This is a genomic window from Sulfurimonas sp. NW15, assembly GCF_051132285.1.
Lineage (GTDB): Bacteria > Campylobacterota > Campylobacteria > Campylobacterales > Sulfurimonadaceae > Sulfurimonas > Sulfurimonas hydrogeniphila.
Genome location: NZ_CP093237.1, coordinates 399,234 through 514,576, shown reverse-complemented (window position 1 = coordinate 514,576; position 115,343 = coordinate 399,234). Strand labels below are relative to the sequence as shown.

117 protein-coding genes and 1 pseudogene (2 of these 118 cut by a window edge) are annotated in these 115,343 nt (G+C 38.3%); 43 read left to right on the top strand and 75 right to left on the bottom strand.

The features are described from left to right. Positions 1-1,090 carry the 5' portion of an OprD family outer membrane porin gene (locus tag MLC52_RS02565; RefSeq protein WP_434581171.1) on the bottom strand. It extends 182 nt beyond the left edge of the window, so 1,090 of the gene's 1,272 nt are visible here — the first part of the coding sequence; it begins with the start codon at positions 1,088-1,090; the stop codon falls past the left edge of the window. Between the two features lie 152 nt (positions 1,091-1,242). Between MLC52_RS02565 and MLC52_RS02560 the strand changes: the two genes are divergently transcribed. Continuing rightward, positions 1,243-1,800 (top strand): CDP-alcohol phosphatidyltransferase family protein, encoded by a 558-nt coding sequence (locus MLC52_RS02560; RefSeq protein ID WP_151900969.1) that lies wholly within the window; start codon positions 1,243-1,245, stop codon positions 1,798-1,800. A 185-nt stretch (positions 1,801-1,985) separates the two neighbouring features. Here MLC52_RS02560 and MLC52_RS02555 read toward each other — a convergent pair whose 3' ends face one another. From MLC52_RS02555 to MLC52_RS02545, 3 genes are read right to left on the bottom strand one after another with little or no spacing between them, the layout of a single operon-like run. Next, on the bottom strand, positions 1,986-2,372 hold the full coding sequence (locus MLC52_RS02555) for a DoxX family protein (RefSeq protein WP_434581169.1): 387 nt from the start codon (positions 2,370-2,372) through the stop codon (positions 1,986-1,988). 1 nt (position 2,373) lies between these two features. Continuing rightward, positions 2,374-2,571, bottom strand: coding sequence for a hypothetical protein (locus MLC52_RS02550; RefSeq protein ID WP_434581167.1), 198 nt, complete (start codon positions 2,569-2,571; stop codon positions 2,374-2,376). Next, the gene (locus tag MLC52_RS02545; protein WP_434581165.1) at positions 2,568-3,857 is read right to left on the bottom strand and encodes a DNA recombination protein RmuC; all 1,290 of its coding nucleotides are present in this window, start codon (positions 3,855-3,857) and stop codon (positions 2,568-2,570) included. The genes MLC52_RS02550 and MLC52_RS02545 overlap by 4 nt, the downstream gene beginning before the upstream one ends. A 373-nt stretch (positions 3,858-4,230) precedes the next feature. Here MLC52_RS02545 and MLC52_RS02540 point away from each other — a divergent pair, with 373 nt between their 5' ends. Both MLC52_RS02540 and MLC52_RS02535 read left to right on the top strand, forming a co-directional pair. Further along, complete coding sequence (locus tag MLC52_RS02540; RefSeq protein ID WP_151900973.1) at positions 4,231-5,784, top strand: DEAD/DEAH box helicase; 1,554 nt, start codon at positions 4,231-4,233, stop codon at positions 5,782-5,784. A 5-nt stretch (positions 5,785-5,789) separates the two neighbouring features. Continuing rightward, a complete protein-coding gene (locus MLC52_RS02535; RefSeq protein ID WP_434581164.1) occupies positions 5,790-6,176 on the top strand; it encodes an HIT family protein in 387 nt (128 codons plus the stop codon). 93 nt (positions 6,177-6,269) lie between these two features. Here MLC52_RS02535 and MLC52_RS02530 read toward each other — a convergent pair whose 3' ends face one another. The 22 genes from MLC52_RS02530 to ppsA all read right to left on the bottom strand — a co-directional run bounded on the left by MLC52_RS02530 (position 6,270) and on the right by ppsA (position 27,109). Next, on the bottom strand, positions 6,270-7,550 hold the full coding sequence (locus MLC52_RS02530) for a transposase (RefSeq protein WP_434581163.1): 1,281 nt from the start codon (positions 7,548-7,550) through the stop codon (positions 6,270-6,272). A 328-nt stretch (positions 7,551-7,878) separates the two neighbouring features. Next, the gene (locus MLC52_RS02525; protein WP_151900976.1) at positions 7,879-8,877 is read right to left on the bottom strand and encodes a beta-ketoacyl-ACP synthase III; all 999 of its coding nucleotides are present in this window, start codon (positions 8,875-8,877) and stop codon (positions 7,879-7,881) included. Continuing rightward, the gene (gene plsX / locus MLC52_RS02520; protein WP_434581161.1) at positions 8,878-9,876 is read right to left on the bottom strand and encodes a phosphate acyltransferase PlsX; all 999 of its coding nucleotides are present in this window, start codon (positions 9,874-9,876) and stop codon (positions 8,878-8,880) included. It lies immediately after the preceding gene. 3 nt (positions 9,877-9,879) lie between these two features. Beyond that, positions 9,880-10,029: a 50S ribosomal protein L32 gene (gene rpmF, locus MLC52_RS02515; RefSeq protein WP_013326319.1), complete on the bottom strand. Its 150-nt coding sequence runs from the start codon at positions 10,027-10,029 to the stop codon at positions 9,880-9,882. A gap of 75 nt (positions 10,030-10,104) precedes the next feature. Then, positions 10,105-10,476, bottom strand: coding sequence for a hypothetical protein (locus MLC52_RS02510; protein ID WP_346389370.1), 372 nt, complete (start codon positions 10,474-10,476; stop codon positions 10,105-10,107). A gap of 9 nt (positions 10,477-10,485) precedes the next feature. Next, positions 10,486-10,899, bottom strand: a complete 414-nt coding sequence (ndk, locus tag MLC52_RS02505; protein ID WP_151900979.1) for a nucleoside-diphosphate kinase — start codon at positions 10,897-10,899, stop codon at positions 10,486-10,488. 134 nt (positions 10,900-11,033) lie between these two features. Then, positions 11,034-11,318 carry a 4Fe-4S dicluster domain-containing protein gene (locus MLC52_RS02500; RefSeq protein ID WP_151900980.1) on the bottom strand — a complete coding sequence of 95 codons (285 nt, stop codon included), beginning with the start codon at positions 11,316-11,318 and terminating at the stop codon, positions 11,034-11,036. 113 nt (positions 11,319-11,431) lie between these two features. Further along, positions 11,432-12,589, bottom strand: a complete 1,158-nt coding sequence (metK, locus tag MLC52_RS02495) for a methionine adenosyltransferase (RefSeq protein WP_151900981.1) — start codon at positions 12,587-12,589, stop codon at positions 11,432-11,434. Positions 12,590-12,691: 102 nt separating this feature from the next. Next, on the bottom strand, positions 12,692-13,513 hold the full coding sequence (locus MLC52_RS02490; RefSeq protein WP_434581157.1) for a zinc-dependent peptidase: 822 nt from the start codon (positions 13,511-13,513) through the stop codon (positions 12,692-12,694). Positions 13,514-13,515: 2 nt separating this feature from the next. Further along, a complete protein-coding gene (locus MLC52_RS02485; RefSeq protein ID WP_151900983.1) occupies positions 13,516-14,244 on the bottom strand; it encodes a DUF4395 domain-containing protein in 729 nt (242 codons plus the stop codon). A 77-nt stretch (positions 14,245-14,321) separates the two neighbouring features. Then, positions 14,322-15,020: a 2,3-bisphosphoglycerate-dependent phosphoglycerate mutase gene (locus MLC52_RS02480; RefSeq protein WP_434581156.1), complete on the bottom strand. Its 699-nt coding sequence runs from the start codon at positions 15,018-15,020 to the stop codon at positions 14,322-14,324. Continuing rightward, a complete protein-coding gene (gene lipA, locus MLC52_RS02475) occupies positions 15,020-15,856 on the bottom strand; it encodes a lipoyl synthase (protein WP_434581619.1) in 837 nt (278 codons plus the stop codon). Before lipA ends, MLC52_RS02480 begins: the two co-directional genes overlap by 1 nt. After that, entirely contained in the window at positions 15,846-16,427 is a 582-nt protein-coding gene (gene lipB / locus MLC52_RS02470) for a lipoyl(octanoyl) transferase LipB (RefSeq protein ID WP_434581154.1), read from the bottom strand. Before lipB ends, lipA begins: the two co-directional genes overlap by 11 nt. Next, positions 16,424-17,716, bottom strand: a complete 1,293-nt coding sequence (locus MLC52_RS02465; protein WP_434581152.1) for a dihydrolipoyl dehydrogenase family protein — start codon at positions 17,714-17,716, stop codon at positions 16,424-16,426. Before MLC52_RS02465 ends, lipB begins: the two co-directional genes overlap by 4 nt. A 3-nt stretch (positions 17,717-17,719) precedes the next feature. Continuing rightward, positions 17,720-18,931: a dihydrolipoamide acetyltransferase family protein gene (locus MLC52_RS02460; RefSeq protein ID WP_434581150.1), complete on the bottom strand. Its 1,212-nt coding sequence runs from the start codon at positions 18,929-18,931 to the stop codon at positions 17,720-17,722. Continuing rightward, complete coding sequence (locus MLC52_RS02455) at positions 18,924-19,901, bottom strand: alpha-ketoacid dehydrogenase subunit beta (protein WP_434581148.1); 978 nt, start codon at positions 19,899-19,901, stop codon at positions 18,924-18,926. The genes MLC52_RS02460 and MLC52_RS02455 overlap by 8 nt, the downstream gene beginning before the upstream one ends. Further along, complete coding sequence (locus tag MLC52_RS02450) at positions 19,888-20,859, bottom strand: thiamine pyrophosphate-dependent dehydrogenase E1 component subunit alpha (RefSeq protein ID WP_434581146.1); 972 nt, start codon at positions 20,857-20,859, stop codon at positions 19,888-19,890. The genes MLC52_RS02455 and MLC52_RS02450 overlap by 14 nt, the downstream gene beginning before the upstream one ends. Before the next feature lie 20 nt (positions 20,860-20,879). Then, positions 20,880-21,311 (bottom strand): glycine zipper 2TM domain-containing protein, encoded by a 432-nt coding sequence (locus tag MLC52_RS02445; protein WP_151900990.1) that lies wholly within the window; start codon positions 21,309-21,311, stop codon positions 20,880-20,882. Between the two features lie 17 nt (positions 21,312-21,328). Beyond that, the gene (gene gap, locus MLC52_RS02440; RefSeq protein ID WP_151900991.1) at positions 21,329-22,336 is read right to left on the bottom strand and encodes a type I glyceraldehyde-3-phosphate dehydrogenase; all 1,008 of its coding nucleotides are present in this window, start codon (positions 22,334-22,336) and stop codon (positions 21,329-21,331) included. Positions 22,337-22,379: 43 nt separating this feature from the next. Then, entirely contained in the window at positions 22,380-23,780 is a 1,401-nt protein-coding gene (locus tag MLC52_RS02435; RefSeq protein ID WP_434581144.1) for a dihydrolipoyl dehydrogenase family protein, read from the bottom strand. A 9-nt stretch (positions 23,781-23,789) separates the two neighbouring features. Next, complete coding sequence (locus MLC52_RS02430) at positions 23,790-24,692, bottom strand: aldolase (RefSeq protein WP_434581143.1); 903 nt, start codon at positions 24,690-24,692, stop codon at positions 23,790-23,792. Next, the gene (gene ppsA / locus MLC52_RS02425) at positions 24,692-27,109 is read right to left on the bottom strand and encodes a phosphoenolpyruvate synthase (RefSeq protein ID WP_434581141.1); all 2,418 of its coding nucleotides are present in this window, start codon (positions 27,107-27,109) and stop codon (positions 24,692-24,694) included. The genes MLC52_RS02430 and ppsA overlap by 1 nt, the downstream gene beginning before the upstream one ends. Positions 27,110-27,283: 174 nt before the next feature. Between ppsA and MLC52_RS02420 the strand changes: the two genes are divergently transcribed. Then, positions 27,284-28,327, top strand: a complete 1,044-nt coding sequence (locus MLC52_RS02420) for a YfdX family protein (RefSeq protein WP_434581140.1) — start codon at positions 27,284-27,286, stop codon at positions 28,325-28,327. On the opposite strand, the gene MLC52_RS02415 is transcribed toward MLC52_RS02420, so the two are convergent. From MLC52_RS02415 to MLC52_RS02390, 6 genes are read right to left on the bottom strand one after another with little or no spacing between them, the layout of a single operon-like run. Next, a complete protein-coding gene (locus tag MLC52_RS02415; protein WP_434581139.1) occupies positions 28,324-29,250 on the bottom strand; it encodes an NAD(P)-dependent oxidoreductase in 927 nt (308 codons plus the stop codon). The two genes, MLC52_RS02420 and MLC52_RS02415, sit on opposite strands and share 4 nt — an antisense overlap. Beyond that, entirely contained in the window at positions 29,251-30,171 is a 921-nt protein-coding gene (locus tag MLC52_RS02410) for an EI24 domain-containing protein (protein ID WP_434581137.1), read from the bottom strand. It lies immediately after the preceding gene. A gap of 1 nt (position 30,172) precedes the next feature. Then, positions 30,173-30,400 carry a hypothetical protein gene (locus MLC52_RS02405; RefSeq protein WP_151900998.1) on the bottom strand — a complete coding sequence of 76 codons (228 nt, stop codon included), beginning with the start codon at positions 30,398-30,400 and terminating at the stop codon, positions 30,173-30,175. Between the two features lie 59 nt (positions 30,401-30,459). Further along, the gene (locus MLC52_RS02400; protein ID WP_151900999.1) at positions 30,460-30,753 is read right to left on the bottom strand and encodes a DUF4282 domain-containing protein; all 294 of its coding nucleotides are present in this window, start codon (positions 30,751-30,753) and stop codon (positions 30,460-30,462) included. A gap of 15 nt (positions 30,754-30,768) precedes the next feature. Then, on the bottom strand, positions 30,769-31,989 hold the full coding sequence (locus MLC52_RS02395; RefSeq protein WP_434581134.1) for an NAD(P)/FAD-dependent oxidoreductase: 1,221 nt from the start codon (positions 31,987-31,989) through the stop codon (positions 30,769-30,771). Positions 31,990-32,028: 39 nt separating this feature from the next. Next, positions 32,029-32,574, bottom strand: a complete 546-nt coding sequence (locus tag MLC52_RS02390) for a DedA family protein (protein ID WP_346389354.1) — start codon at positions 32,572-32,574, stop codon at positions 32,029-32,031. Between the two features lie 145 nt (positions 32,575-32,719). Here MLC52_RS02390 and MLC52_RS02385 point away from each other — a divergent pair, with 145 nt between their 5' ends. The 13 genes from MLC52_RS02385 to MLC52_RS02325 are packed head-to-tail and all read left to right on the top strand — an operon-like array spanning position 32,720 to position 47,234. Beyond that, positions 32,720-36,169 (top strand): hypothetical protein, encoded by a 3,450-nt coding sequence (locus MLC52_RS02385; protein ID WP_434581132.1) that lies wholly within the window; start codon positions 32,720-32,722, stop codon positions 36,167-36,169. After that, entirely contained in the window at positions 36,166-36,789 is a 624-nt protein-coding gene (locus MLC52_RS02380; RefSeq protein ID WP_434581131.1) for a type II secretion system protein, read from the top strand. Before MLC52_RS02385 ends, MLC52_RS02380 begins: the two co-directional genes overlap by 4 nt. Beyond that, positions 36,786-37,679 (top strand): type II secretion system protein, encoded by an 894-nt coding sequence (locus MLC52_RS02375; protein WP_434581129.1) that lies wholly within the window; start codon positions 36,786-36,788, stop codon positions 37,677-37,679. The genes MLC52_RS02380 and MLC52_RS02375 overlap by 4 nt, the downstream gene beginning before the upstream one ends. Continuing rightward, entirely contained in the window at positions 37,679-38,140 is a 462-nt protein-coding gene (locus tag MLC52_RS02370; RefSeq protein ID WP_434581127.1) for a hypothetical protein, read from the top strand. Before MLC52_RS02375 ends, MLC52_RS02370 begins: the two co-directional genes overlap by 1 nt. Then, a complete protein-coding gene (locus tag MLC52_RS02365) occupies positions 38,137-38,595 on the top strand; it encodes a prepilin-type N-terminal cleavage/methylation domain-containing protein (protein WP_434581125.1) in 459 nt (152 codons plus the stop codon). The genes MLC52_RS02370 and MLC52_RS02365 overlap by 4 nt, the downstream gene beginning before the upstream one ends. Before the next feature lie 44 nt (positions 38,596-38,639). Further along, positions 38,640-40,115 (top strand): hypothetical protein, encoded by a 1,476-nt coding sequence (locus tag MLC52_RS02360; RefSeq protein ID WP_434581123.1) that lies wholly within the window; start codon positions 38,640-38,642, stop codon positions 40,113-40,115. Position 40,116: 1 nt separating this feature from the next. Further along, entirely contained in the window at positions 40,117-40,731 is a 615-nt protein-coding gene (locus MLC52_RS02355; protein ID WP_434581122.1) for a hypothetical protein, read from the top strand. Beyond that, complete coding sequence (locus MLC52_RS02350; RefSeq protein WP_434581120.1) at positions 40,728-41,066, top strand: hypothetical protein; 339 nt, start codon at positions 40,728-40,730, stop codon at positions 41,064-41,066. Before MLC52_RS02355 ends, MLC52_RS02350 begins: the two co-directional genes overlap by 4 nt. After that, a complete protein-coding gene (locus MLC52_RS02345) occupies positions 41,063-42,622 on the top strand; it encodes a type II secretion system protein GspD (RefSeq protein WP_434581118.1) in 1,560 nt (519 codons plus the stop codon). The genes MLC52_RS02350 and MLC52_RS02345 overlap by 4 nt, the downstream gene beginning before the upstream one ends. Before the next feature lie 9 nt (positions 42,623-42,631). Then, positions 42,632-43,417: an AAA family ATPase gene (locus MLC52_RS02340; protein ID WP_418641040.1), complete on the top strand. Its 786-nt coding sequence runs from the start codon at positions 42,632-42,634 to the stop codon at positions 43,415-43,417. Further along, the gene (locus MLC52_RS02335) at positions 43,410-44,318 is read left to right on the top strand and encodes a tetratricopeptide repeat protein (protein ID WP_434581116.1); all 909 of its coding nucleotides are present in this window, start codon (positions 43,410-43,412) and stop codon (positions 44,316-44,318) included. The genes MLC52_RS02340 and MLC52_RS02335 overlap by 8 nt, the downstream gene beginning before the upstream one ends. Further along, positions 44,315-45,994 carry a GspE/PulE family protein gene (locus MLC52_RS02330; RefSeq protein WP_346389343.1) on the top strand — a complete coding sequence of 560 codons (1,680 nt, stop codon included), beginning with the start codon at positions 44,315-44,317 and terminating at the stop codon, positions 45,992-45,994. The genes MLC52_RS02335 and MLC52_RS02330 overlap by 4 nt, the downstream gene beginning before the upstream one ends. Before the next feature lies 1 nt (position 45,995). After that, on the top strand, positions 45,996-47,234 hold the full coding sequence (locus MLC52_RS02325) for a type II secretion system F family protein (RefSeq protein WP_151901015.1): 1,239 nt from the start codon (positions 45,996-45,998) through the stop codon (positions 47,232-47,234). 113 nt (positions 47,235-47,347) lie between these two features. Here MLC52_RS02325 and MLC52_RS02320 read toward each other — a convergent pair whose 3' ends face one another. The 3 genes from MLC52_RS02320 to MLC52_RS02310 are packed head-to-tail and all read right to left on the bottom strand — an operon-like array spanning position 47,348 to position 49,652. Beyond that, positions 47,348-47,845, bottom strand: a complete 498-nt coding sequence (locus tag MLC52_RS02320; RefSeq protein ID WP_151901016.1) for a type II secretion system protein — start codon at positions 47,843-47,845, stop codon at positions 47,348-47,350. Positions 47,846-47,894: 49 nt separating this feature from the next. Further along, the gene (locus tag MLC52_RS02315; protein WP_434581113.1) at positions 47,895-48,332 is read right to left on the bottom strand and encodes a type II secretion system protein; all 438 of its coding nucleotides are present in this window, start codon (positions 48,330-48,332) and stop codon (positions 47,895-47,897) included. 57 nt (positions 48,333-48,389) lie between these two features. Further along, positions 48,390-49,652 carry an arsenic transporter gene (locus MLC52_RS02310; RefSeq protein WP_434581111.1) on the bottom strand — a complete coding sequence of 421 codons (1,263 nt, stop codon included), beginning with the start codon at positions 49,650-49,652 and terminating at the stop codon, positions 48,390-48,392. A gap of 344 nt (positions 49,653-49,996) precedes the next feature. Between MLC52_RS02310 and MLC52_RS02305 the strand changes: the two genes are divergently transcribed. The 4 genes from MLC52_RS02305 (at position 49,997) to MLC52_RS02290 (ending at position 51,651) form a co-directional block, all read left to right on the top strand. Then, on the top strand, positions 49,997-50,320 hold the full coding sequence (locus tag MLC52_RS02305; protein WP_151901018.1) for an ArsR/SmtB family transcription factor: 324 nt from the start codon (positions 49,997-49,999) through the stop codon (positions 50,318-50,320). Next, positions 50,317-50,745: an arsenate reductase ArsC gene (locus tag MLC52_RS02300; protein WP_151901019.1), complete on the top strand. Its 429-nt coding sequence runs from the start codon at positions 50,317-50,319 to the stop codon at positions 50,743-50,745. Before MLC52_RS02305 ends, MLC52_RS02300 begins: the two co-directional genes overlap by 4 nt. Further along, on the top strand, positions 50,726-50,980 hold the full coding sequence (locus MLC52_RS02295) for a hypothetical protein (RefSeq protein ID WP_151901020.1): 255 nt from the start codon (positions 50,726-50,728) through the stop codon (positions 50,978-50,980). The genes MLC52_RS02300 and MLC52_RS02295 overlap by 20 nt, the downstream gene beginning before the upstream one ends. A 74-nt stretch (positions 50,981-51,054) precedes the next feature. Continuing rightward, the gene (locus MLC52_RS02290; RefSeq protein ID WP_151901021.1) at positions 51,055-51,651 is read left to right on the top strand and encodes a peroxiredoxin; all 597 of its coding nucleotides are present in this window, start codon (positions 51,055-51,057) and stop codon (positions 51,649-51,651) included. 22 nt (positions 51,652-51,673) lie between these two features. On the opposite strand, the gene MLC52_RS02285 is transcribed toward MLC52_RS02290, so the two are convergent. Further along, positions 51,674-51,814 carry a hypothetical protein gene (locus MLC52_RS02285; protein WP_346389336.1) on the bottom strand — a complete coding sequence of 47 codons (141 nt, stop codon included), beginning with the start codon at positions 51,812-51,814 and terminating at the stop codon, positions 51,674-51,676. Then, positions 51,804-53,072: a diguanylate cyclase gene (locus tag MLC52_RS02280; protein WP_434581108.1), complete on the bottom strand. Its 1,269-nt coding sequence runs from the start codon at positions 53,070-53,072 to the stop codon at positions 51,804-51,806. Before MLC52_RS02280 ends, MLC52_RS02285 begins: the two co-directional genes overlap by 11 nt. A gap of 305 nt (positions 53,073-53,377) precedes the next feature. Between MLC52_RS02280 and MLC52_RS02275 the strand changes: the two are divergent. After that, positions 53,378-54,969: pseudogene (locus tag MLC52_RS02275) on the top strand (IS1634 family transposase); the annotation flags it as partial. 100 nt (positions 54,970-55,069) lie between these two features. Here MLC52_RS02275 and istB read toward each other — a convergent pair. From istB to MLC52_RS02250, 5 genes are all read right to left on the bottom strand, one after another. Then, positions 55,070-55,822 carry an IS21-like element helper ATPase IstB gene (gene istB, locus MLC52_RS02270; protein ID WP_434579771.1) on the bottom strand — a complete coding sequence of 251 codons (753 nt, stop codon included), beginning with the start codon at positions 55,820-55,822 and terminating at the stop codon, positions 55,070-55,072. A gap of 41 nt (positions 55,823-55,863) precedes the next feature. Further along, positions 55,864-57,405 (bottom strand): IS21 family transposase, encoded by a 1,542-nt coding sequence (gene istA, locus MLC52_RS02265; protein WP_434579769.1) that lies wholly within the window; start codon positions 57,403-57,405, stop codon positions 55,864-55,866. 238 nt (positions 57,406-57,643) lie between these two features. Beyond that, complete coding sequence (locus MLC52_RS02260) at positions 57,644-58,147, bottom strand: hypothetical protein (protein ID WP_434581106.1); 504 nt, start codon at positions 58,145-58,147, stop codon at positions 57,644-57,646. Positions 58,148-58,182: 35 nt separating this feature from the next. Continuing rightward, positions 58,183-58,407 (bottom strand): hypothetical protein, encoded by a 225-nt coding sequence (locus tag MLC52_RS02255; protein ID WP_434581104.1) that lies wholly within the window; start codon positions 58,405-58,407, stop codon positions 58,183-58,185. A 71-nt stretch (positions 58,408-58,478) separates the two neighbouring features. Further along, a complete protein-coding gene (locus MLC52_RS02250; protein WP_151901025.1) occupies positions 58,479-59,195 on the bottom strand; it encodes a DUF4852 domain-containing protein in 717 nt (238 codons plus the stop codon). Between the two features lie 157 nt (positions 59,196-59,352). Here MLC52_RS02250 and MLC52_RS02245 point away from each other — a divergent pair, with 157 nt between their 5' ends. Together MLC52_RS02245 and MLC52_RS02240 are read left to right on the top strand one after the other, a co-directional pair. Beyond that, positions 59,353-61,233, top strand: a complete 1,881-nt coding sequence (locus MLC52_RS02245) for a sensor histidine kinase (RefSeq protein ID WP_434581102.1) — start codon at positions 59,353-59,355, stop codon at positions 61,231-61,233. Further along, positions 61,230-61,925, top strand: coding sequence for a response regulator transcription factor (locus MLC52_RS02240; RefSeq protein ID WP_151901027.1), 696 nt, complete (start codon positions 61,230-61,232; stop codon positions 61,923-61,925). The genes MLC52_RS02245 and MLC52_RS02240 overlap by 4 nt, the downstream gene beginning before the upstream one ends. A 14-nt stretch (positions 61,926-61,939) precedes the next feature. Here MLC52_RS02240 and MLC52_RS02235 read toward each other — a convergent pair whose 3' ends face one another. Both MLC52_RS02235 and MLC52_RS02230 read right to left on the bottom strand, forming a co-directional pair. After that, positions 61,940-62,824 carry a DMT family transporter gene (locus tag MLC52_RS02235; RefSeq protein ID WP_434581099.1) on the bottom strand — a complete coding sequence of 295 codons (885 nt, stop codon included), beginning with the start codon at positions 62,822-62,824 and terminating at the stop codon, positions 61,940-61,942. After that, entirely contained in the window at positions 62,818-64,086 is a 1,269-nt protein-coding gene (locus MLC52_RS02230) for an ATP-dependent DNA helicase (RefSeq protein ID WP_434581097.1), read from the bottom strand. Before MLC52_RS02230 ends, MLC52_RS02235 begins: the two co-directional genes overlap by 7 nt. A gap of 81 nt (positions 64,087-64,167) precedes the next feature. Between MLC52_RS02230 and MLC52_RS02225 the strand changes: the two genes are divergently transcribed. Next, positions 64,168-65,421: a GGDEF domain-containing response regulator gene (locus MLC52_RS02225; protein WP_434581618.1), complete on the top strand. Its 1,254-nt coding sequence runs from the start codon at positions 64,168-64,170 to the stop codon at positions 65,419-65,421. Here the strand turns inward: MLC52_RS02225 and MLC52_RS02220 are convergent. The 4 genes from MLC52_RS02220 to MLC52_RS02205 all read right to left on the bottom strand — a co-directional run bounded on the left by MLC52_RS02220 (position 65,412) and on the right by MLC52_RS02205 (position 70,476). Then, the gene (locus MLC52_RS02220; protein ID WP_434581096.1) at positions 65,412-66,551 is read right to left on the bottom strand and encodes a vWA domain-containing protein; all 1,140 of its coding nucleotides are present in this window, start codon (positions 66,549-66,551) and stop codon (positions 65,412-65,414) included. The two genes, MLC52_RS02225 and MLC52_RS02220, sit on opposite strands and share 10 nt — an antisense overlap. Before the next feature lie 103 nt (positions 66,552-66,654). Continuing rightward, positions 66,655-67,935: a transposase gene (locus MLC52_RS02215; protein WP_434581095.1), complete on the bottom strand. Its 1,281-nt coding sequence runs from the start codon at positions 67,933-67,935 to the stop codon at positions 66,655-66,657. Positions 67,936-68,239: 304 nt separating this feature from the next. Continuing rightward, a complete protein-coding gene (locus tag MLC52_RS02210; RefSeq protein ID WP_434581094.1) occupies positions 68,240-69,235 on the bottom strand; it encodes an AAA family ATPase in 996 nt (331 codons plus the stop codon). Beyond that, on the bottom strand, positions 69,232-70,476 hold the full coding sequence (locus MLC52_RS02205; RefSeq protein WP_434581093.1) for a hypothetical protein: 1,245 nt from the start codon (positions 70,474-70,476) through the stop codon (positions 69,232-69,234). The genes MLC52_RS02210 and MLC52_RS02205 overlap by 4 nt, the downstream gene beginning before the upstream one ends. Before the next feature lie 75 nt (positions 70,477-70,551). Here MLC52_RS02205 and nhaA point away from each other — a divergent pair, with 75 nt between their 5' ends. Further along, complete coding sequence (gene nhaA, locus MLC52_RS02200) at positions 70,552-71,880, top strand: Na+/H+ antiporter NhaA (protein ID WP_151901033.1); 1,329 nt, start codon at positions 70,552-70,554, stop codon at positions 71,878-71,880. Here nhaA and MLC52_RS02195 read toward each other — a convergent pair. Genes MLC52_RS02195 through MLC52_RS02185 form a run of 3 tightly spaced genes read right to left on the bottom strand, consistent with a single transcriptional unit; the run spans position 71,873 to position 74,592 of the window. Continuing rightward, positions 71,873-73,153 carry a GGDEF domain-containing protein gene (locus tag MLC52_RS02195; protein WP_434581091.1) on the bottom strand — a complete coding sequence of 427 codons (1,281 nt, stop codon included), beginning with the start codon at positions 73,151-73,153 and terminating at the stop codon, positions 71,873-71,875. The two genes, nhaA and MLC52_RS02195, sit on opposite strands and share 8 nt — an antisense overlap. 3 nt (positions 73,154-73,156) lie before the next feature. Continuing rightward, entirely contained in the window at positions 73,157-74,206 is a 1,050-nt protein-coding gene (locus MLC52_RS02190) for a dipeptide epimerase (RefSeq protein WP_434581089.1), read from the bottom strand. Further along, positions 74,203-74,592, bottom strand: coding sequence for a hypothetical protein (locus MLC52_RS02185; protein WP_230973262.1), 390 nt, complete (start codon positions 74,590-74,592; stop codon positions 74,203-74,205). Before MLC52_RS02185 ends, MLC52_RS02190 begins: the two co-directional genes overlap by 4 nt. 174 nt (positions 74,593-74,766) lie before the next feature. On the opposite strand from MLC52_RS02185, the gene MLC52_RS02180 reads away from it, so the two are divergent. Continuing rightward, on the top strand, positions 74,767-75,084 hold the full coding sequence (locus MLC52_RS02180; protein WP_434581087.1) for a hypothetical protein: 318 nt from the start codon (positions 74,767-74,769) through the stop codon (positions 75,082-75,084). A 174-nt stretch (positions 75,085-75,258) separates the two neighbouring features. On the opposite strand, the gene MLC52_RS02175 is transcribed toward MLC52_RS02180, so the two are convergent. The 5 genes from MLC52_RS02175 to MLC52_RS02155 all read right to left on the bottom strand — a co-directional run bounded on the left by MLC52_RS02175 (position 75,259) and on the right by MLC52_RS02155 (position 81,308). Beyond that, complete coding sequence (locus MLC52_RS02175) at positions 75,259-75,597, bottom strand: hypothetical protein (RefSeq protein WP_151901036.1); 339 nt, start codon at positions 75,595-75,597, stop codon at positions 75,259-75,261. Between the two features lie 75 nt (positions 75,598-75,672). Next, a complete protein-coding gene (locus MLC52_RS02170; RefSeq protein WP_434581085.1) occupies positions 75,673-78,549 on the bottom strand; it encodes a putative inorganic carbon transporter subunit DabA in 2,877 nt (958 codons plus the stop codon). Beyond that, entirely contained in the window at positions 78,546-79,277 is a 732-nt protein-coding gene (locus MLC52_RS02165; RefSeq protein WP_346389320.1) for a hypothetical protein, read from the bottom strand. Before MLC52_RS02165 ends, MLC52_RS02170 begins: the two co-directional genes overlap by 4 nt. Next, on the bottom strand, positions 79,274-80,884 hold the full coding sequence (locus MLC52_RS02160) for a proton-conducting transporter transmembrane domain-containing protein (protein ID WP_151901039.1): 1,611 nt from the start codon (positions 80,882-80,884) through the stop codon (positions 79,274-79,276). The genes MLC52_RS02165 and MLC52_RS02160 overlap by 4 nt, the downstream gene beginning before the upstream one ends. Before the next feature lie 28 nt (positions 80,885-80,912). After that, a complete protein-coding gene (locus MLC52_RS02155) occupies positions 80,913-81,308 on the bottom strand; it encodes a P-II family nitrogen regulator (RefSeq protein WP_434581083.1) in 396 nt (131 codons plus the stop codon). A gap of 725 nt (positions 81,309-82,033) precedes the next feature. On the opposite strand from MLC52_RS02155, the gene MLC52_RS02150 reads away from it, so the two are divergent. From MLC52_RS02150 to MLC52_RS02100, 11 genes are all read left to right on the top strand, one after another. Next, positions 82,034-82,603, top strand: coding sequence for a carbon monoxide dehydrogenase beta subunit family protein (locus tag MLC52_RS02150; protein ID WP_151901043.1), 570 nt, complete (start codon positions 82,034-82,036; stop codon positions 82,601-82,603). Between the two features lie 4 nt (positions 82,604-82,607). Then, positions 82,608-83,810, top strand: a complete 1,203-nt coding sequence (locus tag MLC52_RS02145; protein WP_346389318.1) for a transketolase C-terminal domain-containing protein — start codon at positions 82,608-82,610, stop codon at positions 83,808-83,810. Position 83,811: 1 nt separating this feature from the next. Beyond that, a complete protein-coding gene (locus tag MLC52_RS02140; RefSeq protein WP_346389317.1) occupies positions 83,812-84,681 on the top strand; it encodes a thiamine pyrophosphate-dependent enzyme in 870 nt (289 codons plus the stop codon). Further along, the gene (locus MLC52_RS02135; RefSeq protein WP_346389316.1) at positions 84,681-85,382 is read left to right on the top strand and encodes a 2-oxoacid:acceptor oxidoreductase family protein; all 702 of its coding nucleotides are present in this window, start codon (positions 84,681-84,683) and stop codon (positions 85,380-85,382) included. The genes MLC52_RS02140 and MLC52_RS02135 overlap by 1 nt, the downstream gene beginning before the upstream one ends. Before the next feature lie 95 nt (positions 85,383-85,477). Continuing rightward, on the top strand, positions 85,478-86,470 hold the full coding sequence (locus MLC52_RS02130) for a GTP-binding protein (RefSeq protein ID WP_346389571.1): 993 nt from the start codon (positions 85,478-85,480) through the stop codon (positions 86,468-86,470). Between the two features lie 454 nt (positions 86,471-86,924). Continuing rightward, complete coding sequence (locus MLC52_RS02125; RefSeq protein ID WP_346389315.1) at positions 86,925-87,602, top strand: carbon monoxide dehydrogenase beta subunit family protein; 678 nt, start codon at positions 86,925-86,927, stop codon at positions 87,600-87,602. Between the two features lie 12 nt (positions 87,603-87,614). Beyond that, entirely contained in the window at positions 87,615-88,799 is a 1,185-nt protein-coding gene (locus MLC52_RS02120) for a transketolase C-terminal domain-containing protein (protein ID WP_346389314.1), read from the top strand. Between the two features lie 12 nt (positions 88,800-88,811). Further along, positions 88,812-89,720 carry a thiamine pyrophosphate-dependent enzyme gene (locus MLC52_RS02115; RefSeq protein WP_346389313.1) on the top strand — a complete coding sequence of 303 codons (909 nt, stop codon included), beginning with the start codon at positions 88,812-88,814 and terminating at the stop codon, positions 89,718-89,720. A gap of 1 nt (position 89,721) precedes the next feature. After that, on the top strand, positions 89,722-90,432 hold the full coding sequence (locus MLC52_RS02110) for a 2-oxoacid:acceptor oxidoreductase family protein (RefSeq protein ID WP_151901052.1): 711 nt from the start codon (positions 89,722-89,724) through the stop codon (positions 90,430-90,432). 385 nt (positions 90,433-90,817) lie between these two features. Beyond that, positions 90,818-92,074: a trigger factor gene (tig, locus tag MLC52_RS02105; RefSeq protein WP_434581079.1), complete on the top strand. Its 1,257-nt coding sequence runs from the start codon at positions 90,818-90,820 to the stop codon at positions 92,072-92,074. A 7-nt stretch (positions 92,075-92,081) separates the two neighbouring features. Continuing rightward, on the top strand, positions 92,082-92,726 hold the full coding sequence (locus MLC52_RS02100) for a leucine-rich repeat domain-containing protein (protein ID WP_434581077.1): 645 nt from the start codon (positions 92,082-92,084) through the stop codon (positions 92,724-92,726). Here MLC52_RS02100 and MLC52_RS02095 read toward each other — a convergent pair. Beyond that, the gene (locus tag MLC52_RS02095) at positions 92,719-92,994 is read right to left on the bottom strand and encodes a GNAT family N-acetyltransferase (protein ID WP_346389311.1); all 276 of its coding nucleotides are present in this window, start codon (positions 92,992-92,994) and stop codon (positions 92,719-92,721) included. The two genes, MLC52_RS02100 and MLC52_RS02095, sit on opposite strands and share 8 nt — an antisense overlap. A 181-nt stretch (positions 92,995-93,175) precedes the next feature. Between MLC52_RS02095 and MLC52_RS02090 the strand changes: the two genes are divergently transcribed. Together MLC52_RS02090 and MLC52_RS02085 are read left to right on the top strand one after the other, a co-directional pair. Next, the gene (locus MLC52_RS02090; protein ID WP_434581074.1) at positions 93,176-93,766 is read left to right on the top strand and encodes a hypothetical protein; all 591 of its coding nucleotides are present in this window, start codon (positions 93,176-93,178) and stop codon (positions 93,764-93,766) included. Positions 93,767-93,905: 139 nt separating this feature from the next. Beyond that, a complete protein-coding gene (locus MLC52_RS02085; RefSeq protein ID WP_151901058.1) occupies positions 93,906-94,208 on the top strand; it encodes a hypothetical protein in 303 nt (100 codons plus the stop codon). 15 nt (positions 94,209-94,223) lie between these two features. Here MLC52_RS02085 and MLC52_RS02080 read toward each other — a convergent pair whose 3' ends face one another. The 3 genes from MLC52_RS02080 to MLC52_RS02070 all read right to left on the bottom strand — a co-directional run bounded on the left by MLC52_RS02080 (position 94,224) and on the right by MLC52_RS02070 (position 96,380). After that, positions 94,224-94,589 carry a hypothetical protein gene (locus tag MLC52_RS02080; RefSeq protein WP_434581072.1) on the bottom strand — a complete coding sequence of 122 codons (366 nt, stop codon included), beginning with the start codon at positions 94,587-94,589 and terminating at the stop codon, positions 94,224-94,226. 103 nt (positions 94,590-94,692) lie between these two features. Continuing rightward, positions 94,693-95,142: a hypothetical protein gene (locus MLC52_RS02075; RefSeq protein WP_151901060.1), complete on the bottom strand. Its 450-nt coding sequence runs from the start codon at positions 95,140-95,142 to the stop codon at positions 94,693-94,695. Between the two features lie 107 nt (positions 95,143-95,249). Continuing rightward, complete coding sequence (locus tag MLC52_RS02070; protein ID WP_434581070.1) at positions 95,250-96,380, bottom strand: DUF819 domain-containing protein; 1,131 nt, start codon at positions 96,378-96,380, stop codon at positions 95,250-95,252. A gap of 269 nt (positions 96,381-96,649) precedes the next feature. On the opposite strand from MLC52_RS02070, the gene MLC52_RS02065 reads away from it, so the two are divergent. Beyond that, positions 96,650-97,393, top strand: coding sequence for an exonuclease domain-containing protein (locus MLC52_RS02065; RefSeq protein ID WP_434581068.1), 744 nt, complete (start codon positions 96,650-96,652; stop codon positions 97,391-97,393). On the opposite strand, the gene MLC52_RS02060 is transcribed toward MLC52_RS02065, so the two are convergent. Next, a complete protein-coding gene (locus MLC52_RS02060) occupies positions 97,371-98,723 on the bottom strand; it encodes a Na+/H+ antiporter NhaC family protein (RefSeq protein WP_434581066.1) in 1,353 nt (450 codons plus the stop codon). The genes MLC52_RS02065 and MLC52_RS02060 overlap by 23 nt on opposite strands. A gap of 42 nt (positions 98,724-98,765) precedes the next feature. Then, positions 98,766-99,401, bottom strand: coding sequence for an acyl-CoA acyltransferase (locus MLC52_RS02055; RefSeq protein WP_230973265.1), 636 nt, complete (start codon positions 99,399-99,401; stop codon positions 98,766-98,768). Between the two features lie 58 nt (positions 99,402-99,459). Here MLC52_RS02055 and MLC52_RS02050 point away from each other — a divergent pair, with 58 nt between their 5' ends. Then, on the top strand, positions 99,460-100,152 hold the full coding sequence (locus MLC52_RS02050; RefSeq protein ID WP_434581064.1) for a L,D-transpeptidase family protein: 693 nt from the start codon (positions 99,460-99,462) through the stop codon (positions 100,150-100,152). An 8-nt stretch (positions 100,153-100,160) separates the two neighbouring features. Here MLC52_RS02050 and argS read toward each other — a convergent pair whose 3' ends face one another. The 9 genes from argS to rpsB all read right to left on the bottom strand — a co-directional run bounded on the left by argS (position 100,161) and on the right by rpsB (position 108,696). Continuing rightward, positions 100,161-101,756, bottom strand: coding sequence for an arginine--tRNA ligase (argS, locus tag MLC52_RS02045; RefSeq protein ID WP_151901064.1), 1,596 nt, complete (start codon positions 101,754-101,756; stop codon positions 100,161-100,163). Between the two features lie 3 nt (positions 101,757-101,759). After that, the gene (locus MLC52_RS02040; RefSeq protein ID WP_151901065.1) at positions 101,760-101,990 is read right to left on the bottom strand and encodes a Sec-independent protein translocase subunit TatA/TatB; all 231 of its coding nucleotides are present in this window, start codon (positions 101,988-101,990) and stop codon (positions 101,760-101,762) included. An 87-nt stretch (positions 101,991-102,077) separates the two neighbouring features. Continuing rightward, on the bottom strand, positions 102,078-102,698 hold the full coding sequence (gmk, locus tag MLC52_RS02035) for a guanylate kinase (protein ID WP_151901066.1): 621 nt from the start codon (positions 102,696-102,698) through the stop codon (positions 102,078-102,080). Beyond that, positions 102,695-104,050, bottom strand: coding sequence for a hypothetical protein (locus MLC52_RS02030; RefSeq protein ID WP_434581062.1), 1,356 nt, complete (start codon positions 104,048-104,050; stop codon positions 102,695-102,697). Before MLC52_RS02030 ends, gmk begins: the two co-directional genes overlap by 4 nt. Before the next feature lie 71 nt (positions 104,051-104,121). Further along, on the bottom strand, positions 104,122-104,886 hold the full coding sequence (gene fliR / locus MLC52_RS02025) for a flagellar biosynthetic protein FliR (protein ID WP_151901068.1): 765 nt from the start codon (positions 104,884-104,886) through the stop codon (positions 104,122-104,124). Positions 104,887-104,896: 10 nt separating this feature from the next. Next, positions 104,897-105,541 carry an ABC transporter ATP-binding protein gene (locus MLC52_RS02020; RefSeq protein ID WP_434581060.1) on the bottom strand — a complete coding sequence of 215 codons (645 nt, stop codon included), beginning with the start codon at positions 105,539-105,541 and terminating at the stop codon, positions 104,897-104,899. 29 nt (positions 105,542-105,570) lie between these two features. After that, positions 105,571-106,776, bottom strand: a complete 1,206-nt coding sequence (locus tag MLC52_RS02015) for an NAD(P)/FAD-dependent oxidoreductase (protein WP_434581058.1) — start codon at positions 106,774-106,776, stop codon at positions 105,571-105,573. Between the two features lie 85 nt (positions 106,777-106,861). After that, positions 106,862-107,914: a translation elongation factor Ts gene (tsf, locus tag MLC52_RS02010; protein ID WP_151901071.1), complete on the bottom strand. Its 1,053-nt coding sequence runs from the start codon at positions 107,912-107,914 to the stop codon at positions 106,862-106,864. A 2-nt stretch (positions 107,915-107,916) separates the two neighbouring features. After that, positions 107,917-108,696, bottom strand: a complete 780-nt coding sequence (gene rpsB, locus MLC52_RS02005; protein WP_434581056.1) for a 30S ribosomal protein S2 — start codon at positions 108,694-108,696, stop codon at positions 107,917-107,919. Between the two features lie 302 nt (positions 108,697-108,998). On the opposite strand from rpsB, the gene MLC52_RS02000 reads away from it, so the two are divergent. After that, positions 108,999-110,564 (top strand): DUF3373 family protein, encoded by a 1,566-nt coding sequence (locus MLC52_RS02000; protein ID WP_434581054.1) that lies wholly within the window; start codon positions 108,999-109,001, stop codon positions 110,562-110,564. Here the strand turns inward: MLC52_RS02000 and MLC52_RS01995 are convergent. The 4 genes in view from MLC52_RS01995 to MLC52_RS01980 are tightly spaced (at most 44 nt apart) and all read right to left on the bottom strand, a layout consistent with a single transcriptional unit that may run on beyond the window. After that, complete coding sequence (locus tag MLC52_RS01995) at positions 110,561-112,498, bottom strand: EAL domain-containing protein (protein ID WP_434581053.1); 1,938 nt, start codon at positions 112,496-112,498, stop codon at positions 110,561-110,563. The two genes, MLC52_RS02000 and MLC52_RS01995, sit on opposite strands and share 4 nt — an antisense overlap. A gap of 44 nt (positions 112,499-112,542) precedes the next feature. Continuing rightward, positions 112,543-113,088 (bottom strand): hypothetical protein, encoded by a 546-nt coding sequence (locus MLC52_RS01990; RefSeq protein WP_151901075.1) that lies wholly within the window; start codon positions 113,086-113,088, stop codon positions 112,543-112,545. Next, a complete protein-coding gene (locus MLC52_RS01985; RefSeq protein WP_434581051.1) occupies positions 113,089-115,149 on the bottom strand; it encodes a TonB-dependent receptor in 2,061 nt (686 codons plus the stop codon). After that, a protein-coding gene (locus MLC52_RS01980) for a GNAT family N-acyltransferase (RefSeq protein WP_434581049.1) crosses the window boundary here: on the bottom strand, positions 115,131-115,343 show its 3' portion. The gene runs 375 nt beyond the window's last position; 213 of the gene's 588 nt are visible here — the last part of the coding sequence; its start codon lies beyond the right edge, outside the window — the gene reads right to left on this strand; it ends in the stop codon at positions 115,131-115,133. Before MLC52_RS01980 ends, MLC52_RS01985 begins: the two co-directional genes overlap by 19 nt.

The following is a 115,343-nucleotide window of genomic DNA, read 5'->3' as shown; positions in this document are numbered from 1 at the left end:
CTTTAAAATCACCATAGGCATACAAAAGAGTAAAAATCTCTGTTGTATAACCAATTGAGGATACCAAAGCATGCGCATCCCTGTCATCCGCAATATCATCCAATATGAGTGTATCCATACTGCTAAAAAGTGTTCCTCCGCCAAATCCGCTAAAACTTGCTGTGGCAGGGTCGTTTAAAGATTTGTCATAGGCAATACTCAAACTGATTCCCTTTACTACAAATTCAAACAACCCGCCATAAATCGTAGTGTCATAAGCACTTGAAGCCAACTCTCTTTCATTTAAATACTGCAAAACACAGTGAAGGATCATATCCTCATTAAAATGGTACTGAATCCCTCCATCGAGGTAAAATGCATTTGTTACATCTGTAATATTATAAACCCAAAGATTTAATTCCCATACATTATGATAGCTTAGCCCGCCAAAATTTGTCCCTCGGCTACCCGTTTTTTCCCATGGAGTATCCAGTCCGGCATCAACTCCCTGCCATGACTGAATATTTCCGGCCATCATCTCTAACCCGCCATCTGAATAAGATGCAACATACGCTTCAAAAGTATTACTTATCATACGGATATCATCACTGTCAGCCAGTGGAGTGTCTAAAATCTGGCGTCCTGCCCTTATGTTAAATGCTTTATATTTATAATTTATATATGCTTCGGCAAACTGCGTATAACTGCCGTCACTTGAAGAGAGTTCACTGTTGTGCCGAGTCCCCTCACCTGTTGCAAAGCCTAGATCATGTGATATGTAAACAGCCGCACCCGCATTAAAACCCTGCAGTTCTGCCAACTCATACTTTAACTTTCCGCCAAGTGCAGTCGCATAGTTATTCGCCACATTTTGTTCTTTTTGCTCATATCCGGCAAACATAATCCTAAGCTGACCTGAGACTCTGGCATCTTCAAACATGTGTTCAATATTATTTGTTGGAGAAACTTTTTTTACCTGCATCAAGGCCTCTTTGTCTATATTTTTTCTTACAGAGTGAAGACGTTTCTCATTGACTGATGTTTGTTCGGCAGCACTCAGCAATGCTGTAAAAGAAAAATATAATATACTGAGTCTAATAATTTTTAGCATAAAATTCCTATTTATGATTTTGATATGCAATAATAATTCAGTTCTACTTACAGCAAGCTTAATGATATTGATAATATTTATCATATCTTTCTATTCTGTTTAATATGATTTTGCTATAATTTCATTTATATTTTACAAAGGCAGCTATTTATATGAAATTTTTATGGACACCCTCTTCTCACTTTAATCTCGCAAATATGTTTACCTTTGTCAACATCACAGCAGGACTCCTTGCAACCTATTTTATCACACAGAACAATTTTACTTTGGCGATAGTTTTGGCATGGATTGGCGGTGCTTTTGATATATTTGACGGAAAAATTGCAAGAAAGTATAAACTCTCCAATGAGTTTGGGGTACAGCTTGACAGCTTTGCAGATTTTTTAAGTTTTGTTCTCGTTCCTGTCTTTTTGATATTTCAAGCCGCATATGCACCTTCTTTGCATGGGTTGTGGTTTATTCTTGCGGCAATTGCAAGTATCTACTATGTGATATCAGGGCTGCGCCGTCTTATCCATTTCAATTTGCATACCGACGCCGGTGCGGTTGATAAATATTTTACGGGTGTGCCGACGCCGCTTGGAGCAATTCTGCTCTGGCTTGTCTATTTGTTAAATACTTACAATATTTTACCGGCATACGGAGTTATCGTTTGTATGTTGCTTATCGGGTGGAGTTTGAATTCTACTATAAAGGTAAAACATCCCTAAGCATCAGGCTTTAAAGACACAAGCCCGCACTGAAGTACGGGTTCCGAAAAGTTCCTTAGTTTAATGGCATTCAGACTAAAATCTATGCTGCAAAAAATTTATAAGCTGACATGGCAAACTTACGTTTTAAGCACCCTTGGAACCCGTACTTCAGTGCGGGCTTTAAGCTTTAAAATCTCCATTTTCTATTTGGAATTTACAGCGTATTTTCCGCTTCCAAGAAGTATGACAAGCAGAGACAGTATCAGATAAAGCAACGGTGTCTCCCAGGACAAACCTCCAAACTTTGAAAGTGTCAGTGAAAATCCATATGCCAAATAGATTGCCGCAAACATATTAAAAGCCAAGGCAGTCGCCGCCACTCTGGCATAGAGCCCTAAAATAATAAAAATTGGCGCTATCAACTCCCCAAAGTAGACGCCATAGGCTAAAAACTCAGGCAATCCCGCACTGACAACCAGACTTTTAACACCGCCTATACCATGTATGACTTTGTGAATTCCGTGAAACAGGATCAACACACCCAAACTTATTCGCAACAGCAGTTTTGCTATATCCTGATTTTGAAACATTTTATCCCTTTTTCTCTGTTATTTTAAATTTGCATGAACCGACACTTATTACCTTACCCTTTTTCACAGCCTCTTTTATATAAGTAAAAACACCCTCTACATCATCATTGCCTATTTCTTCTTCTATTATTTTTAAAATATCCTTCTCAGATGTCAGCGTCCAGCTCTTTTCATAATTGTACCTTGTCTCTATTTTCATGTATCGTCTCCATCATCTTCACTCTTGAGCGGCAACTCTTTTTTCGGCTTTAACCCCAGTGCTTTCATATTTTGCGCTCTTTTTATAACATTGCCGCGTCCCGTGCTGAGTCTGTTCATCGCCTTGTCATAAGAGTCCTGTGTTTTTTGCAGGTAGGTTCCTATGTGTTTCATCTCTTCAACAAATAATACAAGTTTGTCATACATCGCTTCTGCTTCTGCGGCTATCTTTTTTGCATGTTCTTCCTGCCTTTGCGTTCGCCAGATGTGCTCTATGGTTCTGAGCGTTACAAGCAGCGTAGAAGGAGATACGACTAAAATATTGTTTTCATATGCACGCTTGAAAAATTCACCGTCTTGTTCAAGTGCCAGTAAGAAAGCCCCTTCAATCGGCATAAAAAGCAGAACAAAATCAAGCGTATTGACCCCTTCAAGTTTTTCATAGTTTTTTGCACTCAGCTCTTTTATATGTGAAGAGATACTTGCAATATGCTCTTTTAAGGCTTTTGCTTTTTCTTCAGGCTCATCCGCATTGACAAACCGTTCATACGCAGTCAGTGAGACCTTGGAATCCACTATAATATCTCGCTTTTGCGGCATATGTATTATGACATCGGGTCGGTATGTTTTACCCTCGTTTGACTTGAGTGTGGCCTGAAGTTCATACTCAACCCCATCACGCAGACCGGATTGTTCCAAGATATTTTCTAAAACCAGTTCACCCCAGTTTCCCTGCGTTTTGTTCTCACCTTTGAGGGCATTGGTCAGGTTGAGCGCTTCTTGTGCCAGTGTTTCATTCATCATTTTCAGGCGATGCAGTTCATCTTTGAGCAGATGGCGGTCTTTGAGTTCCACTTCAAACTGTTCTCTTGCCTCTTTTGAAAAATTTGTTATCTGTTCACGAAAAGGTTTTAAAAGCAGTTCCAGCTGCTCTTTGTTTGCACTGCTGAACTGTTTTGACTTGTCTTCAAATATTTTATTTGCCAAAATTTTAAATTCCTGTGAAAGTTCTTCTTTTGCTTTTTGTAAAACTTCCAATTTCTCAGCCGATGCTTTCATCTCATCATTGTATCTCGCATTTAAAACTGCATATTCAATCTCCAACGCATTATAGTCTTCTTTTAGCTGTTCATACGAACCATTGAGTGTAAAATAACTGCTTTGCAACTCTTCTGCCTTTACATGTAAACGTTTGTTCGTGTTTTTTTCTTTTAAATAAAAATATAAAACCAGTAAAAATGAGAGGAGCAAAAAAGCAATAACGACTAAAGAGATGTTTTCATTCATATAAAACCTTCTATAATTTTCTTTTGTGTATTATACTGGATTTTGCCCAGATTTGAAGTCTCAATGCCGTTAAGTTAAGCAAAAAACTGCTGAGAAACTTCTCGGAATCGGTACTTTAGTGCCGACTATGAGCGTTCTTTTATCATTCCAGACCAGACTACAAAAAAATTTACCTGCTCTTTTGTAGCATTATAAACTTAAGTAATTAAAAATATTTGCAACTTTACTGTAAATATTAAAAAATTTAGCTATAATTCCATAAATATTTTAAGGGGAAGATGCCCTGATAGACTTAAAGTGGAAATTTTAGTAGAACTTGCGTCATCTCCTTATGTATAAAAAGGCTTCAAAAGCCTGTTAAAAAAGGATAATGATGCAAGAAACTGCACAAGAAACACAAACAACAACTACAGAAGAACCTACAATCACATTTGATTCGTTAAACCTAAAACCCGAAATACTTAAAAGTGTAAAATTCGCCGGCTTTACAGTCCCCTCTCCTATTCAGGAACAGGCAATTCCTATCATACTTGAAGGCCGTGATATGGTCGGACAGGCACACACCGGTACAGGAAAAACAGCAGCTTTTTCACTTCCTGTTCTTTCAAACATGAAACTCAACGGCAAAGTGGAGATGCTTGTCATCACACCAACACGGGAACTCGCAACACAGGTCAGTGATGAAATATTCAAATATGGCCGTAATCTGAATGTAAAGACAGTCACCGTATACGGGGGAAGCTCTTATAAGCGTCAACTTGACCTTATCGGTCGCGGTGCAAGTGTTGTCGTAGCAACACCCGGAAGAATGCTCGATCTCTTAAAAAGAAATATGCTCAACAATTTTGCACCGAGTGTCGTTGTACTTGATGAGGCAGATGAGATGCTTGACATGGGATTTTTGGATGACATCACTGAAATTTTCTCTTATCTTCCAACAGACAGACAAACTCTGCTTTTCTCGGCAACTATGCCGCAGCCGATTAAAAATCTTGCAAACAAGATTTTAAAAGACCCTGCTTTTGTCTCTATCACAAAAGGGGAGACAACAAATGCCGATATCGAACAGGAGTATTATGTCATTGATGAGCACGAAAGAGATGATGCGATTATTCGTCTTATGGATGCTGAAAACAGTACAAAATCAGTTGTCTTTTGTAGAACAAAATCAGAAGTTGACAGATTAAGCAATGTTCTTTCAAATGCAGGATATCTGGCGAACGGTCTGCACGGTGATATGGAGCAGCGTCAACGTGAGACTGTTATCAAAGGTTTCAAAAACGACTCTGTCAAAGTCCTTGTGGCAACCGATGTGGCTGCCCGCGGTATACATGTAAGCAATATTTCTCATGTTTTCAACTATCATATTCCTTTTGATCCTGAGTCTTATGTTCACCGTATCGGGAGAACAGGACGTGCAGGAACAAAAGGAAAGGCTATCACACTGTTGACACCTTTGGAGTTTAAAGAACTGCAGCGTATCAAACAAAAAGTCGGTACCTCAATGAATCATGCATTCGTACCAAGCAAAAATGATTTGCGTGAATCTACTGTGGAAAAAATGGTCAAAACAATTGAAGACCAAAAAATATATGATGAGGCACATAAAATTCTTGACCGTCTCAAAGAAGATATAGATGAAGAAAAAATCATGTTCAAACTCATCTCTATGATCCTGGACAGACAGGATATAAAAGGACCGAGCAATATCGGTATTCCTGCTGACAAACTCGCTGCTATCCTGGAACGTGCCGGAAAACGCAATGACAGTCGAGGAAAAGGCGGCAGAGGCCGTGGCGGGTTCCGCGGAAACAGCCGTAACCGTTCGGGCGGAGACAGAAACCGTTCTGGCGGCGAAAGAAACCGTGACGGCGGCGGATACAGAGGCAACAGAAGTTCTTCAAACAGAAACCGAAACAGAGACTAGTTTTTATGGACACTCTCCTCATTTATGAAGATGAAAACTTTTTTATAGAAAAAGAAGAGAGTGAAATTCCCTGGCTGAAAATCTTCACAAAAAAGCCTTACAAAGAGCTTGGAGACATGCCAAAAGAGCTGCGCCTGCAGCTCTTTGAAATCTTTGATATCATCGAAGATGAAATGAAAAAATATTACAAACCTTCCAAAATAAATATGGCTTCCTTCGCAAATATGCTTCCGCGCGTCCATTTACATGTAATGGCAAGATTTGAAAATGACAGCTGCTTTCCTAATCCGATGTGGGGCGAAAAGCTAAGAGATGCTGTTTTAAACCTGCCGGATGAAGCAGAATTTTATAAAAGAGTTGTTGTAGCTTTAAAACAAATCAGCCTGGGTTAAAACCTAGCCTACGTGCTCTTTTAGAAACGGTGCTTTAGCATTTTAAAAAAATATCATCGGAACCGGTACTTTAGTCATAAGTATCTACACAACTTAAAACTCCATTTGCATAAAGTCATTGAGTTCTTTTTTAATGCTGTGGAGTTCTTCAATATCATAAAGTTCAAGCATATCCATAGCAGAGAAGAAGTTCCATAAACCTGCTAACAGAGCCGGAGAGGTAGATATCTTCTTTCTTGCTACAAATCTCCCGCTTAATCGAACTAAAAACTTTCTAATTGCCAGCATGTTCTTACTATTTGTATGTTCTATTTCCCATACGAGCAAACAGGCATAAGAGGCAACAAACAAGCGTTTAAATATAGCCTGTGCACTTTCTTGCTGCCATTTTTCCAAATTAAACCCTGAACTTTTTAGTAATTTAAAATATGTTTCTATATTCCATCTGTAATAATACCACAATCCTATCATCGTTGCATCAACATCTTTTGCAAGATTACTCAGCAAAAGCCAGGTAGTAACGACATTATTCTTCTCATCTATGAGTCTTTGGACAATAAATCTGTTTTTTATGGGTTTGCCTTTTACTTTTTGTTTTACTTTTTCGCCTTGTGGAGTCTCTGTTTTTTGATAGCTGTCTCTTGTTATAAGTATATCTACCGTATTAACATAAATTTTTACTTTTTTATTTTGATACTGTATAGTTTTTACATATTTGCCTTTATCCATTTTTTTGGACAACTCTTTTTGGGTAATATCTTCATCTTCATACCTGACTTTGACATTGTCTAATGCTCGTACTATATATAAATCCTCTTTTTGCAGTCCTCTGAAAAACCCCGCACTGTCTGCTTCTCTGTCAATTACATGTACAATTTTCTTTTGTATGTTGAGGGATTGATTGATATAAGCTATTCTTTGTGTTAATTCACCGAGATGGGTAAGATGACTCTTCATTGTAGGATTATAGCTTGAGAGCACTTTATCTTGTGTCTTTAGGTTCTGTACCAAGGGAAGGATTGGTTTGCCGCTGCTGCTCTCAATTGCAAGGGAACTTTGCAACTCATATCCTCTTGATGAAGCATTATTTACATTGCTTCTGCATTTTCGTATACAATCTGTTTTTGCCGTATGGTTTTTATAGTTTATCAGTGACCAGTCATGGGCTACAAGTATATATTCATCACTGCTTTTATTAATAGTTTTAATCCCTCTTGTAAGCATTGGCTCATTGAGTGACTCTATATCTACATGCTCATTATTGTAAAATCTCCAAGCACTTTGTGCTTGTGAAAATCCTTCAGTCTTTTGTAGCAGGTTTAATCCATTGGTACTGTGTTGTTTATGATTCATATGACTTTTTACCAGTCTCATATATCTTTTTTTTTAAACGCTCTTCCATTGCATAAACTCTCTTGTTTTTTAAAATCTTATGCAATATCTATTCCTCTTTCTTTGCTTTTTTGAGTTGTGTAGATACTTATGACTTTAGTGCCGGCTATTGGCGTTTTTCTGCCACTCTCGCCCGCACTAAAGTACGGGTTCCGAAATAGTTGGCAATTGAGAAGCAAAAAAAATATTTTTCGCCTCTCAAGTTCTCATTTTTATTCTAGTTCAAGGCGGATATAAATATATTTGAGGAGCTTACTATAGTAAGTGACGAAAAGATATTATTATCCAACGCAGAAATTGGATAAAAATGTTACTTGAGTGGTGAAAAAGGGATAAGGGCGCTTCCCCAGGTTAATCCTCCGCCAAAGGCGTCAAGCAGCATCAGCTCACCAGGCTCAAGTTCCCCTGATTCATACAGATCATTAATAGCCATCGGAATGGAAGCTCCTGAAGTATTTCCATACTTTTGTACAGTGATTACGACCTGATCATCTCTCATTTTTAAAGCTTCGCCAACAGCTTTGATAATTCTCAAATTTGCCTGATGCGGAATAAAATGTTTGATATTTTCACTTTTTATGTTATTTTCTTCTAAAATTTCTTTAACATCTTTTGTCAGCGTACGCACAGCTACTTTAAAAGTTTCATTGCCTTTCATCTGCATAAAACAGCTTCCCGCTTCACTTTCAAGTGCATCATGTGCAGAACCGCTACCGCCGTTTGGTGTCATTAGCAAATCTGCATATTGACCGTCAGCACCTGTATGCACATCTATAATAGCTTCACTTTTATCATCTGTTGCAGAAATTACAGCAGCCCCTGCACCGTCACCAAAGAGTATACATGTACCGCGGTCACTGTAATCTGTAATAGCAGAGAGTTTTTCCGCACCGATGATTAAAATGTTTTTTTTCATCCCTGATTCTATAAATGCTTTTGCTATTGCCAAAACATAGATAAAGCCTGTGCACGCTGCAGAAATGTCAAAAGCAGTGGCATTTTTGATACCCAGTTTTGTAGCAATGACTGTTGCGGTTGATGGCATACAAAAGTAGTCGGGTGAAATTGTAGCGGTTATTACCATATCTATCTCAGAGCTTTCTATACCGCTTCGCTCTAAGGCTTTTTGCGCAGCTTTTGCACCTAAATCACTTGTAAATTCATCTTTAGCAGCAATGTGACGCTCTTTAATTCCCGTTCTTTTGGTAATCCATTCATCTGAAGTATCCACCATATGAGAGAGTTCTTCATTTGTAAGTATTTTTTCGGGCACATAGGCACCAATAGAGCGAAATGCAGCGTAAGCCATTTAGATATCCTTTTGTTTTAACTCTTGAAGCCTTGCAATAATATGTCTGTTAACGCCGGTATCGACATAATCAATAGCCTGATAAATTGCATTTTCAATTGCCCTGGCATTACTTTTTCCGTGACTGACAATTGCACAGCCTTTTATACCGATAAGAGGAGCTCCTCCTATTTCGGCATAATCTATCTCTTTTTTTAAAAGTTTGAAAACTTTTCTCATTAACAGTGCACCGGTAATGCGAATAGGAGATTTTTTTATATAGTCTTTAATCAGTTGTGAGATTGTAGAGGCAACACCTTCACTTGTTTTAAGGACCAGATTTCCTACAAAGCCGTCACATGTAATAACATCACAGCTTCCGTTAAAAATATCACCGCCTTCGACATTTCCTTTAAAGCCTTTGTAACCTTCTAAAATTTTGAAGGCTGCTTTTGTGACTTCGTTCCCTTTGGAGTTTTCTTCACCATTGGCTAAAAGCCCGATACTCGGCTCTGCTATACCTAAAACATCTTCTGCATAACAACCGCCCATAACAGCAAATTCTGCCAAATGCTCAGGTTTGGAATCTACATTTGCCCCCACATCCAAAAGAACAGAACGACGCCCTGTTTTTGTTGGCATCAATGTGACAAGGGCAGGACGGGAAACACCCTGCAGGCGACCAAGTCTTAAAGTGGCAAGTGTCATTGTGGCACCACTGTGTCCGGCTGAAACCACACCGTCTGCCTGACCGTCTCTAACTAAATCCACAGCTTTATAGATACTACTCTCTTTGCGTTTTACTGCATCTGTTGCAGCATCACTCATTGCAATGATATCCTGAGACTCGACAATTAAAATCTTATCTCTATAACGTTTTGGTAACAGAGGTAAAATTTCTGATTTATTTCCTACAAGTATCGGAGTGAATCTTTTCTTTTTGAGTGCTTTTATGCATCCGTTTACAATCGGCTCGGGACCAAAGTCCCCGCCCATTGCGTCAATAGCAATTTTTACCATTGACTACTTATACTCACCGGTAGTTGGGTTAATGTGGTGTGGTAATCTATAAGTTCCGTCTTTATCTTTAACCGGACGGGCTAAAGAAATTTTATAATGAGTTCTTCTCTTCGCTGAACGGGAATGAGAGACTCTTCTCTTAGGTACTGCCATAACTTTTTTCCTTAATTTAATTTTTCAATTGCGCCGTTGAGACGACTAAAGCTTTGCCTCAAACGAGGCAAGAGTTTAAAACTCAATTTCTTCTGGTTTAGAGCAATTTCCACATGAATGGTAATCACTTTTGATAAGTTCGATCTCTGAGTGTAAAATCTCTTCAAGATCCACATTACCGTCCAAAGACTCAACAACATCCAAAAGAGTGCTGCTGTCATCTTCGTATATTCCGTCATTAATGAAAAATTCGACCTCTTCACTAACTTTAAGATTAAAATCCTGCGCACATATATCACAGGATTTTTCCAGTGTTCCACTGATGCTTGCTTTAAGCAGAATCAATTTTGCACTATGATACTCCAAAAAACCTTTAAAAGTCATTTCATTCGAGGTGACTTCAAAGTCTAAAGGAGTTTTTGTTACTTTTCTAAGCACAATCCTCATCGGATATACTTAAGAAATTTCTCTCTCAGCAAAAAAGAATGCAATTTCATTCGCAGCATTTTCAACCGAGTCACTTCCATGAACTGCATTTGCATCGATATTTTCAGCGAAATCTGCACGGATAGTACCTGCTTCAGCCTCTTTAGGGTTTGTAGCACCCATTAAATCACGGTTTTTCTGCATAGCATTTTCACCTTCTAAAACTGAAACAACAACCGGTCCACTGATCATAAAATCAACTAAGTCGTTGAAAAAAGGTCTCTCGGCATGAACAGCATAAAATGCCTCAGCATCAGCACGGGAAAGCTGTAGTTTTTTTGTTGCTGCAATTCTAAGACCATTGCTTTCAAAACGATCTAAAATTTTGCCTATAACACCTTTTGCAACTGCATCTGGTTTGATTATTGATAGTGTACGTTCCATCAAATCTCCTCTGAAAATATAAAATTAGAATGGAATTGTATCTAAAAAAAGATTGTTTTTAGTTTAAAATGTAAATTTTATGGATTTAAATGAATTAAAAGGAGTGTTATGAGAGCACAGAAGTGCTCTTATAACTATTCTACTACCGGTTCGTGGTTTAAACGCTGTTCTTCAGTAATATCTTCACGGTGCTGTGGACTTGGCCCAACAACATCCCATGTTATACAACCCTCAGTCGGACAAGCAGTAGCACATGCAGGCTCATCATGATGTCCAACACACTCTACACATTTGTCTGGATACACATAATAAATATCCTCACCTGTTGGATTATCATCCTCATCTACGATTGCTTCTACCGGACACTCATCTATACAAGCTCCACAGTTAATACATGTATCATTAATTACAACTGACATTTTATTCTCCTTGTTTTTATTAAAATGCAACTATACACTGTAGACTTTTAAATACAGCTAAAAGCGCTCAGCTAGTTTAAAAACTGTAGTTTATAGGTTACACTTAAACTATATTAGATGCCTAAATACTCTTTTATTGCATCAACTCTGTCTGTTTTTTCCCAGTTAAAACCAAGATTTTCACGGCCGAAATGTCCGTAAGCAGCCGTTTTTCGATAAATTGGCTTTAATAAATCCAGTGATTTGATTATTCCGGCAGGGGAAAGATCAAAAAGCTCTTTTATACAGCTTTGGATTTTCTCTTCTGCCACTATGCCGGTATTGTGCGTGTCAACCATAATTGAGACAGGCTGTACTACACCGATTGCATAGGCAACCTGAATAGTCACCTTGTCACAAGCTCCTGCGGCTACAAGATTTTTTGCAACCCAGCGCGCTGCATATGCGGCTGAACGGTCAACTTTTGTCGGATCTTTTCCTGAAAATGCACCACCGCCATGTGGACAGCTGCCTCCATAGGTATCAACAATAATTTTACGACCTGTAAGTCCGGCATCTCCCTGAGGACCGCCGATTACAAATTTTCCTGTCGGATTGATATGAAAAACAGTATTTTCATCCATCATCTCCGCAGGAATTACTTTTCGTATCACTTCTGCTATAACATCTTTGTGGATCTGCTCTTGCGATACTTCAGGTGCGTGTTGCGTGGAAATAACAACAGTTTCTACAGAAACAGGCTTCTCGTCTACATACTTTACACTGACTTGTGCCTTTCCGTCAGGACGCAGATAGGGAATAATTCCCTCTTTTCTTACTTCTGCCAGGCGTTCTGTCAAACGGTGGGAGAGGTGAATAGGCAAAGGCATCAGCACATCTGTCTCACGACAGGCATATCCAAACATTAACCCCTGATCGCCTGCTCCGGTTTCTCCTCCGGCCTGATCAACCCCCTGATTGATATCAGGAGACTGTTCTCCTATGCCGTTTAATACTGCAGCTGACCTGTGATCAAAACCATACGTTGCATCGGTATACCCGATATCTCGGATCACTTCTCTTGCAATCTCTTGCATTGGGGCATACGCCGTCGTCTTCAGTTCGCCTGCAATTACACAAAAACCATTTGATACCAGTGTTTCACACGCTACACGTGCATTGGTATCATGCTCAATAATATAATCCAGAATTGCATCACTGATCTGATCTGCCATCTTGTCAGGATGCCCTTCTGTTACAGACTCTGAAGTAAATATATACTCTTTCGTCATCGATTTTCCTTATTGAAGTACAGGGTCCAGCCCCATAAATCGAACGAATTATAGCACACTCTGAAACTTTTATTCTTAATGAGAAAAAATTACAGATAAACTTTAGGGCTGCCCTTTATAAAAGCTGTTAAACTCTTCAAAGAGTTCCGGAAAGTGTTTTTTCAAAGCTTCAGGCTTTTCAAAATAACGCTCCGTGACAACGGCAAAGAATTCTGCCTCATTTGTTGCGGCATAGGCACCTAAAAGCTTGTATTTCCCCCAGTCACGATTTTTCAGGGCAACATCACTGAGTTTGTTAAACTCTTTTGAAAGCACTTTTGCCCACTCGTGATATTTTGCATACGGCAATGGCGGTGTTCCGTCTGCACTGCCGTCAAGAAAGTCTATTTCATGGGCAAATTCATGCAGCAACACATTGTTTTCATGGAGATGATAGGCATCTTTTTTTGCATCGTGCCAGGAGATGACAACGGTATCACTTGCTGACTGTCCCTCAAGCAAAAATTCACCTTTGGTGTATATACCACCGTTGGCACTTACCTGCCTGGCAACCATAGTATAAGGATATATCAAAATTGTCGAAAGATTTTCATAACAGGCTGTAAACTCTACATGCAACACCAATAAACAGGCATGAAAAGCAATCACTATTTTCATTTCATCACTCACATCAATATTGATACCTGTAAACTCTTTTGTGTTGATAAAAATCAAAATAGATTTATGTATGCGCTGTTGTTCTTCCTCTTTGAGTCTGTTATAGAGCACAATACGTTTGAGTATTGCTATATATTCTTGACGTATTGGCTGTTCTAAGATTTTTTGCAGTTTTTTTTGTTTGCAGTATGTGTAAATCACATAGGCACTCAGCAATGCAAAGCCGAGACCAAGCATAAGCGTTAAAAGAGCAAAATAGTAGTTCATTCCTAAAAATCGTCTTGTTCAAATTCTTGATCGGCTTTTTCATCTTCAATTCTCTGCAGTTCTTCATCACTGAGCATCATTGTTTTTATCTTTTTTGTCAGATTTGTTCTGTCTGGAAGTTTCGTCATGTAGGCATAGGCTCCGTATGCCATTACAATCACAGTGATAATCAGAATGCTTTTTTGCACCGGATTAAATGTCTGAATAGGCTCTTTAATTTTCATCTCACACACTCCGCCAGGGCAGTGTGTTGCCTTATTCTTTTTTACCAGATTAAAAATTTTACATCCCAGACAAATGGAAAAAGCTGCTTCAAAAAAGAGCAGTGCCATACAGATAAGGCAGACAAGAACTTTTAGCGGATTTGGCTGAAAATCAAGCACCAGATAATAAAACATCGGCCAGGCTATTATCATGCCCAGTGCCCAGGCAAAGCGTTTTTGTTCGGCTCCGACATATTCCGGTGTCTGATTGCTTACAAAAAAACGTCCCAATAACAGACTCGGAGCATATCGTGGCTGAATCACTCTGAGTGTAAAATCAATAGCAAAAAACGTCACAAAGTATTTAGAAAACACTGCTGTCCCAAGCATCACTCCGTTTGTAAGCCCTATAAATGCACCTACAAAAAGAATTGCCGCGGCAGCTCTTGCTTCTCTCTCATTGAGTACCCGTACATCATAGCCGGGGACTTTTTCGCCATATGCAAAAAATTCTTTTAGTTTTTCCATTTTTTTCCTTCTCTAAATATCCAATTCAAATATCATAAAGTTTTTCATTAAAGTGTCGAATTATACATAATTCGGGTTTAACCTATCAAAACATTTTTCTGTAGTATCTTCATATCGCTGTCAAAATCATACATTATAATCTCGCCTGTCGGTATTTCAAATTGCACTATCTCCTGTGGAGTCATTTTTTCAAGTTCCATTACCAAGGCACGCAGAGAGTTGCCGTGTGCCGAAATCAACACAGTTTTTTTCTCCTGCAGTTGCGAAAAAATCTGCTCTTTATAATATTGCAGCACTCTCTTTTTTGTATCCTGTAAAGATTCTGACAAAGGCAAAAGCGCTCTGTTGACATTCGCATATTTTTTATCATTCCATACACATCTTTTATCGTTTACATGTAAAGGTGGCGGCGGCACGTCATACCCGCGTCTAACAGCCAGAAATTTTTCTTCTCCATACTCTTTTTTGACTGTATCTTTATTTCTGCCCTGCCAGTCTCCGTAATGTCTTTCATTGAGTTTATAACTTTTAAGCATATTTATATGCTCCCATTCCAGCTCCTGCAGTAATATCTGTGCTGTATGAATGGCACGTTTCAGCCATGATGTAAAACAGATATCCGGATAGATATTATGCTTTTTTAACACTCCTCCGGCTTTTTTTGCTTCATCCCTGCCCTGCTGACTCAAGTCAACATCTGTCCATCCTGTAAAAACATTTTTTTGGTTATATATACTTTGTCCGTGACGCACTAAAACCAACCTTGCTTTGCTCATTAGTCATCTCCCAAATTTTCTGCAAAATAAGAACTTCTTACCAAAATACCTGAAGCTACTGCACGAAATCCCATACACAAGGCCTCTTCTTTCATTTCATCAAAAAACTCCGGCGGGTAATATTTTGCTACCTTATGATGTTTTTGCGTCGGTTGCAGATACTGTCCGAGTGTCAATTCACTCACGCCGACATCCAACAACTCCTGCATTGTGACCAGCAACTCTTTTTTTGTTTCACCAAGCCCACACATCAAAGAGGACTTTACATGTAAAGGTGAATATCTGGCATAATACTCCAAAACTTTTAATGAACGGTCATAATCACTCTGCGGACGTATACTTTTACTTAATCGTCTGACAGTTTCCTGGTTGTGTGCCAGTTTGTCAGCACCACTTGTTATAATTGTCTGCAAGGCATCTTGAGTGTATTTAAAATCAGGCGTTAAAAGTTCTATTTTTATCTCTGGATTTTTCTCTTTTATCGCTTGGACACAGCGTGCGAAATGCCCGGATCCGTAATCTTTCAAATCATCTCTGTCCACCGATGTAATCACAACATACTGCAGCTCTAACTCCTGGACAGCCTTCGCCAGACGTTGCGGTTCGTTCATGTCGACAGCTCTGCCATGACCTGTTTTTACGTTGCAAAAAGCACAGGCTCTTGTGCAGGTATCGCCTAAAATCATAAATGTTGCGCTGTTTCGCGCATAGCACTCTGCTCTGTTTGGGCAGGCTGCCGCTTCGCATACTGTTGTCAAAATATTTTTTTCCAAAATATCCTGCATATTTTGTAAAATCTCCGGAGCAGGCACTTTGACTTTTGGTTTAAACGGCATCTTCAAAATATTTTCCTATAAAATGTACCATCTGCTCGTTTACTTCTTCTGACGTAAGAATCAAGCCTTCATTTTTTAAAGAAGTCGGTACAATATTTGCCAGGTTACACGGTGAAACCAGTGAATGAAAGTCCAAATCCACATCAACATTCAAAGCAACACCATGCAAAGAAACCCCTCTGGAGTAGCGAAAACCCAAAGAGGCAATTTTACGATTTTGTATATAAAAACCGGGCTTGTTTTTGTCATATCTGACTGCAGGCAGATTTTTCATAAAAAAACTCTCGAAAGCCTCAAGAACTTTTTTATAAAATCGCGCCGGCTGTTTTACCTGAAAACAGAAATAAAAGATGTTCTGTCCCCTCGAGTGACAGGTAACGGAACCCCCTCTGTCGCTTTGCACGGTGGGTACATTGAAATGCCTTTGCTCATCGCTGCCCACTGTGAAAACCGCAGGATGCGAACACAGTATGAGGTGATTTTGGGTATCTTGCTGTGCCTTTACATGTAAAGCGTGCATCTGTCTGTTTGCTGTAACATATGCAATTTCACCCCAGTTATGGACAATCATAACTTAAAGAATGTTCTCTCTAAAGCTTCACTGAATGTCGGATGCCCGAAAATCGTCCGTTTTGCCTGCGCCGCATCCATTTCACCAGCCAAACTCATACCTGCGATGGCGACAAGTTCTTCTGCATTCGGTGCCAGAATTTCGGCACCAAGGATAAATCCTTCCTGATCCGCATATGTAATCATCACGCCTTTTGCAGCATGATTATATACAGAGTAGGGAAAATGACTCAAAGGAACAATACTTGATTTTAAACCGTCAGTTTTTCCGACTACAGCATAACTCATAGGCAGGGTGTGTATAAATTTGACAACATGGTCCAGATTGAGAGGACGTGGATTGTTCCCTAAAATACGCTCTACAACATTTAAAACCTCTGCTCTTGCAGCATGAGCGAGCTGAAGTTTTGCGTTACAGTCCCCTATGGCATAATGATTTTTCAGGGTTGTTTCAAAAAATCTGTCTGTGACAATGCCTTTTTCAACTTGTATCTCTTTACATGTAAGAAAATCAACATTCGGTCTGCGCCCGGCTGCAACAAGCAAAACAGGCATATAGATACTGCTTTTGTCTTCAAAAGTGATATGCACACCTTTTTTTGTACTTTTTGCAGTTTGTATTTTATGCATCTCAAGAATTTTCACACCGATTTTTTCAAGCTGGTTTTTTATCTCTTTTTGAATAAGCGGGTTTGAGTGTTTTAAAATTTGGTCGTCGCGATTGACAAGTGTTACCTGTGTGCCTGCCGTTGCGAAAAAACCTGCCATTTCCAAACCTATAGCCCCGACACCGTAAATGGCAATTTTTTCCGGCAGCTTTTGCATCATCAGTACCTCATCACTGACGATAATATCCTTGGCATTATACTCTATGCCTTCAGGAATAAAAGCCGAAGAACCCGTGCCCATGACGATATGCTCTGCTTCAAGAATTTTACCGTTGACTTCTACCTTATGGGGTTCTTTGAGTCGGGCTTCGCCCTCTATTAAATCTACATGCGCACACTGTTTCTTAATTGCCTGCCAGGCATTGTTTATCAAATCTGTTTTTTTCTGAAAAAGCTTTTGCATTGAAAGTGCTGTTTGTCCTTCTAAAATGTCACTTTTTGACGCATACACAACATTGGCATAATGTAAAAACATTTTTGAAGGAATACACCCCTTATGCAGACAGACACCGCCAAGCTGACGCATATCTTTTTCAACCAAAGCCACTTTTTTGCCGCTTTTTGCCGCAACAATTGCTCCTGCATAGTTCAGTCCGCCACCGATAAAAATTATGTCATACATCTTTCAGTCCTTAAATTGAAGAGGATTTTGTGCCTCTTTCTTGACATCCTGCATAAAGAGTGCTGCCTCATAGCCGTTTATCACTCTGTGGTCTGCACTCAGGGTGAGAGCTATCTTCCCATCCTGTAAACTTCCTACCGCTGCGATACCCGAGTCATTTTTGTTGATCATTGCATCAAAAGATTCTACACCCAGCATCCCAAGATTTGAAATACCGAAGCTTGATCCCTGCATATCTGCTGCAGTAAAAGAATTTGCTTTGAGCTTTGTTTTAAAGCTTTGCAGTTGTGCCGAAATTTCTGCTATAGAGCATTTGTTCGCATCTTTGACAACAGGCATGTAAAGATTTTTCTTATCTGCCACAGCAACGGCAATAGAGGCATTGGGACTTATAACAAGCGAATCATTTTGCAGGCGTGAACGAAATGCTTCATGTTGCATCATCACTTTTGCAAAAATCTTTATCAGCCAGGCGGTTATGCTGTATGCATCATGCTCCACAAAAAGTTTTGCATCAATATGCTCATACAAACGGTACACAGGCTTTTGTGCAGAAGCCGTCACATTGGCAATAATCGCCTTTTGCATCTGACTCAAAGGCTGTGGCAGGGGTGTTTCATTTTTGTCAATAAACTCCTGCACTTCTGCTTCGTTTATTTTATGGTTGAGTGTAAATCCTGCAAGATCCAAGCCGTACCTGTCCAACAGCTGTAATGCTTTTGGTGTAAAATAATGTTCTCTTAAATATGCCTCCACATCCTTTACATGTAAAGCATCTTTGGCTGTTTTTTGCAAAACACTCTGCATATCGACACCATACTGTGCCGCTTTGGCTCTTGCTTTTGGAGATATACCGCCTGTTTCTTTTTTTTGAAGATGTTTGACAACAGGTGTTTTGAGGATTGGTTCTGCCTGTTTTGCCACCGGTTTCTCAACAACTGTTGTTCCTGGCGTTTTTACAACTTTTTCATTCTTACTTTCACTGGTTTGAATCCGAGCAATAACTTTTCCAACAGGAACAACATCCCCCTCTTTTGCACTTATTTCTGCAACAACCCCGCTTTTAAAGCTCTGTACCTCCATAATTGCTTTGTCACTCTCAACCTCGGCAATCACATCTCCCACATCTACCTTTTGTCCCTCTTTGACTTTCCAGCTGATAAGCTTGCCCTCGTCCATTGAGTCGGAGAGCTGTGGCATCACTATTTCATACATCGTTTTTCTTACCCCATGCCACTATATCACGAGCAATAGACTCCGGTGTAGGAATACTCAAGAGTTCCAAAGTTCTGTTATAGGGAACTGGCACATCTTTTCCTGCCAGGCGCAAAGGCGGAGCATCCAAGGCATAAAACATCTCTTCTGCCGCCCAGGAAACTATTTGTCCTCCGTAGCCTCCTGTTTTGTGATCCTCTTCAACCATTACAAAACGGGAAGTTTTTTCTATAGATTTTTTCAGTGTTTCATAATCTACAGGGTTCAAGGAGCATAAATCTATCACTTCGCAGGAACATCCAAGCTCTTTTTCTATCTCTGGGACTGCCAGCATCACATCATCAACCATTTTCAGGTAACTCACAATGGTAATGTCTCTGCCCTCTTTGGCTATTCTTGCCTGAAAAGGGTTCAGTTTTTGTGTAAAATCCACCTCGCCCTTTTTGTTATACAGCAGTTCATGCTCTATAAACACAACAGGATCATCTGACAAAATCGCATATTTGAGTGCATGGTAGGCATAATTGACATCATTCACACTCAACACTCTTAGTCCCGGTACCGCACAGAGCATCTGCTCATAACTTTCACTGTGCTGGGCTGCGAGTTGACGACTCACGCCCTGAGGAAACCGTACCACCATAGGCAATATGATTTTACCGTTGCTCATATAGTGCAGTTTTGCCATGTGGTTGATAATCTGATCAAAGGCAAGCAGAGAAAAATTGCCCGTCATTATCTCTGCTACAGGTCGCAAACCTCCTATAGCCATGCCCACGGCATTCCCTACAATACTCAGTTCCGCTATAGGTGTATCAATGACTCTTTTCTCACCGTATTTTTCCACCAGTCCTTCCGTCACACGAAAACTGCCACCGTAAAGTCCGACATCTTCTCCCAGTGTTACCACCGTATCATCTGCCTGCATCACCTCATCAAGTGCTTTGTTTAAAGCTTCACGATACAACATTTTCACGCTCCTCGTAAAAGAGATGTTCAAACAGAGCATCAGCCTCTGGTTCAGGGGATTCTTCGGCATATTTCACGGCATCTTCCACTTCTTTGTGTGCTTTTTTTTCTATATTTTGTATCTCTTCATTCGTGCAGAGCCATTTTTCATGTAAGGCTTTTTTAAACCTCTGTATCGGATCTCGTGCCTTGCAGTGTGCCATCTCCTGCGCACTTCTGTAACTGTTTGCATCACTGACAGAGTGTCCTTCGTATCTACATGTAAAGGCTTCTACAAAAACAGGACCGTGTCCTGATTCTATCTGTTTTTTTGCCTCACTCACTACCTCATACACAGCTTCAACGTCCATTCCGTCCACGGTATAGGTCATCATATAGGGTTCTGCTTTTTTTGCCTGTTCTCGAAACGGCGCCGTTCGCTGAATATTTGTTCCGATTGCATATTCGTTGTTTTCACACAAAAAAAGCAGGGGAAGTTTGTGTGTGGCGGCAATATTGAGTGATTCAAAAAAAGCCCCGCCGTTTGTAGCTCCGTCACCGAAGATGGCCATCACACCCTCATCTTGTTCCAAAAAAGCTCTTGCATAGGCACAGCCTACGGCATTAGGGAGCTGTCCTCCGACAATGGCATCCCCGCCGTAAAAGAAATGCGCAGGTTCAAAAAGGTGCATAGAACCGCCCTTGCCGCCGCTTACCCCTGTAACTTTTCCAAAGAGTTCCGCCATAACAGCTTTAGGCTCAAGTCCACGGCTCATTGCCATAATGTGTTCACGATAGCCTGAAAAAATATCGCCTTTTTCAAAGGCTTTTACCGCACCGACACTCAAAGCTTCCTGTCCTATATCCAAATGTAAAAATCCGGATATATTGCCTTGCATATAATTCTCTTTTGCCGCATACTCAAAAGCACGTCCAAGAACCATCAGATAGTACATCTCTTCAGCCAGTAGTTTGTTCATGTTTTACTACTTATACATGCTTAAAACGGTTCGACGCTATATACACGACCATTTCTTTTGACTATACGGATTCTTTCGCCCTTGTAAAAATCCTTACCTTTGGCAATGACCACAACTCTTCGTCCGTCATCCAGAAGAACACTGAGTTCAAGGGCATTGGCTTTACCCAGTTGGCTTCCCGCATATGCACCGCCTAAACCGCCTGCAAGTGTTGCCAGAGCACTTCCTCTGCCTTTACCGATTAGTGAGCCCAACACTATACCCGATACCGCTCCAATAAATGTACCTGTGCCATTATCTCTTATAACAACAGGTTTCACAGATTCAATTGTGCCAACCTGATAACTCAATTCATAATTCACAGCACTCGGATCTATTTCATTAACACCGCGTGTTGCACATCCGCTAAAAAACAAACTCCCTGCCAAAACAGTCGCTACAATTCTTTTCATACTTTTATCCTCTCTTTTTATAATTTTGAAGCCATATAATCAGTTACTTCAAGCAGTCTTTGTGAATACCCGTATTCATTATCATACCACGCCATTACTTTAACCATTCTTCCACCTATAACAGATGTCGAAAGTCCGTCTATTATAGAGGAGTGACGATTTCCCAATATATCACTTGAGACTATTTCATCTTTTGTAAACTCCAATATACCCTGTAATTCACCCTCTGAAGCTTCTAAAAAAGCTTCATTGACACTTTCTATGCTCACATCTCTGTGCAACAATGCCACAACTTCGGTTATAGCACCGTCGGGAACAGGCACCCGCAGTGCCATCGCTTCCATTTTTCCTGCCAATGCCGGAATAACTTCAACCGTGGCGACTGCCGCACCCGTTGTCGTCGGTATAATGTTTATAGCCGCTGCACGACCGCGTCTGCGTTTTTTTGCACGTTTGTCAACTGTTACCTGTGAAGATGTATAGGCATGGGTTGTCGTAATCATGGCATTTTGCACACCGAAACTCTCTTCAAGCACTTTCATCACAGGTGCAAGTGAATTTGTCGTGCACGAAGCATTGGAGACAATATGGTGCTTTGCAGTGTCATACTCCTGATGGTTCACACCTTTGACTATCGTCAAATCCACATTTTTTCCCGGTGCGGAGATAAGCACTTTTTTTGCCCCTGCTTCTATATGCTGCACAGCCAAAGTTCCATCCGTAAAACGTCCGGTACAGTCTATAACAATATCTATACCCAACTCTTTCCACGGCAGTTCAAGCGGATTGTGATTACTGACGATTGTAATTTCATGCCCGTCAATGATAAGTTTGTTTTCTTTTGTTTCAATAGAAAAATCTGCCCGCCCATGCACAGAATCATATTTCAGAAGGTACGCAGCATCTTCTACACTTGAAGTGTTTGCCGCAACTATTTCACAGTTTTTTGGAAGATTGTTAATATAATGCCGAAGTACCTGATTTCCTATTCTTCCGAGTCCGTTAATTGCTATACGTTTTTTCATAATTATTCTCTTTTATTTTCATTTATTGACTGTTACCTTTGTCTTATCTTCTGCTTTTTTGCATCATAGATTTAAAAAATATCTGCTGTGCCAATTTACCAAAAGCTTCACCCAGTGTCGGATGCGGATGAATTGCCCCTAATACGTCCATAGCAGTCATTTTATTTGCTACTATCAAGGAAGCCTCTCCCGCAAGAGATGAAGCATCTGCACTTACAATCTCTACACCTATGATAATTTTTGTTTTCTTGTCAATAATAAACTTCACAAAGCCGTCTGTTCTTTTGTCTATTTGTGCTCTGGCATCTATCTCATAGTTATAGACTTCTGTGCTTATCTCTATCTCTCTTTTTTTTGCAACATTTTCATCTATTCCAACTACAGCGATTTGAGGATCACTAAAAAGTACCCAGCTGTTTTTGTCATAATCGACTACATGCGGGCTTGGCGCATACATGTTGTGTACAACTACACCAGCTTCATAACTTGCAGTATGTGCGAATTTTGGGCTATTGATACAATCGCCGCAGGCATAAATATGTTCCTGAGATGACTGCAGTTTTTCATTAACCAGTATCCCTTTTTCATCATATGCCACTTTAGCTTTTTCAAGGGCCAGATTATCAAGATTTGCCACACGACCTGTTGCCATGACAACATTGTCATACTCAAGAATCTGTTTTTTACCTTCTTGTTTAAAATGTATGATAAATTTATCATTTTCATAATCAATCTTCTCCAACACTATATTCAAGTCTACTTTGATACCAAGTGTAAGCATATTGTTATAAACAATGTCTGTTGCATCTTTACTGATGTGCTGTAAGATTTTTTCACCACGCTCCAGCACATGACATTTTGTGCCAAGTTTTGCAAACATTTGCACCAATTCACAACTAATAGCACCAGCACCTATAAAAAGTAACTCTTTTGGTATCTCTTCTTCAAAAAACAAATCTCTGTTTGTCCAAACTTTGTCAACCCCATTCCCTTTTATATCAGGAATTGAACTTTTTGCACCTGTCGCAATCAGTGCCTTTTTAAAACCAAAAAGCTCTCCACCTACTTCTACGGTATGCCCGTCAACAAAGGCTGCTTTGCCTTGTTTAAAATCGAGTGAAGGTAATCTGGCTATCTGCTTTAATGCAGCCATAGAGCGTTTTTTCAAAATCATATCTTTATCTTCTAAAACAGCTTCCCAATGTATCTGTTCGCTTCCTTTAAGCTCTACATTAAAAGTACTGCAGGTGAGCACATCCCAATATTTGTTTGCCGCATTTTCAAGCACTTTTGAGGGAATACATCCTTCAAACAAACATTCCCCGCCCGGTGCTTCTCTTTTATCTATCAACAAAACTTTTATACCAAACTGTGCTGCTGCCATAGCCGTTGGAGTTCCTGCAGGACCTGCACCAATAATAATTAAGTCATATTCTGTTTTCATTTCTCGCTCCTATTGGAGTAGTTTTAATGCTTCTTTTACTGTAGCATTTTGCGAAGTTATTGCATAAATGGCATTTGCCATTTTTACAGCCTCTTTTAATGGTCTTTGGTGGATATTTCTTCCTGTTCCGTTTCCTCGAGAACCGCCTTTGTGAATTTGTTCGTACAGTTGTGTCAAAAACTCTTTTTCATCTGTTTTGGCACCGCCCTCACACAGAACACCTGTTCTGCCAGCTGCCATTGTAGCCTCTCGCAACAGTTTCGGATCAAATTTTCCTTTTTTATCATATGGCACTTTGAGTTTTACAAAGTCAGCACCCAAGGCTGCTCCGACACCTGCGGCACCGGCTATTAAATGCCCGTCATGTTCATCTTTCACAAATTTGCCTTTTGGATAAATCCACAGCACCGCCAAAAGTCCGTTTTTATGTGCTTCATGGACAATACTCGCCGCCTGGGTCAGCATCTCATGCTCATACGCACCGCCGAGATAAAGCGTGTACCCGACACCTTTTATATCAAGTTTACTCTCTTTGGCAAAGGAAACAACCTCACCGACACTCAGCCATGCTTTTGAATACGGGTCTTGTTTCTCATAAGGGACAAGATTTGTTTTAGCGTTGAGCTTTACAAGATAAGGAACATTTTTATAATCACGCCCATATCTGCTGATAAGCCCAAACTGTGTTGCAAATACACCTATTTTTGCACGTGAAGCAATTTTGAACAGATGCTCCGGAGAGTTGTCTTCAAGCGGAATATCTTTGCCGTAAAAATCATTGTTCAAATGCTCGACTTTCTGGTCTCCTGCAAAAAGCATCAAATGGTTTGTAGCGTTTGTCGCACTTTTGAGGTTTTTTTTGTATGTTTCTTCTTTGTTCTTTGGTACATCTGCCGGAATATTGTATTTCATCATGTTCTCCCAAGTTTTTGTTCAAGTTTGCCTACATTTTCTATGGTTTTTAAGACACTGTCAGGATTCAGACTCATCGAATCAATACCCAGACGCACAAGATACTCCGCCATTTCAGGGTAATCTGACGGTGCCTGGCCACAGATGCCGCTGTGACGGTCATTTCGTTTACAACCTTCCACTGCCAGCCGTATCATCTCTTTGACCCCTTCGTCTCTCTCATCATAATCAAAGGCAACGATTTCGCTGTCACGGTCAACTCCAAGTGTAAGCTGTGTCAGATCATTGCTTCCGATACTGAAACCGTCAAATATTTTGCTAAAAGCATCTATTTGAATAACATTGTTGGGAATTTCGCACATGACATAAATTTCAAGTCCGTTTTCACCCTGTTTGAGTCCATATTTTGCCATAGTGTCTATAACACGCTCTCCTTCATCCACTCTGCGGCAAAAAGGAATCATTAAAATAACATTTGCAAACCCCATCTCATCACGTACACGCTTCATAGCCGCACACTCCAGAGCAAACCCTTCCTCATAGTTTGGATGGGCATATCGTGAAGCGCCTCGAAAACCTATCATCGGATTATCTTCTTTAAGCTCAAAAACCTCACCGCCGAGCAGTGTTGCGTATTCGTTTGATTTAAAATCACTCATACGAACCACACAGGGTTTCGGGTATACAGAAGAAGCGATGGTTGCCACACCCTCTGAGAGTGTTTTGACAAAAAAATCTTCCATCGAATCATAAGCACATGTCAGTTCTTCCAATTTGTTTCGTGTTGCCTCATCCACTTTTTGGGGATGTTTCAAAGCCATCGGATGCGCTTTTATGTACTCGTTAATGATAAACTCCATTCTTGCAAGACCTATCCCGTCAACAGGCAAAGAGGCGAGGGAAAAAGCAATATCAGGATTTCCAAGGTTCATCATAATCTTTGTTTTTGTTTTTGGCAGATTTGAAAGGTCTGTTCTTATGATTTCATAATCCAAAAGACCTTCATACACATGGCCCTCTTCTCCCTCGGCACAACTTACAGTCACTTCATCAGCATCTTTGAGCACCTCTGTGGCATTATCGCATCCTACAACCGCAGGTATGCCAAGTTCCCGTGAAAGAATTGCCGCATGACAGGTTCTTCCGCCTTTGTTTGTAATGATGGCAGAGGCTATTTTCATGATAGGTTCCCAGTCAGGGTTTGTGGTATCTGCGACCAGTACCTCACCGGCTTTAAAGGTATTGAGATCTTTGACGCCTGCTATGTATCGGGCTTTTCCCTGTCCTATTTTTGTACCGATAGCCTGACCGGTGACAAGAACCCTGCCCTTTTCTTTTAAATGATAGGTTTCAAGAATATTGCCTTTTTTCTGAGATTCAACCGTTTCAGGGCGTGCCTGCACCATATACAGATGTCCGTCCAGTCCGTCTTTTGCCCACTCCATATCCATCGGTTTCGTAAAACCGGCTTTTTTTGAGTAGTGGTTTTCCACCTTGATGGCATAATCTGCAAGGACCATTACCTCGTCATCTGTTATACAGAAACGGCTCTGCTCTTGTGCTGTCGTCGGTATGTTTTTTGTGTATTCCACTGCTATATTGTCCAGATTTATCGTATCTGTAAAAATCATCTTTTTTTCTTTGGAACCCAAAGAGCGTTTGAGAACAGTACGGAACCCTTTGTTGAATGTCGGTTTATGCACATAAAAAGCATCAGGGTTGATGCTTCCCTGCACAACATTCTCGCCAAGTCCGAGTGCTGCATTTATGAAAACAACATCTTTAAAACCTGTCTCGGTATCAAGTGAAAACATGACGCCGCTCGCCCCGATATCACTGCGCACCATTTTCATAACAACTACAGAGAGGTAGACTTTGAGATAGTCAAAACCGTTATCATATTTATAATGTATAGAGCGATCTGTGAAATTTGATGCCAGGCATCGTTTGTAGGCATCCAGCAGTTCTTCTGCACTTGAAATATTCAGATACGTGTCATTTTGTCCTGCAAATGAGGCTTCCGGAGAATCTTCAGCCGTAGCAGAGGAGCGAACAGCCAGAGAGAGACTCTCCCCGTACTCTTCTTTGAGTTTTTCATACGCCTTTACAATATCCTCACGCAGATCATCCGGCAGTTTTGCATTATAAACTATCTCACGGCATTTTTTTCCTGCACTTTGCAGGGCATCAACATTGTCGACATCAAGATTATCAAGGAGTGCATGCAGTTTTTTCCAGGCATTGTTTGCATCCAGTACATGTATGTAAGCACTCGATGTAACGGCAAAACCATTGGGCACACGGACACCTTCCGCTGTCAGGTTCTGATACATCTCTCCAAGGGAAGCATTTTTCCCGCCAACCTCGGCAACATCCTCTATCCCGATTTCCTGAAACCATTTAATATTTTTTGACATCCTTGCACTCCTTGAAATACTTTTTACTTTTTGCTCTTATGAAAGTATTGTACTCCTTTTTCAGTAAACAAATATCCAATAATATACAACTATTTCCAATACAGTGTTTACTGTCTGTTATCAATTATATTTCATAATTAGACTAAATAAACTTGATATTAAAAGGATAAAGTTATGAAAAAAAGAGTTATGTTATCAACAGCATTGGCAGCCGTACTGCTTTCAAGCTCAGCACTCTATGCAAGCTACAATGACAGTGTTTCAAAAAAAGAAGAGAGAGCCATTAATAATCCGACTTCGGTAAAAGGTCACGCTGCTGCCCAGGCAAAGGTGGAAGAATCCCAATCCAAAGAAGAATTTATGCGTAAAATGGATGCTAAATATTTTCAATCAGATGCAAAAAAAGAGGATATGCGAAGGCTGAAAGATGTTGTCAATCAAGAAGCAGACCAACACAGACAGACCCTGCAAAAAGCACCAAAAGAGATTGCACAGGCACTCAGACAGACAGTTGCAGCCCTTAAAGCTTTGCAAAAAAGAGACACAAAAACAGCAAAAGATGCCCTCAACAAAGCCACTAAACTTTTTGACACGGCACTCAAAAACAATCCGAAACTCACACTCGTACCGGTTGCAGATGCCATAGAGGTTCATGATTTTACAGGAGATGCCAAACTGGTCAAACACATCATAAAATCTGCGCAGGATCTGCTGGATGATTATGATACACAGGCGGCCAGAGCCATTCTCATGCCTTTAGAAGATGAAATGGTAATGACAACACAGTATCTGCCGATGGGTATGTATCCGCTTGCGACAAAAGAAGCACTCAAAGAGTTAAACAAAGGCAAAGCCAAAGAGGCTTTTTCAATGCTTGTCACTGCCTTAAACGGTATAGTCATTAAAACAACCATTGTTCCTTTGCCGCTTATTACGGCACAAAGCCTGGTAGTCGAAGCATCCAAACTCAATAAAAAAGAGAAAGACAAAGCACTCAAGCTGCTTGATTTGGCACAGGATGAACTTGAAAAAGCAGTCTATCTGGGTTATACAAAGAAACATGCGCCTGAGTATAAGATGCTGCAAAAAGAGATTAAAAATATTGAAAAAGAGATTAAAGGGAAAAATATTGTTGCAAAACTCTATGAAAAAATCAAAAAAGATTTTGCATCACTGCTTACAAAACATGAAGCGGACACAAGTACAAAAAAACACTAACTGTACTCACGATTACATGCCAGTTTCAGACAGTTTGGCAACTGTCTGTCTGCAAGAAACGCCTTCATGTTTTCTAAAGAGATCTGCATAATTCTTTGCAGAGCCTCTTTTGTATAGTATGCCATATGCGGCGTGTAGAGAATGTTATTTCGATGAATGTACTTTATGTCGCTTATGACATCGAGACAGAGAATATTTTTCATTCTTCCGTACAGCACATCTTCAATCAGCTCTCCGCGCGCCGTATTGACAATTATGGCATCTTTTTTTAGTCCTGCTGCATTTTTTTCATTCAAAATATTTTTTGTAGCCGGTGTCAAAGGAAGTGCCAGCATCAAAATATCACTTTGTGCTATCACAGAGTCCAAATCACAAAAATCAATCCCTAACGCATCGACAATCGGTTTTTTTGTCCTTGAACAGGCGACTACTTTCATTCCAAAGCCTTTGCCAATTTGTGCCATTTGCGAGCCTATGGTTCCAAGACCGAGTATTCCCAGTGTTTTTCCCGAAATTTCCATACCCTGAAGATCACTGTAGTCAAAATTGTTTTGTTTTGTGCGCTGCAGAGCCATATGTGTATGTCTTGTGGCATTTAAAAGCAGTGAAAATGCAAACTCTGCAACAGCAGGACCGCCATAGCCTGCAACATTCGAAACAAGCAGTCCGCGCCGGTAGAGTGTATCGCATTTTATATGATCATAGCCTGTTGATCTTGTCTGCAGGTACTTCAGTGCCGGAAGTTTTTCTAAAATTTCATCGGTGATGCGAGAGTGTACAAAAACAGAAACAGCATCATACTCCTGCATCTCTTTGAGTGCCTCATTGACAGTCTCTTCAAAAAAGAAGAGTTCCTGCTCTTTAAGATGCTCTTGAAAAAAAGCTTTTTCTTCCGGTTTTGTCTCAAAAAATGCAATTTTCATCTACAGTTCCTTTTGAATTTCTTTCAAATAATAAAACATTGCAGTTTCTCCAAAAAACGGTCCAAAAATATTAAAAATCGGCAAAAAGTTAAAAAGTGCTGTGACGGCGCTGATAACAAAAAAGCCCGATTTGTATCCGGAAAGCTTTACTCTTTTTTCCTTTGGTATCACCAAAAGAGCACTGTCGTTGACAAAAGTATCTTTAATAAGCCAAATCCATAAGCCGAGTTGCAAAACAAAATTAAGCACAGGGATAAACAGCAAAGGAAAAGCAACAATCGAAACCACCGTATATATCGCTATATCCAGCAGTCTGTTTTCGCTTGCTTTGACCTCATCTTCCTGTAAAAGCGGTTCATAGGGAAAATGCTCTTCATTGATATCTTCCAGCAATGCCTCACTGAAAAAGCTTGTTATCAGCAACATACTGACAATGATACCGCTGTAGATAAAATAGATCCCCAGCAAATATGCCAGACTTTCCTGTACTGTCTCAAACGGCAACCAGTTAAAAAGTCTTAAAAACTGCTCATGCAAATATGCACCTTTAAAAAACCATATTACAGCCCAAAATACAGCACTTAAAAATACAACAAGCAGTGAAAAGGAGCTGTACTTTTCTTTAGAAACCCTCTCTAAAATCATATTGCCAAAAAATGCCAAAATCAGAGCAAATGTTACCAATACCAGAGAAAACCATAAAAAGGAGGAGAAGATCCAGGCTCCGTTTGAACGAAGCATAGAAAACGGTACCAAATCAATAAAACCTGCGGCGACAGAGATAAGTCCGCCCCACATAAAATAGCCGATGATCGACCAGACAATGGTAACGGCTGCCCCTATTGCCAAGGCACGTTTCATTATTTTGTAATTGAGTATTTCACTAAAACCAAAAAGTATTGCTTCTATAATGTTTTGCATCTTACTTTTTTTCGCACTTCATTGCATTTGCTTTGATGAATGAGAGTTTACTGAGTATATGCCCGAATTCGGCATCTTCTTCTTCAAATTTCTTACGAAGTTCGGCTCTTTTTTCTTCTAAAATCTCTATCTGTTTTTCAACATCTTTAGGATTTACATAGCATTTTTTTGCCGCTTCCTGCTCTTTTTCAAGTACCCAATCCATTGCTTTTTTTAAAAAATCTACCATTTTTGATACTCCGTTTATTATTTACATGTAACAATTATAACCCTTATTTTATTAATTTTTCATACTTTTTGAGAAATTTTATAAAGATAATCATGCATGTCAAAATAGCCGATCATTCCTTCGAACAGTATTCGCAGGCACAACTCCATACATAAAAAAATCACACCAAAAAAAAGAATAAGCACAAGTTTGTTTTGTTTGCCTAAAGCCCTCTCTTTCAAAAAAGAAAATCTTTTTATAAGAAAAAAACGCATCTTCCATACCAACACCGGCACAAACAAAGCAAAGATATAATAAAAGAAAATAAATATATCCTGTGCAATGAATGTATTAAAACTTAAGATATTCCACATGTACAATTATACCCCTTATAAAAATTTCACAAGTCTGTCTGTTGCATCAAGAACAAAATCCGGCGGCATATGCCCTTTGTTATAGTAGAGATAATTGTCAAATCCCCATTTCATCATTTTTGCAAGCGGTGAATGAAAAGCAATATCTCTGTTGCCGCCGTAAAGTACATTTGAAGCAATAAGCGTGGCATCATGTCCGCCCATGTTCATAATACAAAAGACTTCTAAATCATAAGAAGGTATTTCTATATCTTCTCCCAATTCTTTCATCACAGCAGCCGCAGCAATAGCCCCCTGAATAATAGCGACATGTCCAAGTTTTGGCTGTGCAAGCGCCGTAGCGTCACCTGCTGCAAAAATGTTCGCATAATCTAAATGGCGCATCTGTTTATCTGTAGGAATAAAACCTTTTTCATTACCCAGACCTGATTCAATTAATACTTTTGGAGCACTGTAGGGAGGAATGACAATCGCTAAATCACATGCCATTTTTGAGCCATCTTCAAATGCTACATAATCTTTCGCTATTTCTGTTAAGACTTTTTTATTGGAAAGCTTTATGCCTCTTTCTTGCATAATTTTTCCAAGAGCATTTCTTGGCGTATCGCCGACATCTTCAAAAAATATCTCACCAGGAGTAAAAACCTCAATCGTATAATCTTTGGTACGTTGCAAACCTTTGTCATGTGTGAGGTAAAAGTCAAGCATAAACATTATTTCGCCTATTGGTCCTTCACACGGTGCCAAAAGTTTCGGTGCATCAACGCGTGTTCCCCAACTGCTTTTTGCAGCACCCGTTATTATTTTTCCGCCTTCAAAACTTTGTACTTTTTTCCAAAGTTTTTGCGCCTGCAGCTCGTCACACACCGAATAGCCAAACTCTTTGAAACCCTTAATCGCATCATAATCTTTTATAGCACCCGGTGCTAAAAATATGTAATCATAACCAAGCATTTCACCATTTTTCAGTGTAAGCTCATTTTTTGGGGCATCAATATTTATAACTTCATTTTGTACAAACTTTGCTCCGCGGTTCTCTAAGGTGTGTTTCAGTTCTATCAAAGAGTGTGAAACAGGAGCGCCTTCAAAAGAGACCTCGGGCAAAGAGGGCTTCAAAAGAGAGTGGTTTCTTGAGTCAACAACGGTAACTTCTATTTTTTTACCGATAAGATGGCGAATTTTGTAAAATATATGCAAGCCTGCAAAACCTGCGCCTAAAATAACGACTTTTTTCATGTTTGATCCTTATAAGTGCCTGATTTTGACTGTAACATTTTACTTTTCCTCTTTATTTTGCAAAAAGATAATCAAAACAAAAAACAGTACCAGAAACAGTACAGACAAATGTTTTTGCAAAACAATCATTATGCCGATGATGCTTTCGCCAAACAGATAGCCCAGCGATGTAAATACAACCGACCATAAGAAAACACCGATAATATCCGCAATGAAAAACTTCCAAAAAGAAAATCCTGACATACCGACAAAAAGCAGTGAAGGAATGTGTGTTCCGTATATAAATCGCTCAAATATTATAACTAAAATGCCATGCTTGTGAAACCAGTGTTCAATGTTTTCTATCCGCTTCTTATAATGAACAGGTAGAAAATCTTTTTTTTTGATAAGAAAACGACCGCTTGTATAAAGAAGTATATCGCCGATCAAAGCGCCGGCAGTAGCAATCAGAATAATTTTCTCAATAGAAAATACTCCTTTTTTGGCTAAAAATCCGGCAAGTGTCAGCCCTATTTCTCCTTCGAGGATACTCCAAAAGAACAATATCCAATAAGAAAAATGATGTAATAAAAATTCCGTTATCATCTTGTTTTCTGTCCTTTAAACGTTCACAAATAATAGCGCATTTTTGACAACACTGTTCAAAAACGCTAAAATAGAGGGTTCATTAAAGAAAAGTTAATGTAAATAACAGTTATAATAAACAAACTAATCTCAGGAAAAAGATGCAATGCAGCAAAAAAGAATTATTATAAAAATTTTATTACTTTTATCTCTTTTTTCAATCTCTCTTTATGCAGATATTCAGCTAACAGGGAACTTGCATCCTGGAGATAATGATTCTAGCAGTTTTACACCTTCTGATCCTCTTACAAATGACACTGAACATACATATGATTATTATCTTAATAATCCTACAAAGTTTTATCTAAGTGAAGACAGTGATATTACCGCAGTAACCCTTGCTGATTTTGTCAGTGACAATACGAATATATCTGTTCAAGTATATATTGACGGTACGCTTGTGGGAACAGGTACAAACGGGAATGCTACCATAGAATTAGATACAACACTCAGCCTTACTAATGGCTATCATGACATAGCCCTAACCGGGAGTTGTTATGATAGAAGAGGTAACGAAACCACTTGTGGAAGCAGGAGGGTGAAAGATATTGATGATTTTTCTTTTAGTAGCATTACGCTCCTATCAGCACAAACATCTTTAGCCTACCATTTTATTCAAAGAAGGCATACAGGAGATGACAATGATGATGATGACAACTATGATATTGATGAGACCGAGTATAGTTATTATCCTGATGCATTTGAAGCACAAAGTGTTACATACAATATAAATGATACCAATGCATATGCCGGATTTGAAATATATCTTTCCCGTGTAAGGGACATTCATCAAAATGGAGTAAACAAACTCACTGTTTATGATACCGGCGGTGGAGTCATCACTTCCTTTGATCTAAATAACTCATCAACAGATACCTTTGACTTTAATGCTCTTTATGAGAACAATATCAGTAATATTGGTTCTGTAACTGTCATGAGCGGTGATACAGGAAGCTTTATTGATGACATTTCTTTTGGGGAACTCATTCTCATACCTCTAAGTTTTGCAGATTTACAAGAGAGAAAAAAACCAATTATTGACTACCATTTTGATGAATGTTCTTGGGATAATGACAGTAATACATATGAAATAAAAAACGACGGAACACTTGGTAATGATTATAATGCAAGCGCCCTAAACGATGCAAATATTTCTGAAGGCAAGATTTGCAGTGGAGGCGACTTTATAGATGGTCAAAAAGCAATTATTGCAAAAAGCCCTATCAGTCTGCCAAGTACATATACTATAACAACATGGGTAAAATTTCCACTTAGTTCATTGAACCATAGAAGTTTTCGAGAAGGTAGTTTTTGGAATCGAATTAATGTCTATTATTATAATATAGCTGACAAAACAGGCAGTACAAATGATTATATATATTTTAAAGAAGATACAACAAATAACAAATGGTACCTTTGTGTTGTAGAGAATGCATATGAATGTCAAGAGTACAATCCGCAAAATTTAAACGGATGGAATCTTTTGAGTTTTCGGGTCTCTTCAAGTACAACACTCTTTGACGTCAACGGAGTGAATCAACTCAGTTTTACTCAATCTCCAAGCAGTACCGCTTTAGGTCTCCTTTATAACTCAGACTATACTGCAAATGATGATATCCCCAATGGACAATCCTTAGGAGCACTCAGTGATGAGTTTCGTATTTATCGTCGTATTTTAGATACAAATGAGCTCCAACAACTTCTCAATGAAACAAGGATTTGTCCAACATGCGGCGGCAATCAAAACAACAACAAAACAACCCTCTTTAATGCAGTTAGTTCCATTGGTGGCGTTACATGTAATGCGGTAAACGACTGGGATAACAACCTTACTACACAAATAGTCAATAAGCCTTATGGCCTTTACATTCTCTCTAAAGATGCACTGACACAGACTGAAGCAAGTGCAGCTGACATTACAAAAGTCACACTTAAATACTATGATGACGGAAACACTACAGACTGTGGCGGCAATCTTCTTGCCAATGTCGTAAAATGTGATGACGCAACCAGCACTACATGTAACGATACCAATGCAAGCGGCTGTGCTTATTATGACAATATGACGATAGATCGCGCTGTAAAATGTGTTCAGGTTTACATAGAGGGAAGAGACCAGAACAATACCTCTTTGGACACAAACAGCTCTTATTCAAATGACAATTATGCCGTACGCCCTGTAAATTTCACATTGAATGTCACAACTTTACCTCTGGTTGCAGGCGCAGATTTCAACACCACTTTTCAAGCTTTGGATGCAAACGGCAATCCCTCCACAGACTATAATGAAACAAAGAACAGTTCTTTTAAAGTGGACGCAAATATCACAAAAAGTACATGTACTCTTGGAAGCTTTACGATGGAAAATTTTTCCTTTATCAACGGACAAAAAAATGATGTCAATGCAAGCTACAGTGAAGTCGGCGAACTTAATATCACTATACAAGAGATAAACGGCAATGAATTTGCAAAAATAGATGCAGATGACACAAATGACATTCAAAGACTGATAGAACAAAATTCGACAACAGTCTCATTTGCACCACATCATTTTTCCATCATAAACTATAGCTTTACACGCAACAATCCGGATCAGGACTGGCGATACATGGCGAATGTCAATGATGCCAATATCAGCATCACCTTTAATGTCCGGGCACAAAACGAGCAGAACCAGACAACACAAAACTTTGATGCTCTGTGCGCTGCAACGGATATCGGTGTAAAAATAGATCTCAACACAACGAATGATGATGCGAATGCAAGCTATTTTGAGCGTATAAACAATACCGTTACAACCGGACATGATACAAATTTAAGCAATATGAACCTGAATGCTACAGTCAATGACAGCAACTTCAGTTCCGGAGACTCTACACAAATAGAGTATGCCCTCAATGTCTACAGAGTCTTCAACGCTCCAAAAGAACCTCGTACTATCACGGTCACAGAGGTAAACACAACAAGCTCCAGTGTCATAAACAGAGGATTGACTCCGGAAAACAACAGCAGTAAATTTTACTATGCAAGACTCTATACACAGGATTTGGCAACTTCTCAGACAACTGATACCGTGCAGGCAAAAGTACTGGTCTATGACAGCCTTGCAGACAGTTATGTAAGTGATTTGAATTTGACAGAAGAGTTGAGTCACTGGTATCACTATGTCCCTCAAAACGAAAATACAAACGGAGACATCCTTACTCTGAATGTTTCAAGAACTACAACGAAAAAATCGGCGGATGATGACGGAATGAGCGCAACAGTCAGTTTTGATACAAACGGCACCTTTAGCATAACTGTCAACAACCCAAATCAAAATACACTGACTCACTATATTCATTTGGATGTCAGTCCATGGATCTGGTATGTCCATGAAAATTTTGGCAGTGACTATAACGAAAGTGTCGGCAGCAGTTGCAGTGAACACCCCTGTATCAAATACAATTTCAATACACAAAGCAGCGGAACAGGTGTCAGCAGCGGGAATGTCAACGGTGTCTCTTTTGATGTCAATGTCTCCAAAAATTCTCGAGGAATCAGGCTGCTGCGATGAAAAAAGCATTTACACTGATAGAACTTATCTTCTCTATGGTTATCATCGCCATTGCTTTTTCTGTATTGCCTAAAATTCTGCAGCTCTCCATCAAATCATCCACAACAAGCTTAAAAGAAGAAGCAATGTTCAATGCCGTAGCCTATGTCGGCTTGATTAAATCCACTGCTTGGGATGAGAACAATACAATAGTTGATGACATTCTTCTTGTGACTAGCGGCAACAGTGTTTATGACTGTAATGAAACATCAGGCTACAGAACAGGCGGTATGAAAGGCTCTCGGAACTGCTTTCACAAGAAGTATGCTTCTGCCCTTGAGCCTGACAGCAATGATTTGGATGATATGGATGATTTTATTACACTCAATGCAAAAAATTCCAGCAGTTCACGGGACTATAACCTCAGTGTAAATGAATACTATGTAGATGATATTGCACTCACAGGAACCATATATCCAGATGAAAACAACATTAGTACCGGTTCCACTAACACAAAACTTATAACAGTGACAGTACAGGCAAATAAAAAAGGAAATGTTTTAGGCAACAGCTTTGTAAAAATTTCTTTTATTGCCCAAAATATCGGTCAAATCAAAGTAAACAGAAGAGTGTGGCAATGAGAAGAGCGGCAACCCTTATAGAAATGATATTTGTCATTGTCATTATTTCTCTTTTGGCTACGGGTTCATTTAAAGCGATGCAGGCAATTTTAGTGCGTGAGTATAAAGCAAAACAGCTGACAAACCTCTCTTTGGAGTCTCAGATTGTTGTCAACCAAATCAGTAATTATTTAACGCAGCGCATCGTCTACAGCACCATTGGATACAACCCCAATGACGGCAGTTTTGAGTATATAGGCGATTTGACAAGCTCCAAACCCGTACTTGAATGGATAGGCAGAGCCAATGACTTATACCTTGAAAAAAGATACAGTGGCTTTTTTGATATGGCAACAAAAACCGGTACAAAAGTCGCCTCATACGGTATAGACGGCACTGCCATAGATACAAGTAAAACAGCTCTTATATTCGCAGGAAGTTTTGACCGTTCACAAAGTGACAGTGCAAATATAGCTTCGAGTTTCGGCTGGCATGAAAGCGACAGAGAGGACACCTATGATATCACAATAAGTGATCAAAATATCTCTCTTGACAACCCTGTCCCGCAATTTCTGTATGAAAAATATTTTTTGGTTGAGAGCGCTTATGCTATCGCCAGAGGAGAAAATATCGATCAAAATGCCACCTGTATCACAGATCTTGGCTTAAAGAGCAAAGATGTCAACAGTACTCTTTTTCTCTTTTCAAACTACAGACCGTGGAAGCAGGAAACATTTTGTGCAGACAAACAGGGCAACTCCAAAGTGGGAAATGTCTCTGTTTTGATGCAGAATATAGACGGTTTCAACTTCAGTGAAGTTGATTACACGATACGCATTCTTCTGGATGTCAACAAACAGATTCGCGGCGCCCACCCGGTGCACTTTTCCAAAATGAAGGTGGTATTTTAATGCGCAGCGGATTTAACCTTTTAATGGCTATTTTCATCATTCTTCTTTTAGCCGGAGCAAGTGTACTGACACTCAAGTACACTTCAATTTCTGCAAAACATTTTGCCGACAGCTATATAAAAGAGCAGGCAGAAATTTTTTCCCAAAGTGTTTTAGAGACAACAATTTTAAAAATTGAAGGGACAGACAGAAGTACCGAGTGCCTGACACTCTTTAGCCTTGATTCGGCAGACGGCAAATTTACAGCAGATGTAAATATTTCAACATATTATCTTTATGCAGATGACTATGACAATGCAACCGGGACAAACTGCAACAACGTAAAAAAAAGAATTCAGACAGAAGAGTCAAACGGCTATGTTCTTATAAACATCACTATACAGACAAACAGCAGCAATAATAAGATAGGAGACTATATATCTCCCGTCAGAATCGTAACAAGGAGCCTGCAACGACCATGAGAACAAAGGCCTATACATTAATAGAATTGATTTTTGTCATAATCATCATAGGGGTTTTAGCCGGAACAGGATTTTACTATTTTAAACCGCATTACCTTCAAAACGATCGTGATTTTTTAGAACTCCAACTCAATACAACCCGATATGAAGGACTCAATTATGACAAAAGAAACCCGTCCGGAAGTATGGATTATACTATAGGATGTATTTCGCAAGAGAATTTTTTCACCGACAGAACAACAATTGATACACATTATAAAGTACATGCTGTATTTACGGTAACTCCAAATGAGAACATTCTCTGTTTTGATACACTCGGACGCGTACACAACGGAACTGACGGAAACAAAACAACACAAAACTCATTATTGACCAGTGATATTGTGATAACATTAAGTTACAATAACGAAGAAAAAAACATTACAATTGACCATTTCAGCGGTGACTTAAGGTAACCTAATTCATATTTTGTTATAATAAAAGAAAATAGGATTGGTTTTTGGCTGAAAATGCAATAGTTCTTCTTGATAATGAACATACTGTTATTTATGACGGGCAAAAACCTGTTTTTGATACAAAGAACAAGGACCCTGAACTTTTCACTGCAGTTGTTGTTCCCTTAAAATATATTCACTCTTTTTCTTTTAAAATTGCAAATACAATCAGCGATGATGAACTCGCAATGAAAACAGAACTCAAAATGTACAAAGAGGGCGGACTTGATGTACAAAAAGAGTATGCTGTTGATTTTATCAAGTATGAGCTTGACCATGAGTATCTCATCGAAGCCTTTGCCCTTTCTCTTGATGATTTCAATCACTATATTGCGAATTTTTCATATAAAATAGATGTAGTCGACCTTGCCCTGCCCCGTTTTTTGATATATGAAGCACTTTATAAAACAGAAGAAGAGAAAAAATCAAATGATTTGTATATCTACATCAGCGACGACGAAGCTTTCGGAGCGATATACCAAAACGGCAGATATATCGGTCACAGGGTTATCAATTCACTCAATGCTATCTCGAAACGGACAGGCCTGGAACTTGTAAAACTCAAAGAATATTTACAGGAAAAAGGCTTTAACCGTGACAACTACGGGCTTGAAGAGACCTTGATTTTAGATACCGTCATTGAAGTCTTTTCAAAAGATATAGAAAAGATTGTCTACTCTATCAACCATAAACGCGGTCTTTTCGGATTGACCGGCATAGATACAGTTATCATAGATTTTGAAGGGCACACTCTCGAAGGCATAGGAGATTTTTTCTCTCAATATGGCTTTGAACCTGTTATAAAACCTTTAACATACCATATACAGCAGGCAACACCTTCTCTTTCTGTCTTGCTTGAGTATCTCTTTGGGCTGCATCAGGGAGCAGATTTTCATCAGGTTAATTTAACACATCTTGAAAGAAAAAAACCGCTATCGCAGTATACGGGCTTTCGCTATCTTATAGAAACACTTATTACAATTGTTGTTCTTTTAGGTATCGGCATCTTTGTCAGCTACTATCTCAACCAACAGCAGGAAAAAATTACCCTCCTTGAAGTCAAAGCAAAAGAGCGAAAAAAGAAGACAGAAGATCTCTCTCTTCGTGTCAAAAAAATCAAAAAGAAAAATGATCGGCTGCTCAAAGAAAAAGAAGAGCTTGAAGACAAAATATTTGTATATGAAACGACCTTCAGGGTTATTCCTATGATAGGACAAATTGGGATAAAACGGCAAAAAATGATGAATGACATTCTGAAAGTACTGAAGAAGTACTGTTTGAGTGCCTCCTCTATATTTCAAAAAGATGAAAAAAGATTTGAGATTCAACTCATCTCGCAATCCGCTAAAAGAGGTAACATTTCCAAGTTTATGCATGATCTTATAGAACTGGGATATAAAAATGTTATGACGAAAGATATTACTTATGAAGACGGTGTCTATAAAAGTAAAATCTATATCAGTGTAAAAGAAGTTGAGTAGCATGCTAAGAGATAAATTTGAAGAGATAGAGAATTTAGATTCCAGAAAAAAAACTGGCATATATATTGCTATTCCTTTTATACTGTTTGCTCTTTTTTACTTTCTGTTTCTTTCCTCTGCCCTGGATGAGTTTGATGCCAACCTAAAAAAGACAGAAGCACTGCAAAAAGAGTTAAGCAAACCGACTCTTAGGCTGCTTTTGGCAAAAACAGTTCGTTTAAAAAAAGAGATTGTAAAAAACAAAACAGCAATTGAGCAAGACAGAGAGCAGTTGAATTATTTTCAGCATAAACTGGATTCAAAAAGTTTTCTGTTTATTTCCAAAAAGTCAATCAGTCTCTTTTTGGACAAACTTTTAGATAATTCTTTGCACAAAGGTGTCTTGATTCAAGCCATCACTCTGCACAATGAGAACAAACCCTACATAGGGAATTTAAAACTGAAAAAGGTCATCGATGTCAATGCCAGCGGACGATTTTTAAATGAACTCTCTTTTTTGCGCAGCGTAGAAAAAAGTACCATGCTGATAAAAGTTGAGAACCTGCACATTTTTTTGCAAGAAACGAATCAACCGCTTTTCTCTTTTGAAGTAAAATTTTATGGAGTTGAGAAATGAAAAAAGTGATTTTAGCCTCTGTGTGTTTTCCTTTTTTATATGCAAACTCTCTGCCCATTGTCAACTATGACCCTTTTTACAAAAGTCAGAAAATACTGCATACACGCCATGCCAGCAAAAGGCAGAGCAACTCTTTTGTACTCAGTGCAATTTACAACAACCGTGCCTTTGTCAACAACAGATTTTATACTGTCGGTGAAAAAATCCAGGGCTATAAAATAAAGAAAATATATAAACAATCCGTTGTTTTGCAAAACCGCAGCCGTCTAAAAATACTGCATTTGCAAAAAAACCACCTTATCCAAATCAAACAAGCAAAAAGAGAAGAAAAATGAAAATACTACTTTTACTGTTCCTCGCACATACCCTGTTTGGATCCACTGTTTGTGAAAACCAGCTCTTCTCACTCAGTGCCTACAAACAAAAACAAAAAAGTGCTATAGAAGTCGCTTCGATTTTAAAAGAATTAAGTGCTACCTGTAAGCTCTCTATTGTATTCAATGATGACGTATCCAAAAAAATGCTTCATAAAAAACTGGATTATGTCAATATTAACAACTATACTTTTGAGCAGTTTTTAGACTTTCTGTTTAACGAGGCAAATCTTTTTTATACCTATGAGCCTACAAAAAACACCCTGGAAGTACAATATCTCAAAACAAAAACCTTCAATGTTGATTATATATACCTAAGTGAGTTGAGCAGTGAAAGCAGCAAGTCTATCACGACCGGTGCGGCAGGTATTTCGGCAGGTATTTCAGGAGGAGGTGCCGGAGGCCTTTCTGGCGGCGGCGGAGGATTTGGCGGTGGCGGTGCCGGTGGAAACAACAGAGGACAAAACAGCGGAAATTCATCTTCGAATGATTCTACGACAATTAGTTCAAAATCAAGATTCACATACTGGGACAATCTACAAAGTAATGTTTTAAAGCTCTTTCATAAAAAGGAAAATGTAAGAATATTCATTAACAAAGATGCCTCTCTTTTAACCGTCACCTCAACAAAAAAGAACCTGGAAAAGGTAGACAGATATCTTAATGTTTTACTGAAAAAAATGCACAAACAGGTGGCTATAGAAGCAAAAATAATAGAACTCACCTATGATGACAGCTCCTCAACCGGCATCGACTGGAGTAAGCTTGATTTGTCTTTAAGCGGAAGCATCACTAATGACCCGGGGGCTGAAGGGGCAACGCTTTTAAACAGACCCACATACAATCTGGCTTACAGTTTTTCAACAGCAAAGTTTTTAAAATATTTAAAAACATACGGAGACATCAAGGTCCTCTCCAACCCAAAAGTTGTCACAATGAACAACCAGCCTGCTGTTATCAATGTAGGCGATCAACTCTCCTATAAATTCCAGTCAGGTTCCGTGACAACAACAGGAGGCACAGCAGCAGCCACTAATCTTTTTTCTGTTGGTTCTACCTTTATAGGTGTAACGCTTTATGTTATTCCTGAAGTAAGCCAAAACAATGAAATCATTATGAAAATAAACCCTGTGGTTTCCAAACTCGCTGACAACACCTCCACAACAAACACCGCTTCAAGTGCTACACGGGAACTTCCGCCTGATACAAAAATAAAGCAGATGACCTCTATTGTACGCATTAAAAACAATGAAAAAATAGTCATTGGCGGGCTTGTCAGCATCACTAAAGGCGGTTCTTCTGTAAAAGTACCTCTTTTGGGAGATATCCCGTTTTTTGGATCTCTCTTTAACTATAAAGAGAAGATAAAACAAAAAACAGAGATGTTTATTATCATACAGCCCCATGTTGTAACGACAAAAGCTATGCCGACACTCAGAGACATTGATTTAAAAGATCCGTTTTTTCAATCAACTTTTGACAAAAACAGTACCATTGAGAATACAACCAATGGGTAGGTTTGCCAAATGAACTATTTAGAACTTGCCCAGTGTTTTGAAGAACAAAACAGTTCTGAACATTATCATCAAAACAGTGAAGTGCTTCACATAAAAAATACAATAGAGAGCATCTTAAACAACAATACAAAACAACTCCTCTTTTTAACAGGCGAACCAGGCGTAGGAAAAAGTGCTTTTTTAAATTACATCGAAGAGCAGTTTACTTATGACATTATCAAATTTGACATTCCTTTTTTGGAACCTATAGACTTCGTAAAAATTCTAATTCAAAAAACGCAGACAGAAGTTGCCAACTACTCCTTAGAAGAACTCATCAAGCAGGTCATCTCTTTATACCAGAATTCAAACTATATAGTAGTACTCGATGAAGCACAGCTGCTCTCTAAAGATATGATTGAAATCATTCGGATTCTGGCAGATTCCAAGGCATTCTGGTTTATCCTCGCTATGCATGAGCATGAGTCACAAAAGATACTCAAAGAGCCACAGTTTGCATCAAGACCACACAAGGTTCTCAAGTTGCAAAATATTTCAATGCAGGAGTGCAGAGAGTACATTTACACAGAACTGCAAAATAAAAACGCCTCTATGCTTGCCGGTGAAATCACAAAAAAACATATAAAAGATATATACAGACTCAGTAACGGCAATATGCGCGTACTCAAAAAACTTCTCTATACCTCCTTTTTACTCATTGACTATGCGCAAAAAAATGATAAAGAGCATTACAAAGCATTTAACAAATGTATTCTGACTATGGCTGCCATAGACGGAGGGCTGATCAATGCATAATTTTGACGACTTGCAAAAACGCTGTAAAAAATATGCAATGAAAAAAAAACTGAAATATGCCCTGGTCGCTGTTTCTGTAATTATCGCTGCTGTGCTTCTTTATCTTTATGCGCTTAAGCAGGTATCGACTCTTCCTGAGAAAAAAACTTCTGCAAAACCCAAAGCTGTTACAAGTGCGCATCCTGTAAAAAAAACAGCACCCAAAAAAGAAGTGCAAAGAGAAAAAGTCAAAAAAGTATCAAAAAAAGTGCAAACAGATGCAAAAAAATACTCTTTGCAGTTTTTGGTAGCATCTCCACGCTATACAAACAGAATCAAAAAAGAAAAAAAGCATCTCGAGACTCTTGGTTTTGTCAATTGCAAACTGCAGCAATCTTCTGTTTACATCCACCTTGTATGTAATGAATCAGACACTTTGCAAGACCTTGATCCCTATATAAAACTGGCACAAAGAAAAAAACTGGACTATGTTATCCGGACACAAAATAATGATGCCCTGCAGCAAGAAACAGTGCCAGAAAAAAAAGAGAAAGTTAAAAAAGCAGTTCCGCCGTTGCAAATACAAAAAAATGTACAAAAGACAGTGCCCCCAATGATCAAAGTGCAAAGTGCTGATACACAGGAGCTTCAAAAAAGGTTTGCACAGACTCCAAATTATGCCGTAGCACTTGTCATAGCACGCAACTATTACAAAGAAGGCAACTACAAAAAAGCGATAGTTTGGGCAAAAAAAGCAAATCAGCTTAATAAAAGTGATGCACAATCCTGGATAATTTATGCAAAATCTCTTTATGCACTGCATCAGGATGCCAAAGCCAGGCAATTGTTGCATATATATTTGCAGTATGAAAATTCGGATGCAGCGCAAAGCCTGTTAAAACAATGGGAGCATACTCAATGATAAACAAAAAGATAAGACTCGGTGACCTGCTGATTGAAAAAGGATATATCACACAAGAGCAGCTTGAATCTGCTCTGGCCAAACAAAAAGAGCTTAACTTTACAAAAAAACTCGGTGAAATTTTTATTGACGAGGGGTACATTTCACAAAAAGAACTGCTTAAAATGCTTGCAACTCAACTCAAAATTCCTTTTGTCGACCTTTTTGGCGAAAAAATTGATTTTGAAAAAATTGTTGCAAGGTACCCGATAAATTTACTAAAAGTCGCCCATGCCATTCCTTTTAAAGAGGATGAGGACTTCATCTATATGGCAACCAGTGATCCGCTTAATTATGATGCTTTGGAGAATTTGGAAAGAAGCATATCCATCAAACCGATGAAAATTTCTTTGGCCTATGAAGATGACATTAATGTTATTTTCAAAAGAATAGAGACGCTTAAAAAAACAAAAGTCCTTATAGATGAAGTAAAAAAAGAGTTACAGACAGAGGGATTAAAAAAAGAGGGAGAAGACAGCGCTGTTATGCGGCTTATTCGACTGCTCATCAGCGATGCTATTGCAAAAAGAGCCAGTGATATCCATATAGAACCCGAAGACAATGACAGAATGATTGTACGCTCCCGTATAGACGGCGTTTTGTTTGAAAATTTCATTTTTGATATGGAGATTTACCATGCCATCTCTTCACGCATCAAACTTTTAGGCAATATAGACATATCCGAAAAGCGGGTTCCCCAGGATGGAAGATTCTCTTTGAACCTTTTTGACAAAGCCTATGATTTCAGACTCTCTACCACGCCGACTATCTTTGGCGAATCTATCGTTATGAGAATCCTCGACAGAGAAAAAGTTCTTTTAAAACTCGAAGATTTGGGCTTTGCAGATGAAAACCTGGAAGCATTTAATGACCTGATTACCTCGCCTCACGGCATTTTACTCATTACCGGACCTACGGGTTCTGGTAAAACAACCACTCTGTATGCGGCACTCAATGAGATAAAAAGCATCTCCAACAAGGTTATGACGGCAGAAGATCCTGTTGAGTACAGACTGCCTCTTGTGCAGCAAATCCAGGTGAACGAAAAAACAGGACTCACTTTTGCAAGAGCAATAAAATCTTTTTTACGCCAGGATCCTGATATTATCCTCATCGGTGAAATTCGTGACAGCGAAACCCTTGATGCCGCATCCCAGGCTGCCCTTACCGGACATCTCGTACTCTCAACACTCCACACAAACGATGCCCCGGGAGCAATCCCGAGAATGGTACAGATGGGGCTAAAACCCTACTTGATTTCAGATTCTCTTATCGGTGTTGTAGGACAGCGTCTTGTAAGAAAGATTTGTCCCTACTGCAAGCATGAGGTAAAAATACAAAAATCCCAACTGCCAAAAGTAGAAAAATATATCAAGCCTGACGCTGTTGTTTATGAAGGGAAAGGGTGCTCAAAATGTGATTTTACAGGGTATTTCAACAGAACAATGATTTCAGAAGTTTTTGTTCTTGATGAAGATACCGCAAAGCTTATCTCTGAAAATGCAAATAAAATAGTTTTGGCAGAGTATGCAGAAAAAGCGGGAAAATACAAGCCGATGATTTACGACGGAATGAACAAGGTACTCAAAGGAATAACAACTGTTGCGGAAGTACTGCGTGTAACCAAGGAACATTAGGGTGAAGTATTTTAAAATTGATTACAAATTTGGGAAAAAACGTTCCTCCGTTGTTCTCGAAGCACAAAACAAGATAGAAGCCATGGAGAAGTTTTTTGAAATGGAACTTGGCGTTCTTGTAAAAATTCAAGAGACTTCAAAACCGCTTGAACAGTCATTTCAAGACCTTTTGGCAAAATACAACGACCCTATAGGCAAGGGAAAAGTTGATCAGGAGAGGCTCATAGCACTGCTCGATCAAATGGCAATTATGCTTGATGCAGGGCTTCCTCTCAACTATACACTCAGCGAAGTAACAAAACACCAGGAAGACAAAGCTCTCAAAGCCATATTTGAAAAAGTTTTAAACGACATAGAGAGCGGAAAAGGTTTTTATGCTTCCGTGCTTCCGTTTCAAGAGCAGCTTGGAAGTCTCACTGTTGCCATGATTCAGCTTGGTGAAGAGACAGGCCAAATAGCTGAATCACTCACACATCTCACCGATATACTCCAAGACATTCTGGATAACCGAAAAAAATTCAAAAAAGCCACACGCTATCCGCTGGTCATCGTGACAGCCATGGGTATTGCATTTAGTGTTGTGACAATTTTTGTTATTCCCCAGTTTAAGTCTATCTTTGAAAGTTCACAAATGGAACTGCCTCTGCCGACAAAGTTTTTACTCTGGCTGGAGTATGCTTTACGTGTCTATGGTCCCTATATTCTTGCCGGTGCTGTATTTTTGGCGCTTACTATTTCTTACATGTATAAAAAGAGCGACAAAGTTCATATGTTTTTGGATAAACTGATACTTAAAATTTACATTATCGGCAAAGCAACTTTTTTTGCAATGATCAGTCGTTTTGTCTATGTGTTCAGCGTACTTGTCAAAGCAGGAATTCCCATGCTTGAAGCTCTGCGCATAGCCTCCGGAATTATAGACAATGTCTACATCAAACAAAAAGTAGACAGAATTGCGAGTGCTATCGAAGAGGGGAAAAGTCTGAACCAGGGTTTTGAAGAGACAGAACTTTTTGAAAATATGGTTGTTGAGATGATAAAAGCGGGTGAAACCGGTGGTGGTTTGGATAAAATGCTGCAAAAAGTTGTCAAAATTTACAAAGACAGATTCAGCTATATTGTCGACAATATTGCTACACTGATAGAGCCTATACTGCTTGGGGCAATTGCAGGATTTGTTTTAATGCTTGCACTTGGAATTTTCCTGCCAATGTGGAATATGGTCGATATGGCAAACTAAAGGAGTCAGAATGGATATAGAGACAGGGAGTATCGGTATAGCAATTGTAAGTGCATTTATACTGGGATTTGCTTTATGGATTATACACAAAATGTCAAATTTATAAGAAAGTTCTATCCCTCTATAAGTATAAAAGTTCCGTTGACATCATTGTATTCCCAATGGTCTGTACTGTCAGGTTTGTCACTGCTGTTTTCGCCAATACCGCTGCTTGTGCTTGATGCCGGTCCGTGGTAGTCGTTGTTTGCCGTGCAGCTCCATTTTGCATCCACACTTGCCGGATTTTTCAGCAGATACTTAAAAGCCTGGGAATTTGTTGCTGCACACTCACCCAGTTTTTTAGGGTAACCGTTGTCACAGTCAAAAAGAGCATCACTCCCGTTGTTGCAGTCAATACTGTTGCCGTTTCCCCAGCTGAATGTACCCTCAGCGGTTATCCAGTCGGCATGAATATCATCGAGTGCAGACTGCACCGTCGCAGCCGTTGCCATTTCAGAAGAGATTTTGGCATTTGAAGAGAGGTGACTAAATTTTGGTATAGCAACTGCGGCTAAAACACCGATGATTACAATAACAAAAATTAGTTCTATGAGTGTAAATGCTTTTTTCAAACAAGCCCTTTATATAAAGAAGAGAGACTATCCCTTCTTTATAATATAATTAAAATGTTATAGTGTGTGCAGTTGTACTGTTTGTGTCATTTATTTGAGCACATTTTGCTTTTGTTTGAGGATCACCAAGTTGATTACAATCAACACCATAGGTAATAGTGGAAGGACCTGTCATTTGAATTTGTGCAACAACACCAAGATCGTTTGGACCTTGATATTGAGATGTATTTGCATCCGTCCATGTCCAGTTTCTTCCATTAAGATTTACTAAACCCTGCAGTGTATATGTTGCATTGTCTTCCAAATCTCTTTGATTTACTGCTGTAGATGCACCCGCACTTGCCATATCAGTCGTAACTTTAATGATATTATTCGCCTCTGCACTCTGTTTCAAGTTTTTAAATTTCGGAACAGCTACCGCTGCCAACACACCTATAATTACAATTACGAAGATGAGCTCTATAAGAGTAAAACCGCTTCTTTTCATACTACTTCCTTATATTAATATATCATACTCATTATATCGGTTTAAAACTTAAAAAACTTAAATTAATCCCAAAAGTGCGATAAATAAAACAGGAGGTGTTACTATAAGTCCTACTTTCATGTATTCGCTCCAGCCTATTTTGAGTCCTTTTTGTGCGAGTACATGTAACCACAGCAGTGTTGCGAGAGAGCCTATGGGTGTCATTTTCGGTCCAAGATTTGCTCCGAGTATATTGGCATATACCAAAGCTTCATTGCCTGCATAGCCGACTTTATCTATGGCGATGTCCATTATCATAATTGTCGGCATATTGTTCATCACAGAACTGATAACGGCCGACAAAAAGCCCGTACCTAGGACAGCTGCCGTTGTGCCCTGTGTATTGAGCATTGCTATCCATGAGGCAATGATGTCCGTTAATCCTGCATTTTTCAAGCCGTACACCACAACATACAGCCCGATACTGAACCATACAATCTGCCAGGGTGCCGCTTTGATTGTCATAATCGGTTTGACGGCCTTGTAATGGTTGGCTATTGCCAAAAACACCAAAGCCCCGCCGAGTGCAAAGAGAGACACGGGCAGGTGAAATCTATCGCCTATAAAATAGCCCAACATCAAAAGTACCAAAAAAGCCCATGAAATTTTAAACATTACAGAGCTTTTTATGACTGTAGAGGCTTCAGGCAAGGCTTCTACGTTTACATGTAAAGGAATATCCTTTCGAAAGTAAATCCATAAAACGGCAATGGAAGCAAAAATACTCAAAAGATTTGGCAGGAACATATTTTTGGCATACTCCACAAAACCTATGTCAAAGTAGCCTACTGTTACGATATTTGTCAGGTTTGAAATGACCAGAGGATTTGATGCGGCATCGCCTATGAAACCGCCTGCCATTAAAAAAGCAAAAATAGGCAAGGGCTTCATTTTCAGGTATTTCATCTTTGCCAGTAAAATCGGTGTCAAAATCAAAGCTGCCCCGTCATTGGCAAAGAAGGCTGCCACAACTGCCCCTAAGAGTAAAATATAGACAAACATTTTGTTTCCGTTTCCACCGCTGAGACGCGCCATTTTAATGGCTGCCCACTCAAAAAAGCCTATTTCATCCAGTACCATGGAAAGGATGATAATGCCTATAAAAGAGAGTGTCGCATCCCAGACTATATCTATCACTGTGAGCACATCATCAAAACTCACTATACCCAGCACTAGAGCGACGACAGCGCCAATAACCGCCGTCGTCCCTATCTGCAAACCTCTGGGCTGCCAGATGATAAAAACCAATGTCACTAAAAACAAACCAAATGCAAGTACCATACTTCACCTTTTATACTATTTTTAAAATCAATACTGTTGTTGCAGCCCTACTGCTCTCAGCCGGCACTGAAGTACCGGTTCCAAAAAAGCTGTTTAACTTAATGGCATCAGGCTTAAAAAACACAAAGCCCGCACTGAAGTACGGGTTCCCAAAAAGTTACTTCACTTTATGACGCAGTCTCTATTCCAAAAACACCTCGGAACCGGTACTTCAGTGCCGGCTGTTACAACTTTTGTGCATAATTTGTACGCTTTGGTGAAAGTATAACGAAATAAAATCTATAAATCAATATATCTTGATATTTGTGTTTTAATCTGCTATAATTTTGCAAACGGAGGATGCAATGGAAATATTTTTAAAAACTGTTTCGGCATTAAATGATGAAACAAGAGTCCTTTTACTGCGATTTTTGGATGAACACGGGGAGTGTTGTGTCTGTGATTTGCAGGAATCGCTTGATATGATTCAGTCTCGTCTCTCACGGCACCTGAAAATACTCAAAGAAGCCGGGTTTTTAAGAGTTGAGAGAAAAGGCACCTGGGGATTTTATGCTATTCGCTCACCGCTTGACAGGTTTCGCACAGAGGCTTTAAGAGAAATTCGGCATTTGGAAATAGCCTTGCCGCCTTTGAAAAAATCATCCCAAAACGGAGCATGTAAAATATGAGTCAAAAAAAAGAAGTTTTAATTCTCTGCACCGGCAACAGCTGCCGCTCCATCATGGCCGAAGCCCTTGTCAATGCGAAACTTGGTGAGTGTGTGCATGCCCAAAGTTCGGGTGTCAAAGCAAGCGGCAAGGTAAACCCTCACGCACAGGCACTGCTCAAACAAAAAGGGTATTGGAAAGATGAGTATCATTCAAAGGTGATTGAAACGGTGCTGGATACTCCTTTTGATCTGGTCATTACGGTCTGTGACGCTGCAAAAGAGAGCTGTCCCGTCTTTGCCAAAGCGGTAAAGACCTTACATGTAAGCTTTGAAGATCCAAGCGGCAAAGCAGAAGCGGAGTACGAAAAAACTCTCAATTTAATAGAAAAAAAGTTATTGCCAATCATAAAAGAGGAGTTATGCGATGAACAGAAAAGTAAATAAAACAGACAGCGGTGTAAAAATTTCCTTCAGTGGTGCAGTCAAAAAGCAAAATATCGTTTCCATGGTAGAAAACTGTGCCACAGGAAAATGCGAATGTATGAGTGATGCCACAAAAAGCAAAATCAAAAATATGTCTGTCAGCGGAAAAGACGGCGATGTTTCGTTAAAGCTTGACGGTGATGTAAGCACCCAAGAGATAGAAGCCGCACTGGCAAAATCAAAAGTTATAAATTAACTCAAAAAATATAGATTTTTATTAGTAAAAATTAGATAGAATCGGTTTATAAAATTAAACACAAGGACATATATATGTTAGTAACAAATCCAGCTCCAGATTTTACAGCTACAGCAGTTTTAGCTGATGGCTCAATCGTAGAAGACTTCAAATTAAGCGAAAATTTCGGTGAAAAAGGTACTGTAGTATTCTTTTACCCGTTAGACTTTACTTTTGTCTGCCCGTCTGAAATCATTGCATTTTCTCACAGATACGATGAATTTCAAAAACGCGGTGTGAACGTTGTAGGTGTTTCAGTTGATTCACAGTTTTCTCACTTTGCATGGAGAGAAACTCCGGTTGAAAAAGGCGGAATCGGCCGTATCAATTTCCCTCTTGTTGCAGACTTGACAAAAGATATTTCCCGTGCTTATGATGTACTTTTAAACAATGCAGTAGCACTTCGCGGTTCATTTTTAATAGATGACAAAGGCATTGTTCGTCATGCGGTTATCAACGACCTTCCACTTGGACGTAATGTTGATGAAATGCTCAGAATGATCGATGCACAGCAGTTTACTGATGAGTACGGTGAAGTTTGTCCTGCCGGCTGGGAAAAAGGTGACGAGGGTATGAAACCTGACGCCGAAGGTGTTGCCGAGTACTTGGCAAAACACGAAAAAGAGTTATAAAAATCTTTAGATAAGAGAGTTTTTACTCTCTGTCTAGCTTCTGCAGTGCTTTCTCGCTTGCCTTATTTGCTCTTTCATAATACCCTTTATCCTGATGTGATACACATCCGCTGAAACTGACAACCGCCAACAATAAAACCAACAATAAATTTTTATGCAGCAACAACCTGATTCCTCCCGTTTTGTTTCGCTCTGTACAAAGCATCATCTGCTTTTTTCACCAGCTCTTCTCTCGTCTGCGGCTCCTGATACTCGGCAACGCCTATACTGATCGTGATTTTATATTTTTTATCTATAGTATATGCCTCAACTCTCTTTCTTATTTTTTCGGCAATGACAACAGCCTTCTCTTTTGTTGTATTTTCCAGTATGACAACAAACTCTTCACCTCCCCAGCGACCAAATATATCAGTTTTGCGAATATGCTTCAAAACCAGACGACTCAAAGCTTTTAACACTCTGTCTCCTATATCATGGCCGTATGTATCATTGACAACTTTAAAATGATCTATGTCAAACATTAGTATGCAAAACGGTTCTTTATAGCGTTTATATCTTTGTATTTCTATATTTATCGCATCATCTATTTTGTAACGGTTGTATATTTCTGTCAAGCTGTCTATGGTTGCCAGTTTCTTCAGCTCTTTTTCCATTTCAATGCGGCTTGTTATATCTGTACTTGTAGAAACAAAATTTTGAATATTTCTGTTTTCATCAAAGAGCGGTGTTATTTTCAAGTCTGCATAATAGAGCCTGTCATCTTTTGTCTTATCAATCAGAATATTATGATAATTCTTTCCAGCGAGTATTGTCTCCCAAAGATTCTTATAAAACTCCTGTGTATGTTTTCCTGATTTAAAAATATTTGTTTTATTGCCTATCAGTTCTTCTCTCTCATATTTTGTTTTTTCAATCACAGAATCATTGACATACTCTATGATACCGTTTGCATCGGTAATCAACACCATGTCATCAGTCTGTTCCAAAGCCTGTGCAAGAAGTTGCACTTTTTTTCTCTCAAGCACTGTTTCTTTATCCAGATAATACAACTCTTCTTCCATCTGCTTACACCTCGTCATATCTTTGTAAAAGACTATCAGTTCACCGTTTGGCAGTTTTCTTACACTGTTATATCGCCAGCCGCTGAGCTTCTCATCTTTGTAAAGCCTTGTGTCAAGATCTCTTGCTTTGCCGTCTTCATGGACCTGCAACAAAACATCAAAAAGCCCGAACTCTTTTACTCCGGGAAAAACTTCTGTCAATTTTTTGCCTATCAGCTTCTCCTTGGAAATATTTTCAGTTTTCTCAACATTTTTATTTAAATCCACAAAAATAAAATCATTCTCTTCAAATTTATAAATAACAACATTATCAGGAAGTTCATCTATTGCAATAGTAACACTTCTGTCCGCAGCTTGCATCTACTCTTTCCCTTTTTTAATATATTTAAATGATAACCTTTGTTTTCTGCCAAAAAGCTTAATTGGGATTTTTCATTGTTTGTTGTGGCAGAGAAGAAGACGGAAACACACTAAATATAATTTTCGGATACTCTTGTACTTTACACCATTTATACCCGTTTTTACGATAATAACCCGGAATTTTCCTGAATTCCACGAATTCAAGAAAAACAGAGAAACATCCTCTGTAAAGCCCTAAAATAGGGGTATCATATTTCAAAAATGGGTGGCACAAACTTTAAGAGAAAGTTTTTTATAATACCTTTATGTATGTTAGAAAAAAGAAAAACTCAAGTGGTTCTGTCAGTATCCAAATAATAAAAAAAGTAAAAGGAAGATCAAAAGTAATTGAGAGCATAGGCTGTTCAAAAGATTCAGATGAGATAGAGGAACTTTTAAAAAAAGGCAAAGAGAGAATAAAAGAGTTAGAGCCCACACTGTTTGACAACATAGAACAAGAAGATAAAAAGTTAAAGTTTTTGTCAATCTCAAATGAGCAAATAATTCCTATAGGTGATGAACTCTTTTTTGGTAAAATCTTTGACAGGATTATCAGTAAAAAAACTATTTTCCAATCAGTGTATAAGAAAAATGATAAGCATGAACTTTTTAAAGCACTTGTAATATCAAGAATACTCTATCCAGGGAGTAAGCTGTATCTAAGTGATTATCTTTTTTATTTTAAAAAGAAAGAGATTAGCGATGAGACAATATACAGATTGGTAGATAGTCTTTATAAAGATGAGATTAAACAAAGAGTTGAAGAGGCTATATATCAAGATACACTTGCAAAAATAGATAACAATTTAGTTGTAAGCTTCTATGATGTAACAACACTGTTTTTTGAGAGTGAGAGTGAAGATACCTAAGAAGAATAGGTTTCTCCAAAGAAGGAAAATTAGCACGGCCACAGATACAACTGGGTCTATTTACAACACTACAAGGGTATCCTCTCTCTTATGAGGTGTATCACGGTAAAAAGTATGAGGGGCACACACTCCTTGAAGCACTAAAAAGCTTTCAAAAAAGATTTAAACTAAAACACAAGCCTATTGTAGTAGCTGACAGAGGTATGTTAAATGATGCCAATATAGCTTACCTTGAAAATAACGGGTACAGATATATCCTTGGTGCAAAAATTAAGATGCTACCAGGCAGCATCAAAGAGAAAATTACAAACCTGACATTTATTGATGATAGTACGACCCATGAAATAGAGATTGATAAAACTGTAAAATATACACAAGAAAATCAAAAATACTCTCTTGATATACACCAAAGACTCGTACTTACCTACTCATCAAAAAGAGCCAAAAAAGATAAACGCTTAAGAGAGAAGGCTCTTGAGAGATTAAAAGCAAAGATTGAGTATTCAACCAATCTCACTAAAAAAGATTTAAAACTCTCCCATTATGCAAAGTACTTGGATATTACAGATGATTGCAAAGTAGAGTTTAAACTCAATCATAACAAAGTCTTACAAGACAGCAAACTTGATGGATTAAAAGGGTATATAATAAACGATACTACACTTTCTCATAAAGATATAATAGAACATTACCAAAACCTTTGGCACATTGAAAAAGCTTTTAGAATTTCTAAAACAGATCTTCAAATACGGCCGATACATCACAGGCTAGAAACAAGAATCAAGGCCCATATCCTCATTTGCTTTGTGGCATATGCTATATATAAAGAGTTTGAAGTAAAAACAAGGGATTTAAAAAAAGAATATCAAATTTCATATAAAATTTTAAGGGACCTCATTAAACATGTATTTGCTATAAAGTTGGATGATGGTGAAATATTCCCTATGAAACTATCTAAGATTCAACAAAGATTTTATGATGCTTTGCATATGACGGAGCATCCGGCCACCCAACGCGTTTTAAATCGGACACCAAGAAAGGGAATATTTTCTGTAACGCCATTTTAGCATAAAGTGTCCGAATGATTTTTTAATATTCGTCAGTTTTGATGCTCGATTTGAGTTTTCGCATCGATGGACCACTCAGTTCTATCCTATGGGAGGAGTGAACAATTCTGTCTAAAATTGCATCTGCAATGGTGTTGTTGTTGAGATAGTTATACCACTCACTTACAGGAAGCTGTGAAGTGATAATTGTAGAATTAATCTGCGTTCTGTCCTCTATGATCTCAAAGAGATTCGTTGCATCATCTTCACCCATAGGTATCACACCGAAGTCATCAAGAATCAGCAGTTTAAATCTTGAATACTTTTTAAGCAGATTAGTATAAGTGCCATCCAACCTTGCAATTTTTATCTCCTCAAGCAATGAAGGGGTTCTTACATAGTAGGCTTTGTACCCATCAAATATAGCCTTATTGGCAAACGCTTGAGCGAGATAGCTTTTCCCAGTCCCAGTTTTACCGGTAATGATGATGTTCTGTCTGGCATCGATGAAGTTGAGTGAAGATAGTGATCTGATCTGTGCTTTGTTGATCCCTCTTTGTGGTGTGTAATCTATAGCATCGAGTGCTGCTTGCTTATCTTTGATTTTTGAGAGTCTGTGATTCATGATGATGCGTTTATTGCGTAAAAATATATCCTGCGCATCAAGAAGCTGATAGAGTCTTTCACTAAACCCCATAGAATCGTAGTTGATATCCTCCATCTGTTGCAAATATGCCTCTTTAAAGCCCTTATAACCAAGTTCTGTCAGTTTGTTGATAACGGTAGTGTGATTCATTCTTTTGTCCTTGTTTTCTTTTTATTATTTGATTATTATTTCTATTTGTACTCATCTGCACCGCGGATATTGGAGTGGTTGTTAAAAAGTGCGTAGTGTGATGATGGTTGCACATTATTGGCACTCTCACTCAGATAGAGCTTTTTATCGAGTATCGATCTGATCGACTTTGTGGTTGTGGTGTTGTGCTTTGTGGCATACATCAGCGCCAACTCCAGCTCTGTATTACCATAGAGTTTTGCCAACGATAAGATGGCTACTATTTTATTATACGCCTGTGGTGGATACTCTACTGATGCAAATACATCCTCCACAAACACACTACTGAATTCACCTATATTTTTTGCCCAAGAACGCACTCTTTGCGGATTCATACTCTCGTTTACATACTGATGTTTACTTGGCATATGTTCATGCAGTGTCGAACACTCACCAACTCTTCGCAGGCGTGGATGTGTAGCGATGAGTCTGTTCTTGTGGTAGATATAGACACTTTGTGTGGAGTATCGTACCTCTACCTCCTCTTTGATATATTTGTAAGGTACAGAGTAGTTGCATTTCTCAAGGCTTATATGGTAATCCTGATGCACTTTTGCGATCTTAAACTGTTTATAGGTATAGCTGTTTGCAGGCAGTGGATTAAGATAGGGTGCATCGAGCTCATTAAAGAGCTCTGTTCTACTCTTTTGGAGATGTTTTATAATCTTATTATTGTATCTATCGAGCAACTCCGCTATAGCTTCGTTGAGCTCATCGACACTGAAAAACTTATGGTGACGAAAGCGTGCGAGAATGTAGCGTTGAATCGCTTGGACACCCTGTTCTGCTTTTGGCTTGTCTTTTGGCTTTCTTGGGCGTGCTGGATTTACTATGACGCCATAGTGACGATTGAGGTCTGCATAGCTCTCATTGACGACGATACCGTTTTTATTATTGGAGATGATGGCACTTTTGAGATTATCGGGAACTACCACTCTTGGCACTCCGCCAAAGAACCCATAGCACTTGACATGGGAGTAGATGAAGTCCTCCTGTTTTTGACTTGGGGTAGCATGAACAAAGGTGTATCCACTAGCCCCTAGTACGGCTATAAATATCTGTGCATACTCCACTTCACCGGTTCTTTGGTTGTGTATTGGCATAGTAACACCGCTGTAGTCTACAAACATCTTCTCACCCGCAAGGTGTGTCTGGCGCATGGAGGGGTTGAGTTTTTTGACGAAGCGGCGGTAGTATACGCGAAACTGGGTGTACTGATACCCATCCGGATTATCCTCTTTATACTCTTCCCACAACAGATAGAGGGTCACTTTGGTTTTTTTGCGCAGTTTGAGCTCTTGGTGGATATAGTTGAAGTTTGGCATCGCTTTGCGTGAGACAACGACACTGGCTACATCGGGGAAAAACTGTAGTTTGAGTGCATCATCATCTAAAACATCAATCTGCTCTATTGACAATCCAAGCTCTTTAAACCGTTTGATATAATCTGCAACGGTACTTTTGGCTACTCCTGTAGCGTCATGTATCTTTCTGATTGACAAGCCCATACTATGGTACTTTACAATATCACGAACTGATCTCATAGATATAATCCTCATTTTCAACACCCTTGTAAATAAATTTACAAAGAGTGTATTTGAATTTAGAAAATATCTCTTTCTTAAACGAATCTGTGTTGACGCTTTTTTAGTAAAAGTGTCCGAATCATTTCCGTCATCACTGTCCGATTTAAAACCGTCACGGGTGTCCGAACTAAAACGTTATGGGTGTCCGATTAGGTGCGTTTTTTGCAATGCTTTGCATAGCTGACTTTAAAATTGTTTAAGTTTTTTCAAAAGTGGGTGGCAAATCGTGGAAAACAGGAGAAGAAGACGGAAACACACTAAATATAATTTTCGGATACTCTTGTACTTTACACCATTTATACCCGTTTTTACGATAATAACCCGGAATTTTTTTCTGCACTATATTAGCTTGGTAACAATTCTCGTAGTTCTTTGAGATTTTCCACAGGTCATAATGTCTTTTATCTTTGATTTTATAGTTTTTTTTATATGTTTTCGTTGGATAGATTTTCAAATTTCCATTGACAACTTCATAGTTATACACAGTATTTGTCGTCTTATTTTTCACTTCTCCCCTTTTGTTAAAGGAAAGAGTATAAATTTCACCTCTGGTTTTTGAAAATTCTTTTCCAAAGGAGACAAAACCATTTGGTTTTACTGACGAAACCTCCCATACTCCTAAAATATTTTTTTTGCTATAAGAATCAGCATAGACTAATCCGTACAGTAAGATTATTATAGCAATTATCATTTTATTCATTGCACTACCTTGCATTCTTGATAGAATTTTATGGACTATAATCGGATTTTATCTTCTGAAGAGGCTCCTCTGTTGAAGTCTTTGATTCTTTCTCCAAGTTCTACACCTTTTTCTCTGCATTCCTCTTTTGAATATTTCAAATTATAACAATCTTGAAAAAGTATTTTCATTTCTTGTCTTAAAGACTCTTTTGAATCAGAACTGCATCCAGAAAACATAACTATACCTAAAATACTTACTGTTAATAAAACTTTTTTCATTATCTATTGACCTCTACTCTTTGTTTTTTTTCACTCATTTTAATTCCTCCGTTTTTCAGTTATCTGTACTTTTACTTATAGTTGTCATATGTTTTTAAAACTTTGCCATCTTTGCCTAAAATTTCCAGCTTCGTTATATGTCCGATCACTTTCACATTAATATCATCACTACATCCGCGAAAATTTTCCTGACATTGTTCAATATTTTCAGATGAAGAGATTATTTTTTTAATTACATAAGAATATTTTGCAGTCAAATCTCTATCTACACTGCCTCTGCTGTTCTTTCTTGCTTTCATAAATTGCTTAGCATCTGCTTTTATCATTGGAAGTATTGTATTATTAGGATTAATATTATCAAATGACAATTTAGTCTTCCCGTTATATGCCAAAACGGATCCATAATATGATATATACGAATTTTTACTCATAAGTGACAGAGGAAATTCTTGTTTTTTAAAGTTATATTTTCCAAACTGTGCCCCCAGTCTTAATACACTTGTTTGTCCAATTATGTCTTTATTTTCTTTTATTTTATTTAGAAAATGCGTATATGCCTCTTCAATTGCACCGTCAAGTTCAAATTCATCATTTCTTACTTTTCTCCAAACAGCTGTTTCTCCCTGATATAAATACCAACGACCGGCTGCAGCTTTATCAACTTTTGCTATGTTTGCATTTAATCCTGCTAATGCTATCTTGTCAATAGTTTTATGTTCATTTAAATCGACCTCTGCAAAAAGGCTGGCGCTCATTGTTAGTATTCCTGCAAGTATTACTTTCTTCATTTATTTCCTTTATGTTTTAATTTCACGAAATTCTATAAAAAAAGTGTGTGCCAAATGTGAAAAATATTAATTATTATAAAAAAACGGATAAAAAGATTCTCTTTATGTAAAAATGATACACTTTCGAAATAATATTGCAACTGCATAAGGCCCATTATTGAAATTTTCAACATATAAGTATTTTTTTTCTCTTCTTTTGCTGATGCAATTATCTGTTAATGCACAAAGCATTACGAGTATAAGCGAAAATACAAATAATCTTAATGTCTTGAAAGAAAGCTCCTGGTTTTTAGATAAAAACAGTCAAAAATCAGTGAGTGACATACTGCAAAAATCAATATTATTTCAAAACAGCACAAAAGATTTTTTTAATTTTGGATATATTTTCAAAGACACACTTTGGATAAAATCTATTCTTAAAAATACTTCAAACAAACAAATAATACGCTATTTTACCCTTGATGCACCAAACCTTGCTGTTTGCGATTTTTATGAAATCGATGCGAATAATACACTCAAAAGAAAAGAGAAAAACGGTGTTCTGCAAAGAAAAAAATTCAAAAATGAACTTTTTTTCACATTTGAAGTTTCACTTCGTCCCCATGAAGAAAAAACTTTTCTTTTTGCACTTCGTCCTATGACCCACTCGCTCCATTTTCATCTAAAACTACAAGATTACAAAATGTATAAAAATGAAGAACTTCGCCATCAGCTTCTCTTAACTGTTTTTTTCAGTATTTTGCTTGTTGCATTTATCTATGCAATAAGTATAAGTATTCACAGTGACAATTCAAGCTATTTTTATTATGCTCTTTTTATAGCAATGATTTTTATACATCACCTTTCTTTAAGCGGTATGATCGCATATTTTCTGCAAAACAACCAAACACTGATTTACCAACAGGCATATATGCCTGTTTATTATTTGGCTACAGTAGTCTTTTCCATTTTTCTTTTTACCAATAAATTTTTAAATTTACATAATTATAAAAAAATTTATTATTCCTTTGTGTTAGTTATGTTTTTAATTGTCTTGATTGTTCTGTTTAATTCACACCAGAATTATCTTCTAAAATATATGACACCTTTGGCCATTGTTTTTGCTTTATATTTAGAGGCTGTCAGTATCTATCTTGCAGTAACAAAAAAAGAAAAATATGCAAAATATTTTGCTTTTATTTGGGGAGTTTCTCTAGGTGGAATGATTTTTACCATGCTTTATTATGTAGGGTTTTTAAGCAAACCTATTGCATACCTCTTTGAGATAACTGTCATTTTTGAAATTTTCTCCTTTTCCATAATATTATCAAGACAAATACACACGCTGCAAAGAGAAAATCAACATAAAAATAATCATCTCCAGCGCCAAAACAAATTAGCTGCAATGGGAGAAATGTTACAAAATATTGCGCATCAATGGCGACAGCCATTATCTGAACTTAATGCAGTAGCAATGAAAATTGATGCTGATTTTTATACAAAAAAAATTACACCAAAAACACTAGATACAGATATAGAACGAATAGAAACAATTACACAACACATGTCCCAGACTATTGAAAATTTCAGCAACTATTTTAAAGAGAGCTCTAAAAATATAACCGTAGCAAAATTAGAAGACCTTATCTCTCAGGCACTACGATTAATCGATACAAAACTACAAACAATAACAGTAAAAGTAGATATTTCCCAAAGCATTTCGGCAAAGATAAACAGCAATGATTTCATTCAAGTCCTTCATGTACTTTTAATTAATGCTGTCGATGCATTTAAAAATAAAAATATGGAATATAGGAAAATTCATATTACATTAAAGAATGCAGATGGAAAAGCCATTATTGAAGTTGAAGACAATGCAGGCGGTATAGATACAACAATTTTAGAGAAAATTTTTGAACCCTACTTCACAACCAAATTTAAATCAAACGGAATCGGTATTGGTCTATATATGGCAAAGATGCTGGTAGAAAATAGTCTAAAAGGAGAATTGTATGTCAAAAACACTCAAAAAGGAGCGCTGTTTAGCATAATATTATGAAAAATTTTACACTACTGTATGCAGAAGATGAGTACACCACAAGGAAAAATCATATTGCCTATATAAAAAGTCGATACAATTGTACTGTTTATGAGGCTGACAACGGAGAAGAAGCGCTTAGTTTATACAAGACACATTCCCCTCACATTGTTCTTACAGATATTACAATGCCCTTTTTATCAGGCTTGGAACTTTCAAAAGAGATAAGAAAAATCTCCAAACATACACAAATCATTATACTTACTGCACACTCTGAAAAAGAAAAACTGCTTGAGGCTTTAAGTATGCAAATGCTTAACTATTTAGTAAAACCTATCAAAAGAAAAGAATTAACACAGAGTATAGATATAGCATTGGAATTATTAAAAACTGAATCTTTTACCAAGAATATTATACACTTGAATACAATCTCAACATATAATTTGGATACAAAAGAATATTTTGTCAATAATACATTGATTTTGTTAAGTAATTATGAAACGAAACTTTTGCATCTATTATGTCTCAATGTAAACAAATCGCTCAATTCATTTGATATTTTTGTTAACATTTGGGAGGACAATGATAAAGAATACAGTGCTGCTTCTATAAGAACACTTATAAAGAAGCTTCGAAAAAAACTCCCTGATGGAATTTTAATAAATATATATGGTGGTTTGTATACTCTTAAACCCTTGCAGCAAGTGGAATGAAATAATTTCATTCTTTAACGCCTGCTTACCAAAATACCTCCAAATACAATACAGGCTATGCCTGTAAATGTCAATATATCCGGCAAACTGTCACCAAGCAGATACCCAAAACCTATGGCAAAGGGAATATTTGTATAACTGACAACACCTATAATACTTAAGTTTTGCGCACTGTAAGCTTTTGTCAGGAGCCATTGGGAGAGTGTCGATATAAATGCCATAAAAATCACCAAAAGCCATACATGCAATGTAGTCGGCAAAATAAACTCAGGGAACAAAAAGCTTAACGAAGCAGGAGCATTGATAAAGGGTGCAGTCAGGAACAGCAATGCCGGCAAAAATGTTCCTACACCCACAAAGGAGAGGACAATTACACGTGAGTCATATATATCTTTTATTTTTTTTATCGTTGTATATGCTGCTGCTGCAAAAAAACCGCCCAAAATACCCAGGAAATGGGTATATGAAAAGCTCATTCCAAAAGGTTTGGTTATAAGAACAACACCGAAAAAGCCTATAAACAGTGCCAGCAGTGTTTTTTTGTTTAAACGTTCATGCAGAAGAAAATAGGCAAACAGTGTTACAAAAAAAGGAGAGGTTTTGTTCAGAGTTATCGCCTCGCCCAAAGGAATAACGCTAATGGTATAAAAAAAGAGGATCATTGCCATAAATCCAAAAAGCCCGCGGGTAAAAAGCATATAAATCTTTCCGCCTGTAAGTTTTGGTGCCGTATGTTGCAGCGCATACAGTATGATAAAAATTCCGATAAGATTGCGAAAAAAGACAATTTCCAAAGCAGAAATATCTTCGGAGAGTATTTTAGTCAACGCTCCGTTGAGTGCAGAAATCAAAGCCGCACCAAGCATAAAAAGTATGCCGCTCTCTACATTTTTCAACAAGCCTCTTCCTTTTGTACAAAATTCAAAGCTTTTGGATTTACATATGCAAGCTCATACCATTGCCTTTTTGGGGCAATAAGTGTGAGTCTTGCAGGATTACAGGAACGTGAAAGTGCCACATAAAACTGAGAAGGTGCAAAAATCTCATTGGTCTCTATAATCAAATCTTCGATGGACATCCCCTGTGACTTATGGATGGTTATAGCAAACGCAAGTTTTATTGGAAACTGATAGACCGTAAAAACATTCTCTTCCACCATCTCTTTTTTTCCCTCTACACTCTTTTCTTTCCATACGGCCTTACTTTGTGCACTCGGCTCAAGTTTTACCACTTTGCCGTCACTCTTTTGTACATATACATAGCTCTCATCCACATTCACAACAGTGCCTCTTTCTCCGTTAAAGTAGTTCCAGGCGTTTCGTGTAAACAAAACAGGAGCACCCACTTTCAATGCAAGTTCTTTATCTATTCTGGCATCATCCATAAAACGCTCCACTTCTTTGTCCTGCGTTGATTTGAGATGTTTTACAATCTGTGCTTCCTTTACATGTAAAGCCTCATCTATAAAATCAAGCTGGGCTTTATTATGTTTTGCAGCCGAAACATTTTTTCCAAACAAAAATGTAAACTGACTCAAATCATTTGGCAATGGCTTTATAAATTCGTTCAGATGATTATGCGTCTGTTCATCTATCCTGCCAAATCGCACTGCATGTAAAAGCTCTATGAAACGAAGATCATCTGTTCTGTAAATATGTGTCAGTTCCACTGTTTCAAAAGAGAAATTCTGCCAGGCAGGTGATTCAAAAGCAAATTTTACTTCGCCATAACCGCGTACAACCGGAGGGAGTTGCAAAAAATCACCTACGACCAGCAAAGAGCCATTAAAATCTGCCTGCTTAAGACGCAGTTCTATCATTGCAAAAAGTGTATCACTGACCATGGAAATCTCATCAATAACGATTAAATCCATGCTCAATATCAGTTTTTTAATCTTCTTTTTAATTTCAAATTTTGCATTTTTTTGCAACTCATCCACATCCGAAGCAATCCCCAAATCAAAAAAGCTGTGCAGTGTCTGCCCGCCTATAAGTGTAGCTGCCATTCCGGTTGAAGCCAGTTTTGCAACTTTTTTTGCCTCCCTCTCAAATGCTGCAATAATTTCTCTTGTAACAGTCGTTTTTCCAACACCGGCACCGCCTGTTAAAAAAAGATTCTGTTTCCTGTATAGTTTATCAAGTATCAAAGCTTTATAATTCATAAACGGATAATAGCCATTCTTAGTATAATATCAGATTAATAACTGTATACTGTTACTTAACATTTTTTAGGAATATTTATGATGAATGAAAAAATTTTAATTGTAGAAGACAATAAAACACTGGCAAAACTTATTGCAAAAAAGCTACATTCTGCTCTTGATTTGGAAGTCGATGTGGCGTACACAATGGCAGAAGCAAAACTCTTTATCGCACGGTATTCCTATTTCGTTACACTTCTGGATATCAACCTGCCTGATGCGCCAAACGGAGAGATTGTTGATTATGTAACGCAAAAAAAGATTCATGCCATAGTTTTAAGCGGTAATATTGACAAAGAATTCAGAAAAAAAATTCTTCAAAAAAATATTATTGACTATGTCAACAAAAGCGGTGTAGATGACATAAACTACATCATCCACACCATAGAGCGTCTGCAAAACAACAAAAAGCACAAAGTGCTTGTAGTGGATGATTCGAGAATCTTTAGACAGCAGATGCAGACAATGCTTGAAAATCTTTTTTTTCAGGTCATCAGTGTTGCCCACGGAGAAGAAGCCATCGGTATGCTCAAATCCCAACCAGACATCTCTCTTGTTCTGACTGATTACAATATGCCTGTCATGGATGGTTTGGAGTTAACCATAGAAATCAGAAAAACATATACCAAAAACGAACTCTGTATTCTTGTCATCTCTTCAAATGAAGATGAAGAGATAACGGCACTCTTTTTAAAACACGGAGCAAATGACTATGTTAAAAAGCCTTTTTCCAAAGAGGAATTTTCCTGCCGCATTAACAATTCCATAGAAGCTTTGGAAAATATACAGATGATCACAAACTACGCAAACCGTGACTACCTCACAGGGCTGTATAACCGCAGATACTTTTTTGACACAATAAATGAATATATCGACGAAGTTAAAAACAGCGGTGAAAGATTTGCCATCGCGATGATAGACATAGATCACTTTAAAAATATCAATGACACTTATGGTCATGATATAGGAGACAAAATCATCATCGCCCTCGCAGATATCCTGAGAAGTTCTACAAATCCGCATGATATTGTAGCAAGGTTTGGAGGAGAAGAGTTTTGTGTTGTACTGAAAAATATCAATCAGTACAGTGCAGAAGAAATTTTCAACAGACTCAGAGAAGAAGTGGAAAAATTCTCATATCATCTAAAAGATGACAAGTATATAAATTTCACTGTCTCAATAGGTGCAACACTCTTTAACGAAGAGGAATCTCTTGAGGAGAATATTAATGCAGCCGATATGCTTTTATACAATGCAAAAAAGAACGGAAGAAACCAGGTTGTTTTTCAAGCCTGATCCAGTTTTATCAGTGTTCCAAACGGAAGTTCCTTTTCCTTGGAACTTATCCATTTCACCTCATAATCCGGTGCATTTTTCGGAAAAACTCCTGCCAGATCTGTAAAATACAAAAGCAGTTTCACATCATCAAAGTTTTCTTCTATAAAGTAAAACACAGGACGAAAGTCTGTTGCCCCGCCGCCTTTTATATCAATTTCCAATCTTTCTCCACTGTAAAAAGTACTGTGTGATTGGATTTTTTCATCGCATACAAGCAGTTCAATCTGATAATTTTGCACCAATGTCATTAAAAAGTTTACTTCACTCAAAAATTCATTTAAAAGCACTGTATCAATGGAGCCGGAGCTGTCCACTGCAATCACAAGACGGAAGGTCTGAGAAATATTCGAAGGCAGGTATATACCCCTGTAGAGCAGTTTTTTAGAAGGCGGCATCATGACATAATCATCTCGAAAATACGGGTCAAGTGCAATCCTCAGTTCATTTCGCCAGTCAATTTTTCCAAAATCACCCAGTTGGAAAAAACGCTCAATCGTCACCGGTGCTTCGCCTTTGTGCATTTTGGATTCCAAAAGAGCAATGGCTTCCTCTGCAAAAAGCTGTTCTTGCAAAATTTCTTCTTGCAACTGTTGTTCTGAACTCTGTTGCTCCTGCTCATTGTTCTCTTTTTGCTCTACATCACCTGCATCATCGGCTTCATACTCCAAGTCTTCGTCATCCCGCAGGATATCATCTTTTAACTCGGCATAAATCTCTTCCGCATACATCCCGCTGAAACGTTCCCTGTACTGTGCACCATAGGGCATATCCAAGCCGTTTTGTACAAGCATATCATTGACTGCCATATCCGTAGCCATCTGCCAGAGCCAGCCACTGCGTTTGTTTTTACGCATCTCATGAGCCAGGCTGGCATGCATCGCCCCGTTGGCAAAGACAAATTCCATTTCACTGAGTTCCAGATTTTTCAGATAATCGCTGTTGATCTCAAGCTTTTTACCGTCACTTTTAAAGGCTTCAATATCATCATTCATCACAACATCGATTTTGGAGGCAAGGGTTCCAAAATAAGGATATTCAAGCAAAAGTTTTGCTTTTGCCTGCGAGATTTTTTCTTCTGTTTTTTGCATATTTTTCCTTCACTCCTGTTTTTCGGAACGCAAACTTCAGTCCGGACGAAAGTGGCAAGACTATTGCAACAGCCGGCACTGAAGTCATAAGTATCTACACAACTCAAAACTCCATCTGCATAAAGTCATTGAGTTCTTTTTTAATGCTGTGGAGTTCTTCAATATCATAAAGTTCAAGCATATCCATAGCAGAGAAGAAGTTCCATAAACCTGCTAACAGAGCCGGAGAGGTAGATATCTTCTTTCTTGCTACCAATCTCCCGCTTAATCGAACTAAAAACTTTCTAATTGCCAGCATGTTTTTACTATTTGTATGTTCAATTTCCCATACAAGCAAACAGGCATAAGAGGCAACAAACAAGCGTTTAAATATAGCCTGTGCACTCTCTTGCTGCCATTTTTCCAAATTAAACCCTGAGCTTTTTAACAGTTTAAAATACGTTTCTATATTCCATCTGTAATAATACCACAATCCTATCCTTGTTATATCAACATCTTTTGGAAGATTGCTTAACAGAAGCCAGGTAGCAACTGTATTGTTCTTCTCATCTATGAGTCTTTGGACTATAAATCTGTTTTTTATTGGCTTGCCTTTTACTTTTTGTTTTATTGTTTTATCTTGTGGCGTATCTGTCTTTTGATAGCTGTCTCTTGTTATAAGTATATCTACCGTATTAACATAAATTTTTACTTTTTTATTTTGATAGTGGATATTCTTTATATACTTTCCTTTATCCATTTTTTTGGACAACTCTTTTTGGGTAATCTCTTCATTCTCATATCTGACTTTGACATTGTCTAATGCTCGTACTATATATAAATCCTCTTTTTGCAGTCCTCTGAAAAACCCCGCACTGTCTGCTTCTCTGTCAATTACATGTACAATTTTCTTTTGTATGTTGAGGGATTGATTGATATAAGCTATTCTTTGTGTTAATTCACCGAGATGGGTAAGATGACTCTTCATTGTAGGATTATAGCTTGAGAGCACTTTATCTTGTGTCTTTAGGTTCTGTACCAAGGGAAGGATTGGTTTGCCGCTGCTGCTCTCAATTGCAAGGGAACTTTGCAACTCATATCCTCTTGATGAAGCATTATTTACATTGCTTCTGCATTTTCGTATACAATCTGTTTTTGCCGTATGGTTTTTATAGTTTATCAGTGACCAGTCATGGGCTACAAGTATATATTCATCACTGCTTTTATTAATAGTCGCAATCCCTCTTGTAAGCATTGGCTCATTGAGTGACTCTATATCTACATGTTCATTATTGTAAAATCTCCAAGCACTTTGTGCTTGTGAAAACCCTTCAGTCTTTTGCAGTAAATTTAATCCATTGGTACTGTGTTGTTTATGGTTCATATGACTTTTTACCAGTTTCATATATCTTTTTTTTTAAACGCTCTTCCATCACTTAAAACTCTCTTGTTTTTTTGAAAGCTTATGCAATATCTATTCCTCTTTCTTTGCTTTTTTGAGTTGTGTAGATACTTATGACTGAAGTACCGGTTCCGAAGAGATGCTGTATTTTGGTAGCCAAACTGAAGTCCGCGTTCCGAAAAAACTACACATCCTCCCGGAATCGGTACTTCAGTGCCGACTGTTTGAACTTTCTTGTCATTCTCAGCCCGGACTAAAGTACGGATTCCGGGAAAAACACCCTTTGAGACCAGTGTGTTCGTGTCGGCTATTGCAACAGATAGGAAAACTTTTTTACCCACTCTTTAAAGACAGTTGAGCCTTCCATAGTGATGCCCGCTCGTTGTAAATCCTGTGCTATCATCACGGCAAATTCCCCTTTGAGCTTGAGCGTATATCGGAGTAAATTTTCCAATCGCTCATCGCTTGGATTTTGCAGGTAGTGACTCACCAGTCCAGAGCTCAAAGCATACAAAACATCGACCTCATCACTGTAAACAAAATCATCTGCACTGAGTATCTTCTCAATATCGGGCAGCCTGTCCATTACTTTTAAAAAACTCAAAAATGAAACGGCAACATCCCGTCCTACCGCACCGCTCACTGTTTCCAAAAGCACAGATGCAGGCAGAGCACTTTGTAAAATACTCCCGACATATTCCCAGCTTCTGGGTGTTGCAAAACTTTTATGCTCTTTTTTTGCATCAAAGGTAAAGAGATGCTCGTTTTTGTAACTTATGTAGGCAATTATGCGACTGTCAAGTCCGGATTTGTATGCCCAGTTGCGCCAGTCATCCACACTCACTTCCAATTCAAAATGCACAAAACGGTTTGCCAGAGGAGCCGGCATCCGGTAGGTCACGCCTCTGTCACCCTCACGGTTTCCCGCAGCAACTATAGCCCATCCCTCAGGCAACTCATATTCACCGACACGTCTGTCAAGTATCAACTGATACGCCGAAGACTGCACGGCAGGCGCTGCAGAGTTAAGCTCATCCAAAAACAAAATCCCCTGGCCTTCACTCGGTAAAAAAGCAGGCGGAGCCCAAAGTGCGGTGTGTGACTCTTTGTCATAAAAAGGGATGCCTTTTAAATCTGTCGGGTCCATCAAAGCCAAACGCAAATCAATAAAACCAAGGTTGTTTTTCTCTGCAATCTGTTTGACAATCGAAGATTTTCCAATTCCCGGTGCTCCCCACAAAAATGTGGGCACTTTTTGCAGAACCAGTGCCTGCAGTGCCTGTGTCAATTCTCCTGCTCTCATACTAACCATCCTATATTTTCACTTTGTATATGTTTTGAAAAGGCTCTGTTTGTTTTGACTGCCCGCTCAAAACGGCTCTCAAGCTGCAGTTGATATAAAATATCTACCGGAGTATTTTCATTGTTTGCCAAATTCAGAAGTATCTGCGCATCTCCACATTTAAAAAGTTCTTCCAAAATATTTTGCGGTGTCGCATTGTTGCGACTCAGCGCTTCACTGCAGTTTCCCTCTTTATAGGCAGACTTCAGAATATCTCTCGGCGTTGCACTGTTGGCATAAATTACTTGTCTGATTCTCTCATTATTTAGACAAAGCAGCTGTTTACATGTAGTTACATGTAAACACTTGTTTGCAGCCAAAGCAAGATGAATTGTCTCATCGTTACATGTAACAAGCTCCTGCTGCATAGCTTCATTTAAGGTCTCATTTGCCGCCAAAGCATTTTTGCACTCAGACAAAAGTGAGAACATCTCCTCATCGAGCCTGATATTCTGTGCTGCAATCTCGGCAAGTTTTTTATTTTTTATCAACTCACGGGCTATATTTTTATCCAGATTGACATTGTACGCCATCGCTTCTTTTGTTGCTTCATCCCCTTTTTTTAAAAACCTTTTCTGCACACTTTTTGGAAGCTTTGGATGCAGGGCAAGTGCTTTTATAATTTTGGGATGTTTTTTGCTCGGCTCCAAAAAAGCAATGGCTTCTAAAAGCTGTTCGTTTTTTGTTTGTACTATCAGATGATAAATTCCCGTTGTCGCATACTGTACATTATGGTTTCTCTCTATATTTTCATAAAACCTTGCTATTAAAGCAGCAGAGACATCACGATTGTCATCATTTTCGAAAAAATCTTCACCGCCAAAAGAGTACATTTTTAAGAGTTTAAAAAAAAGCGCATCTTCTATACAGCTGTTTTGCAAAAAACTTTTTAATCTTTTTTTGTCATTGGAGAGTTTGAGACTCATAAGCAGCGTATCGCTGTCAATCTCTTCTGCCAAAAGTTTTTCAAACAAATCTATATTCATAAACTCATATTTTTCTTCTTCATAAAGGGTATCACTCAGGTTTTGCTCATACGGACTCATCATGCGCCCCTCAACAACAAGAGTAACCGCATCGGTAACTTCTTTACACAGGGTAATATTATGAAACTTCAGCTGTGACACAAACTCATCTTCACTAAAAGCCCTGCTCTTTCCAAGCAGCAATATGGTCTTATTTTTCAAATTCTGTAAATTCATACACAAATTATACACATATTTCAACTTATTCTTATTTAGTGTTATAATTGATCTCTGATATTTAAGGAATGGCAAATGAAGTTATACGCACCGTGGGAAAAAGCTTTTGAAAAAATTTCCACTCCTTTGGAAAATTTCATTCATGCACAAACAACTACGGGACTTATTTTATTTTTTACAACTATTCTTGCTCTTATACTGGCCAACTCACCTTTTTCCGGACTCTATTATGATATATTTCATACGCCCATATCTGTTTCTATAGGTTCATGGAAACTTTCACAGTCACTCAGCCATTGGATAAATGACGGACTGATGACCTTCTTTTTCTTTTTGATAGGACTTGAAATCAAACGGGAAATTCTCATCGGAGAACTCTCAAATATCAAAGTTGCCATTTTGCCTATTTTTGCAGCTGTCGGCGGTATGGTTTTTCCTGCACTCATATATATGAGCATCAACACAGACGGTCCCGGTGCAAACGGCTGGGGCATACCAATGGCCACAGACATAGCATTTGCCATCAGTGCCTTGGTGATTTTAGGACGCAGAATTTCTCCGGCACTTGTTACATTCCTGATTGCGCTTGCTATTGTAGATGATCTTGGGGCCGTTGTAGTTATTGCACTTTTTTACACCGAACAAATTCATATTCTCCCTCTTTTTCTGGCAGGTTTGTCATTTTTCATTATGGTGGCCTTTAACCGTTTTGGCATTCACATGCTTTTGCCCTATCTCATTGTAGGCATTTTTATGTGGCTGTTTATGCTCGAATCAGGTATCCATGCGACAATTGCCGGTGTTATTGCCGCTTTTGCAATTCCCTCCAAGCCCAGCTATACTCCTTTGGATTTTACAACACATACCAAAAATCTGCTTGACGAATATGACAATTATCCCATTGCCACCGATCACACAATGCATGAAAAACAAAGAGCCCTTTTGCAAAACCTCAAAGACAGAATTGACTTGGTAAGTTCTCCTGCTTTGAGGCTTGAGCATGCGCTTCACCTTCCTATAGGACTCTTTGTCATTCCTCTTTTTGCACTTGCAAATGCCGGTGTCAGTTTGGATTTTACATCATTTAGTCAAAGTCTAGCCAATCCTGTCTCCCTGGGTATAGTATCTGGGCTTCTGCTGGGCAAGGTCATTGGTATATTCGGGGTTTCTTACCTGAGTGTGAAGCTCGGCATTGCCAGACTGCCGCATAACAGCAGCATGAGTCAGCTGTTTGGTGTTGCCATTTTGGGCGGTATTGGTTTTACGATGAGTATTTTTGTCGCTGATTTGGCCTTTGCAGGCAACAGCACACTGATTTTTCAGGCAAAAACAGGAATACTGCTGGCTTCATTGCTTGCAGGTTTTTTGGGCTTTGTCTGGCTGAGATTTGTTGTCTCTAAATAGCCTCAATCGTGTTTCTTCCGTTCTCTTTGGCACAGTAAAGCATCTTATCCACAATCATTACATATTCGTCAAGCAGGGTATGCCTGTATACTTTATCAGGCTTAATCCACATAGCCCCCATGCTTACAGTGGCCTGTAACTTTTGTCCATCCGATTCAAGTACCGCGGCTTCAAAAGCCTGGCGTATCTTTTCCAATACTTTGAAACCTGCCTCTTTTTGTATGGCTGAGAGAATTATCATAAACTCTTCGCCTCCGTATCGGATGACAATATCAGAAGTTCTGATATGCTTTTTGACAATTTCAACAAAAAAATGCAACATTTTATCTCCGGCGACATGTCCGTAGGTATCATTTATATTTTTAAAATAATCCAAATCACACATTGCAAGAACAAAAGAGTTCCCCGTGGCATAAGAGAGTTCGTATTGGGTTTTAAATATCAGTTCCAGGGAATTTCGATTGAGCGCACCTGTCAGATTGTCCTTGGTCATTTTTTTATTCATCTCGATATTGTCAATAAGTGCCAACTCTGTACCGATGCTCAAAGAGATAAGCTCACATTTTTCCAAATAGGAGATAAGTACATGATACTCCGATGTTTTTAAATTTACAAATATTTTCTTTGCAAACATATGCAAATCATTATGCAACCGTGTCAGAGCCTTGAGCTTTGAATTGTTTTGGATGATTTTTTTTGCACTGTTGTGCAGCCAGTGTCCAAATTCACACTGCATCCCGTCAAGTTCGGGAAAATCATTTTTGTCAAAACTGTTAATATGTTTTGCCAAATCATTCAGCCAGTTTAAATGCGCTTCATAATGTTTTATGATAATGTCTTTGTCCAAAAGATCAGATAAAGAACTGAGCCGATTATTATTGACCGTATAAATTTCCTGTGTATATCTTGAGAGATAAATATAGGCAACACCATTGTTTATCTCTTTAAACAGGGATATGAGATTCAAAATTTTATTACTCTCAATATTTTGCGCAATTCTGGATAACAAAAGGTTTTTCAGCCCGTATATTTCGTTGGTCATAATAATGTAGGGAACATTCATCGAAATTTTATACATTGCCAGCTCTTTGTAGAGAGTATTTATATCATTCGAAGTGAATGACTGATGAAATAAATTAATAATTCGCAGATAAAACTTTTTTATCACCTGCTCACAGGCATATGATTCTATACAGGTTAAATATCTGTCTCTGAGTTCGGTATAAATCAGCTCCGAATCACCCTCTAAAACCCCGGAAAAATCATATTTCATTTCTCAACCTTTATAAATGTTCGAACCTGCAAGACTCTGTATTGTGTTGCGTATTATACCAAATTCTCCCAAAATCTCAGGCGTATCTTTATACAATAAAGGAGAGTCCAAGTCTACATACTTTACAACATCTCTGTATGCAAAGGCAAGACAAAGAGCCGCATGTATGGAGACAGGTCCCTCCAGCATAGACCCCAGCATACACTCTATGTTGTTGGATCTGGCATACTCCAAAATCTCCTGTGCCCTGCTCACACCGCCGCACTTCATCAGTTTGACATTTATCATATCGGCACAGCCCTCTTCATACACTTTTTTTACATCTTCAAGAGTAAATACCGCTTCATCCGCAAGAATGGGAACAGTGCTTTTTTGGGTTATTGTTTTGAGGCTCTGTAAATCATCTGCAACTACAGGCTGTTCAATCAGGCTTACATGTAATCCCGCTACCGCCTCAACATAGTACAGTGACTGTTCAAGATTCCACGCCTGGTTGGCATCTATGAGCACCTCTGCATCTACAAGCGTTTCACTAATCATTTTTGTAACTGCAACAGCATGCTCCAGATCACTGCCAAGCTTTACTTTTAAAATATGAAATCCATTGTCAAAAGCTTTTTTCGCATCTGAGAGCATTATGTCTGCATCATTGAGACTGACAGTAATATCGGTAAAAATCAGAGAAAAATCTTTTGTACCGAGATACTGTAACAGTGTCTGATTATTCTGTTGTGCCAGCAAAGAGACAACTGCCATATCAAGAGCGGCTTTTGCACTCGAACCCATTGTGCTGCCATGGATTACATGTAAAGCCTCACCCGGCGTCAGACCAAGCAAGGCATCTTGCAACCCGCCAATCGCATTTGCAATGCTTTGCAGATCTTCTCCTGTAACTGCTTTGGTGGCAGGCGCTTCACCGTAAGCATAAAGACCGTTATCACATGTAATCCTTAGCCGTATAAACTCAACATTTTCCACCCGTCTGAGTGCTGTGACAAACGGCGTTTTCAGTGCTCTTTTCTTTATCTGTCTTTCTATCTTCTGTATTTTCACACTGAGGCCATATAGATAAAAAACGGATAAAGCAAAAGCCCTGCATACGGCAAATACGGTCCAATGGGAGTCAGCAATACCTGGGCAAACTCTTTTGATATCTCTTTTTTTATAAAAACCTGATCAATCATAATAATTTTACTTACAATATCAGCAGTTTTAAAAGAGAGTAATGCCAAAGCATAGGGATTATAGTGGGTATAAAACAAAAACCAGACGGCAAAATAAAAGGTCGGGTGCATAATCAGAAAAAGAAGAACATTTTTATGATAATAGCGGTACATCCGTGCCAACATGTCCATAAGTGTCCCAGCCTTTTGCCACTGCACTTCATAAAATTCCAAAAGCATATACAGCACAATAAAGACAATAAGATAATCCTGCATCAAATTTCACTCACTTTTTTTGTAAGTATAGCAAAAGACTGTAAAAGTAATTTTACCTGTTTGCTATTCAGCTTTTCTTTATCTACTATCATATATTATACAAATTCAAAAATAAAAACAAATATATTTAATAATTTTTGTTTTTATTATTTTATCACAATAAAAGGATTATATATGACAAAAAAAATTGGTTTAGCCTTAACAGCGATAACACTGACAATGGGATTTAGTGGATGTGCACATAAAATGATTGCAACTCCTGCAAATATGGTTTATGATGGAAATCAAGTAGATTATTCAAAAATTGACACGTTAAAAAAATCAACCTTATGCTATAAATTAGGAGATGCAGATAAAGACACAAGTATTATTACTGCAGCAAGAAATGCTCAAATTTCAAAAATAAAACATATTGATACAGAATTTAAATATAAAACATTTTTACTGTGGGATTATGACCGACAATCCTGTATTACAGTTTACGGAGAGTAAGAAAGCTTTCAAAAAATTTGACGTTTGCTTGGAACCCGGGGTTTAACCCAGCCCTTAGTCTTCAAAGGCACAAAGCCGCTACTTCTCGGAATCGGTACTTTTTATGCTAAAGCATGACTTGTGAGAAAACTAAATTTTTTTCTGGAGTGCCGGTTCCAAAAAAGATGCCTGGCTTTAAAAATCAGAACTTGGAGTGCTGCAGTTTTCTTTTCCGTTTGGTGTGCTTTCACTTGCGTCAAATCCGATGGTTACACCGCTTCTTTGCACCAGGTCTCTTGCATCCTCGATATCTTCATCTTCGTCTTCCACAGGTCTTACAGTACTGTGAATGATGATTTTGTCACCGTAATCTACAGCCTGAAAAAAGTGTTTCATGCAAAACTCTTGATTCATACGACACTCTAACACTCTTGCCTTGTTGATCATGTCTTCTCTTGAATCAAATGTCATATTGTTTTCAAACCCGCTTTTTTTAAAGCAACTGCATTCTTTGTCAATTTCTATTGTATACATTAATATTTCCTTTGTATAGAGTAATCTCTGTTTATATCACTTTGCGCTTAAAAGTATGGTTAAGAAAACATACTATTAAAACTCTTTTATAACTTTAAAATCACCTGATTCATACGAATATACCTTCTTCGCTTTTTTGTCAATGATAACAGGTCGTATCCACTCATTTAAAATAAACTCTTTGGCCACCGAATTTTCAACCGCCTTGCCCACTGCTTCCAAAGGGGCTTCCATGTAGGTGAGCAGTCTTACCGGTTCGTGATAGGCTTTACCCTCCAGCATAACAGATTGCGTAGGAAGTCCTATTTTAAGGTCACCGTAATTACCGTTAAAAACCCCGACTTTGGCAACAATATTGTGGTAGACTTTGGAACCTGCTCCATAAACGGCATTGTCTACCGTAGAAAAATAGTGTTCCATGTTGATCCACTCACCTACAATAAGAGGTCCGTTGAAAATTTTTGTCAGAATATCCGCATTTTCATTATCCAAAGAAGCCTCATACGAGTGCATAAAGAGTCTGTTTTTAAATGCCATATGTTTTATAGAACTTCTTGGACCGGCAAAAACACCCATATTTCCTGCCAATCCCCACTCCGGCCTTGGTTCTGACCAGTCCATTGATTTTACAATGATATCTTCCTGGCTATTTGTATACGGCAACTGGGTGATTCTCTCCTGACGCGAAATTTTTGAAGCTTCTTCAAAATCCTTCATAACTTTTGTAAATTTTGTCATCTCTTCTTGCGTTAGGATATCTGTATCATAAAACTTTATCTCATCTGTACTCGTTACATGTAAAGCCGGCATAAACTTGACATCATCCGGAATGACAATCCCTTTTTGGGCAATGGCCTCTCTTACATCTTGCGAGTTGGCTATCATACAAAGAGCTCTGTTGTTTGGCAAACTGCTGCTCCCGCCACATGCGCCACAGTCAAGTGCCGACTCAAACGGATTGTTGTCCGAAACACTTTGGTGTCCACAGAGAATGACGAACTCGGCAAAATTATCCACTTGGCCTATCATCATTAAAAAACTGTACAGATATTCTACTTTCTCTTCAAGAGTAAATCCGACCATTTTGAGTTTGTTCTTCTGATACTCATAATCTTTTCGTGTTATTTTATACTTTGTGCGCAGTTTTTCCAGCAACTCTTTTGGAATATCCAGTGACAACTCTTCTTCAAAAACCAAATGATCGCGAATGGCCTGAATCTCTTCTGCCGTGTACTCCTGCGATGCACTGTTTTTCAAAGCTTCTACAATCACATATCTGTGCATTTTATTGACATACATTTCTATCTCTTGATCTGAGAGTTTGTCCAGAGTATATGTGGTTTTAGGTTTTTGTGCCTTAAAGCCGGACAAAAACCTGTTTGTTTTTCTTGGAGAAAATGTTTTTCCAAAAAGGTTTATTCCGAAGATCCAGCCGATTGCCTCTACCATTATATAAGGAGTATAAGGATTGTTTTTCAGATCACTTAAAACTTTTTTCGTAGTTTTGTTCATAATTTTTTTCGAACTGTACTCTTCATGCGCTTCTTTTGGCAGTTCAAATATAATATTGCCGGGTTTTACCACCGCCGGACATAAAAACTGTTCATGCGCCTTGTCAAACTCCACAAAGGCAATAGGAAAACCTAAAAAACCTCCTGCCCCGTATGTTACATAACTGCCTCTGCTCTCAAGAGATCTTCTCATCAGTTCCGAACGCACGTCCAGACAAAATGTGGCAGAAGCCAGAGGCCTCTGCCCATTAGCTGTTTGAGTCAGTTTCATCTCATCAATAAAAGCATGAATATAGCTGTCTTCAAGGGACTTCAGCCAGATATATCCCTCATGGGAGCGTAATGTTTCCATGATTTTTGCCAACTCTGTCAAGGCAATCTCTTTATTGTTCAGCTGGGCACTTGAGAGGTGTACCTGTTTGGCATCAAGTTTGAGTTCATCCTGCACATAGTTTTCCAAAATCTGCTCATAATTTTGATGTTCCTGTATAGCATCTATATATTTGCCGGGCAGATCCCCTTTTGCCTGCAGTATTTTCAAAATGACACAGGCACTGTTTTTTTGCACAAAAGAGTCCAGCAATTCAAAGTTCTTGATTTGTCTGTGCTGAAGGTAGGCAAGCTCAAAATAGAGTCTGATAGCCATATAGTCCATCAGTGATGACGGATACTCCTGCTGTGAAAAATAGTCAGGATCCTCGGAACGGTACTTTATAAACCCTGCCCATCCGTGCAGTTTTAAAATATGCGCCAGTAGATACTGCTCAACATTTTTCACTTTCAGCTTTTGAAGGGTCTCATTTACAAAAGATTCGGAATCCTTGGCATAGTCAAAGTTTTCATACAGTTTGAATGTTTCAAACATTCCCAGTTCTCTGTTTGGCATAGTGATGGTTGTCTGTTCCTCATCCAAAAACCTGGTGATATACTCAATAATATCTTTTTCTATCATCTCTTTGTCATCACGATCAAAAAGAATATCATTGATCTCATAGAGTGTCATATGCTTTGTCAGTTTTTCTATCCACTTTTCTTTATTGTGATAGAAAAACTTTTCATCAAGATATGCCAACAGATCTTCATCAATTTCATGTTCGTTTAAATCTGCAGTACTTCTAAGACTGTTCCATTTTGGATTGACTTCTATCAGACATTTTTTTGCCAGATCATAATGTTCTTGCAATCCGTCACTTTTGAGTATCTCTTTTAAGTTTGCTTCGAGCAAATCAGAATTGATTTTGCCTTCTTTGTAAAGATTCAGATAATACGACGGCTGCATGTAAACATTCCCGCCAAAGATACTCTGCGCCTTGGCCACTCCCTCTTTAAAATGGAGATGTTCAAAACCTTTTAAAGGGTTGTGATGAATAAATGCACCGATTGGCCAGTAATGGGGTACCGTTGATTTGACAGCATCAAGTTTTTGCATGATTGTACTCATAAAAGCAGCTCCTTCAGTCCATATATACTCAGTCCGAGTAAGACTGTAACAACAGATAAATGCAACAGTTTTTCTCTAAAAGTTAAATCCACATAGTGAATATTTAAATTCGGCTTTCCAAAAAGTGACTTTTCCATAACTCTCATAGCCAAGAAAAAGTTTCCTATAAAAAGCGTTATAACAACTATAGACCAAAGCCCAAACGGTTCCCCCGTAAAGAGATAATTCAAAAAAAAGAGCGAATTGGGAAAGGGAGGATAGAGAGCTATACAAAGCAGATACACAGTGATATAGATGCTCAGATAAGGTGTGGCAAGTGTTATACCTCTTACGGCAAGATAATTTGCACTGCCGTAATTTTTTTCATAAAACCTTCCTATAAAATAGATCCCAAGAAGAGAAACCAGCAAAGAGAGACTGTAAAAGGCTCCCTTGTCTTCAAAAAGCATAAAAAACGGAGCATTTATAAAAACAAAATAGTATCCGAGTTTATAAAAATTTGTTGTTTTTGTAGCCCTGTATATAGTATACAATGCACTGAAAAAAGATATCATGACAAGTGAAGTCGGATGTTCATTTACTATAAAAAAAGAGAGAACAATTGCACATAAAAGCAAAAATCCGCTCAATAAAAAGATACCTTTACTGCCAATCTTCTTGCTTTTTTCCAGGAAAATATAATAAGGAAATCCTGCAGCCAATACAAATAATAAAATACTAGATATCATAGTCTCCCTTTTTTAGAACGCTTAAATATTTCAAAATAGAACCCTTCTTTTGCCAGCAGTTTGTAAAAAAGCCACTTCATTTTATTTGGTTTTATGTCGGCATTCGGAATTTCCACAAAATGCTGTTTATACATAAAGAGCCAGCCAATGGTCATAATGACAGCCAGCATAACCATGGAACTTGCCATCGTCACATTCAGTGTTGCCGCTTTGTAAAAGAGTAAGGCATCCTCACCATATAAAAAATGCTCAAGTGTCAGACCGATAAACTCATAGGTAAACAAAATCAGAACAAATGTACTGACAAGTGCCAGAATGACTTGTATCGAGTCAGATTTTGACACTTTAAAGAATGACAGGAAAAGCTGAGTTCCTGTCAACCAGGCAAAGGCCAGTATAACAATAGCCGCATTAAATTCAAAGAACTCTTCGCTCAATACCATTTTCACACCTATAAAAGCCAGAACAGGCAAAATGGTAAAAATTGCAATAAGATAAAAGAGTCTGTTGCTCCTGTTGCCTGTTTTATCCTCCCAAAATACTTTATAGGAGAGGCGTTCGGGTATATTAGGATCATGCCGGGCATATTTGATCAAAGCGCCTGATTCCAGGAAAAGTGTTGCCTTGAATATACCATGCACAATAAGATGATAGATGGCAAGTGAAAATGCACCCAAACCGATTTCCATGATCATATACCCCATCTGTCCTACAGTAGAGTATCCAAGAGAACGCTTGATATCTGAGACTACCAGCATTAAAGCCGATGCAAATATTGCCGTAAAAAGGCCTACGCCAAAAGCGATATTAAGCACACCCGGAGTCAGCATCAACAGGTAAGCAAGCTTGTTGAGCAGTATACCGCCAACATTGACAACACCGGCATGCATCAATCCCGATACCGGAGTTGGTGCTTCTGAAGTGTAAGGCAGCCAGATATGAAACGGCACTATTGCCGATTTCATCATCGCGGCAATCAAGAAAAGCAGTCCTATAACAAAGATCACAGGATCTTCAACCGGACCCTTGGACATAAGAAGCCACTTTTCGCTCAATGTTGCAAGGTCCAGACTCTGAAATGTTTTATAGGTCAGTATCACGGCCAGTAAAAAAACCAGATCGGCACCTTTATGTATGTACATAGTCCATCTTGCATTTTTTACAGCTGTTTTTGAACCGACATTAAATGAAACAAGCAAATACAGACCGATACTCATCAGTTGCCATGCCAGAGCCAAAACAATCAGATTGTTACTCATAACCAGTAAATATATTGACGCAAAAATAAAGTTCAAAAGAATGAAAAATCTTTTATACCCTGCTTCGTCCCACATGTATTTCGTAGCATATTTACGAATGACGAGACCAAGAATTGCAACATAGGGTACCAAAACAGCTGAAAGCTGATTATATATAAGCAATCCGCCAAATCCCGTGATTTGTGTATCATTACTTATGACATAATACGCTCCGTACAGTCCGAGCAAGGCTATCATACTCGACAAAATAAGACTGATTTTCGGAATAAACTCTTTTTTCTTCACAAAAATCAGCAAAAATGCTATTACAATAGGAATACCCGGAATGAGCAGTATAATTTTTTCCATTAAAACTCCTGTTTTCTAATGCAGATATTTAGCTCGCCGGTGTATCAATAGCACTAAAAGTATCTAAATCAATATCATTCGATCTTTTTTTGTTTTTCACTATAGTCTTTTGCAGAGCATCCAAATCTCTTTCACCTGTACGGATACGTTCAACCTCCAACACAGGCACGACCCAGATTTTTCCTGCACCGTGATCTATATCCTGTGCATTTGCACGAATAGCCTCCATTGCTTTGTCTTTATATATCTTGTTGGGAACTATAACAATAACCATTACCTTTTCTGTCAATTCGGTTTCTGTACCGTCCCAGCAACCTTTTCCTAATACTCTTGTTACAGTAACACCCTGTATTCCCTCATCTTCTAAGCCATGCAACACATCATTAAGTGCTGACGGATCTATAATACTATTAACCTGAACCATATGGAACCCCTTTTTGTTTATATGGCAGCAATTTAAACATTATAACTTTTAAGCTCGGCTAAAAATAGAATCAGTCACAGATTACTACAGCTAATATTTAGGTTAAATCTCACTATACAGCCATTTGAGATAATCTGGCTATCCTAAGTGCTACATATTGTAACACCAATATATCCTCATTGCTTCAAAAAGTAGCATAAGACCCGGCAAAACAACTTATTTGTGCAGGTTTATTGTTTTACAAAAAATATTTATCTCATAAATTAAAGAGAATTTAAAGGACTTTCCAAGTAAACTCCCAACTGAAAACATAAAATGTTGCTGATAAAAAGTATATTTCTATATTTTTTGATGCCGCAAAATTGATAAAGATACTTAGAATTGATTGAATTTTCAATAGACTGGTATTTTATGTTTAAGTCATTTATAGGAGAAAAAATGTATTATGTAGCAAAAGTTAATGCTGACATGTGTGCAGAGTACAAGTGTAATACATGTACTCTGTATTGCCCGGAAGCAAATACACTCATGTTCGATAAAAGCGGAAATACATCTTGGGTTGATGTAGACAGATGTAAAGGGTGTGCATTATGTGTATACGTATGTACTGATATGCTCAATCGTGATTGTATTACGATGGAAATGCCTAACGTTGAAGCAGTCTAAGTCTAAGTTTTAGATTTAAGTAAAAAATAGAGTAAAATAAAAAAATCATAGGAGAACTTATGGCAAACCAAGGTCCTGCGTATTATTCACCATATCCTGCGGCTACGTATGAAGGTGTAATAACACCACCAGAAGGAAAAGCACTTTTATTAGAAGATGTGGTAGATGAAGAAACGGCAATGAGAGAAATTGCAAAACAGATGTTGACAAAAGAAAATGCAACAATTTTCCCCGGTCCACAAGTACTTTACGCATGGAGCGATGAAGCAAAAAGAAAAGCAACTCTTATCAAAGAGATGGCAGAAGTTCTGAATGCGAACATGATTCCAATGTATGACTACAGACCAAAATATCCAAAAATTGATGCTGAAGTTGAGATCAATCCAAATCATCCAAACTTGACGATTTGGGAAAACAAAATCAAAGCAGCAATTTTTATCGGTGTTCACTGTCATTATGCAAATGTTGCATTAAAGATTGTTAGAGCAGAAACAGACTGTTACACTATAGCAATGTGTGCTTTATCCGGACATGAAGATGCAATGGCTACTATTAGAGACCAACATGCTTCTGATCTTGAAAAGTTCATCAAAATAGCTAAAGAAGTTAAATCAGAGTTGGGAGTATAAAACAATGAGTAAACGAAGTGATATGACAAACACACACAACTGGTCTGGACAAAAATTAGTTTCAACAGACTATTTGCTTTTCGAAGCTCCTAGAGAGAAACACTTCATGACTGGTTCTGAAGTTTTAAAAGAAGCAATGAAAAGATGTACGGTAGATGCCTCGGTATCCTACCCAATTACACCGCAGTCAGAAGCAGCACACCTTATCGGTGAATTATGGGCTGAAGGGTATGTCGGTACTTATTTTAGAGGGGAAAACGAATTTGGTGTAATGTCTGAAGTTGCAGGCTGTGCAATGGCAGGCGCCAGAACAGTGACAACAACTTCCGGACCGGGAACACTCAGAGCGATGGAAAACTTTCCTCAGTGGTCTGGAACAAGAATCCCCTGTCAACTGGTTTTAATGGCCCGTGGTATTAACTCGCCACTGACTATTCAACCTGACAACCTGGAAGTTTCTTTTATGCTTGAAACCGGATGTATGATTTGGTATGCTGAAAATGTTCAAGAACTTTTCGATATGTCAATTGCAGCATTTACAGTAGCTGAAAAGCCTGATGTACATGTTCCGATTATTACAGTTGTTGACGGTTTCTTTGTATCACACACAAGAGAGGCAGTTATGCTTCCGGCTGATGATATAGCATTAGAGCCGTATGATCCGTACAGAGCTCCGTTGCCTCCGATTGATTCTGAAACACCTCCGGGACGTTTCTTAAGAGATCCATTTGTAATGAAGTCTAACTATATTTCGTATGCAACACACGCTTCTTGGCAGTGGGAAGTACGATCAGCGGTAGAGCGTTCACGCCCTTATGCAGAGCATTACTTGAAAGGTCTTATTCACATTACCGGAGAAGATGATGCAGAAATTGCATTCGTAACATGCGGAACGGCATCAAATCAGGCAAAAGAAGCACACAGAGAGCTTATGAAACTTGGTATCAAAACAAAAGTTATCAAGCTAAGAACAATCAGACCTTTCCCTGCGAAAGAACTTCTTGCAGCTGTTGAAGGTATCAAACACATATTTGTACCTGAATTCAATGTTGTCGGATGGCTGGAAAAAGAAGTAAGAAAAGAACTCTACAACAAGTGTGAAGCAGACATTATCGGCGGACCGAGAGTTGCTGGCGGTATGAGTATGCCTGCTGAAGCAATTATTGCGGAAGTAATGGAAAAAATCAACCCGGGAAAAGGAGCATAAGATGGCATTAGATATCTATAAAATAAATCCAGAATTTCGTGATATTATGCCTCAAGAGATTATAGATCTTGAGGAAAAAGCTACATGGTCAGTCAAAATGGACAAACCGCGTGGTATCAAAGAACTTCCTGACACAAAAGAGTTGCTTGAAGAGCATTCACTCTGTGCCGGTTGTCCTGAAGCGGCTGCTCTGAGATATGTATTATCTGCACTGCCAAAACCGGAAGATACTATTATTGTAAACTCTACGGGTTGTACATCTTTAATGTTCCCGCATATCGCGCTTCATACTGTGCACTCACTTTTTGGTAACCAAAATGCGGTTGCATCAGGAATCAAAAGAGTGCTTGACTGGAGATTTCCGGATATTGAGAAAGATGTTGTTGTTTTAGCCGGAGACGGTGCTACTGTTGATATCGGTCTTGACTATACACTTCAGTCTTTCTTTAGACAGGAAAATATCACTACAATCTGTTTTGATAATGAAGTCTATGCAAATACCGGAGGACAGGAGTCTGGTGCTACAGCCAAAGGACAGGTCTTTAAAATGGCGCCTCTTGGTAAAAAGTTTGACAAAGTTCCTATGTGGGAATTGGCAACGACTTCAGGATGTCACTACTCTGTAAACATGACAGCTTCTGCTCCAAAAGCAGTTGCCAAAGCAGTCAGAGAAGCGATCTTGGTTGCAAGAGAAATCGGACCGACTTTCCTTAATATTTACACACCGTGTATTCTTGAAATCGGTTTAAGTGCAAATGAAGGCCTTGGTGAGATGAAAGATCAGGATAAAGACAGATTTGCATCTTACAAACATGTTTCACCAGAAGCAGAAGAATTTTTGAAAAAATGTAAAGAAGAAGGGCGTATATAATGGCAAAAGATTCAATAAAAATCAGAATGCCTGGCCTTGGCGGCCAAGGCGCGGTAACAGCAGCACACATTGCTGCTACAGCTGCAGATACAGAAGGTTACTATGCTGTATCAAATCCGTTTTTTGGTGCTGAAAAGAGAATGGCGCCATCTGAAAGTTATGCAAGAATAGGGACAGTGCCTATTTATGACAGAGGGGAAGTTATTTACCCTGATATCATTATGATTTTTCACCCGCAGGTTATTACTATGGGTAAATCATACACAATGCCTTTTTATGCCGGTATCAAAGAAAACGGCCTTGTAATCATCAACAGTGACAGAGATCTTTTGACTGATGATGATAAAAAAACATTGAGTGATTTGAATGTAAAAGTGCTTACAAAAGACTTTACTCAGTTTGCTATTGATATGGCAGGAACTGAACTTGCAACAAACATGGCAATGCTTGGAGCGCTTTTTGGAGCTTTGGGCACTGTAAGCAAGCCGGCTATTGAAGAGGGAATCAAAGACAGATTCCTGAAAAAATATACAGCTTCCGGCGGTACGGCTACACTTGACTCGGTTATTGAGAAAAAGTTCAAGAAAAAGAAAGAACTTATTCAAAAAAATCTTGATACTGCTTCAGCAGCATTTGACTTGACAGTTGATTGGTGTAAAGAAGTCGGATTTGAACAGATTTTAGAATCTCCAAAAAAATAGTCATAATGTAACTACTGTTATTCAACACAGTAGTTACTTTTTCCAAAATATACTATAATACTCCAGAACAATTTGTTCTATACAAACATAATTCCATATCATTAAAGGAAGATCCCATCATACAGTCATTTATAATTACAGGATTTTTAGGTGTTGGTAAAACTACCATGCTTACAAATACTGTCAAAAAATATTTTAAAGATAAGAAAATAGCAATAGTTGTCAATGAATTTGGTGATGTAGGAGTTGACAGTAAAATTCTTACAAATGTACACAGTGAGGTACTTGAAATTTCCGAAGGGTGCATTTGCTGTAAATTGGCACAGGAATTTGAAAGCGGTGTGAGTGAAATTATCAGCAAATACAGTCCTGACATAATTTTTGTAGAAACCTCCGGTGCATCAGAACCTTTTCCGATTTTCCTCTCTTTGCAGAACCTCGGTATATCAATAGAGGGCATTATATGTGTTGTCGATACAAAAAACTTTGATACATACAAAGAGAACTCTACCGCAAAGTATCAGTTGGGCGGTTCAAACATTATCATACTCAATAAAGTCGATTTGGTAACACCTGCACAGCTTGAAGAGGTAAAAAAAGAGGTTATACAGATTAAAGAAGAGTATAACATTAAAAACAATCTCACAGGAGAGACGGTATTTAACAACTATATGATTCATTATGCCCAGCAGGGTCTGGTAAACAAAGAGGTATTTGAAGGCGTTTATAAAATAGATGAAGTCATCGGCCTGGCAAAAGACTACAAGCATCTTGATCATACCGGCAAAGACTCTATCACCCAAAAAGTAGCCTATCTCAAAGACAATGTGGCATTTAATGATATAGACCAGCTCCTCAGTGCCCTTCCTAAGAGCATCTACAGGACAAAAGGTATTGTAAAAGTGACTGATGTCGCCAATCCTATATTTATCAATTACTCCTTTGGTGATGCCAGCTATGAAGAGTTACCGGAGTATAAAGAAAAATCACTCTTAATCTTTATCGGTGAGAGCATAGAAGATGATATAAAACTACTCAGTCAAAAATTTCCTTTTTTGGTTCTTCCCCAATTCAGTATAAATAAGTAATTTATACTGTGTAAATTCTACACACCTTTCTTTATGCTTTCTCTCCTAACTCCCTGCAGATACTAAAATTCCAATAGCGTCTACAGGGGAAATAGGCGAAAAAGTTACAGAATTTTTCCAAAAAATTAATCTTGATAAATTAAATAATTTTTTTATGTTTACTTTAAGAGTAAAGACAAAGAGAAATTATACCCCCTGTAGCCTCCTATATGCGGAGCTCTGTTTTCCCTGCTTATTTGGAATCCTTATCTTATAAATAATAATATAAAATGCTAATAATAATAATTCGCAAATTCAACTAGATGAAGGAAGATAGTCTTAAGATTAAAATATAGTTACTAAGCTTAACTGCGTGTTAGGGCATTTCGATGTAATTTATCGAAACTTTTTCGTATTCGTACTAAATAAGGAGGTAACAATGTTAAAAAAAGTAACAGAAGGTCCGGCTGGGTATATGCCTCAATCGGCACCATATATGGGAGTTGAACTTGCACCTGAAGGGCAGGCTTTGCTTTATGGAAATAAAGTAAGTGAAGAAGAGGCTATGAGAGATGCAGCAAGAGCATTGCTGACTCGAGATAACCCGACAATTTTCCCTGGTCCACAAGTATTATGGGACTGGAAAGATGATGTAGCTGCAAAAGCAGAAGCGCTTTTAGAGCTGGCGTCTGAAATTCCAAACTGTAAAATTATTCCAATGCCGGATTACAGACCAAAGTATCCAAAAATCGATGTGAAGGCGGAGATTAATCCTAATCACCCTAACCTGACGATTTTGGATAACAAGATCAAAGCGTGTGTTTTTGTCGGTGTACACTGTCACTATGCAAATCTTACTCTTAGAATGATACGTGCAGGTACTGACTGCTACACTGTAGCATTATGTGCCTATATGGGTCATGAAGAGGCTATGGCATCAATCAGAGACCTTCATGCAGACGATATTCACAAATTTAAAGAGATTGTGATTGAAGAAAGAAACAAACTAGGCATTGAGTGGGAAACTACTTTACCACCTGAAAATCCATCTTTACCTAAAGAAGATTTGACTACATTATCACCTGCTGATTATGGTGAGTACAGAAGTCTCATCATGACAAGAAAAGGTGAACATGTTACTGAAGTTGAATAAAGGAGATAATCAATGAGTCCAAATCCAGAAAAAAAATTAGAAAAAACATTAGTAGATATTAACTATCTGTTAAAAGAAGCTCCGAGAGAAAAGCACTTTATCACAGGTGCGCAGGCAATGGCAGAAGCTGTTAAAAGAGCAAGTGTTGATATGGCAATCGCCTACCCTATTACACCACAGTCAGAGGTAATGCACCTTGTAGGTGACATATATGCGCAAGGCCACATTAAAGAGTACTACAGAGCTGAAGAAGAGCTTGGTACCATGTCTGCTATTGCAGGTGCTGCAAGAGCGGGTGTACGTCTTTTTACAGCTACTTCAGGACCGGGACTGCTTCGCGGTTTGGAAGCTATTGTTTCTTGGCCAGGTCACCGTGTTCCGGCTGTCCTTGGAATATTGACACGTGTTATCAATGCACCGTTGTCTATTCAGCCTGATAATATCGAAATGGCATATATGATGCATTGTGGTGCCGTAATGTTACATGCTGAAAATCAGCAGGACACATTTGACTTCACTTTGGCAGCCTTTGCTATTGCTGAAAAAGTTGATGTATACATTCCTGTTGCAGTTGCTACTGAAGGTTTCTTCGTAACACACGCAAAAGGTTATGTTGACATGACTCCGGAAGATATGGCACTGATTGAATTTGATCCGGTAGCTGCACCGGTTCCTGCGATGGACAATGAAACTCCACCTGCAAGAATCCAGCGTGATGCTCCTGTTCAAAAGTCAAACTTTATGTCTTACCTGATTCATGCTGTATGGCAACAGGAAATCTGGGATTCAAACAAACGTGCAATGAAATATATCTATGAATATCTTGGCGGACCGATTGAAGTGAAAAATCCTGAGTCTGAAGTATTCCTTATCGCTTCTGGCTGTGCAGCTGCACAGGCAAGAGAAGCATGGAGATATGCACAGGAAGCAGGTTTAAGCGTTGGTTTAATCAAAGTAAGAGCTATCAGACCGTTCCCGATTGATGAGATCAGAGATGCAGTGAAAAATGCAAAATCTATCATCGTCCCTGAACACAATATTATCGGCTGGTTATGTAAAGAAGTAAAAGCGGCGATTCCAAATGGCGGAATTGTTACAGAGGGACCAAGAGTATACGGTGGTATGACACTTCCGGTTGAGTTGATTATGAAAGAAATTCATAACTCACTTGGCTTAGAATACGACCTAAAACTATAAAAAGGAGATAAAATGAGTTTAAAATATATAACTCCGGCAGAGAGATTTAAAAAATATCTACCAAAAGATTATGTAGAGCTAGTTGACTACGGTCCGTTTGGAAAAACACAAGAAGAAGCCGGACCAGGTAATATGGGGCAGTTTAAAGAGCTCGTTGAAGAGCATCCGATGTGTTCTGGTTGTTGGATGGCATACTACATCAGACTGATTTTTGCTTCACTTCCAAATCCGGAAGATACAGTAACACTGGGTACAGCCGGTTGTGGCCGTTTGGCTATTTCTCAGGCTGCGGTACCGTTTATCTATGGTAACTACGGTGACCAAAATGCTATGGCATCAGGATTAACACGTGCGTTCAGATTACGTTTTCCTGATAAAACAAAAGATGTTATTACTATTGCCGGTGACGGTGGTACTATGGATATCGGATTCTCAATGACTATGCACTCATGGATTCGTGGCGAAAAATTCACGACTATCATGCTTGACAATGAAGTTTATGGAAATACAGGCGGACAATCTTCTGGAATGTCTCCAAAAGGTGCTGTTCTTAAAATGGCTCCAAAAGGAAAAGACTTCGGTAAAATGCCGGCAACAGAGCTTGCCAGAGCAGCCGGTTGTGTCTATACTGTAAGAATGTCTCCGACAAACATCAAAAAAGCGGCTAAGATTATCAGACGTGCAATCTTTGTTGCAAGAGAAGTCGGACCGACATTTATTCATGCATATACATCATGTAATATCGAATATTCAATTCCTACGCATGAAGTGTTTGCTGATGCAAAAGCACAGGAAAAAGATCGTTTTACATTTGAAGAATACATGACTGATGAAGCAAAAGAAGTCATCGAACGTGTAGAAGCTGAAGAAAAAGCAGCAAGAATGGCAAGAAAAGCTCAAAAAACAGAGGCGGTAAATTAATATGGCTGATAAAACAAGAAAAAAAAGATATAACATACGTATTTCCGGATTAGGCGGACAAGGTGTTGTAACTACTGCTCACATCCTTGGTTCAACAATGGATAATGCAGGTCAATATGCATCTTTGGTACCGTTTTTTGGTTCTGAAAAAAGAATGGCACCTGTTGAGGCTTATGTAAGAGCTTCAACAGAGCCGATTTATGAAGTTGGTGAAGTTGTATATCCTGATATTATCATGATTTACCACTCACAGGTTGTAACACACGGTAAGTCTTATACAATGCCGTTTTATACAGGTCTTAAGCCTGACAGTTTGATTATCATCAACTCTGAAGTAAATGTACTTGATGAAGATGATGTAAAAGTTTTAAAAGACTTAAGAGCTACTGTTGTTCAGTTTGATGCAACAAAACTTGCACTTGATACGGCAGGAACAGAGCTGGCAACAAATATGGCAATGATGGGTATGATGCTTGGACTTATAAACCTTGTCAGTATTGAAAACATTGAAACAGCGGTAAAAGAGAGATTCCTGGGAACATCATTTGTATCTTCAGGCGGTACAGCTATGCTTGACTCTGCAATAGAGAAAAAGTTTAAGAAAAAAGAAGAGTTACTCCAAAAAAATATGGATGTAATCAGCAAGACTTTTGAAATGGCAAATTCTATCGATTTGGATACTGCTGATTTAATTATTAAGTTCGACATATAAAAGGATAATAAATGTATTATGTAGCAAAAGTTAATTCTGACATGTGTGCCGAGTACAAGTGTAATACCTGTACTCTGTATTGCCCGGAAGCCAATACACTCATGTTTGATAAAAGCGGAAATACATCTTGGGTTGATGTAGACAGATGTAAAGGGTGTGCATTATGTGTGTACGTATGTACTGATATGCTCAATCGTGATTGTATTACGATGGAAATGCCTAACGTCGAAGCAGTATAATTTCTGTATATATAGGTCATCCTTTAGGGATGGCTTATACCCTCTTAAAATTTAAAAAATCTTTTATTATTTATCCAATTCCTTATAAAAAGTTACTTTTAGACAATAATGTTAAAATAATATAATTAAAAATCAAAAGGACCATAGTGGAAGTCTCAGTAAAAAAAATCGATGATATTAACTTTATCTTGAGTGGTACAATCGAAAACAATATAATAGAAAACAAAGTGGCAGAATTTAAAGAAAAATTAACACAAAAGACAAATAACGATACGTCAAAAAGTGAAAATATTGAGCAGGAAGCAGCAGGCGAAGTTTTCAAAGAATTCATCAATACCGGCATCAAAAAAGCAAATATAGACATAGATACTATTTTGGGACAACCGCTCCTGAAAAAATATGAACAGCAGGAGAACAATGTCTACTTCGAGGTCGCGCTCTCAACAAGTCCTCAAATCAATACAGATATAGACTATAACGATATCATCCCCGACTTCACAAAGCCAAAAGCCGATCCTGCAGCAGTGGAGGCCAAACTTCAGGAGTTTGCACAACAGCAGGCTCCCTTTACCAAAATAGACAAACCGCGGGCAGTAAAAGCAGGTGATGTTGCTGTCATCGACTTTGCCGGTTCTATTGATGGAAAACCGTTTGAAGGCGGCAGTGCAGAAAAATTCAACCTGAAAATCGGCTCCCAATCATTTATTCCTGGTTTTGAAGAACAGATAATCGGAATGGAGTATGGCGAGGAGAGAACCATTACCGTAACCTTTCCGGCAGACTACCAGGCAGAAGATCTGGCAGGAAAAGAGACTAAATTTGCTGTCAAACTTCATGAAATTCAACAGCAGGAAGCCCAAACACCCGATGATGCTTTTGCCCAAAAAATTCTAAGCGATCCCTCTGCAACGCTTGACACACTCAAAGAAAAATTTGCAGACCAGATTATATCCGAAGAACTTTCACAACTGTATATGCAGGAGCTTAAGCCAAAAATAATAAATGCTTTAAATGAAAAATTTGATTTCACACTGCCTGAGAATATCGTCGAGCAGGAGATAGATGCAAAAGTGCGCGAAAAAACAAAAAACTACACAGAAGAAGAGCATAAACAGTTCCTTGAAGACAAAGAGAAATTTCTTCAGCTAAGAGAATCTGTGCGTGAAGATGCCAAAAGAGTTGTAAAAACTGCCCTTATCGTTGAAGCTTTGGCAAAAAAAGAAGGAATAGATGTTCATATACAGGAAGTGCATGCCGCACTTGGCTATCAGGCAATGATGACAGGCCAGGATGCCCAGGAACTTGTAAAGTACTATGAAGAGAACAATCTTATGACATCTGCCAAAATGGGTCTTACCGAAGATAAACTTTTTGGAAAACTCCTGGGGTTTCATAATCAGTAAAGATCCAATGATTCAAAAAATCTGGGACTGGGCTGATAAAAACAATATATCCGATTTAGAGTGGATAGCGCATGATTCCTATCTCAAAGGTGGCTATTTCAGAGGACTTCCGAGAGACAAAGAATCATTGCTCGGACTGCAGGAGCTCAATCTTCTTGGCAGTCAGCTTTCAGACTTGCCGCCGGAAATAGCCTGTCTTAAGAATTTAAAAAAACTTTATATGCTGGGAAACCGGTTGAGGAAACTGCCCCCGGAGACAGGCCTTCTGACACAGCTTGAAGAACTTTATCTTGCAGGGAATCAATTGGAAGAACTGCCAAAAGAGATAGGGTCTTTAAAAAATCTGAAACTGCTTCTTTTGCAGGAAAACAGACTCTCAGGCATACCAAAAGAGATCGCTTCGCTCAAAAATTTAAAAACATTGGAACTGGGCGCAAATCAGCTTTCATCCCTTCCTGCTGAAATCGGACAATTGACAAATTTAACCAAGTTGACTTTCTGGAAGAATCGGCTGAGCACCCTGCCTGACGAGATTGAAAATCTGCTAAACCTGGAAGAGCTGGACTTCACTTACAACAGGCTTTCATTAACCCAAGGGCATGCCCAGTGGCTGGACAGGCTTATGCAAAAAGGCTGTTGTGTTTCTATATAAACAGGTGGCTCTTGTCAGGATTTTTTTCCTGATATTTGACAATATACGAACATTGCGCCACAGCTTTTTTATTCTCTTTTTCTATCTCTTTGAGCACATCTTCAAGCAAAGCTTTTGCAAGACCTTTTCCCGCCAGCTCTTGCGGTACAATAGTATGTGTCAAGTGCATCTTGCCATCCTGATCATCATATGTTATATAAGCCACATGTCCCTCTATATGGTATTCGTATCTGCACTCATCTGGATTGTGAATTAAAGTATTTGACATCTCTTTTCCTTTTTTTCCTATAATTTTATCATGCTAAATTTAAAAAGAAACTACCCTGTCAATTACATAAATTTCACAACCTTTATATAAGCCTAAGAAATGAAGATGTTTTCTTCTTTAACTTCAAATTACTGTAGTTTTATCTAAAATACAAAAAAAATTATTGTGAGGTACTGATTATATGGCTACTCAAGAAACAAAACGGTATATGGAAATGCAAATGCAGGAGCTTAAAGAAGCCTGTGCCGCAAATGAAGAAGAAAAAAACCCTGCTCCAAAAAAAGCAAACAACAATAGGGACAAAAATGCTGAAATTGCAAAACTCTATGAAGATGCAGCCGAGTATGAAGAAGATTTAAAAGGCTTTCAAGAAGAACTTGAAATAGTCAATGCAAATGAATTTAAAGATATTCCCGACTTGTTAAAAGAAAAATTCTCAACACAGGAGAGAGACTATGCACAGGAGATAAGAACTCTTTTGGAAGCTACGTGGGCACACTATGTAAATGTGGAAAAAACACATCCTCAGGAGCAGCTTGATATTATAAAAACAACTGCGTTAGATGAAATTGTCACAGCACTTGCCAAAGCCTACCCTGATTATGAAGGTGATTTTGAGTCAGATATAAAAGAGATACTTGTCAAGAGATGGGAAATGCTCATAGCAATCAAAAAAGAGCATATCAAAGAAGAGATAGCAGAAATCAAAATATTAGGTCTTAAGCCGAATTATGTCCAAAGAATCTATAAACAGTTTCATGGCATAGAATAAGAAAATATGATGTAAGAGCAGTTTTTCGTTTTTTACACACTTTTGTCATGTTTCAGAAAAAGAGTTCTCATATCTGCATGGATACTGTTAACTTTGCTATAATTATTCTATAGACGATATTATTTCAGGAGAGTTTGTTATGGACGCAGTAACGAAAGAAAAATTAGAGAAAGTTGTTACACTGGTAAACAAAGCGATGGTAGATCCGGATATAGATATTGATTATTGTATACCCGGTGTTGAAACAACGGTAAAAGAGTGTGATGTATCAGAAACCCCTTTTGTATTAGTTACCTATGTTTTGGGTGATTACAACAAACATACACGTAAAATTCATTTGGATGCAACCTTATTGCGGGAAACACCCGAGGAGATCGCCAACAGAATAACATTTTCCATTGAAGAGTTCAAAGGTGAAATAGATTCTGTAGAGATGGGCTGATGCCCTCTCTGTTTTTTATTTTACAGTAAAAGGAATTTCATCCAGTGAAAAATCTTTTAATTTGGAAGTTATCCATTCATACTCTTTAGAATTTTCATTGACATAAAAATAAAGTGCTCCGCCGTCTTCGTCATTTTGGACAAGAATATTACTCTCGTTTTGCAACTCCCAGGCAGCCAAGCCTTCATATTGTGTGAACTCTTTTGCAAGCACATAGCTTTGCAGTGTTATTCCCTTTTCCAGTGAATAAAAAAGAAATCTTTTCGAAGCGATATCTGAAACTTTGACAGGAACAGATGCATTTAAATTAAATATTTTATACTCAAAAGCATCCAATAATTCGGACAAAAACTCTTGACTCCATGCCATAACTTTTTTCATACATTGAGAAGTTTCAGGATCTAAATTGTCTCTGTCCAAATAAAATGTATTATAATCCTTACAGATATTACTGTATTCAATGCCAATGCCTATTTTTTTCAAACTAAACTTCTTTTACCACTTTTACATCATTTCCGACTGCAATTCCGCCGTATTCAAGAGGCGTTACAAAAAGACCGCGTTTTCCTTTTATCAGTGCAGGAAGTTCAGGAGCGAATGCATACAGATACCGGTAATCTTCACACGGCCCGTTAACTTCAAAAAGCATCTCGCCGATCTCTATTATCGAACCTTTGTTGAGATGATACAGGTCAACATCCACGTAAATATCTTCCATTAAAAGTCCTCTTTCAAACACAAGTTCTGCATCTTCTATGATGTCATAACTTTTTTTTGAAACCAAAACCATTGGCTTCACTTCACCGTTGTCATAGTCTCTGCTCCCAACAATTCCGTTCTCATCGCAATCAAAGTCTTCACATTTCATACGATGCCCCGCACGCATCATATCAGGCATCGTCACAAACAACGATAATACTTTTCCCTCTGTCATTTCTTATCCTTCATATCATTATAAAATTTTAATGATAGTAACATAATTTGTCTGTAGCCTTATTACTAATTTTAATTAGATAAATAAAATAATAATAGATAAATTCTCTACTGCGTGCTGTAAATAAGTATATATCCGACCAAAAGCCCGCCAAAAGTTCCTATCAAATACCCCATTATTGCCATCAGTACACCTATACTTACAAGTGCTTTGTTGTAAGTTGCCGCAAGAATTGGTGCCGAAGCCACACCGCCTATGTTTGCCAGAGAGGCAACCGAGATACTGAATAAATCGAGCTTGAATATTTTTGCCCCTGCCACCATTATCAATGCATGCACAAGCAAGACGGCAAAACCGGCAAAAACATACATGCCAAGACCACTGAAGCTTTCTATGACAGCACGAGAACCTATCAGTGCTATTAAAATATAGAGCATGGTTGTTGCCACTTCGTTTGAACCGTTTATAAACCGTAATTTTGTAAAAGAGCCGAGCACCCCTAAGAGTGTGGAAAAAATAACAATACTTGTCGTTGTATTGAGTATCACCAATTTTTCGGCTATTATCTGAGAAAACAGAGATGCTCCGAGTGCCAGAAGAATTAGGAACCAGTATCTTTTGGCACCCACAGAACAGGCACAACCGATTTTATCCAGATAGGCAAGTTTTTCTTCACTCTTTGTAAACCTGTTGAATATTTTTGCAAAAGGGACCAAAAAAAGCAAGAGCATCACCCATACAGTATAATTGACACTGTCCACAACAAGAGCATAGGCAAAGGCATCTTCACTTACATGTAAAGCACTTCCGACAGCGATCATATTTGCCGTACCTCCCATCCAACTCCCTGCGAGTGCGCCAAATGCTGCTGCTGTTACTTTGTCAAACCCAAACAAATATGCAACGGCTATAAAGGCAAAAGCAATGGAAAAAACAGCTAAAACATAAGCGATCAAAAGCGATTTTTTGAGCTTGAAAAAATGCTTAAAATCCACTTCCAAAAGCATCAAAAAAAGCATTGCCGGCAGCAGATTCGTTTTTGTCAGTCTGTAGACAGCTGTAATCTCCTGATTTTGCGCAAACACTTCCGAAGAGGCAAGCAGCATAGAAAAAGCATATATCAGCACAACAACAGGAATATACTCGAAAAATTTGTGTTTTGTTTTGATTTGTGCAAAACTGAGTGCTGCTACAAGTAAAGCAAGTGTAAAAAGATATATCAAAGGAGAGTCAATCAAAGCTTTAACCTACTTTTTCATTAGTATATCATATAATAGCGACATGGTAAATCAAAGCAAATTAGCCTGGGGTTAAAACCTCACTGCCATTAAGCTAAGAAAATTAATGCTTTCTCGGAACCGGTACTTCAGTGCCGGCTGTTGCAATAGTCTTGCCACTTTCAGCCGGCACTGAAGTACCGGTTCCAAATAAATGCTTAACTTAATGGCAGTGAGGTTTTAGCCTAGGTTCCAATATGCTTTATAATATAATTAAAAGTGAAACTCTGATGGCAAAAAAATATGTGATTTTAGATACAGAAACAACAGGCACAAATGAAGAAGACAGAATAATTCAACTCGGTTATATGGTTTTAGGCACAAAAGAGATAGAAGTGCATAACGAATTTTGTTCTGCTGATATTGCTATAAAATACGGTGCGATGGAAGTACATGGGATTACACCTGATTTGATTGAAGGCAAGCCGCCTTGTGTAGAGACACAGGCATACAAAAGACTTCTTGAATTAAATACTGCAGAGAATTATCTCATCATTCACAATGCCCCTTTTGATATAACAATGCTCGAAAAAGAAGGCTTTGTAACACAGATGAAAGTTATAGATACGCTAAGGGTTGCAAAACATGTTATGCCGGATGAAGAGGCGCACAGACTGCAGTATTTTCGCTATAAAATGGAACTCTACAAAGAAGAAGAAAAAGAGGCCGAGGCACTTGGCATCGTTGTCAAGGCCCATGATGCCATCGGTGATGTCCTTGTCTTGAAACTCTTTCTCTCTAAACTCAAAGATATTATCCAAGAACAGTTTCCAAATGAAAATCCTGTTGAAAAGATGGTCGATTTAACCAACACTCCTATTTTGGTACAAACATTCAGATTTGGAAAACACAAAGGCAAAAGTCTTGAAGAAGTTGCAAGTGAAGATGCAGGATATCTGCGATGGATGTTGAAGAATATGGAAAATATTGATGAAGATCTGCGCTACTCTATCAACTACTACCTGGAGTCATAAATCCAAACAGTATAAACAGAAAAAAAGCAATAAAACCGCTTATAAGCGCATAAGGGAGTTGTGTCTTTACATGTTCGATTACCTCACAATCACTTGCCAAAGAGGAGATAATTGTCGTATCAGAAATAGGAGAACAGTGATCCCCAAAAACACCGCCGCTGATAACCGCTCCTATTGCCAAAGCCACATCAGCATCCATCCCAACAGCCATCGGTACGGCTATGGGTATCATAATGCTGAAAGTACCCCAGGATGTTCCTGTGGAAAAGGAGATAATGCTGCTGAGCAAAAATATCACACCGCTTAAAAGAAACAGACTCAGAGACTCATTGGCAAGTGAAGCCAGATACTCCCCTGTTTTCAAGTCAACCGTTACTTCTCCTATAGCAAAAGCAAAAAGCAGTATCACAGCAATCGGAAAAAGTTTTTTGGCTCCAATGTAAGCACTTTTTGTATAAGTTTTTACAGACATGTTTTTTGTCCCGACATAATAGAGAAACATTACACTCAAAGTAGCAAGCATTGTATAGTAAATAGAAGTCGAACCGCTTCCTTTGAGCATATTGCCCTCTCCCGTTATGTATAAGAATACAAATACAAATGCAATCATCAAAAAGATCGGGATAAGCATATAATTCATACTCACATGCGCGTTTACATGTAAAGAAGTTTTGGCTAAAGACAGCTTGGCATGTTTCATCGCGCCAATGTCAATATTAAACCAAACAGCCAAAAAAGTAACAATTAAAGCACTCATGGCATAAAAATTATACATGACGCTATGGAGTAATAAATTTACATTATCACCTTCTATGATGCCTGTTTGTATTTGCGTCGCAATCAGTCCGAGCAAAAGTGCACCCCAGCCATTAAGAACAATTAAAGAGCTGACAGGCGCAGAAGTGGAGTCACAGACAAAAGCCAATTTGGCATGCGGCACTTTTTCTTTGTCGCAAAGAGGTCTGCCGACAGCTCCTGCTATTAAAGAGGTTATAGAAGATTCTATAAAAATCAATACACCGATAAAATAACTGACAAGCAAAGCGGAACGGGGAGAATTGACAAGTCTTGTTTTTTGGGTCATAAAAGAGACAAATCCGTTAATGCCTCCGCTTTTTTGCATCAACTCCATAACGCTTCCGACAAGCACTGCAAAAGCCAGTGTCTTAAGTATCCACCCTTCACTTAACAAAGAGAAAAAAAGTGCAACGAGAGCATCAGCCGTTGCAAGGAATGAAAAACCATGCAGAAAAAAAAGTCCTAAAAATATACCGCCAGATAAAGAGAGTACAATATTTTTGGTATAGAGCGCCAAAATAATGGCTAACAAAGAAGGGAGAACCGAGAGAGAAGAGAGTTCTATAAGAAGCCTTTAGAATTCCATAGCCAGAAGCATAACACCGGCTCTGCCAAAAATTTCTCTGTACGCATCACACTCTTTTTTATCGACAATTTCAAAGCCGAGTCTTTTGTAAAAAAGTTCTGCTTCCAAAGACCCTATCTCTATAACGGTCTGTACAATACTGTAGCCCTTGAGTCTTGCAGTGAGCAGACTTTTTTGCATCAATGCTTTGAGTACACCCACATCAATAAATCCCTCAAGTTCTTCCATAAAATCAAACATCAATCTGCTTTTGCTTGTATTAAAACTGCATTCATACACAACTTCCAACGGTTTTTGGATCTCATCACCGCAACCTATCTCTTTGAGGGCCTCTTCAAAAGCCTCTTTTGTTGCAATTCTGGGCTCATAGCTGCATAAGCTTCCCACACTCTTTCCGTCCATTTGCGCTATTAAAAAATTTTTGTAATGGCAATGACTTTTTGACTGTGTCTGTGTAAGCTTTTGTAGTTTTTCCAAGACTTCTGTATCATTATCTGTCCCAAAAAGCACATCAAAAAGACCCTTCTTTTTCCCTGCCCGTGAACTTTGTAAAATCATTTGTGCTAAAAAAGAAGCATCTTCAGCCGTAGCCTGTTTTATTTTAAGACTCATTGTTTTATCCAAACTTTAATTTTATCTATTTTACTCTTGACATCGTATAATAGTAATAGTACCATACTTTATGATAAAAAGTTTCTTAATTACAGCAAGTTTGTCAATTTTCTTGTTTTCTTCCCAGCAAATAGTGCTCGTTGTTGCCAATGATATGAACAGTTCATCGGCAAAACTCGAATGTTATGAGGGCTCAAACAAAGTCTTTGAGACAATGAGCGTCAATTTGGGGAAAAATGGATTAGGCTGGGGTGCAGAAAGCAGGGAATTTCAAAAAAAGCCTGATGAAGCGTTGAAATATGAAGGTGACAAAAAAGCACCTGCAGGGATTTTCAGCCTAAGTGCAATTTTTGGTTACGCTCCAAAAAGCAATTATAAAATGCCCTATCTTTATGCTGAAAAAAATCTGATATGTGTTGATGATACAAACTCAAATTTCTATAATCAGATAATTATGGCACAGGGAGATGAAAAAAGCTTTGAATATATGAAACGAAACGATGTCCAGTACAAAACAGGCATAGTCGTTGATTATAACAAAAAGTCAGCAAGAGGAAGAGGTTCATGTATATTTATGCATATTGAGCGTGCACCGAAGAGTCCCACTGTCGGCTGTACTTCCATGAGTGAAAAAGATATAAAAAAGATTGCCGGCTGGCTTGATAAGAAGAAAGACCCTATTTTAGTGCAGATTCCAAAAAAATCCTCTAAAAAGGTTCTCAAACTTTATCCGCAGCTGAAAAATTCCGAATTGCTCAAATAAAAAGAGGATTACTCCTCTTCTTTAGACATTTTATCTTTGGCTGCAATACCCATAAGTGAAAGTCCTGTTTTTATACTCAACGCAACCATCAGCATGAGCTTTAAAAGCTTTGCTTCATCTTCTGTACCGATCATGCGCACATCATAATAAAACTTATGCAAAGAAGCTGCCAGAGATTTCAGGTAATCAGTTAATTTCTGCACCTGTCTTGTGTTAAAAGCATCTTCAATGATTTCAGGCAGTAAAAGTGCATCAAACAATAGTGTATCTGCATTTTCTCCAAGATTTTTCAAACTTGCATTTGCAATATCCTCTTTGGAAACAGTTGCCTTGGAGAGCAGTGTCTGAATACGTGCATGTGCATATTGGATATAAAATATAGGATTCGAGCTGTCCTGTTTTTTAAACTCTGCCAAATCAAATTCGAGTGCGGTATCGCTCTTTTTCGATGCAAAAATAAAACGCAGAGCATCTGCACCTATCTCTTCGACTATATCACTCATAAGTATGACATTGCCGGCACGCTTACTCATTTTATACGGTTCGCCGTCTTTTAAAAGACTTACCATCTGAGAAAGCAGCACTTCAAGTTTTTTTGAGTCATATCCCAGATATTCAACTGCTGCCTTCACACGGGCAATGTATCCGTGATGATCCGCTCCCCAGATATTAATATAATGATCATACCCGCGTTCAAATTTTTGATTGTGATAGACTATATCGCCGGCAAGATAAGTCGGGCGACCGTCTTCACGGACAACAACTCTGTCTTTTTCATCACCTTTAGCCTCTGAAGCTATCCAGAGTTTGCCCTCTTTTTCATAAATGCCGTCGCCCATCTTTTGCATCACTCTGCCCCAGTCAGCATACAAAGTTGATTCATACACAAAAGTGTCAAAGAAAATATTCAAATCACCCAAATCTTTGACAATGATTTTCATCACTTCATCTTTTGCCCAAAGCGCCAACTCTTTTTGACGAGATTCATCATAAAAAATTTCTCTGCCGAATTTTTCCATCGCATCACGGGCAAGTGCATCCAAATACTCTCCGCGGTAATAACTCTCAGGATATTCTACCGTTTCATCTAAAAGATGATCTCTTGCATAAAGCTGAATAGAAAGTCCAAGCAGATCAATCTGATTGCCGGCATCATTTACATAATATTCGGCTGTTATATCATATCCGAGATGTTTTGCCAGACGGTACAGAGTATCGCCGTAAACAGCACCTCTTGCATGACCGATATGCAGAGGTCCGGTTGGATTTGCACTGACAAATTCTAAAAGTATTTTTTGGTTTTTTTCCTGTTTTGCAAACTCTGCAGGATTCTCCAAAGCCCAGGAAGCATACTCAGCTAAAAAATCTTCACTTAAACGAAAATTCAAATAGCCTTTGACGGCCTCTACTTTGGAAAATACTTCACTCTCTTCAAAAGATGAAGCCAGTTCATCCGCAATGACCATCGGAGATTTTCTGAGTTCTTTTGCCAAAGAAAATGCTATAGGAGTAGCAAAGTGACCAAAAGAACGATCACGTGGCTTTTCTAAAACAACTTCACGACCTATTTTTTCGCGTAATAACGCCGATACACGTTGTTTCAATGTTTAGGCTTGTGTTGTAGATTTAGGAGTTGATTCAGTAGAAGCTACTTCATCACTTTTTTCAACTTTTTTCGGTGTCTCAACTTCTACTTCATCAACCTCTTTCATTTCTGCTTTGAAGTTTTTGATTCCTTTTCCGAGACCTTTTGCTAAATCAGGTATCTTTTTTGCTCCAAATAATAAAACGATAATTCCGAAGATTATCAGTAGTTCAGTTCCACTAGGCATTCCCATATTTTTTCCTTGTTATAAATTATGTTGTGAAGTATAACTCACATTTGCTGTAAATTCTCTTATCACTATATATTATGTTTTGAAGTTTTACAAATCTTCCCATTTTTGGACAAATTTGTTAATCTCTTCATTTGATTTTTTAAATCTTGCAACAGTTGCAATAAGACGCAGTTTTTCAGCAGCAGCATCCAAATCATCATTTATCAAAAGATATTCATACTCAGAGACTCTCTGAATTTCACGTCTGGCCATTTGAATTCTGCGTTCTATCACTTCTTGCGCATCCGTCTGTCTGTTTTGCAGTCTTCTTTTCAATTCACTCAGCGTCGGTGGCGTAATAAACACAGAAGTTGTAATATCCCCGAGCCGACTGTTAATTGCACTGTTCCCCTGCACGTCTATGTCAAAAATAACCAGTTTTCCTTCAGAGAGCGCTTTTTTAACCGGCTTGAGTGAAGTTCCGTAGTAATTTCCATGCACAATGGCATACTCTAAAAACTGATCTTCTTCTATCTCTTTTTTAAACTCTTCTTCATCCACAAAATAATAATCCACACCATCCGCTTCTCCCTCTCTCATAGGACGTGTTGTTGTAGATATGGAAAAATAACATTCACCGATATCATCGATAATTTTATGGATTAAAGAACTTTTTCCCGCCCCGCTTGGACCGGAAAGAACCAAAACTGCCCCGTGAATAGCACTCATGAGTTGTCACCCAATGTAATATTTATACTGATTTTCATTCCTTTCATAGATGCTGCAACATCTTTGTCACTGAGTGCCTCAAGAAGTTTTTTCAGTGCTTCGACTCCACTGTTTTGTTCTTTATTCTCCTCTTCAGACTCTACTGTTTCTTCAGGTTCTAAAAGATCCGTCTCTTCTGCTGTTTCTTCCTCTGTCTCTTCTCCCAGAGCCTCTTTTAAATCTTTGCTTGTCAGGCTCTCCAACGGATCAATCTCGTTTTTTGCTATTTGAAGCAGAGTATCTTCATCCAGTTCGCTCTCTAAATCTTCTTGTGTCAGATTTTCAACAGCATTTTGAATTTCTTCTTCCAGGCTTGCATCTTCTGCCTCTTGCGGCATCTCTAAATCATCTACAGGATCACGCGAAATATCGACATCTGCTTCGTCTTCCAAATCCAATGCCAGATCCATTGCCAGGTCACCCTCTTGGGCATTGAGTTCATCTGTGACAATTTCGTCTATTTCCTCTTCAAGCTCTTCTACTGTTGCTGTATCGAGTTCTTGCAATTCTTCGTCTTCAAGTGCTTTGACTTCCTCTTCCAAATCAAAACTCTCCTCCTCTGAAATATCAGCGTCTGCTTCATCTTCCAGATCCAATGCCATGTCATAAGCCTCCATGAGATCCTCTTCTTCGGCAGATGCCTCTTCTGCTTCCGGTTTTTGCTCCGGTGCCTCTTCATCCAAAGACTCATCCAGGGAAAACTCTTCTTCATTTAATCCCATCTCATCCAGTTCCAGACTCTCAAGATCATTTTGTACTTCCTCATCAAAAGAGAGATCTTCTTCATTTTCATCAAGCAGATCTTTTACCTTCTGTGCCTCTTCATCATCCAGTACGCTTTCACCGAAATCTTCTTCATCATCATCCAAAATCAACTCATCATCCAGGTCCAAATCATCAGTCAGCGTATCCAAATCACCCAAATCATCCAATTCTTCTATTTCATTCTCTTGTGCATGCAGTTCTTCAACCGGCATCTCATCTGCTTCTTTTTTGATTTCTTTTTCCAACATCATAAAAAGTTCTACCAAATCAGTCGGTAAAAAAGGTTTTTTCAGTATTGATGAAAAAGAATCTCTCTCTTTGGCATCTTTTGCACATATAAACAGTGATTTCTTATATTTTACTTTTCCCTCTAATTCATGCAGTAAATCATCAGTGTAAACACTGTCATCAACAATAAGCAAATCATAATCATGTGATGAAATCTCCTCAAGACCAGAGACTGTTTCTACTTCATCAGAAGTTTTTTGTGCACTGAGCGTCACTAATTTATTTACAACGGGATTATCATTTAAAAGCAGTATTTTCACGCATATTCCTTTGGATGATCTATTGATTGAATTTCAAAAATCTCTATTAGCACTATTGTATCAAAAAAAAACTAAAAAAGTATTTCCAAAGAGTTGAATGCTTCTTGAATTTCTCCCTTGAGTAATAGCATAATTGTAGTAAAAGTTGCTATAAGCACGACAAAAGCCACCATTATTTTAATTGGAAAGCCAATGACCAGAAGGTTAAACTGAGGCATTGTCTTCATAAGCATCCCAAATATGACATCGGCCAGCCATGAAAGTGCAATTACGGGAAAAGCAATAATAAAACCGACCAAAAACATGTTTGATGCCGCATGCATAATGTAGTGGAACAGATCTTTACTCATCATGAAACCGCCCAGAGGCACTGTTTTTAAAGAATGGTCGACAAAAAGCAGCATCCAGTGATGCAGATTGAGTACAAGCAAAATCATTAAGCCCATCAAAGAGAGAAACTGAGAAATTATAGGCATTGAAATGCCTGACTGCGGATCAATAGCACTTGCCATCGAAAAGCCCATCATAAAAGATATTTGACCGCCTGCAAAAGTAATGACATTATAGGCAAGCTGCAATACAACGCCCACTGACAGACCCAGCAAAAGTTCACCCAGTATAGCAATGACAACAGTAGGCACATCAATACTTATATGCAGGGGAGGCATAGAAGAGTAAAAAACGACTGTAAAGAAAAAAGCCATGGTCGCTTTAATGTTCATTGGGATATTTTGATGATTGAAAATAGGCACAGCAATAAACAATCCGGCAAAACGAAAAAAAAGCAAAAGAAAGGCTACTACATTCGTTTCGTTAAGTATCTGTGTCCATCCCACTTTTCTAACCTTATTTAATTGGTTTCAATGCTTTGTCTTCAAGTTTATAGACTCGTTTACACATGTTGGCCAGACTATTGTCATGCGTTACAAGTATCATACCGGCATCATTCTCCTGACAATAATCAAAAAAAAGTTTCATTACTTCCGCAGCCGTTTTATTGTCAAGATTTCCTGTCGGCTCATCGGCAAATATTATTGAAGGTTTTTTTGTCAAAACCCTTGCAATAGAGACACGCTGTTGCTGTCCGCCTGAGAGTTCCGTGACTTTTTGGTGCATGCACTGCTCGATTTCCAAATCTTTGATTAAACTGTTGTCTATCTCTTTTTGTGAAAGAATTTGGGCAACTTCAAGATTTTCATAGGCGGTAAAGCCTTTAAAAAGATAATGGGATTGAAAAACTATACCGAGTTTGTTTCGTTTTATAAGCGTCAGCTCTTTTTTACTCATAGAGGCTGTCTCTTTTCCAAAAAGCGTAACAGTCCCCTTCTTTGGCTTCAAAAGAGTAGATAAAAGATGCAGCAACGTAGACTTTCCGCTCCCGCTCATACCGATAATAGCAATACTTTCATTACTTTCAAGAGAGAGGGAAACGTCAGAAAAAAGCTCATATTCAAATGAGTGTGATAAATTTTTGGCAGATAATAGATTCATAGGGCTATTATATTCTACTCTTGCTTATTTTAAGCATTAAAAATTTTATCACAGCCTTTTTTTGAACGTCTGTCCAGTTTTATAAAATAGACTTTTTCAATAAATTTTTTCATAACAAATGCCACAAATCCGCTGATGTATATATTGGAAATTTTTCCTGCTGCATACCTGCGTCCCAGGGCAATCAACATACCACGTGAACGGATATCATGCGCTTTGAGATTTTTGTTTGTGCCGATACGCATAATATTTTCACTGCACAACTCTGCCATCTGCTCAGCAACATCTGCCGTAGGTGCTATTAATTCACCTTTATTATACAAAGTGGCACAGTCACCTATGGCAAAAACCTCTTTTTTTGAACCTGCCTGCAGATACTCATTAATATTTAAAAAACCCCTCTCATTTTTCGGCAAGTCAAGTTTATAGATGAGTCCGTTTGGCTCAATTCCTCCGGCAAAAATCATAAAATCCATAGGTATGGTCTCTCCGTTGCTCAGTGTAACACTCTCTTGTGTCAAAGAGACCACTCTTGCCTCTGATTTTATAACGACTTCGAGATCCAGCAATCTTTTGTGAGACTTTTTAACTAAAAAATCATCCAAACCTTTGAGTATCTGCTTTGATGAACTGACAAGGACTATATTTAATTTTCTGCATAAAAAATTATTTTCACAATAAAACTCTTTTGCATATGATGCCATCTGTGCCGCTATTTCAACACCGCTCAATCCTGCACCGGCAACCACAATACTCAAAGCCTTACATGTAACACCGCTCTCCTGTACTTTTTTAAAAAGCGACATTTCAAACTTTTGTTTAAAATACATCGCACGATGCAATGCCTTGACTCCATGAGCATACTCTTTGAGACCCTTGATGCTGTTGACAAATTTTGTCCGTGCACCCACAGCTATAATAAGATAATCATAAGAAAACCGTTGTGTATCAGTAATAACTTTTTTATTTTCAAAGTCAATATTTTCGACTTCCTGTTTGTAAAAACTGACATTTCCCTCAAAACCGCTGCAGTAGGTAAAAAGATCGACACTCACTTTTGCAAAATCTTTTTCATTGGCAATAAGCTCATACACATCTGTCTGCATAAAATGATAGGCATTTTTATCAAAAAGTGTAATTTGATTGTTTTTGTCTTTGGCAAGATTTTCTACAGCCCTGAGACCGCCGTAACCGCCGCCGATAACAATAATTTTATTATAATTATTTATACTCATGCAAAAAGTATAGCATAAAATTCAGGAAAACGGAGTTTTTAAAAAAGGGAGGGGTTTGTAGTAAGAAATGAGTCAAGCCAAAGGCTTAGCTCATTTGTGCTGCAACTTCTGCTGCGAAGTCGTCTTCTTTTTTCTCGATTCCTTCACCTACTTCAAGGCGAATAAATTCAGTAATCTCGGCAGTACCGCCACATGCTTTTGCTGCTTTTTCAACTGCCTGAGCTACAGTTAATTTGTCATCTAAAACATATTGCTGGTCTAAAAGTGCCTGTTCCTGATCAAGAAGTGTGTTGTCTAAAATAAAACGGGCAATTTTACCAGGAATAATTTTGTCTAAAATTTTCTCAGGTTTTCCCTCTGCAAGCAATTCTGCTTTGATGTCAGCTTCAGCCTGCTTCATCACTTCATCAGTGAGTTGCATCATAGAGATGTATTTAGGTACATTTTTCAAAGGTTTTCCGAGTCTTTGCAACTCTTCATTCTCTTTTTTCAGTGCCTCAATACGACCCTGTGTTTCACTTGCAACATACTCAGGATCAAAATCTTTATAGCTGAGTGTTGTCGGTTTCATAGCCGATGCATGCATAGCAATCTGTTTCAATGTATCTTTCATGCACTCCGCAGTCTTTTCACTGTCACATTTTGCTTTTACAATAACGGCTATACGGCTGTTTGAGTGGATATATCCGTTTAATGCCTCATCCGGAGCAGCTGTAAGCGTACCAAAACGGCGTACTTCGATTTTTTCACCGATTTTCGTTACAGTTTCTGTAAACTTGGCACCGAATTCACTTGCCATAAGCGCATCAACATCAGCAGGCTGATTGTTGTATACCTCTTCTGCCGTATCTTTTACAAGATTTTGGAATCCTTCGTTTTGTGCAACGAAATCTGTTTCAGAATTTACTTCAACCACAGAAGCTTTCGAGTTGTCATCAGCCATTTTCAGTCCAACAAGACCTTCAGCCGCAACACGGTCAGCTTTTTTGGCTGCTTTGGCGATGCCGCGCTCTTTTAAAAGCTCTTTCGCTTTTTCCATATCTCCGTCAGCTTCAACTAAAACTTTTTTACAATCCATCATCGGTGCATCAGTTGCCTGACGCAACTCTTTTACCATTGCTGCTGTAACTGCTGCCATAATTATGCTTCCTCTGTAGTTTTTTCTTCAGTTGCAGGAGCTTCTGTAGCTGCTGCTTCTTCACTTACAGCTTCTTCTGTTTGCTCTTGCTCTGCCGGTGCATCGCGAAGTGCTTTTCCTTCATTGATAGCTGCTGTCATTTCACGACAAAAAAGCTGAATAGAACGGATAGCATCGTCATTACCAGGAATAGGATATGTGATAAGATCCGGATCACAGTTTGTGTCAAGCGGTGCTACAATTGGAATATCTAAACATCTTGCTTCCAAAACTGCAATATGCTCTTTTACCGCATCAACAACAAAAAGCATATCAGGAAGTTTTTTCATATCTTTGATACCACCGAAATACTGCTCAAGTTTGTCTTTTTTGCGAGAAAGCATTAATGCTTCTTTTTTCGTCAAAAGATCTATCTGTCCGTTTTCCTGCATTTGTGTAATCACATCAAGTTTACGAATAGACTTTTGAATAGTCGGGAAGTTTGTAAGCATTCCACCCAACCATCTGTTGTCTACATACGGCATACCACAAGCGATAGCTGCTTCTCTTACAGAATTACGTGCCTGCTTCTTTGTACCGACGAAAAGAATAGTCTTGCCCTCAGCTGCCGCATCCATAACAATAGTATATGTGTTACGGAAATAACGCAAAGTTTTTTGTAAATCTATAATATAGATATTTTTACGAACACCAAAAATGTATTTTTTCATTTTCGGGTTCCAACGACGTGTCTGGTGTCCGAAGTGTACACCGCATTCTAAAAGGTCTTTCATAGTTACCATAGGGTATCCTTAAAGGTTTTGTTTCAAACCAGAAATTTGTCAGTTGGCTTTGGTAATGTCGAACAATTATCCGTTAAAAAACGGGTTGCACTGACTTTTGACACATACCTGTTAATATTTTCTCTTACATGTAAAAGAAAAATCCGCGAATTATACTAAAACTTTATTTAAAGCCAGCTTTTTTAAAAATATGCAATTTTGCATTTGCATAACAAATATTTATATATATCTGCACTTGTTTAAAAGTAAATTTATCTTAAACAATGTATAGTATCACAGAAACAACACAAAAAAGGGATGAAATGAAGAAACCTCTACTGCTTTCTTTAGCAACTATTGCTATTTTAGGAACAACAAATGTAAATGCCGAATCAATGTATGACAGATTTCAAGCGATGGAACTTGAAATGAAAAAGATGAAAAAAGAGCTTGATGCCCTTAAAGCAAAAGAACAGGCATCTATGATGCAAGAAGATGCTGATGAGGAAGAATCGGCTGATGATACCGAGGCAACAGCTTCATCAGATGAAGAAGATGACGAAGATGATGATGAAATGACGGTAGAAGAGCAGCTCGCAGAGATTCAAGATTCCATTTCTAATCTCAACAGAAACACCAACGGAAATCACATAAAATTCAATGTTGATTACAGATTTGCCGTTGACAATCTTCAGTACAAAATGGCAGACGGCAGCACACAAAAGAACAATGCTTTTATGACAAACAGACTCTGGTTAAATATGAACTGGGCGGCTACAAAACACCTGAGTTTTACAGGACAACTTGCATACAACAAAGCATTCGGTGCCAGAAGCGGTGCCAACACAAATAGCAATTTTGAAACATTTGACTGGATAGCCAATGAAAATGCCTATGATGATACCTTGAGAGTACGTTCTGCATACTTTTTCTACAAAAACGACACCTTTATGGGCAGTGATATTCCCTGGACATTCAGTGTAGGACGCCGTCCTTCAACAAACGGACATCTTGTCAACCTGAGAGATGATGACCATGCAGCTTCTCCGATGGGGCACACAATCAATGTTGAATTTGACGGATTGAGCTCTAAATTTAATTTAGAGAACGTAACCGGTATTGACGGGATGTATGTCAAATTCTGTGCCGGCCGCGGCATGAGCAATGCAGCCCCAAGATTTAATACAGCCCCTTATGCAGATACAACTTCAAATGCATCTATAGACCTGGTTGGACTGATCTTTACTCCTTGGAGCGACGGACAGTATTCTGTTAATTCCCAGTACTATTATGCAGGAAACCTGATTGATGTTGTCAATCCCGCAAACCAGACACAAGGTTTTCAGACTGTCGGCAACATACACTCATTTACAGCCAACTTTGTGGCAAACGGTATAGGAGACGGAATCAATGACTTTTTAGACGATACACTCTTTTTTGTCAGTGGCGCGGTAAGTATTACAGACCCGGACAAAGGACAGAGCATGCTTGGCAGCGCGGTTGATGAAAGCGTGAAAGGGTATTCTTACTGGATTGGGCTGCAGGTACCTTCACTTGTGACAGAAGAGGGAAGATGGGGAATCGAATTTAATCACGGTTCAAAATACTGGAGAAGTATTACCTACGGTGAAGATACGAACATCGGTTCAAAACTCGCAGCTCGCGGCAATGCATACGAGGCATATTTTACAGAACCTTTGATAGAAGATATTTTATCTTTTCAGATTCGCTATACATATATAGACTATAAATATGCCGGAAGCAACGGCTTCTTCGGAAGCACTTCAGGAAATGCAATGAGCATTGACCAGGCAATTGCAGCCGGTTTAGGTTCCCAGGTCGTAGATACAGCCCAGGATATCCGTTTCTATCTCAGATACAGATACTAGTTTTTGGGTATCTCTTTATCTGGCTCAGCCAGATAAAAACCCTGTACCCGTTCAATATCAAGCGATTTGACTATTTCAAACACCGCTTGATTATGAACGAACTCCGCTACAATTACCAGGTTTAATTTCTTGGCAAAATCTACAATTGTTTCGACTACTATGCGTGCATTGTTATCTGTTTCAAGATTTTTAATAAGACTGCCGTCAATCTTAATGTAATCAACATCAAGCTTGAGCATATGCTCAAAATTGGAATACCCCGCACCAAAATCGTCTATAGAAATTTTACAGCCCAATGTTTTCATCTTGCGTATAAAAACTGAAACCTCTTCATAATTTTCAATCCCTTCCGTCTCAAGAATCTCAAAAACTATTTTTTTGCTGACACCGTATTTTTTAACGGTTTTTTGAATATACTGCACCATCTCTGCATCAAGCATATCATCAATAGAAAGATTGACCGAAAACGATGTATCTCTGTGCTCAAAATACTGACAGCTTTTACTCAGCATAATCTTTGTTAACTGCGGATAGAGTTTACTTTTTTGGGCAACATCTAAAAACCTGTAAGGACTGACAACTGAGCCGTCTGTCTCTATCAGGCGAATAAGGCATTCATAACTCACCGCTTTTTTCGTTCGGGTATCAAAAATAGGCTGGAAAAAAGGCACTATTCTCTCTTCTTTTATGGCAGCTTTCAGTTTTTTCACCCACTCCATATTTTCTTGATATTTTCTCTCTATTTCAAGTTTTTCATCATACAGCAGAAAATACTTTTTCTGCTCTTTGGCAACTTTAAGGGCAATATCTGCTTTTTCCAACATCTCATTGGGCTGCAATGTTCCACCCATTGTCACACGGATATAAATCTCGTTTTCTTCATAATGAAATACCATCTGTTCAATCTCTTTTGACAGACTGTTGACAATTCGCATAAAAGTCCTGTGAGAAGGCCTTGCTCTAAAGCACAGCGCAAATTCGTCTCCTGAGAGTCGTGTGACACTGATGTTTTGCTCCTCTTCGACAAAAGCCTGCAGTTTTTTTGCAAATTCTCTGAGGACATAATCCCCTGCAATCTGTCCGTAGAAATCATTTATCTCTTTAAAGTCATCTATATTTAAAATCAGCAATGCCCCGTCATTATTCAAATTTTCTATATTGTAAAAAAGTTTTTTTCTGTTGGGCAACTGTGTCAGATCATCTATAAAAAGCTGTCTTTTCAACTCTACTGTTTTCTTCTCGACTTCTCTTGCCAGATAGGCGTTGATATCTTTTTGTTTTCTTGCATAGTCAAATACTTTCTCCTGCATCTCATTTAATGCAGAGACTATAAGCGCGATCTCATTATTCTCTTGTATCGGTTCTATCTTTAATTTTTTCTCCGGTGTAAAACCTTTTAGTATATTGGCAATTTTTCGCAAAGGCTTGAGCAAATTATCTATATAGGCACCAAGAAATATAAATATCAGGAAAAGAATCACAAGCATTTTGAGAAGCAAATGTGTATACTGTTGTATAAGCTGTTCATAATTGTGATTTGAGTAGCTTAAAACAATTGTTCCTATTTTCTTCCTGGAATTTGGCTGAAGAATATCCCATTTGATGGTAAAAAGACTCTGATAACTGTTTTTAGATCTTGTTTCATAAATCAACCTGTCCTTTTCAAAAACCTTCACAGAGAGAATTTCTTTATTTTGCATTAACTGCTTCAGTTTCACATCAATTTGGTTTTCCAGTCCCAGATACATATCTACCGCTATCAAAGGTTCTATTGTTTTTAAGATGAGGGTTGCTTTTTGAAATTCCATATTGTAAAAGGCGTGTTTGTTTATTTTTTCAAATGCAAAAAAAATCCCTCCTATAATAATAAATGAGGTGATTACGATGGAGCTCATAATCCTGAATGAGAGCGATTTGAATTTTTTTTCTTTCATGCAGCAAGCCTGTTTTTTGCATATATTTTAGCATAAATGTTATGTCAAAAACTATCTTTGTCCAAAAACTTTACCATTTGATATAAAAAAGAGACAAAATCAACATCATCTCTCAGGTTCTCTTTATTAAGATAAATCATGGTTGATTTTTCTATCAGCAAGGAGAGCAGCAGTCCCTCTTTTAGATTTTCTATATCATAAGAAAAGGTGATGATTCCTTTTTCTCTGGCAATTTTTGCAACCCTGGCAATATTCTCCTTGGAAGATTTCAGAACATAAAATGCGGACGCAGGTGTTTTCATATCAAGATGTGCGAAATCAACTATCTTCACTTCATAAGGGTATTTATCAAAATGCCCTTTAAATTTATTTTCTATATACTGCTTTACATGTAGGGCGGTATCATAATCACTTTCATCACACACAATGGTATATACAAGTCTGTTTTTTATAAGTTTTTTTTCTATTTTTTTATCAAGTAACATGATTTTTGGAAAAATTGATGCCTGTGCTTTGAGTAACAACTCATCATAACTGTATCCAAAAAGCAGAGGAACAAACAAGAAATGTAAAAGTAATAAACGCATCATCTAAAACCTCTTTTTAAAGGTAAATAAAAATGTTCTGCGTTCCTGCGCATAATCATTTACATAGGTATTTGGTGAAGAGGGGTATCGCACATCTGTATCAAAAAGGTTTTTCACACTGACATTCAACGTATAACCATACTGAATATTTTTATAATTCACTGCAGTATCGAGTGTCATATAGGCCTTTAGCTTTGGGCGCAGATCTGTTTCTACCCTCTCTTTTGAACTGACATACTTCGCTGTTGCACTCAAAGCCAAAGCAGGATTTATATTATAAATATAAAATCCTTTTACCAGATGATGGGATACATTCGGCAGGTTATTACTATCGCTGCTGCCATCCATCCTGTAGCTGCCATCTGTGTAGGTATAATTTGCATATACTTTGTCATTAGACAGGATATGCCCCCTGAACTCAAGTTCTATTCCGTAAATATCTGTCTTGGCACTGTTTTTATACACAGGATCCGTAACAGAATTGTATATCTGATCTTTGTTGGCAAGATAAAAAAGATTCGCCTGCAAATAGGCATCATTGGAAAAATTTCTGATGTATGCCAGTTCATACGATGTTACTTTCTCCGGCTTTAAATCTGTACTGCCTACTCTTGCACTGTTGTTTTTTGTAAACATCTCCTGCCAAGAGGGATTTCTGTGGGAGTTACTGTATATGGCTTTAAATATGTTTTTGAAATCTTTATGATACACAAAAGAAATTCTTGGTTCAAACCCTGCATCTTCATAAGAAGTCTGTTCATAATTTATACCGTATAAGATGCTTAGCTTAGTATTAACATTGTATTCATCCCCCAAAAAGAACGTATAAACATCCCGTGAAGCATCTTTATCAAAAAACGGCCGTGTCAGCGTATAATCTACCAAAGTTGCATCACCCGTAGCAAGATTGGAGAGTTTCGAACTCATCTGGATCGTTCTCTCCTGTCTTGCTTTGTAGCCTATTGTAATGATATGTTTTGCAACTCCGCTGTATTTCACATACGTCGACTGATACAAAACTCTCTGCTTGGCATAATGCTCTCCGTAAATACCATCAGGAAATACTACACTGCCTAAAACCAAATTATCAGGTGCCAGTTTTGCTTTTGAATCAAAAGCATCGTATTTTACTCCTGCTTTTATGTCCAATTTAAAAGAGTGTATCTTTTTCATATATCCCAGTTCAGCATAGTAACTCGGCAGTTTCATTCTGTCACTCTTTTGAGGCAGGGCAAGGTTGATCCCGTAGGCGCTTCCCTGTTTATGTTGCAGCATACGGGCTTTGAGTCGAAAGTCTTTGTACCTTACATCCAGTCCGAGAGAATATTCATCAAGCCACAGGGGAGCCTCACCGGACTGGGACAAAGCTATGTTTGCCGGACCTAACGCACCTTGAGAGAGTCCGTCCGGACCGGAAGATATATTTTTATTGTCTTTTTGGTAATAAAAATCTATATGTGTCTTAAACTCTTTGCTTTTAAAGTTTTTTACAAAACCGCCCATTGTGTAATCATACGACCCATATTTAAATACAACTTTGTCATTTGATTCAAATTCTTCAAAATCTTCTGCATATGTAACAACATTAATAGATCCGGCATAGGCATTAATCCCGTCTACTTTGCTCCCTGGTCCTCTGATAACCTCTATGCGTTTTATCATCTCTATCGGCATGGAAAGATACTCGGAATAAGAATCAAAGAAAAGATTGTTTACTAAAACACCGTCTATGAGCAGTTTGGACTGTCCATAGGCAAAAGGGTTGGAACCTCTGAAAATCGGTGTCTGGTTATTGAAATTATCAGTAGCCATATCTACACCCGGAACAAGCAACAATGCCTCTTTAAGTGTCGACACACCCAACTTTTCCAACTCTTTTGCTTCAAAGACAGAAATAATATAGGGTTGGTAATGTTCATTTTGTTTTGTTTGTGTAGCAATTTCATTAAACTGCTTCATATCTGTCATAATGGAAGAGAGCAAATCTTCTGCCTGCAGTTGCAGTACTGCCAGACAGACAAGTAAAAAAAGTCGTATGCTGCGTTTCACTCCATTGTCCCCCATAATTTTACTAATTCGGGATTTGCACACCCAAGTTCTTTCGTATATAAAATACAGGGATAACGCCATCCAAAATCTTGATGCTGCTGAAGCTTTCCTACCGGTTTATATGGCATTTTGTATATTTTCAACAGCCGTAAAAAGTTTTTTTCAAGATTTCCATATGTATATTCTATTCCCTCTTCTAGCATTTTACC

What these genes read in the sequence shown, in the direction of transcription:
- MLC52_RS02560 (WP_151900969.1), top strand. Translation starts at nt 1,243, where the DNA reads ATGAAATTTTTATGGACACCCTCTTCTCACTTTAATCTCGCAAATATG.
- MLC52_RS02555 (WP_434581169.1), bottom strand. Translation starts at nt 2,372, where the DNA reads ATGTTTCAAAATCAGGATATAGCAAAACTGCTGTTGCGAATAAGTTTG.
- MLC52_RS02550 (WP_434581167.1), bottom strand. Translation starts at nt 2,571, where the DNA reads ATGAAAATAGAGACAAGGTACAATTATGAAAAGAGCTGGACGCTGACA.
- MLC52_RS02545 (WP_434581165.1), bottom strand. Translation starts at nt 3,857, where the DNA reads ATGAATGAAAACATCTCTTTAGTCGTTATTGCTTTTTTGCTCCTCTCA.
- MLC52_RS02540 (WP_151900973.1), top strand. Translation starts at nt 4,231, where the DNA reads ATGCAAGAAACTGCACAAGAAACACAAACAACAACTACAGAAGAACCT.
- MLC52_RS02535 (WP_434581164.1), top strand. Translation starts at nt 5,790, where the DNA reads ATGGACACTCTCCTCATTTATGAAGATGAAAACTTTTTTATAGAAAAA.
- MLC52_RS02530 (WP_434581163.1), bottom strand. Translation starts at nt 7,550, where the DNA reads ATGAGACTGGTAAAAAGTCATATGAATCATAAACAACACAGTACCAAT.
- MLC52_RS02525 (WP_151900976.1), bottom strand. Translation starts at nt 8,877, where the DNA reads ATGGCTTACGCTGCATTTCGCTCTATTGGTGCCTATGTGCCCGAAAAA.
- plsX (WP_434581161.1), bottom strand. Translation starts at nt 9,876, where the DNA reads ATGGTAAAAATTGCTATTGACGCAATGGGCGGGGACTTTGGTCCCGAG.
- rpmF (WP_013326319.1), bottom strand. Translation starts at nt 10,029, where the DNA reads ATGGCAGTACCTAAGAGAAGAGTCTCTCATTCCCGTTCAGCGAAGAGA.
- MLC52_RS02510 (WP_346389370.1), bottom strand. Translation starts at nt 10,476, where the DNA reads ATGAGGATTGTGCTTAGAAAAGTAACAAAAACTCCTTTAGACTTTGAA.
- ndk (WP_151900979.1), bottom strand. Translation starts at nt 10,899, where the DNA reads ATGGAACGTACACTATCAATAATCAAACCAGATGCAGTTGCAAAAGGT.
- MLC52_RS02500 (WP_151900980.1), bottom strand. Translation starts at nt 11,318, where the DNA reads ATGTCAGTTGTAATTAATGATACATGTATTAACTGTGGAGCTTGTATA.
- metK (WP_151900981.1), bottom strand. Translation starts at nt 12,589, where the DNA reads ATGACGAAAGAGTATATATTTACTTCAGAGTCTGTAACAGAAGGGCAT.
- MLC52_RS02490 (WP_434581157.1), bottom strand. Translation starts at nt 13,513, where the DNA reads ATGAACTACTATTTTGCTCTTTTAACGCTTATGCTTGGTCTCGGCTTT.
- MLC52_RS02485 (WP_151900983.1), bottom strand. Translation starts at nt 14,244, where the DNA reads ATGGAAAAACTAAAAGAATTTTTTGCATATGGCGAAAAAGTCCCCGGC.
- MLC52_RS02480 (WP_434581156.1), bottom strand. Translation starts at nt 15,020, where the DNA reads ATGAGCAAAGCAAGGTTGGTTTTAGTGCGTCACGGACAAAGTATATAT.
- lipA (WP_434581619.1), bottom strand. Translation starts at nt 15,856, where the DNA reads ATGCCGTTTAAACCAAAAGTCAAAGTGCCTGCTCCGGAGATTTTACAA.
- lipB (WP_434581154.1), bottom strand. Translation starts at nt 16,427, where the DNA reads ATGATTGTCCATAACTGGGGTGAAATTGCATATGTTACAGCAAACAGA.
- MLC52_RS02465 (WP_434581152.1), bottom strand. Translation starts at nt 17,716, where the DNA reads ATGTATGACATAATTTTTATCGGTGGCGGACTGAACTATGCAGGAGCA.
- MLC52_RS02460 (WP_434581150.1), bottom strand. Translation starts at nt 18,931, where the DNA reads ATGTATGAAATAGTGATGCCACAGCTCTCCGACTCAATGGACGAGGGC.
- MLC52_RS02455 (WP_434581148.1), bottom strand. Translation starts at nt 19,901, where the DNA reads ATGTTGTATCGTGAAGCTTTAAACAAAGCACTTGATGAGGTGATGCAG.
- MLC52_RS02450 (WP_434581146.1), bottom strand. Translation starts at nt 20,859, where the DNA reads ATGAACAAACTACTGGCTGAAGAGATGTACTATCTGATGGTTCTTGGA.
- MLC52_RS02445 (WP_151900990.1), bottom strand. Translation starts at nt 21,311, where the DNA reads ATGAAAAGAATTGTAGCGACTGTTTTGGCAGGGAGTTTGTTTTTTAGC.
- gap (WP_151900991.1), bottom strand. Translation starts at nt 22,336, where the DNA reads ATGAAAAAACGTATAGCAATTAACGGACTCGGAAGAATAGGAAATCAG.
- MLC52_RS02435 (WP_434581144.1), bottom strand. Translation starts at nt 23,780, where the DNA reads ATGAAAACAGAATATGACTTAATTATTATTGGTGCAGGTCCTGCAGGA.
- MLC52_RS02430 (WP_434581143.1), bottom strand. Translation starts at nt 24,692, where the DNA reads ATGAAATACAATATTCCGGCAGATGTACCAAAGAACAAAGAAGAAACA.
- ppsA (WP_434581141.1), bottom strand. Translation starts at nt 27,109, where the DNA reads ATGTCAAAAAATATTAAATGGTTTCAGGAAATCGGGATAGAGGATGTT.
- MLC52_RS02420 (WP_434581140.1), top strand. Translation starts at nt 27,284, where the DNA reads ATGAAAAAAAGAGTTATGTTATCAACAGCATTGGCAGCCGTACTGCTT.
- MLC52_RS02415 (WP_434581139.1), bottom strand. Translation starts at nt 29,250, where the DNA reads ATGAAAATTGCATTTTTTGAGACAAAACCGGAAGAAAAAGCTTTTTTT.
- MLC52_RS02410 (WP_434581137.1), bottom strand. Translation starts at nt 30,171, where the DNA reads ATGCAAAACATTATAGAAGCAATACTTTTTGGTTTTAGTGAAATACTC.
- MLC52_RS02405 (WP_151900998.1), bottom strand. Translation starts at nt 30,400, where the DNA reads ATGGTAGATTTTTTAAAAAAAGCAATGGATTGGGTACTTGAAAAAGAG.
- MLC52_RS02400 (WP_151900999.1), bottom strand. Translation starts at nt 30,753, where the DNA reads ATGTGGAATATCTTAAGTTTTAATACATTCATTGCACAGGATATATTT.
- MLC52_RS02395 (WP_434581134.1), bottom strand. Translation starts at nt 31,989, where the DNA reads ATGAAAAAAGTCGTTATTTTAGGCGCAGGTTTTGCAGGCTTGCATATA.
- MLC52_RS02390 (WP_346389354.1), bottom strand. Translation starts at nt 32,574, where the DNA reads ATGATAACGGAATTTTTATTACATCATTTTTCTTATTGGATATTGTTC.
- MLC52_RS02385 (WP_434581132.1), top strand. Translation starts at nt 32,720, where the DNA reads ATGCAGCAAAAAAGAATTATTATAAAAATTTTATTACTTTTATCTCTT.
- MLC52_RS02380 (WP_434581131.1), top strand. Translation starts at nt 36,166, where the DNA reads ATGAAAAAAGCATTTACACTGATAGAACTTATCTTCTCTATGGTTATC.
- MLC52_RS02375 (WP_434581129.1), top strand. Translation starts at nt 36,786, where the DNA reads ATGAGAAGAGCGGCAACCCTTATAGAAATGATATTTGTCATTGTCATT.
- MLC52_RS02370 (WP_434581127.1), top strand. Translation starts at nt 37,679, where the DNA reads ATGCGCAGCGGATTTAACCTTTTAATGGCTATTTTCATCATTCTTCTT.
- MLC52_RS02365 (WP_434581125.1), top strand. Translation starts at nt 38,137, where the DNA reads ATGAGAACAAAGGCCTATACATTAATAGAATTGATTTTTGTCATAATC.
- MLC52_RS02355 (WP_434581122.1), top strand. Translation starts at nt 40,117, where the DNA reads ATGCTAAGAGATAAATTTGAAGAGATAGAGAATTTAGATTCCAGAAAA.
- MLC52_RS02350 (WP_434581120.1), top strand. Translation starts at nt 40,728, where the DNA reads ATGAAAAAAGTGATTTTAGCCTCTGTGTGTTTTCCTTTTTTATATGCA.
- MLC52_RS02345 (WP_434581118.1), top strand. Translation starts at nt 41,063, where the DNA reads ATGAAAATACTACTTTTACTGTTCCTCGCACATACCCTGTTTGGATCC.
- MLC52_RS02340 (WP_418641040.1), top strand. Translation starts at nt 42,632, where the DNA reads ATGAACTATTTAGAACTTGCCCAGTGTTTTGAAGAACAAAACAGTTCT.
- MLC52_RS02335 (WP_434581116.1), top strand. Translation starts at nt 43,410, where the DNA reads ATGCATAATTTTGACGACTTGCAAAAACGCTGTAAAAAATATGCAATG.
- MLC52_RS02330 (WP_346389343.1), top strand. Translation starts at nt 44,315, where the DNA reads ATGATAAACAAAAAGATAAGACTCGGTGACCTGCTGATTGAAAAAGGA.
- MLC52_RS02315 (WP_434581113.1), bottom strand. Translation starts at nt 48,332, where the DNA reads ATGAAAAGAAGCGGTTTTACTCTTATAGAGCTCATCTTCGTAATTGTA.
- MLC52_RS02310 (WP_434581111.1), bottom strand. Translation starts at nt 49,652, where the DNA reads ATGGTACTTGCATTTGGTTTGTTTTTAGTGACATTGGTTTTTATCATC.
- MLC52_RS02305 (WP_151901018.1), top strand. Translation starts at nt 49,997, where the DNA reads ATGGAAATATTTTTAAAAACTGTTTCGGCATTAAATGATGAAACAAGA.
- MLC52_RS02300 (WP_151901019.1), top strand. Translation starts at nt 50,317, where the DNA reads ATGAGTCAAAAAAAAGAAGTTTTAATTCTCTGCACCGGCAACAGCTGC.
- MLC52_RS02295 (WP_151901020.1), top strand. Translation starts at nt 50,726, where the DNA reads ATGAACAGAAAAGTAAATAAAACAGACAGCGGTGTAAAAATTTCCTTC.
- MLC52_RS02290 (WP_151901021.1), top strand. Translation starts at nt 51,055, where the DNA reads ATGTTAGTAACAAATCCAGCTCCAGATTTTACAGCTACAGCAGTTTTA.
- MLC52_RS02280 (WP_434581108.1), bottom strand. Translation starts at nt 53,072, where the DNA reads ATGCAAGCTGCGGACAGAAGTGTTACTATTGCAATAGATGAACTTCCT.
- istB (WP_434579771.1), bottom strand. Translation starts at nt 55,822, where the DNA reads ATGAATCACACTACCGTTATCAACAAACTGACAGAACTTGGTTATAAG.
- istA (WP_434579769.1), bottom strand. Translation starts at nt 57,405, where the DNA reads ATGAGATCAGTTCGTGATATTGTAAAGTACCATAGTATGGGCTTGTCA.
- MLC52_RS02260 (WP_434581106.1), bottom strand. Translation starts at nt 58,147, where the DNA reads ATGAATAAAATGATAATTGCTATAATAATCTTACTGTACGGATTAGTC.
- MLC52_RS02255 (WP_434581104.1), bottom strand. Translation starts at nt 58,407, where the DNA reads ATGAAAAAAGTTTTATTAACAGTAAGTATTTTAGGTATAGTTATGTTT.
- MLC52_RS02250 (WP_151901025.1), bottom strand. Translation starts at nt 59,195, where the DNA reads ATGAAGAAAGTAATACTTGCAGGAATACTAACAATGAGCGCCAGCCTT.
- MLC52_RS02240 (WP_151901027.1), top strand. Translation starts at nt 61,230, where the DNA reads ATGAAAAATTTTACACTACTGTATGCAGAAGATGAGTACACCACAAGG.
- MLC52_RS02230 (WP_434581097.1), bottom strand. Translation starts at nt 64,086, where the DNA reads ATGAATTATAAAGCTTTGATACTTGATAAACTATACAGGAAACAGAAT.
- MLC52_RS02225 (WP_434581618.1), top strand. Translation starts at nt 64,168, where the DNA reads ATGAATGAAAAAATTTTAATTGTAGAAGACAATAAAACACTGGCAAAA.
- MLC52_RS02220 (WP_434581096.1), bottom strand. Translation starts at nt 66,551, where the DNA reads ATGCAAAAAACAGAAGAAAAAATCTCGCAGGCAAAAGCAAAACTTTTG.
- MLC52_RS02215 (WP_434581095.1), bottom strand. Translation starts at nt 67,935, where the DNA reads ATGAAACTGGTAAAAAGTCATATGAACCATAAACAACACAGTACCAAT.
- MLC52_RS02210 (WP_434581094.1), bottom strand. Translation starts at nt 69,235, where the DNA reads ATGAGAGCAGGAGAATTGACACAGGCACTGCAGGCACTGGTTCTGCAA.
- MLC52_RS02205 (WP_434581093.1), bottom strand. Translation starts at nt 70,476, where the DNA reads ATGAATTTACAGAATTTGAAAAATAAGACCATATTGCTGCTTGGAAAG.
- nhaA (WP_151901033.1), top strand. Translation starts at nt 70,552, where the DNA reads ATGAAGTTATACGCACCGTGGGAAAAAGCTTTTGAAAAAATTTCCACT.
- MLC52_RS02195 (WP_434581091.1), bottom strand. Translation starts at nt 73,153, where the DNA reads ATGAAATATGATTTTTCCGGGGTTTTAGAGGGTGATTCGGAGCTGATT.
- MLC52_RS02185 (WP_230973262.1), bottom strand. Translation starts at nt 74,592, where the DNA reads ATGCAGGATTATCTTATTGTCTTTATTGTGCTGTATATGCTTTTGGAA.
- MLC52_RS02180 (WP_434581087.1), top strand. Translation starts at nt 74,767, where the DNA reads ATGACAAAAAAAATTGGTTTAGCCTTAACAGCGATAACACTGACAATG.
- MLC52_RS02175 (WP_151901036.1), bottom strand. Translation starts at nt 75,597, where the DNA reads ATGTATACAATAGAAATTGACAAAGAATGCAGTTGCTTTAAAAAAAGC.
- MLC52_RS02170 (WP_434581085.1), bottom strand. Translation starts at nt 78,549, where the DNA reads ATGAGTACAATCATGCAAAAACTTGATGCTGTCAAATCAACGGTACCC.
- MLC52_RS02165 (WP_346389320.1), bottom strand. Translation starts at nt 79,277, where the DNA reads ATGATATCTAGTATTTTATTATTTGTATTGGCTGCAGGATTTCCTTAT.
- MLC52_RS02160 (WP_151901039.1), bottom strand. Translation starts at nt 80,884, where the DNA reads ATGGAAAAAATTATACTGCTCATTCCGGGTATTCCTATTGTAATAGCA.
- MLC52_RS02155 (WP_434581083.1), bottom strand. Translation starts at nt 81,308, where the DNA reads ATGGTTCAGGTTAATAGTATTATAGATCCGTCAGCACTTAATGATGTG.
- MLC52_RS02150 (WP_151901043.1), top strand. Translation starts at nt 82,034, where the DNA reads ATGGCAAACCAAGGTCCTGCGTATTATTCACCATATCCTGCGGCTACG.
- MLC52_RS02145 (WP_346389318.1), top strand. Translation starts at nt 82,608, where the DNA reads ATGAGTAAACGAAGTGATATGACAAACACACACAACTGGTCTGGACAA.
- MLC52_RS02140 (WP_346389317.1), top strand. Translation starts at nt 83,812, where the DNA reads ATGGCATTAGATATCTATAAAATAAATCCAGAATTTCGTGATATTATG.
- MLC52_RS02135 (WP_346389316.1), top strand. Translation starts at nt 84,681, where the DNA reads ATGGCAAAAGATTCAATAAAAATCAGAATGCCTGGCCTTGGCGGCCAA.
- MLC52_RS02125 (WP_346389315.1), top strand. Translation starts at nt 86,925, where the DNA reads ATGCCTCAATCGGCACCATATATGGGAGTTGAACTTGCACCTGAAGGG.
- MLC52_RS02120 (WP_346389314.1), top strand. Translation starts at nt 87,615, where the DNA reads ATGAGTCCAAATCCAGAAAAAAAATTAGAAAAAACATTAGTAGATATT.
- MLC52_RS02115 (WP_346389313.1), top strand. Translation starts at nt 88,812, where the DNA reads ATGAGTTTAAAATATATAACTCCGGCAGAGAGATTTAAAAAATATCTA.
- MLC52_RS02110 (WP_151901052.1), top strand. Translation starts at nt 89,722, where the DNA reads ATGGCTGATAAAACAAGAAAAAAAAGATATAACATACGTATTTCCGGA.
- MLC52_RS02100 (WP_434581077.1), top strand. Translation starts at nt 92,082, where the DNA reads ATGATTCAAAAAATCTGGGACTGGGCTGATAAAAACAATATATCCGAT.
- MLC52_RS02095 (WP_346389311.1), bottom strand. Translation starts at nt 92,994, where the DNA reads ATGTCAAATACTTTAATTCACAATCCAGATGAGTGCAGATACGAATAC.
- MLC52_RS02090 (WP_434581074.1), top strand. Translation starts at nt 93,176, where the DNA reads ATGGCTACTCAAGAAACAAAACGGTATATGGAAATGCAAATGCAGGAG.
- MLC52_RS02085 (WP_151901058.1), top strand. Translation starts at nt 93,906, where the DNA reads ATGGACGCAGTAACGAAAGAAAAATTAGAGAAAGTTGTTACACTGGTA.
- MLC52_RS02080 (WP_434581072.1), bottom strand. Translation starts at nt 94,589, where the DNA reads ATGAAAAAAGTTATGGCATGGAGTCAAGAGTTTTTGTCCGAATTATTG.
- MLC52_RS02075 (WP_151901060.1), bottom strand. Translation starts at nt 95,142, where the DNA reads ATGACAGAGGGAAAAGTATTATCGTTGTTTGTGACGATGCCTGATATG.
- MLC52_RS02065 (WP_434581068.1), top strand. Translation starts at nt 96,650, where the DNA reads ATGGCAAAAAAATATGTGATTTTAGATACAGAAACAACAGGCACAAAT.
- MLC52_RS02050 (WP_434581064.1), top strand. Translation starts at nt 99,460, where the DNA reads ATGATAAAAAGTTTCTTAATTACAGCAAGTTTGTCAATTTTCTTGTTT.
- MLC52_RS02040 (WP_151901065.1), bottom strand. Translation starts at nt 101,990, where the DNA reads ATGGGAATGCCTAGTGGAACTGAACTACTGATAATCTTCGGAATTATC.
- gmk (WP_151901066.1), bottom strand. Translation starts at nt 102,698, where the DNA reads ATGAGTGCTATTCACGGGGCAGTTTTGGTTCTTTCCGGTCCAAGCGGG.
- MLC52_RS02020 (WP_434581060.1), bottom strand. Translation starts at nt 105,541, where the DNA reads ATGAATCTATTATCTGCCAAAAATTTATCACACTCATTTGAATATGAG.
- MLC52_RS02015 (WP_434581058.1), bottom strand. Translation starts at nt 106,776, where the DNA reads ATGAGTATAAATAATTATAATAAAATTATTGTTATCGGCGGCGGTTAC.
- tsf (WP_151901071.1), bottom strand. Translation starts at nt 107,914, where the DNA reads ATGGCAGCAGTTACAGCAGCAATGGTAAAAGAGTTGCGTCAGGCAACT.
- rpsB (WP_434581056.1), bottom strand. Translation starts at nt 108,696, where the DNA reads ATGGTAACTATGAAAGACCTTTTAGAATGCGGTGTACACTTCGGACAC.
- MLC52_RS02000 (WP_434581054.1), top strand. Translation starts at nt 108,999, where the DNA reads ATGAAGAAACCTCTACTGCTTTCTTTAGCAACTATTGCTATTTTAGGA.
- MLC52_RS01995 (WP_434581053.1), bottom strand. Translation starts at nt 112,498, where the DNA reads ATGAAAGAAAAAAAATTCAAATCGCTCTCATTCAGGATTATGAGCTCC.
- MLC52_RS01990 (WP_151901075.1), bottom strand. Translation starts at nt 113,088, where the DNA reads ATGATGCGTTTATTACTTTTACATTTCTTGTTTGTTCCTCTGCTTTTT.
- MLC52_RS01985 (WP_434581051.1), bottom strand. Translation starts at nt 115,149, where the DNA reads ATGGGGGACAATGGAGTGAAACGCAGCATACGACTTTTTTTACTTGTC.